Consider the following 115343-nt stretch of genomic DNA (forward strand, 5'->3'; position numbering starts at 1 on the left):
GGAAAGCTTTTTTCGTTTTTTGATTTTGATTGACATGAGCTGGGAATACCATGAACAGCACGATAAAAGGAAGTGAAGAAGTACCAGCAACCGACAAAGCCGCTTTTATCAGGGGTTTATATCCAACTGTGAACATGGGCTGCAACTTATCAAATTGAATCTCCGGTACGAGACATATAACCAAAATAATAAATAGCAGAATGATCCATGGAAAAAAAATCTCTGCCGCGCGGACTATGGCTTCAAGTCCAAGACGCACACCCATGACAACGACGATGCCAAAAATAAGATTGAGAGCTTGAATGGGTGTATCAGGCATAACTTGTGTGTTCACAAAATTCCCCATATAAAACAAGACCGTAGTTGCGCCGACAAATGTAAAGAAAATAAATACTAGGGAGAGCAGCTTCCCCAGCCATTTCCCAAATAATATTTCATTATATGAAGTAAGGCCCATGTTCGGAAAATAATCTCCAACCTTGTTGTATAAACAGACGACTAATAAATTAAGGCCAACTCCGATTATAGCGGCGAGCCAGGCATCCTGTTTAGCATCCACAGCAAGCCCCGATGGAATAACCAGGATTGTAGTTCCAATCGTAAATATCATTACGAGTACTGCAAATTGGCTCACGGATATTTTAACGTCTTCCATACTTCCCTCACTAATGATTCAATTTATTGATACTATTCCCCATATTTCCAAAAATCATCAATAAAGACAGCTTACCCAATTGTTTGCACGATGATTGCCATAGAAAATACACCTCTTCGAATTGCAAAGGGGTGTACTCTACTACTTGTTATTTCATATCCATAATTTGGATTAATCAAAAAAATGTGGGTAAAATAAAGCTTACAACATGCGATATGTTGTATAAGATACGAAGGTGGTCAAATTCTATGCATGTTGTAATAACTCTATTTACTATTTATTCAGTTTGGCGTTGGGCAGATTGGAAGAACTGGCACAAGTATCACACAACTATGCTCTTTATCCTGGCTGGTGGTCTTCTGTATGAATATCTAACCAAGGACTTTACTTTGTGGGTTTTTCATCCCGACTTTCTTTATAATCATCAGATAACGGTCATTGTATATGCAGTAATAACAATGCCCCTAAGCGTTCTTTTGTTCCTCTCAAGATACCCTACTACGACTAAATTAAAGCAGATTAAGTACTTATTCAAATGGGTTTTTATTTATTCACTTGTCGAATTAGCTTTACAGATCTCTGGTAGAATCTCATATGATAATGGCTGGACTTTTTGGCACTCAGTGATGTTTGATGTCATGATGTTTCCTATGCTTAGACTGCATCATACTAAACCACTACGTGCCTACTTTTTATCGTTAATAATTATCGTAGTACTAATGTGGTATTTCAAAGTTCCACTAAATTGAATAGTCGATTGGTCAAGATGCTATGTTGTTACACCCCGTGTTACTTTCGATTGGAATGAAAAGAGAACTCAAGTGAGTACAATGGGACGATGTCGGGGGGACCGTGACTTCCAACCCTATAAGCTCCATTGTTATATCTAACATGTGGATTACTAATGCGATGGAGCATAGGGGATGCGCAAGTGCTAGGTCATTATTTCACCTAGACATGGTGTAGCACAAATGATTACTCTGATTTTCATGGACACGAAAGGCAGAAGTGAATAAACCGTGGCTATGAGGTGTACAATTCAAATGATGAATCGAATTGGGTGGGGAGTCCGTTTGTTAACGGATTTGGCAGCTATTAAGGGATTGGCAAGTGAAATGATTTCAGTAAAAATTTTGTAATTCTCTAATGCTGCACCTGCAATTTTTCATAATAGCAATATCTATGATTGTCAAAAATGTATACGGTACGCTTACATGGGAATCGTAAACAATATATATTTTTTATATCCGTGGAGGTTAAGTTCGTGGTGATATTGAATATTGTTTTGCTTTTTATATGCATTGGGATTTTGTATACATTGCGATTTATGCGTAAAATTTTCCGACCTATTGAGAAAATCATATATTATATGGTCATAGTAGTTGTGATTGAGCAGTCACAATCTGCAATTTTTGATAATTTAAATCTGATCGAGTTTTCGAGGTCACTTTCCACTTTTTTCTTTTATAAGATGAATCAGTTAATTGTTATGCCTAGTGCAACTATTTGGCTTTTATTTTCTTTTCACAATAAAACACGGTTTCTCATCAAAATGCTTTTTTTAGGGCTATGGTTTTTTGGTTTGACAGGTTTGTATGTTGTATTTCATTATTTAGGCATTTTGAAATTTATCGGATGGAATTTTGGGTATTCAATCGTCTTGTGGTATGTAGTATTGGTTGAGTCATTTTGTTTTAGCTTATTGTTCCGAAAAATGCTTAGAAAGTGTGATAACTGTGATACTATACCCACCCGAACGATTCGACATAAATGAATGGTTTACATTACTTTCATTTGCTGTATTGCTAACCATAGTAATATTGCTTCCAAAACGCTTTTGTTCACTATCAATAACTGTATTTTTTGTACTTACTGTATTTATTTCGCAGACAGTCGATTCACTTATAGCTGTTAAACCATTTGATTTGTATGACGTAAGTGATAGTTCAAAATTAGAGATAATGGATATTTTCATTTATTATTTTAATTATCCTTTATACACGTACATTTTTTTGTACTTTTATGATAAATGGAATTTGAAAGGAATGAATCGGATCCTCTTTTTAATCGGTTTTTCTCTAATTTCATTGTTTTTTGAATGGTTAGCTGATTTTTTCCAAGTGTTTACATATAAAGGTTGGAGATTATGGTATTCCTTCTTTGTCTATATTGTTACCTATATTTTGTATATTTTTATTCTTCATCTGACACGGAAATTGTTGAGTGCCGAGCAAGGAATGAAAAAGGTTGAATATTCAATAAAAGTGGGGAAGGGTAGTAAAAATTAGTTTCAAATAACGAAATCAGTCGGGACAGTGATTATAGCTGTCTCAATTGGTGTTGATTCCATTAAAATACAAATATTGTTAATCCAATGATTTCCAAATTGATTGTTTTGAGAGGATAGATTGTTGAAGATTTAGAAACATTTTGATTGAATGACTTATGTAACCTTTTGGTCAAGAGCCACGTTTTGCATAATACAGTCGTGGAAGAGCTTCTTAGTATCTGACCGCGAATACAGGAAGAAGCTATCCGAGAACAACAGCTTTGCATTTACGTTGACATCTTTATCAGTAAAACCTTGCGGAACAGGGAAATCTTCAGAAGTAAAAAGATTAGTCAGTACTTCAATATGATTATTGGAGATATGAAAGTCCTGATTCATGTATGTGTTTTACTTCGGTATCCTCTACTTTATTCTAGAAGTAGCGCAGTACACATTTTGCAATACTATCATCTAAACGCAGATTGTTAGTTAAATTAAATAACGAAAGTCTAGGATTTTATTTTCTCGTCCACGGCTGCCGCTTTTTCTATATTAGGGTACAGTCAAATAAGGGATAAAACCAATCAACTATTCACTCTTTTGGAATTTTGAAGTACCACATTAGGGCTAAAATGATTATTAGCGAAAAAAGGTATGCACGTAGTGGGTTGAGATGATGTAGTCTAAGCATAGGAAACATCATGCAATCAAACATCACACAATGCCAATAAGTMCAGCCATTTCGTACGTAATTCTACCGAAGATTTGTAAAGCTAATTCGACAATTGAATAAATAAGTACCCATTATCTGATGATTATAAATAAAGTCAGGATGAAAAATCCACAAATTAAAGTCCATGGTTTATAACGCTTTGGGGATCTTCTTATTCTTAAAATCTTTGATTAATCCCAAACTATGGATATTTGGAATGAATGGTCGTTTAGACTACTAACTTCTTGTAAGGAGAAATTGCATCCGCTGTTTTTGTTAAAACACATATATCTATTGAGGTCTGCGTGAGAGCGGATATTTTTATGGCTAAAAGTGTAATTTATTCATGTAGATCAAGAAATATTAGAGCGGCCCAAGCGAGAGCAAACGAATCTTGAATGAAGGAAGTCTAATCGCTTATGAATCCCCTTATGAGACTCGTACTTTTACAACACACAAAGAGGAACTCAACTTTTCAGAAACCTATCGGAATGAATTTATGAATAAGAAGATTACAGCAGTAATATTAATTTTACAACCGAGGATGGGAATGACGGAACCATGTATCCMGAAACCATCCCGCCAATACTCCTGCGTGCGTCATGTTTAACAGAATATGAGGTGTGAAGTACAAGGTAGATTCGGCAGAACGAAGGCTATAGCCATTCGAATAGAAAAAGGTATGCCAATGGATATGTCGCGCGGCTGAAAAACTAGATATGGTGAATCGTAGCCCACCTTGCTGCCCTCCCACTCGCCAAACTGAACTCAATCGCCAGAGGCCGTCCGCAAGGACGGTTTTTCTTATTGTAAAATAGTTAAAATAACTGTAGCAACTTACTTTTTCACTGCATGATTTTGAAGCACATGCTCAACACCAAAAATGGGAATTATGATTGTTAATGAGCAGGAGCTGAGAGATGCTGAAAATCATCTTTTTTTAGTTTGTCCAGATTGGATCAATTAAACGATTGAATGGGAGAGATGTTCATGGAATTGCACAATAAGACAGCAATTATTACCGGAGCGGGGAAAGGAATCGGAAAGGCGACTGCGATTGCTTTGGCCACAGAAGGCGTACAGCTTGGTTTAATGGCAAGAACGAACAGCGACTTGGAGTCTTTACAGGCAGAATTGACCCGAACTTATGGAATTAAAGTTTTTATTGCAACCGCTGATGTTTCTGTTAAGGCTGAAGTGGATGCCGCCGTTTCCAATTTGATCGAAAGACTCGGGTCCATCGATATTTTGCTTAATAATGCGGGAATGGCGCAGTTCGGTACACTGCTCGATATGGATCCCGATGTGTGGGAGAATATCATCAAAACGAATGTCCTTGGGACCTACTACGTAACTCGTGCTGCTCTGCCTGCCATGCTGAAACAAAGCAGCGGTTCTATTATTAATATTTCTTCCTCCGCCGGCGAGCGCGGAAACGCTACTGCTTCCGCCTACAGCGCCTCCAAATTTGCGGTGATCGGAATGACCGAATCCCTTATGCAGGAAGTACGGAAATCCAATATTCGGGTAACGGCCCTTACACCAAGTACCGTTAACACCGAGCTGGCATCCAATGCAGGGTTGAAAATAGGAGAAGAGGATCGGATGATGCAGCCGGAGGATGTGGCAGAGTTGATTCTGATGACTTTAAAATTACCACAGCGTGTATTCGTCAAATCCGCTGGAATTTGGACAACCAACCCTCAATAAGATTGGAATCGAATGGGACAATGAACTCGAAAATTAACTTTGGCCGGGTTATGGGTTGACATTCTGTCGCGAAGTAACTAAAATGGTTACAACGGTGGTGATGCTAAAGTGAAACAGATTAGTAGCAGATTTTCCATTGCTGTCCATATCCTTTCTCTGATCGCAGTTAGCTCCAAAGATTGTACCGGCGATTTCATAGCGGGCAGCGTGAATACGAATCCAGTTATAATCCGCAGGATAATGGGGATGCTTAAGAAGGCGGGTTTGGTAGACATTCGTCTCGGGGTGGGCGGCGCTTCCTTGCTGAAGGATTCCGATCAGATCACGCTTCTGGACGTGTACCGCGCCGTGGAAGTCATCGAGGACGGTCAACTGTTTAATTTTCACGATGAACCGAATCTCCAATGCCCAGTTGGCCGGAATATTGAAGCGGCTCTTCGTTCGGAAATGAAGGAAGCCCAAACCGCGATGGAACAAAGGTTGGCTCAAGTGAACTTAAGCCAGCTAGCTTCTCAGTTTGTGTAAAAAAGCTCTAAGAGCTTTTTTTTTGCCGTCGTTGTAACCGAAGTAGTTATGACGACTGTGATTATTAGATTCATACTATAGGAGGAATTACGATGAAAATTTTGGTGACAGGCGCAACAGGGAAATTGGGATCACTTGTAGTAGAAACTTTATTGGAAACCGTACCGGCTAAGGATCTTGCCGTCAGCGTTCGCAACCCGGAGAAAGCGGGAAGCCTTCGAGCTCGCGGCGTTGATGTAAGGCTTGGGGATTTTGAACAGCCGGATACGCTAGATAAAGCGTTCGCAGGTATCGACCGCCTCTTGATCGTTTCCACGGACGGCGACAACGAAACTCGGACTCGCCAGCATACTGCGGCTGTAGCGGCTGCTAAGCGCGCTAATGTCGGTTTCATTGCTTATACCAGTTTAGGAAACGCTAGCGAGAACACGATATTCCTTGCGCCGGTGCATCGTGCCACTGAGGAAGCCATCAGAAACTCGGGGATTCCTTATTCCTACCTGCGCAATAACTGGTACTTGGAGAACGAGACTAGCAGCATTCAAGCAGTCCTTGGAGGAGCACCTTGGTTGACTTCGGCGGGATCCGGCAAAGTAGGCTGGGCGACCCGTCGCGATTATGCACAGGCAGCTGCAGCCGTACTGGCGGGCGTTGGCCATGAGAATTCCGTGTATGAGCTGTCCGGCAAACTTGCTACACAAGAAGAGCTAGCTTCTGTCCTTGCCGGTGTCTTGGGCCGGGAAGTTCCCGTTCAACAAGTGGATGACGAAACTTATGCCAGCATAATGAGCAGCGTAGGTGTACCTGAACCGGTCGTTCCGATTCTGGTTGGAATTCAGAGTGCGATTCGCGATGGCGCATTGGAAGTCGAGAGCAATGATCTTCAGAAGCTGCTTGGACGTCCGGCCACGTCACTCGAAGAGGGTCTACGTCAAATCGTAAACGAAATTCAGGCTTAATTGAGCGTGCGAAACAGAGGTTGTTCCCGAAGGTCTAATGCGACCGGAGGGATTGCGTCTTTTTTATGCGTGTATGGAAAGTCTAGAGAATGTTTGGGGAATAGTACTTCATTATGAACAGTAATGGAGCGTAGAGGAATGAAAGTATTATCCATGATTCAACCGTGGGCGACTCTGCTTGTCCAAGGCGAGACTCTCTATGAAACAAGATCCTGGAAGACCCGGTATCGCGGACCGTTGGCCATTCATGCAAGCCAGAAAGTCGATAAGCAGGCCTGCAAATATGAACCCATCTGCTCTTTACTCGCCAAGAATTGCTATACGGAACAAAACCTCCCTACGGGGGTTATCCTTGCAACTTGCGAGCTTACCAATTGTTATCAAGTCATCGACGCTAACCATACGTCAGCCATTCTGGATTGCGGGAAGGTCGTGACGGGGGATGACTTCCTGTTAGGCGATTACAGTCCAGGTTATTTTGCGTGGGAAATAGCGGGTTTCCGTCTGCTGAAGCCCTATATTCCTGTGAAGGGAAAACTGGGACTATGGGAATATCCGATAGGCGAAGAGTTGATGATATGACCTATGTAAACAGTCAATTAATGGAGGTTCTGACTTGAGCAATCACTTATTTTCTCCTTATGAAATTAAAGGTTTACAATTGAAAAATCGGGTAGTCATGGCCCCCATGTGCCAATATTCCGTAACCGCTAGGGATGGCAAACCCAACGAATGGCATTATGTTCACTACCTTAGCCGCGCAATTGGCGGTGCAGCCTTGATCATCATGGAAATGACGGACGTTGAGCCGGATGGTCGAATAACCGACTTTGATTTAGGGATTTGGTCCGATGACCATATTCCGGCATTTGCCAGAATTATTGATGGGGTTCATGCTCACGGGGCCAAGATTGGGATTCAAATTGCTCATGCTGGCCGAAAAGCGGAAGATGCTAAAGAGCCAGTGGCCCCTTCCGCTATACCATATCCGGGATCCCGCTATAAGATGCCCCGTGCACTTACAGTCGATGAGGTAAATCAGATGGTACAGCTCTACGCTGATGCAGCCCGCCGGGCTGTTCAGGCAGGCGTAGATATGATTGAGCTTCACGGGGCGCATGGATATTTAATTCATCAGTTTCAATCCCCTTTTACCAACAAACGAGAAGATGCGTATGGACAAGACCTGACCAAATTTGGGGTAGAGGTCATACAGGCGGTCAAAAAGGAAATGCCTGCAGATATGCCGTTATTTTTCCGAATCACTGCCGTAGAGTATGCGGATGGGGGTTATGGTATGGAACATGCCATTAAGTTATCTAAAGCTTACCATGCAGCAGGTGTAGATGTCTTTCATGTAAGTTCTGGCGGGGAAGGACCCGTAGGGGAAAGAAAGCCTGGCAACTACCCAGGTTATCAAGTTCCTTTTGCGCGTAAAATTCGGGAGGCTCTTGGGGTGCCCGTCGTAGCTGTAGGCATGCTTGAGGACCCGGCACTTGCTCAATCCGTCATCTGCAGCGAAGAAGCGGATTTAGTGGCTATCGCCCGTGGCATGCTTCGAGATCCTTACTGGACTATCCATGCTGCTAAATCGCTTAGAAGTGAATATACCACCATTCCAAAGCAATATGAGCGGGCTTATCATTAATGGGAAAATAGGGAGGCTATTCGAATGTCATTGAAAGAGAAGCGAGTCATAGTTGTAGGAGGCACATCAGGTATTGGATTATCGACTGCCAAGGCATTTCTGGATGAAGGGGCAAAGGTAGTTATCGCAAGCCGTTCCGCTGCCAAGCTCTCGGAAGCCAAACAAACGCTTGGCGGGAATATTGAAGCTTACGAGCTGGATTTTCGGAGTGAAGAGAAAGCCGCGGAATTTTTCGAAAAGGTTGGCAAGTTTGATCACTTGGTGATCACCGCGGGCGAAGGCACGATGGGTGAGTTCCGCGAATTGCCGGTTGAACAGGCGCAAACTGCTTTCGACAGCAAGTTCTGGGGCCAGTATATCACCGTTAAAGCGGCTATCCCCTATTTGAATCAAGAAGGTTCCATCTCCTTGACTTCCGGCGTTTACGGCAAACGGCCTCCGAAGGGGGCATCCACGTTGGCTGCGATCAACTCTGCGTTGGAGGGTTTAATGCGGGGATTGACGGTGGATCTTGCCCCGATTCGGGTCAATGTGGTTTCTCCCGGAATCGTAGATACGCCTGTCTACGCAGGTATGCCGGAGGAAGACCGGAAATCCATGTTCAACGCCATTGCGCGCCAATTGCCTGTCGGACGGATCGCGCAGTCGGAAGATATTGCCGAAGCTTATGTTTACCTTGCGAAAAACGGATTCACCACTGGCTCCGTTATCCTGATTGAGGGCGGGGCGCTCCTGTCCTAAACTGAGTACGTAAAACATATTATAAATGCACTGAGAAGGTCATGAATATCTACGCGAGTAGAGTTCATGGCCTATTTTTCAAACAAGCTGGTCATTGGGCTTGCAATTGCGGTTGGGAATGTGCTTCTGCCTAGTTTAATTAAAAGGGACTTTCCTGACCAAGTTGGACCCATGACTGGAGCCTAATATATTCGGAGCGCTGGCCTCCGGAATAAGCATATCTCTCTCGGTTGGAGCCGGATTAGGTTGGAGAGGGTCATTAGGGTGCTGGGCATTGTTAGCAGGACTCGCGGTTTTGTGTTGGCTGCCGCAGCTGCGGAGTCGCCGCACCTATGCCTCTACTCCAGCTAAAGGAGGCTCTGTCTGGCGCTCCAAACTGGCCTGGCAAGTTACTTTGTTCATGGGTCTGCAATCTTTTCTGTTCTATATCAATGCCAATTGGTTACCGGAGCTGCTTCATGAGCGGGGAATGAGCATCGCTACCGCCGGATGGATGTTAGCTGGAATGCAGTTCATTAGTCTTCCGTTTCTGCGAAAGCGGGGAGCATGATGTTGTGCGCAGAGAAGATCCTTTCTTACTGGGGCGGCATGATGGAACGGGGAGCAACGTCCTTCTGGGAGGAGTATGACCCGACTATGGCGGATGATGAGCATTACGGGATGTATGGGATGCCTTTTGGTAAGAGTCTCTGTCATGCTTGGGGGGCTAGCCCAATTTACTTAATTGGAAAGTATTTCCTTGGCGTGAAGCCAGTAAGTCAGGGTTATGAAACCTTTGTCGTGGAGCCCCATCTTGGCGGTCTAGCGTGGTTGAAAGGAACGGTTCCAACGGCCAAAGGGGAGGTAGAGCTAGATATGAATGATGAACGTATTTGTGTAAGGGCAACAGTTGGGCAGGGTGTTCTTCGATATGACAAACATGGTGAGAAATTTGAAGTGGCGATTCCAAGTGATGGAAGTTGGCTGGAGGTCTACCTTGTCAAACGTGAAGTAAATAAATTTGTTACTGATGATCAATAAATCTATTCCTTATTTGAAGCGCGGTTGCAGGTGATAATGGAGTCACGACTGCGCGATTAAAGGAGAATAGATTCGTATGAGAGATAGACATCATCAAACAGATTTATGCATTATTGGCGGAGGCATGACGGGTATGTGTGCGGCTATAGCCGCTGCAAGGCGTGGTGTGAAGGTTGTTTTGATGCAAGATAGACCTGTTCTGGGTGGAAATGCCTCTTCAGAGATAAGGATGAATATAGGCGGTGCCCATGGTAAGAACAATCGTGAATCAGGGCTGCTGGAAGAGATTGAACTGGAGAACCTGTACCGAAATAACACCCCCAACTTTTCGATATGGGATAGTGTGCTTTATGAAAAAATGCGTTTTGAAGAAAATATTACGCTACTGCTAAATTGCAGCTGCTTGGGTACGGAAATGGAAGGTACTACCATTAAATCGGTAAAGGGTTGGCAATTAACGACCGAGACTTGGCATACCATAGAAGCTAATTACTTTGCGGACTGTTCAGGAGATGGCATCCTAGCTCCATTAACTGGCGCGGCATACCGAATCGGCAGAGAAGCGGCAAGTGAATTCAACGAATCGATTGAGCCAGAAGTGGCAGATGAAAAAACGATGGGCTTAAGCTGCCTATTCCAAATCCGCGAAACGGATAAGCCGCAGCCTTTTATACCGCCTACCTGGGCACACACCTTTACAAGTGATGAGGATCTACCGCATCGACCACACGATAAACGGACGAATTTCTGGTGGATTGAGCTGGGAGGCGATCGTGATTCCATTCATGATACGGAAGAAATACGGGATGAGCTTCTGAAAGTCGTGTTTGGTGTCTGGGATCATATGAAGAATCAGGGCGATCATGGTGTAGAGAACTGGGTGATTGATTGGATCGGTTTCTTGCCTGGTAAAAGGGAGAGCCGCCGCTATATAGGTGATCACATCCTCACGCAAAATGACATCGAAGCAGAAGGGAAGTTCGATGACCTAGTGGCCTATGGCGGCTGGAGCATGGATGATCACTTCCCTGAAGGCTTTTATTACAAAGGCGGTCATCCTACCATTTACCATCGTGCTCCCTCACCATACGGAATTCCTTACCGGAGCCTGTATTCGAGGAATATAGAAAACTTATTCTTCGCAGGAAGGAATCTTAGCGCCACGCATGCGGCACTTAGTTCAACCCGTGTCATGGGAACCTGTTCCATGCTGGGGCAGGCGATTGGCACGGCAGCAGCAATAGCGGTTAAGGAAAATCTGACGCCAAGAGGCGTCTATCAAACTAAAATACGACAGCTGCAGCAAATGCTGATGGATGATGACAGCTATCTACCTTGGCACCAAAGGAAACTGCCGCTAATAACGCAAATGGCCAGATTGCAGGCATCCAACGGAGATGCGGAAGCACTTAGGAACGGTTTTGACAGATCGATTGGAGACAATGATAACGGATGGACAGGAAGTGTAGGGGATTGGATTTCCTACAGCTTTGACCAACCTCAACAAATAAGTGAATTGCGGTTTGTCTTTGACAGCCATTTGAACCGGATCATCAGAAATATGCCGAATAGCTACCCACTAAATAATAACAAATGGCATGTACCATTAACGATGTTAAAGGATTTTAAAGTGGAGTTTCTAGATGGTAACGACTGTTGGATGGAACTACTGACGATTACCAATAATTATCAAAGGCTGCGGAAGCTGAAGGTCGATATTCAAACAAAAGCGCTGCGCCTAATCCCTTTATGTACTTGGGGATCGGACCACGTACATATTTTTTCATGGGACATCAATGAATAAAGGGTGGGGTGAGTTAAGATGAATAGATGCCTGAATATCGATGTAACAAAGCTGCCGGAAACAGAAGTGATTTATGCTACGAATAATCGTTCCTTGCAAACGCTATACGACCTGTGTGAAGACATGGCAAAGAAGAACATTCAAACTTTTTTAGATAAAAAGGTACTGGTAGAGGGGTCTTACTATCCCAATGTGTGGTTGGAAACGCAGCCGATGGGCGGAGAAATGTACGCCAAACGCGATATGGAGGCAGCGCTGAATAACCAACTGATTTTTATGGAAAATCAAAGGGAAGATGGCCGGCTGCCGGGGATGATTTCGGTCATAGAAGGAAAATTACAAGCGGATTTTGCTTGGTTCCAGGGCTATTGTTTTCCAGTGCCAGCGTTGAACATGTATTACTGGATGAAGAAGGATAAGAATTATCTTCAGAAGCTATACGATGTGCTAGAAGGATTTGATAGCTATCTCTGGAAATACCGAGATTCCGATGGAGACGGCTGTCTGGAAACCTGGTGTGTGTGGGATACCGGAGAAGATCACTGTACACGCCTGGCGGGGGCGCCGGATAGTTGGGCAGGCGAAACACCGCCATCTGGCTTAGGTCAAGTTCCTTACGAATCCATGGATGTCATGGGTTACTCCTGTAGTGGAAGAGATGTCCTTGCTGTCATTTCCAAAGAATTAGGGAACGGACAAGAGGCCTATTGGCAGGAGAAAGCGGACGAAGTTAGGCATAAAATAAGGTCCTACCTATGGCGTCCTGACAAGCACGCTTGTTACGACAGAGATTGTAATAACGAGTTTATGGATGTGCTTACCCATAATAATCTCAGGGTCATGTATTATGGCGGCTTTACCCAGGACATGGCCGATGAATTTATTGCTTTCCATATGCTGAATCCTGAAGAGTTCTGGACAATGATGCCATTGCCCTCCATCGCAGTCAATGATCCACTTTTTAGGAATATTGCGAGTAATAATTGGAGCGGGCAGCCGGAAAGTCTAACCTACCAAAGAGCGATTCAGGCGCTGGAGAACTATGGGCATTATGCGGAAATTACTTTATTAGGAAAAATTTATTTGGGTGTACTGGAAAAGCACTTATTCTTTCCTCAGCAATTTGATCCTTTCACAGCTGAACCAAGCAAGGCAAAAGATGGGTATGGGCCTGCCATACTTTCCGTATTAGAATACCATTCACGGCTTTATGGCGTGAGTATATCCAAGGATGAAGTTTATTGGGGTGGCCTTCAGGACGGGGAATTCGAAAGAAGCTATACTCAGCGATGGGCGCAAGATAGCTTTACACTTAAGAGTAAAGAAGGTTGTTTCAGCTGCTATATGAATGACAAACAAATGTTTAACGCTACAACAGGAGTTAGAATTGTTACCGATCTACAAGGGCAAGTCAAAGAAATCATCGGGATCGATACGGAGGCGACAGCTATTCATTTGCAAATCGAAGAGCAAAGCTTTGACTTTACAATCAAGCCAAATGAAGTGTATGTCATCGAAAATAATAGCGTGATCAAGAAGAAGCAAGTGGCTTTTGACTACCCATTTGCCAGATAACATGATGCCACGAATAGGTCTCTGCCAGAAAGAATGGCGGAGGCCTTTTTTGCATGTATATAGAGCCGAATGATCCCTAAAAGTAAGTAAATTTGTTACTGCTGATGAATAAATCTCTTCCTTATTTGAAGAGCGGCTGCATGGGATAATGAAGGTACAACAAAGAGTTGATGGAGGTAATGCCAATTGGCAGGATTGTGGAAGAATAGAGTGCTTTACTTCATGCTTTTACCGCTTATAGCCTGGTATGTCATTTTTAAATATATACCGATGTACGGTGCTATTATCGCGTTTAAGGACTATAACATTTTATCGGGAATCGGGGGTTCGGATTGGGCTCATCCTTGGTATAAATACTTTGATATGTTCTATAGTTCACCGTATTTCTCTCGGTTGTTTGGCAATACGCTGTTGATCAGCTGCTACAAGTTAATCTTCGGTATGTTGCCGTCCATCCTGTTAGCTATTTTGCTAAATGAGAGCCGAAGCGTTTTGTTAAAAAGATGGATTCAAACGTTGAGTTACATGCCCCACTTTTTGTCGTGGGTTATCGTGTATGGGATCGCGGTGGCGTTTCTTTCCGAGACGAATGGACTGCTGAACCGCTGGATCAGCGACCTAGGGTATGAGGCAATTTCATTTCTAGGTGAACCTGAGTGGTTTCGCTCAGTACTCGTCGGGACCGACATTTGGAAGGATCTTGGCTGGGGAGCGATCATTTATATTGCTGCTATTGCAGGCATAGATCCCTCGCTGTATGAAGCTGCGATGATGGATGGGGCGGGACGTTTACGACGGATCTGGAGTATTACACTGCCGGGTATATCGAATGTGATCATGCTGCTTTTAATTTTAAAATTGGGGTACATCTTGGATGCAGGGTTCGATCAAGTGTTCATCTTCTATAATATTCGAGTCTACGCTGTAGGCGATATCATCGATACGTGGGTCTATCGTACGGGGCTTGAACAATTGAATTTCAGTTTGGCATCTGCAGTAGGATTATTTAAATCGGTCATTGGTTTGATGCTTGTGCTATCCGCCAATAAGATTGCAAGAAGATGKGGTGGGGGCATATGGTAATCAATCGCGGGGAACGAGCAGCAGGTGCTGTTATTAATTTAATTCTTTGTGTAGTAGGTATTGCAAGTCTTTTCCCACTTCTCTTTGTGTTATCGATGTCGCTCACACCTTATGGGGAAGTGATTAAAAACGGGGGATTTCTTATTTTCCCCAAATCGATCACGTTTGAAGCTTACAAATATCTTTTCCAGACCAGAGAGTTGCCGCAATCCATGCTGGTGTCTTTATTTACTGCGACGGTGGGTACGGCTATTAACTTGCTAATTACGATGCTTGGCGCCTATTCGCTTAGTCGAAAATCATTACGAGGACGCACCTTTATTCTACTTATGATCGTATTTACGATGCTATTCAGTGGCGGATTAATACCGACGTACTTGCTCGTCAAATCCTTAGGCATGTTAAATACCATCTGGGCCTTGGTTATTCCAAGCGCAGTCGCAACCTATAACCTGTTGATTATGAAAACGTTTTTTGAAGGACTTCCCGAGGAGTTGTTTGAGTCTGCAAGAATCGATGGAGCTGGCGATTTGAGCATTTTGTTCCGCATCGTCGTTCCGCTGTCGGTGCCTTCGCTAATGACCATAGGTTTGTTCTATGCCGTGTCCAATTGGAATAGCTTTTTCCCAGCAGTTCTGTACATTACGGACGCAGATTTAAATCCGCTGCAAATTGTTGTGCGTAAACTGCTGCTCTTAAGTAATTCGGTGGATAACGCAACGGAGAATATCGTGCCTACGCCGACCTTGCAGATGGCTTCTGTCATTACCGCAAGTCTACCCATTCTAGTGGTGTATCCATTTATTCAGAAATATTTTACAAAAGGCGTTCTAATCGGGGCCATTAAGGGTTGAATCGAAAGTGTATAGCAAGATCTCGCATTCAGATAGACGAGACATTGCGTTCACATATAAAATAATAAGTGAAAGAAGGGGTAAACATGAAAAAGAAATCTGTAACCGCTATTTTTCTTGCAATGACGCTACTTGCAGCATGTTCGAGCACCAAATCCTCAGAAACCGCTGTATCAACGGGAGGAACGGCAGGAACGGCATCGACGAAACCAGCCGTAGCTCCAGTGAAAATTGAAGTCATGCAAGAAGGGACTGTCACTTCTGCCGATGGACCTGGATTTCCTAAGGAAGATTTTGTGAAGAACGAACTGAATAAAAAGCTAAATACCGATTTGATGATGACGATGGAAGCCAATGATTTTGTAACCAAACTAAACACTCGAATTGCGGGAGGAAATCCCCCGGATCTCATGCTGGTATCGAAAGATCTGGTACAGAAACTCTCCCAAAGCGGTGTGCTGCTTGATATGGGGCCTTATCTCGACAAGTTGGCCGATTACAAGAAATTTGTAACCGCAGACCAATTGCCAAAGGGCGTTGTCGGTGGTAAGCAGATTGCATTGCCTAAGGCGCCTGGCATTACCATTTTTACATACTGGATCAGGAAAGATTGGCTTGATAAATTGCAATTAAAAGCGCCAACAACAGTTGATGAATTGTTTAATGTAGCAAAGGCATTTACCGAGAATGATCCTGATGGCAACGGCAAGAAGGATACGCTCGGAATCACGGGGACAGGTATGGATACCTTTGCGCCTGTATATGGCGCTTACGGGGTCACCAATAGTTCCTCGTCGTTAACGCCAAGTATTTTATTAAATGGAAAATTAACTAACGCACTTTATGACCCGGCTATGAAAGATGCGTTATCTTCAGTGAAAAAGTTTATTGATGCTGGCATCGTCGATCCAGAGTTTTTGAGCAACAAAGGGAATGCATCCAAGGATAAGGCGTATCAGGGGAAAGTTGGCATCATTTATGATGGCTGGAGCGGTATTGTTCGTGATGAGCAGGTAAAAGTCTGGAAGCAAGCCAATCCAAATGCAGATTGGGTTCAACTGTCGGCGCTAAAGGGACCGAACGGTCTGCAATTTGCTGGTACCAAGGATGTTGGTGCTTCAGGCGCGATGATCGTTCTTCCGAAGTCGCTCGAGAAACAACCGGATAAGCTGAATAAAATTATTGAGCTTCTCAATTATGTTTCTACAACAGAAGGCAATAACTTAGTTGATTACGGGGTTAAAGATGTTCACTTTAAAGTGGACGGCGATAAGATCAGCATTACAGACCAAGGTAAGAAGGAAAATGGGTATACATTTGTTTACCAATTCACAGGTCGCCCTGAGCTTCCGTATTTAAAAACGAAATTCCCTGGGCAAGCATCCTTTATCGATCTTGAAGCTAATTTACCGCGTTTGCCCGTTGTGGATAAGATGATCGATTTGCCGACTGGCTTCAATAAAGCGGATGCGGACACATTCATTCAAGAAGAAATGACGAAATTCGTTTACGGCAAAACGCCGATCACGGACTACAACAAATTCCTTGCTACGTTAGAAGGGACATACAATTATAAGTTGTATACCGATGCGGTTACGAAGCAAGCTGCGGCTCTCGGATTGACCAAGTAAATGGAAGGCCCCCATCACACAAAAGCGGTGGGGGATTTTCCCACCGAGTGTGCGCAAACAGCACAATACAGGAGATGAAATCACCATGAAAACATACCCTTGCACACAGGAACCCATTAAAATTTATGGGCTGCAGCATCATTTATTGCCACATCGTTTTTGGCGTCTGCCAGAGGAGATGCTTGGGGAAGTGTCGGATGGGGTAGCAAAGCGAGCGAAGTCTCCCGTAGGTGGACGTATCCGATTCCGCACCGATTCAACGAAGATTACTATACATGTTAAGTTGAAAAACAATTACGTTGACTGGGCGATACCTCTATCGGGCTCAGCAGGTACAGATGTGTACATCGGTTCGAGGATGAATATCCGCTACGCAGGTCTAATTGCGCCTAAGCGTTACGAAGAAACAACAGCTTTGCTTACTTTTGAGAAAAATAATGAGCTAGAAGATATCACCATCCATTTACCCAGAAATGTTGAACTGGAAGATATGGTAATTGAACTTGAAGATGATGCCCATCTCGAACCTCCAACTCCGTACACTTTTGAACTGCCTATGGTATTCTATGGCTCTTCGATTACGGAGGGAGGTTGTGCTACCCGGCCAGCTAATGCTTACACGGCACTGCTGTCCAGATGGCTGGATGCGGATTATATAAATCTAGGTTTTTCAGGCGCGGCAAAAGGGGAACCCGAAATGGCCGTCTACATTGCCGGATTGGCAATGAGTGTTTTTATCATGGATTATGATCACAATGCGCCGACAATTGAACACCTTGAACGCACGCATGAACCGTTTTTCAAGGAAATTCGACGAGATCAACCTGAGCTTCCCGTTCTCTTCCTTACAAAGCCTGACTTCGATTTGAAGCCGGAGGAAGCGGCACAGAGAAGAGCAATTATTCAAAGAACGTATCACAATGCAAAAGAAGCAGGCGATAAATTCGTCCATTTTATTGACGGTGAACGCTTCTTCGGAGACACGAATCGAGAGTCTTGCACGATTGAGGGATGTCATCCCAATGATCTCGGATTCATGCGGATGGCTGAAGTCATTTACCCAATGCTTGACGACATGCTAAGATATCCAAAAAAGATCTAATGATGTGCCGGATCTAGAGGGGGGGACAGCATGTTTCAACAAATTCGGAGGCTATGGCCTGCTAAATTGCAAAATCGGATTTTCCTTACCTTTCTCTTAGTTATCTTCATTCCATTCTCGATTCTACAAATTCACAACTACAACCAAATTGAAACCATTATTGAGGAAAAAATTAGTGAACAGAACGTCATTCAGCTCGGCCAAATGAAATCCCAGCTGGATGAGTTGCGGCTGACCGCGTTGAATTCGGTTTTGCAAATTGAACGCAACAGCAGCATTCCAGAGTTAATTGCTGGGGCTAATCGCTCACCTGGAGCAGAACAGACCCGTGTCGTCGAGGAAAAGTTAGACGCGATTAAGAGTACATTTTTACCCACTAGTGTCTATATTCAGTATACGTTGGCCGATGAGCAAGGAAKGGCGTATACCTCACTTCCTCTCGCAGAGAATAACGAAGGCCCGCAGCATATCAGGATGGCTACTGAATTGTCGGCCAAACTCCCATTAGACGGTTTATTGCTTAAGTGGGAGTTCGAGCAAGTACTTACTGGATCGCTGACGGATACCAGGAGGAAGAACGTTCTCTCCTTATATTCGCTTTCACAGATGGCCGGCGGTGAATGGCTGCGCATGCACGCGAGCGTGGATATCGATCAATGGTTGTTGAATTCGGCAAGCGGCATACAAGTCAAACAAAACTACTACATGTTAGATCAACAAGGGAAAGTCATTTCTCAAACTAATACGGCATTCGCGATAGACTCGCTCTTGAAGCCTCTCATTCTGAATCAAGGCAAAACGAAACCAAATGAATATACCATAGATAAATCTGGACAATACGTTTATAACGCTACCTATATTCCTTCTATATCTTCTTACTTGGTCAGTCAATTCCCACTTGATTTTTTCTTTGGAGATATCCAAGCACTTAAGCGCCAGGTATTCCTTACGTACCTGTTGATTATCGCTTTTTTCATAGGCATCTCTTTCTTGACACTATCCACACTGACTCGTCCACTTCGACTTCTGGAATCCCGGATGAAGGAGGCTGTGGAGAAAAGAATGAATATCAAACAGCCCGAGCATCCACATCGAGGCGAGATATTGTCCTTTGTTCGCGCTTTTAATGGGATGGTCGACGATGTGACAGGCTTGATCGGGCAGCTCAAATTAGAAGAGAGACAGAAAGAAGCGATTCGGTTTCAAATGCTCTTAACCCAGATGAATCCGCACTTTTTGCTCAACACGATTAATACAATTAAATGGACTGCCAGTAATGCTGGCAACGAAACGACGGCAGAAATGTGCAAGGCGCTTGCCAAGTTGCTGGAGAGCAGTCTAAATACGGATAGGGATCTAGTTTTTCTGCAGGATGAAATGCAGTTATTACATTCCTATGTGTATATTCAAGCGTTCCGGTATGACCACCGTTTTGATGTGCAGTATGAGGTCCAGACTGAGCTGGACTATGCGTTAGTACCAAAGCTAAGTCTACAACCGCTTGTCGAGAATGCCATTCAACATGGGCTTGTACATCGTAAGCAAGGGGGGATTATTAAGGTGACCGTGGCTAGCGAGGATCGCTTTCTACTCATCGATGTACAGGATAATGGCGTAGGTTTTCAAAAGCAAACAAACGAATTACCTCGCGTACGTAAAGGTATCGGCTTAAGCAATCTGAAAGAGAGATTGTCGCTCCTCTACAAGGAAGAGGGCAAGCTCGAGTTGATTCCCCAAGAGGAAGGGACGCATGTTCGTATCCAAATACCTTTATTACTATCGAATCCGTATCAACCTGAACATGGGGTATGATTAAGAAGAAAGGGAGTGTAGGACATGTGGAATCTACTGCTTCTGGAAGATGAACCCTTCGTGCGTCGCTCGATTCGCCAAGCCATCGATTGGGAGGCACTAGGCTTCAGGGTCGTGGCTGAAGCTGAGGATGGCAATGAGGCCTGGGAGTACATGCAATCCCATCAGGTGGATGTAGTTTTATCTGATATCATGATGCCTGTTATGAATGGCATCGAGTTGCTTCGGCTGGTTAAGGAAAAGGGTCACGAGGTGGAGTTTATCATGCTTACCTGCGTGAACGAGTTTGAATATGCGAGGTTGGCCCTACAATACGGCGCTGTGGGGTATCTGCTCAAAGCCTCTATGGATACGGATGAGCTGCAGGCTATTTTACGAAAGACCAAACAAAGTTTAATTAAAAAGCGCGATGAACGAACCAAAGCGCCAATGTTTAATTTATATCTGAAAGCTTGGAGATCCCTGCATGGCAAGGAGGAACTGGAGTCAAGTGAGGCTGAGGGAGGGGGGCATCCCCTTCCCGCATATGTACGCTTATTCGTCGGTTTGGCAACAGATGCATCCCTAGGAAAAGATCGGATTATTAGCCGATTTAGCATGGACTGTCAGGACAAATTACTTGTGCATCGTTTTGTCGATTGGGGAATTGTGACCATATTTGTCTGGGCAGATGAGTCTGATATTCTTTTAAACGCGGCAGATACGGAACCAATCTCTTCGACATGGCTATCTTCCAAGGCATGGAGAGATGGATGGGTATCGGCGCTCCATCAGCTTAGCCTAACTTGGTATGGTCTGGATGCCACGTTGTGTAAGGAGGGCGGATTGCCAGTTGAGAGCTTTTCCTGGAAACAAGAGCGTTATATTCTTCAGCTATTTGAAGCTATGCAATGGGCGGAGTGTGAGAAATCACTAGCAATAGCATGGCATGAGTTCATGGATCAACAAACGGCAGCAGTAATTGTTAAAGAAACCGCTGATCGGTTGGATAAGTCGTTGGCTCGGTTATCCAATCAACTGCCTGCCGGAAAGGCTTTCTGGGCAGAAGCGGCAAGTCATCAGCAAGCTTTAGAACAACTGTTACAGCGCATCCGATTGTATTCTGATTACCGAATGAAGCCTACAACTTCGGATCATCCAGAGGTCAACAAAATCATCGAATACGTGAATAGCAACTATGATAAGGAACTAACGCTCAAAGGTATGGCGAAATACGTCAACATGGGAGAGCAGTATTTAAGCGGTTTGTTTAAGAAAAAAACCGGCGAGCAATTTATCCAGTATGTGCAGCGTATTCGCATCGAGAGGGCTTGCTTTTACCTGGCCACGACCGAATTGCGCGTTGCGGACATATGCGAACAAACAGGCTTTGTTCATCTCAACTATTTCCTGAAACAGTTCAAGAAACGAACGGGTGTAACCCCATCGGAGTTCCGTGAAAGTAAAAAGACAGACTCGAAGAAACTACAAGAAATGAATGAGCAGCTATGAGTTGTTAAAATGACTTGGCCGTTGCATAGTGTTATCCAGGAATTTCAGTTGCGCATACGGCCATCTCACAGTTCGCAGCATGTTTTCCAATCGATTGTGAAAGCGCTTTATATAATGAAGGGGGTGGTAGTAAGAAGGAGGTAAGGGGACGATTTGGTAAGTTCTTGCATTGGACGAAACGAAAATGACCACAATTCAAGGGAGGAATTTCGTAATGATGAACAAATGGATGTCAAAGTGCCTTCTAGGTGCTCTTCTAGTGGCCCTGGTATCACCTGTCTTCCAAGGGATTGGCGGAACCAAGGCCTACGCCGCAACCCCGGCTAATCCGAATGCGACACAAGCTGTAAAGGATGTGTTAAATTATTTTGATACAGTTTATACGAATAATCAAATCATTTCCGGACAAATGGTAACTGGAGATAAGTATGGCTATAACGAAATCGATCGCGTAGCCGAACTAACGGGTAAATTTCCTGCCATGATTGGTTATGATTTTGGATTTAAACATTCGTACGGGTCCCTAACCGATTTAAGTACAGAGCGGAGTACAATAGTCGAACAATCGGCAGATTACTGGAAGAAGGGAGGACTTGTCCAGATTTCATGGCATGAGATCAACCCTCTTGAGTGTATACCCGATGATGTCGGCTGGGATAGTGTCATCTGTCACATGTCACAAGCGGATTTTGATGCCATAACGACCCCTGGAACTACCCAATATAACAAGTGGTTGACGCATGTCGATATGATAGCGGGTTATCTGAAATCCTTGCGGGATCAAGGTGTTGTTGTACTTTGGAGACCTTATCACGAGATGAACGGCAGCTGGTTCTGGTGGGGTGGAAAAAGCGGTGCCAGCTTTAAGAAGCTATGGCAGAATATGTATGACCGATATACGAATTATCACGGCTTGAACAACCTAATTTGGGTTTGGTCTCCCGATAAGACAGGTACGCAGAACAGCACATATTACCCAGGGGACGCCTATGTGGATCTGGGCGGGGTTGACCTCTATACCAATAGTCGTACGGATACAGAATTTACGAGCTCAAATAGCGAGTTGACGACACTCCTTGGCAGCAAACGGTTCGGTCTAGCAGAGATCGGTCTCCTTCCGACTGAATCATCAGTTCAAACGAACTTTGATTATACATGGTTCCTAGTATGGACCACTGGATGGTCCGACAATAACTTCTATCCATACCCTACGTCAAATGCACCTGGCAACGATCCTGCCACTATTCAAAGCATGTATGGCAATGCTGTTACCATTACGAGAGATGAGGTTCCTGCACTTGGAAGGACGATCGATCCTGGAACGTTTATTTTCAAAGATACGATGAATACCTATCCAGCAGCAGGCGGTGCTCCGACGAACTGGACAACGGCGGCCACTGGGGGTGCCGTTACCGTGGAGAACGAGCCTAGCGTAGGATTAGCGGGGCCAGATCGAAGCATGAAAATCAACAAAACCGTCAACACGAATGACGCAAATGCGAAGAAAACATTCGGWCCGCAAACGGGCATCTTGACCTTCAAAGCTACGCTGCGCACAGAGGAAGCCAGTTGGAAAGATTTCCTCATCGCAGACAGCACAAGTAAAATTGCCTTGCAAATTGGCTTAAATAACGGTTATTTGAGAGCGTACAATGGAGCGACGCTTACGGCTTTAGAGCCAATGACCTATGGCAAATGGTACGATGTTAAGGTTGTAATGAATACCGCTACGAAAAAGTACGATGTGTATGTAAATGGCGCGATCAAGGCCAATCAATTCAGCTACAAAGATACGACAGCAGTAGATCTTAACAAGTTGGCGTTTGGTGTTGCTGGCAATGACACAGGCACCTTATATGTTGATAATGTAAGAATAACGAAGTAAGGGTATATTGTAAGAAGTACTTCAAAACTTATTTGTAAATTGATTTTATATTGATAAGCCAGCAAACCCTTATGTTTGCTGGCCTCTTGCGTTTCAAAACTTATTTGTCACCCAACAGGCCAGCAAACCCTTATGTTTGCTGGCCTCTTGCGTTTCAAAACTTATTTGTCACCCAACAGGTGACGTTTAGACTATTATCGGGTGACAAATAAGTTTTGAAGTAGACAATAAAGTTTTGAAGTGGCAAATAATCATGAAAAAAAAGAAAAGTAATATTCCGAGCGAAAATATACAATTTTTTACATATATAAATATTTCTCAAGTTTATAGGGAGAAAAGGAGGACAAACCTTGTGAAACGGGAAATGATAGTGAAATAAACAGAGAGCAGATTGCCGTGGCCGGTAACTGTTCCTTTTTAATATTGAAGTATCTGGTAGTTATTTATGGTAGAATATGTATTATTTTAAATGAGGAGGGGCGCTATGAAGCGGTTTCCGATGATGCTTCAATTAGCATTAATTCTGTTCTGCGTTATGGCCATTCCAACAGCGACGTTAACATGGTACAGCGGTGCACAGATTTTAGGGAATTCGGAGCACGCCATAGCAGAATCTGCTCTCGCCGGATTGAATGCCAGCCGCAATCTGAACGAGAATACGCTCGACAACTTTGCCCAGAACACGATACGTCTTGCCGCGACCCATTTCTTTGACAAGATCCGCCCTTACAAAACCTTTGAAGAAATCAATTCGAATTACGAAAATGTCTTTAACGCATTATCCGTACAGCAAGATCTGATGAGTCTTAACCGGATCGGCGACGGAGTTTATTCCTCCTTCTTTTACGTAAGCGATTCGGACTATGTCGTGTCGACAGATAAAGGTATCACGAAGTTGGAGCGGTACGAGGACTTCGATTGGATGAAGGAAGCTCTTGCCGAGCGGGAAGGAATCAGTGGGGTCTGGTATCCGCGTAAGCTTGATTCGGGTGTGGATGTTATCTCCTATGTGCTGCCGCTCAACCGGCTCTCAACTACCATGCGCGGTACGATTGTCGTGAATTTGCGTGAAACCCAAATGGAGAATAATATGCGCTCATCAAGTAGCGGTGAGCAAAGATACATGCTCATGAATTCAAAGGGAACCATTATCTCTCACTATGACAAGAGCATGCTGTTTAAGAACGGCAGTGAGGAGACCGTTATTCGTGAGATCTTAGGGCAGGACAAAGCAGAGGGATATGTATTACGCAAGCTTGACGAAGAACGGTTGCTCTACACGTGGTCTCGGTCGAAGCAGTTCGGATGGATTTACGTGAAGATTTATTCGGTCAATGAACTAATGACCAAGACACATACCTTACAGAAAAATATCATTTTCCTTACGGCGGGCATTATTTTCGCAGGGACCATTCTGACCGTCATTTTCGCAACATGGTTATCTAAGCCGGCTAGGGAATTGGTCCGGACATTACGCAAGCGCGGTCATTTGGGTGTAAAAGGCAGGAACGAGCTCGCTTATCTGGATGCGGCGTTCCGGCGAATGCAGGAGGAAGAGGATGCACTCCATGGGCTGCTTTATGTCCGTGAACAGGATGCCCGCAGTCTGGCGGTTCATAATCTGCTGCGGGGCGAACTGACCCCGCCGGCCGCCCTCATGTTTCCGGCCCGTTATTTTATGGTTGCCGTCGTCTCGATTGATCGATACAGGAAATATGTGACCAAGAACAATCCCGAGACGCGCAGTACCCATCGTCAACTGCTGATCTCCCAATGCGACAGTATGTTTCCGAATGGGGTGAATACACGATGTGTATATCAAGGAGATGGCTGCTTCGCTATTGTGATTAACTACGGGCTGCTGGAATTTGAAAGGGAAGGTGCTGGCATTGACGTCGCAATCAGCGATATTCGTGATAAAGCGGAGGAGCTCTTGGAACACTCTGTCACGATAGGTGTAAGCAGTCCGACAGAGTCGAGTGACAGCGTTGGGGAACGCGTGATCGAAGCGATGGAGGGAGTAAAGCACCGCATGATCGCAGGCAGTGGTGGAATCATCTATTGGAAGGAGCAAGAGGGGCGAGACAAGAGATATATTTATCCTGCCAACAGCGAAAGACGAATTCTAAACTACTTGAACCATGGTCAACTCGACAGCATCATCAAAGAACTGGAAATCATAAGCGGCGAAATCCGTTCCGCAGAATACATCTCCTACGATAATATCTTATTTATTTACCATCAATTAGTAGGCGTGACTATCAAGCACCTTAGAGAGAACTATGTAAACACGGCGCGGATTTTCGCGGGAAGAGGCAATATTTACGCGACCCTCGCATCCATCGATACGCTTGACGAGCTGGAAGATTATTTTCGCGATTTCTACGGGGAGATCGTGCAGCACCTGGCGCGTTCACCAGGCGAGACCAACAACTACGGTGAGCGCATCATCAGCTATATAAACGAACACTATCGGGAAGAAATCGTCTTTGAGGACATGGCGAAGGAAATCGGGATCAGCTACTCTTACATGCGCAAGATCGTGTACGAGATGACAGGCATGAGTACGATCGATTATCTCAACCAGTTGAGAATCGAGAAAGCGAAGCAGCTGCTCGTCGATTCCAGGTTGACCATCACGCAGATTGCACTCGAGGTTGGCTACTATAATGTACAAAGCTTCAACCGGTTTTTTCGTAAATTCGAAGGGATGCCTCCGAGCAGTTACAAGGCGGAGAAGACAAGGACATCCTGAAGAGAAATGAACGGCACTCCATACGTAAATCATGGGGTCATCAAGCTGTCTTTTCGGTCCTTATGGCCGTCGAAGGCAGCTTAACTTTTGCTCCTACCTATCAGAATTGATCATTAGAAAGTCCCAGGATAGCGATTTTGCTGCACATTAATCAAAAATGACGGGTTGAATCAATACTCATGATTTACCGATCAGCAAACTGAACGGTATGATGAGTCCGATCCGGAATGAACCGATGAGGTAAATCAACCGGAAACCCCAAGTACTGAGGAGGTGAGACTGTGAAATCAATGGCAACTTCTGATGCCAAAAATGTAACCGCTTTATCGTTGTCCAAGAAGTACAAATGGGGGATATATCACTATCTGCGCAGGGATTGGCAGCTCTACGTGCTGCTGCTTATTCCTTTAGCAATGGTACTGACCTTTAAGTATGCCTCCATGTTCGGACTCACGATCGCTTTCAAAGACTATAAAATCGCGAGGGGCTTCTGGGGCAGTGAATGGGTAGGATTTGAAGTATTTAAAGAGATTTTTGCCAAACCCGACTTTGGCCGAGCGATTCGGAATACGCTGATGTTGAATATATTGGACCTTTTGTTCAGCTTTACGATGCCGATTGTGCTCGCTCTTATTCTTAATGAGGTCAAAAACCTTATGTTTAAACGCATGAATCAAACGCTGCTCTATCTGCCCCATTTCCTATCCTGGGTGATTATCGGTGCCATCGCCTATCAGCTCTTAAGCGAAGGCAACGGCATGGTGAATAATCTCATCGAGAAGCTGGCAGGCATCAGGATCCCGTTTCTACAGGAGGATACCAATTGGGTAATCAGTTATTTGGCCATCGGCGTGTGGCAGAGTATGGGTTGGGGGTCGATCATCTACCTTGCGGCTATCAGCGGCATTAATCCAGAGATGTATGAAGCGGCTATCGTCGATGGTGCGGGCCGATGGCGTAAAATGTGGAACGTTACCTTACCCTCGATCCGGATGACGATCGTGACTTTGCTGATCTTGAGCTTGGGCGGTGTAATGGGTGGCTCCTTCGAGCGGATTATGGCCTTACAGAATAAGGCGACTACTGAGTTCACCACGACCATACCGGTTCTGGTGTACCGCTGGGGGATTGAAAGCGGCAACTTCAGCCGTGCGACCGCATTAGGTTTATTTCAATCGATCATTGGGCTCGTCCTCGTCTTGGTCGCCGACCGGATTGCGAAGAAACTGGGCGAAGACGGATTGATTTAGAGAGGATGCGAACCCATGAAATCATCTGCTGGCACGAATGCCGTAAAACGTAGATTTCGCTTTGACATTTGGGATGTGATGATCCACCTGGTATTGATTGTTGCCTCCCTTGCGTGCACGCTGCCGTTCATACATGTCGTCGCCAAATCTTTTAGCGATGACGCGTTTGTAATCGCTAACAAGGTGTATCTCTGGCCTGAAGGCTTCACTGCCCATGCCTACGAGAAAATCTTTGCTGACGACAGTATCCTAAGATCCCTTTACGTTTCTGTCCTCGTTACAGTGCTGTTCACGATTCTGGGGATGATCGTTACGATTTGCGCGGCCTATCCGTTATCGCGCAAGCAGCTGAAAGGCCGTACGCTGCTGACTTTTATCTTTGTGTTCACCATGTACTTCCATGGCGGGATAATTCCCGACTACATGTTAATGAATAGCCTGGGAATGTTGGACAGCATATGGTCACTCATACTGCCGCTTTCGTTCAGCGCATTCAATCTGCTGATTTTGAGGAGCTCCATCTCGAGTAGTATTCCGGTTAGCTTGGAGGAATCGGCAAGGATTGACGGAGCCGGGCACTTCCGAATTTTACTGAATATCGTCCTCCCGCTCTGCAAACCGATTTTAGCAACGTTATCACTCTTTTATGCGGTAGGCCGCTGGAATGCTTATCAAGATGCTCTGTTCTACATTAAACAGAATACCGACCTGCGGCCGTTACAGTTGAAACTCTATTATCTGGTTATCCAAGCGACCGAAAGCTTTCAGCTGGAGAGCACCCAAGTGGAGCTTAGCAATCCCGAGGTGCTCAAGGCTTCGGTCGTTGTATTCGCAACATTGCCGATCGTCTGCGTCTATCCGTTTATTCAGAAGTATTTTGTTCGGGGTACGATGCTTGGGGCCGTTAAGGAATAACCTTAAAGCGGCATTTGCATAGTAACTAATTTTATATTGGGGGAAATACGATGAGTATTAAGAAATGGGTCCCTGTGATTTTGGCCTCCGTGATGAGCACCAGTATTTTGGCGGGCTGCAATGATAACGGCAGCGGGAACAAAGCATCTCCATCCGCGACCACCTCGGCTAATCCAAGCGCGAGCGCAAGCACCAGCTTGCTTGATTCTTCGAATCGCTTCGCACAGACTGTCAACCTCGATATTCCGGTGTATGATCGAGCGTTCGAGGGTTGGAACGTAGCCGACAACTACTATACACGATGGATCCAGAAGGAATTCGGCGAGAAACACAATGTCAAAATCAATTTCGTGCCGATCTCCCGCAGTAACGAAGTGAGGGATTTCGAGCAGCTGCTGTCAGCCGGTAAGGCGCCGGATATGATCTTCCATTATGACATGCCACAGGCGCTTACCTACTACTCCGAAGAGGTCTTGCAGCCGCTCAAACTGGACGAGGTTGCCAAGTATGCTCCGACTTACTGGAAGAACACGAGCAAAACGATTGAACAATATGGTGTAGTGGACAAGAAGAATATGTTCATCTTCGCTAAGCGCCCTAACTATAACAACTTTGTGAGTCTCATCCGGAAAGACTGGGTCGAAAAGGTCGGCATGAAGGTGGAGGATCTGACGTCCCTAGAGAAATATAACGAGATGCTCATAAAATGGAAGGCAGCGGGACTCGGCGTATCAGGCGGATCCTTAACCCGGAACGTATTCAATTACAGCTATGCCTTCCGCGATTGGCCGATTGATCCGAAGTACCGTGCGCTTTATTCCGATCTTGCCGTTGCGGATTTCACGACCGCTGATACGGAGCGCTGGCTGAAGAACTTAAACTATCAATATAACAACGGTTTGATTGACAAGGAGTTTTATTTACGCGACGACGACAACAAGATCAAAGCCGAGTTTGTGGCGGGCAGGACCGGAACATATGGACTTTATCTTGCCAGTAATACTGACCTATTCGCCGCTACGTTGAAGAACAATCCAAAAGCCCAATTTGCCGTCATCCCTCCAGAGGCCGGAGTACCTCAAGGTCGCAAGCCGCAGGGACGTGCCGACTGGCCGTTTGGGTTCATCATGGGAATTAACCACAAATCAACCGAACAAGAACGAGTCGCCGTTTGGTTGTATCTCGAGTGGATGAGCCAGCCGAAGAACTTGTTCTTTCTGCAGAATGGGGTCGAAGGTCAGAACTATACCCTCGATGCCGATGGCTTGCCGAAGAAAGTTGCGGATTTCAAAGGCGAATCGAAGCTTTCCAACAACAACAATAAGGATTACTGGGCGCTTGTGACCGAAATCRCGGAATTCTCCACTCCGGAATTGACAACCAAGGCGAACCTGCGCAATTGGACGGTTCCTGGACAGGAGCAATTGACCGAACAGCTGATGAAAAATTGGAACGCTACCGCAGAATACCGTACGCCGGATGCTTTGTTCTCCGTTGTACTCAAGAATGTAACCGAGCATAAAGCGGACCTGAACGCCCTCTTCCAGGAACTCTACCTGAAGATTGTTATGTCTCCTCCGGATCAGTTTGATAAGCTGTATGCGGATGCCAAGAAGAAGTTCCTCCAGGCAGGCTACCAAGAGATTCTGGATGAGAAGAAAAAAGCGATTGATGCGGGTCAATTCCGCTAATCGCAATTACCGTGTCTAAGCTTCCAGAGCCCTTGCCGTAAGTAGGGGCTCTAATTAATGGAGGGCAACATGAAACTGAAACTTGATGCAACAGCGAGCGATTTGCGACAGATTGCCGGTCGTGTGGCGGACAATACTTTCGGGATGGATTTGACGTGGGATTGGCCGGGCGGCGTTGCGTTCTACGGCGTCAGCCGATTGTTTGAAGTGACGGGCGAACGCGCCTATCTGGAACGGATGGCGGCGTGGTGCGACGAGTATATCGATGCTGGAATTCCGGGTTGGACGGTAAACACATGCGCCATGGGGCACATGCTGCTAACCCTCTATGATCAAACAAACGATCAGAAATACCTCGATCTCATACTCAGCAAGGTGGACTATCTGGAGAACAAGGCGCTGCGTTTCGGGGACCGGGTGCTGCAGCATACGGTGTCTTCTAACAATGATTTTCCGGAGCAATGCTGGGCGGACACGCTATTTATGGCGGCCTATTTTCTGTTGCGCGTCGGTGTCAAGCTGAAGGAGAAGCGATTGATCGACGATGCACTGCATCAGTTCTTCTGGCATATCAATTATTTGCAGGATGAGGAAAACGGGCTATGGTACCACGGCTATACCCATATCAACAAGGATCACATGTCCGGGATCCACTGGGCGCGCGCCAATGCTTGGGCGGCCTATACGATGTCCCGTGCGGCAAGGTCGGTGCCGGAAGGCTATCTGTATCCCCCGATGATGCATATCTGGAGTTCATTGCGCGACCAGCTTGCAGCAATCAAAAAGCTGCAGAAGGAAGATGGCCTTTGGGGCACAGTGCTCGATTACCCGGATGCTTACAGCGAAGTGTCGGCGACGGCAGGCATCGCTGCAGCGATGGTGATGCAAGGCAATCCGCTGCATGCGAAATACGTTCGGAAGGCATTAGACGGCATACTGGCTAATATCACCGAAAACGGGCGGGTCGCGAACGTATCCGGCGGGACGGCCGTCATGAACGATATCGAAGGGTATCTCCGGATTGACCGTAAGTGGGCGCAAGGCTGGGGACAAGGGCTCACGCTCGCATTCCTCGCAGCGGTCATCGAGAGGGCCGAAACGGAGGAAGAAGCCGGATCAGTTCGGGATTGAATGTAAGAGATCCCCTAGAAAGCAACGATTGGAAACAAACCCATAATAGTAGAGAGTAAAGCTCTATTAGATTGGGTTGTATTTCTTTATAATTGGCGAAATTCACTGATTTTCGACAAAAAAATGTAAAATACGAATATAAATGGGACTATATATCTATTTATCTCGTGAATTCATTGGAATACTCGAAAACAGATAAAATGTAAGCGCAGTCAAAAAAACTGTTTTTTTAACAAACAGATCGATTTTTTACATGTGAATGACAAAGAAAACCCATTATGATGTGAGAAGGTAAACATTCCCAATAAAGGGGAGGTGTGAGTTGACGCAACGAGAACAAGCATCTGGGTAGAAGGAAAACCACGTAGAGAGCGAGGACTTTGTCTAATGAAAAAGCAAGCAAGTCGAATAGCAGCTATGCTATTATGTGGTCTTATGATTTCAAGCACTGCAATCCAAGTGCTGCCAAACGCTCAACCAACGGTACATGCTGCAGATGCATATGTAGGTAAATTTGATTTTGGTCCAGTAAGCAGTCCAGTCTTGGCGGGGTATAATCAAGTTCATGATCAAATGACGTATACGCAGGCGAGAGGCTACGGGCTTGAAACGGCATTGCCAACAGGCGCTTCAAGGAACCGTTCAGGCGGAACGGATCTGACGAACGATTTCATTCTGGGAACGCCGTTCACGTTCTTAGCGGACGTACCGAACGGGAACTATAATGTGACGATTTATTCGGGCGATCTCCTTGCGGGAACGTCGACAACGAAGACATCGGTTTCCCTGGAAGGTGTGGCGAAAGGGACGCTTTCAACGAAGACTGCAATTGCGCAAGCCACGTACAGCACAACAGTTACGGATGGACAACTAACGGTTGGCATCACAACGGGCTACGCCGGTACAGGAGCTGGCTATCTGAACGGTATCGTCATTGAACAGGTGATAACTGTGGCTCCTTCGGCTCCTACAGCGCTCGCGGTGACCAATATCAATCCGAGTGCGGGTGCAGCATCCGTATCACTAGCTTGGAGCAGTGTCACGGATGCGGTCTATTACAATATGTACCGTGCGACGAATAGCGCGACAAGTTATGATTTGATCTCACAAGTGCCAACGAATTCTTTCATTGATACAGCCGTATCGGCAGGAAATACATATTCCTACCAAGTTACAGCTATAAACGCAGGAGGTCTTGAATCCACAGCTAGTACATCTGTGACAGCGGATGTGGTGCAAACCGTCATCCTTCCAGCTCCTCCATCGAATGTAATGGTAAGCGGTGTCACTGCAGGGCAAGTATCCCTGCAATGGACAGCTTCAGCGGGTGCAACAGGGTATACCGTACTTCGTTCGGATTCTGCTGCTGGAACCTATACTGAAATAGGTACGGTTGCATCGACTTCTTTCACCGACACAACAGCTGATACATCAGTTGTGCATTACTATCAGGTGAAAGCTTCCAACACTGCAGGTATTTCTGCTGCCTCTAATGTGGCAGCAAGTACAGTATTTGTTGTTCCTAATGCGCTTCCATCTGACTTACCTTTGAAAATCGACTTCGGTCCTGGCGCCGTAGCGGACGGCTACTTTGGGATCACGGCTCCAGTTGCGTATTCCGATCAGCTCAAATACGGCTTCGCCGATCCATCGCTTGTCGGCTCTGGTAACAGCGGTACTGCAGATCCGCTGAAATCCGATTATTTGTCACCAGCAGGTACGTCCTTCAACGTGGATCTGCCCAATGGGGATTATGCGGTTTCCGTTACCTCAGGTGATGCTAGTGCAGCAACGGAAGTTGCTGTATCCGTAGAAGGAATGACAGCGAATAAAATTGCGCTCACGTCTAAAGCAGCTGGCGACTATTTGGAGCAATCGTTCGAAGTTGCTCTCGTGGATGGTCAATTGAACATTTTCTTCTCCGGGTCTGCGCCCAAAATTAATGGACTTGTTATTTCAAAGCTGGCGGATCGCGCAGCTGGAGAAACGCCTACAGTATATATTGCGGGCGATTCTACCGTGCAAACTTATGATCCGTACTGGAAGCCTCAAGCCGGTTGGGGACAGATGATTTCCCGCTATTTTACATCTGACATTACGTTCAGCAACCAGTCAATTGGCGGGCGAAGCAGCAAAACCTTCCTCACCGAAGGTCGATTAGATACCATTTTGCGTGCGATTAAACCGAATGATTATTTCCTGATTCAGTTCGGTCACAATGATGCGACGATCTCGGTTCCAGAACGATATGCTTCCCCTGCGGATTTCAAAAACTATCTGAAGACTTATATCAACGGGGCTAGACAGCGTGGAGCGATCCCGATTCTGGTAACACCTGTTGGTCGAAGAGACTTTAACGCAACAACGGGTCTATTCAATATCAGTTTCCMTGAGTATGTCGATGGGATGAAAGCAGTAGCACAAGAGATGGATGTCAAATTGGTGGACCTCAGTTCATTAAGTCGTGCGTACTATAACACGATCGGACCAATCGGGACACTTGCAGTCTTCCTCCATGTACCAGCAGGTACATATACTGCCTTCCCGAGCGGCAGTGCGGACGACACGCATTTCCAAGAGTATGGCGCCATCCAGATCGCGCGTCTGTTATCAGGTGGACTTAAAGATCTGAGTATCCCGCTTTCTAACTATGTCACGGATGTGGCGCCACCGGCAGCAGTTCCATCCAAGCCAATGGGCGTTGTGGCAGGCAGTGTCAGCAATGCAGGTGCAGTCCTGACATGGAATGCTGTGGAAGGTGCGGATATTTATAAAATATATAGAAAATTAGCCTCCGAAACGGCGTACGTCTTAGTGGGAACATCGACAGTGCCAACCAATACGATTCAAGGGATGACGGAAGGGCAGACTTATAATGTCGTGGTAACAGCGATCAACGGTAAAGGCGAATCGGAGCAGTCCGATGTCGTTGTGATCACAACGAAGCATGCAACGATGAAATACGACTTCGGTTTGGCCACCTCTCCCGTTCAAGAAGGCTATACGGGGATTAATCTTTCATCTGTGTATACGGCACAGAAAGGCTATGGAATCAAGGATCCAACGGGCATGATAGGCCGTGATCGGGCTACGGGCACGGATGTGCTTCGCGATTGGCTCGGCTATTTTAATGTCGGCTGGGAGTTCATGTTGGATCTGCCGAATGGTCTTTACTCCGTGAAGCTATACGTTGGTGACTATCTGGGAAGTGCAAGAACGACCGTTGCCATCGAGGGGACCGATTATGGAACCGTAACGGCAGGCAATAAGTCTGTGGTTGAAAAAATAATTCCGCAAACTTCCGTGAGTGATGGACAAATGAACTTCAAGTTTGGTGGTTCAACTGGCATCGTAAACGGATTGGAAATTACTCCTATTCTTATGGCACCTTCCGCGCTGAAAGTTGAGGCCAAGCAAGTAGATCCAGCGAATCCTTCCGTCACCTTGTCGTGGATTGGCGTCGAAGATGCTGCGACCTATAATGTCTATCGCAAAGTAGCCGGTGCATCGAAATTCCAGCTTCTTGGCAGCACAACAACGAACACCTATGAAGATCGCACTGTCGATGTAGGGATGGCCTACGAATACCAAGTGACAACCGTGGATTTGGCTTTAACGGAGACAGGGCCATCGGGGTCCATTACCGTTTCCATGATTGATCCGACTGTGCCGATCCCAGAAGTACCTGTACATCTACAAGCGAGCGCCGTGAATAAGAACGATCTCACCATTAGTTGGGATGAGGTTGCTGGTGCCAAGACCTTTAACATCTACCGGTCGAAGTCAGCTGGCGGCAGCTTCGAGTTGATTGGCAAGTCCAACCAAACCAGCTATACCGATTCCACTGTGCTAACTACCATTCCATACTTTTATAAAGTGGCGGCAGTAAGCGCAGGAGGTGTATCAGGACAATCTGAAACGCTGGCAACACCAGCTGTAACCGTGTTGAGTCGTCAAGCCGAGTATCTCGATCGCGCGCTTGTGGCGGTCAAACAAGATAAAGGTGTTTATGTGGGTTGGAAAATGCTAGGCACGGATGCGTCTGATATTGCCTTCAATTTATACCGCAGCGGTGTCAAAGTAAATGCAGAACCGATCACAGGCGCAACCAATTTGCTTGATGAAGCTGGCACAGATACATCGGTGTATCAGTTGAAAACCGTGAACGCAGGCATTGAACGCGTAGCTTCGAAAGAAGCGTCCGTGTGGCAGCATAACTACTTGTCTATTCCAATGCAGAAGCCAGATGGCGGAATCACGAAGGCAGGCGAAGCCTATACTTACAGCGCAAACGATACGAGTGTCGGCGATGTAGATGGCGATGGCACTTACGAGTTGATCGTGAAATGGGATCCATCAAACGCCCACGATAACTCACAAGCTGGTTACACAGGCAACGTATATATCGATGCTTACAAGCTGGATGGCACTCGCCTGTGGCGTATCGACCTTGGGCCAAACATTCGAGCAGGCGCACACTATACACAGTTCCAAGTGTTTGACCTGGATGGCGACGGGAAAGCAGAAGTCGCGCTCAAAACAGCTGATGGTACGATTGATGGAACAGGCATTGCGATTGGCGAAGCAGCCGCCGATCACCGAAATAGCTCGGGTTATGTATTGCAAGGTCCTGAATTTTTGACCGTCTTCGAGGGTTTAACAGGAAGAGCCATCGCGACGACCAATTATGATCCTCCTCGCGGAGTCGTGGCCGATTGGGGCGATGCTTACGGTAACCGTGTGGACCGATTCCTTGCTGGTACAGCTTATCTCGACGGCGAGCACCCAAGCTTGATCTTTAGTCGTGGGTATTATACAAGAACTGTCATTGTAGCCTACGACTATAAGAATGGTGCTTTGACCAAAAAATGGCGTTTTGATTCCAATGACGATGGACTTGGAGCAGCGTATACCGCTCAGGGCGATCATAACTTGTCCATAGGCGATGTAGATGGCGATGGCAAGGATGAGATCACATTCGGGGCTATGGCCATTGATGATGATGGCACACCGCTTTACAATACGGGGCTCGGTCACGGGGATGCTCAGCATCTAGGCGATCTGGATCCGTCTAGACCAGGGCTTGAGTTCTTCAATGTGCATGAGCATACGGATTCCCCTTACGGTATGGACTTCCGGGATGCGAAAACAGGTGAAATTCTATGGGGCATTCATACAGGCATTGATACCGGGCGCGGCATGTCGGCAGACATCGATCCGACCTATTTAGGTGAAGAAGTATGGGCTGCTACCATCACGAATGCTGAACATATTCCGCTCACAGGTCTATACAGTGCCAAAGGCGAGTTGATCTCCACGACGATTCCGAGCTCCACGAACTTCGGCATTTGGTGGGATGGCGACTTGAATCGTGAGTTGTTAGATGCCAATCGCATCGATAAATGGGATTATGTGAACCATACGACCAACAATTTGTTTACCGCTGAGGACGCATTGTCCAACAACAGCACGAAAGCAACACCGAACTTGCAAGCCGACCTGTTTGGCGATTGGCGTGAAGAAGTCGTATGGCGTAACACAGACAGCTCTGAGCTGCGGATTTATACAACGAGTGCATTGACCGAAACTCGGTTGCGTACACTGATGCATGATCCGATTTACCGTTTAGGGGTAGCATGGCAAAATACAGGTTATAACCAACCGCCGCACACAAGCTTCTATCTTGGCGTTGGTATGACGGAGCCAGCTCAGCCTCACCTTGCCATAGTGAACCAGCCAGCACCTGCAATTCCGCCTGTAACGACGGATGATGCACCGACAGGATGGGTGAATCACCCTGTAAAAGTCACACTTACAGTGAGTGACAGTGGTTCTGGTGTTGGCGGCACTTTCTACACGTTGGATGGGAAGCCGACTCAGCAAGGCACCACGATTTCTTTGTCAGATGAGGGTTCGCATGTGATTACGTATTGGAGTGTCGATTCTTTAGGCAATCAAGAAGACGTAAAAACAACCAAAGTGAATATCGATACGACAGGACCAGTGATCGTGCCAACCAGCTCCATGCAAGTATTCTGGACGGATGGCGGCAGTCTGACGTTTGATATCTCCGATCCATTAAGTGGAGTTGTTAGCAAGTCTTTCGAGGTTGACGGCACGCAAGTTATTCTTCCTTATTTATTCAATCCATTCTCTCTTGAGATTGGCGATCATAACGTGAAGGTGACGGCTGCTGATTCAGCAGGAAATGAAACTATTGGAACGTTTTCGCTGAAAGTCCAGATGGATGCGAATCACTTGGATGAGGCTGTGCGCTATGCGAACCAACAGAATTGGATCTACGCCCCGGCCACTTTCACTAATTTGTTAGATAAGATCGAGACCCTGCAAGCACATTTGAGTAAGCCTCAGGCTAAGAATAATTTCAATATGCTCGAGAATTACGTTCGTGCGCAATCAGGTAAAACGATCGATATGCAATTCGCAGCATCTATCATAAACGCGATTTCTTTTCTAAAAAATGGCAGAGATATTGTAAAAGCTCAATAGCACTATGAACTGGTACTGAAAAGGGGCTATAGCCTAGACATAATAATCAGCCAACCACCTAGTTAATCGTTCAAAGCTCGGTGGTTGGTTGTTTTTTCAACAAATTGATCAAACACGTCGGATTGTTGACAGAAGACCGCAAAATTTCAGGATCACTTCTTCCGCTTAATATTCGATCMAATATGATCATTTCCAACATCAATAGCTATATATCAGTGACATCATGCCTTTTTGCTCTTCGACTGGATGTAATGAGTAACACAGAATGAAAACATAATATTTTATAAAGAAGAAGTTAAATGAAATCGACGCAGGCTGGTTAATAAAGCCGGCATCGATTTATATTTGCTTCAACGGATTTGAAATTATCACAGACCTTAAGGTTTCTTTTTTTACAGAGGTATATGTCTTTATTGTGTGTCTACTCTTACCCCTCCGGCTTCCTTTGTTTTTCGTTGAGCTTCGGATTTCCTTTCTTTTAGACGTTAGTATACATGCAGTTTTATTATCCCTATGAATATCCATACCACTATGTTGTAAAGAAAAACGGCGATCAATTTTACCGCCGTTTTTCTTTATCCTGATGTATATTGATAACTGATGACTTATGTCGGGCGATCGTTGATCTAACTGGCAGTTTAGTTAAACAACCTTCCCTAATGCTTTATTTCAAAAATGAGCAATCGAAAAGAAATCACACCCACCGTACCATGGTATAATCAAAGATATACATATACAAATAATTACATATTCCTTATAAAGAAGGGAAATGAGCAATATGGCAAATATCGAGCACTTACAGACCGTGAATGTTCCAGCTTCAATGGTATATGAAGCATTAACCACTACAAAAGGACTTTCAGAAATATGGACAAATGAACTAATAGTCAATAATCAGATCGGTTGTATAAATGAGTTCCGATTCGGCGGCAAAGGCTTAACAAAGATGCGAGTTGATGAGCTTGTTACCGATAAAAAGATTTTGTGGCAGTGTGTGGATTCAGATCCAGAATGGATAAGTACGACAATTTCTTTTGATATGGAGGAAAAAAACGGGAAGACTTCAATCATTTTTCGTCAGATGAATTGGGAGGAAGTGACCGCATTTTATCGCGTATGTAATTATAATTGGGCTATTTTTTTGTACAGTCTTAAACAGTATTGCGAAGAAGGCGAGGGTCTTCCGTATCATAAACGGAAGTTTTAGAACCATTGAAAACACGGATGGGTTGGATACCTTAGGAAGAATTATAACTGCGTATCCTATATATTAACCTCTCTTAAAACAATATCATGAGAAAATAAGGTGTGATATGAAAGATGAAATATAACTATCGAGTTGAGGTTCTTAAAATTGGCGGAGACAAAAGCTTTGTATTCAGGCTGCCAGATGAGCTTAGGGTAGTTGAGATATTTATGAATTCAGATATTCAAAGTAAGTATATGAGTAAAAAGTTTAAGGATTTTGTAATTTATGAATTACTCCTAGCCCCCAACTGTAGCGATACAGCATCGGGGCTTTTTCTTTGTTTTTTGCGCTCCATTGCAAACACGGAKATTGACACCACAAATTCGCCTATACAGAACGGCATTGATCTCGTATCATGCTTTCCAGTCACATTTATCCCCGCCCAAGGAGCGAACATATTAATCAGTCTTGCCAGGGGAGGTACCAAGGACGCGCTGATCCGAATGGGATTATTGGCGGCGACGAAGAAGAAGAAAAAATGTACGGCGACACAAACATATGCGCAATCGCAGTGATATTAAAGGCTGGATTTGTAATGGATTATTCACATTCACTTGTCCATTAAGCTATCGGTGAACGATAGTTGAGGGGCTTGCTTCGCGGCAACTCCTCTTTTGTTTATAATAGAAATGGGTAGGTTTGTTTAATAAAGGGTCAAATGGAAATGTACAAGCTAAATAATGGAAGAAAAGAATTAAATTAGCAGACTCATAAGAAAGGGTGGCACATCTGAAAAAGTACAATATTATTCGTCCTATCATGCTGATTGTGGTTGCACTCCTAACGAAAAGCTTGGTTACCAATCTTTGCATGTTGCTGGGAATGGAATCCGAGTCAGCCAAAACCATGGGTTTCGGTGCGATGGTGATCGCCGCGCTCGTGGTCTTTTCCAGAAACCGAAGAAGTCCGAAATAGGATTTGCACCGCGCGCTAGGCATTTCGCCAAGGGTGTTCGGGATATTAATAAGAAGAAGCCAGCAAAGCCTTATGTTTGCTGGCTTTCTGCACTGTGCGCCCAGCATGGGTGCTATCTATAGGGTGTAAATCCCGAATGGTGAAGGCAGTAGTAACCATTAGCTCGTCCAAGCCAAAGTCCATACTGCCGAAGGCGAATGGAAGTAAATGTGGCAGATAGGTGGAGAGAAAGATAGCGTTCTTACCTGGGGAGATCTGTTGGTAAGCGAAGTGAACTTCGTAATCCTATTTGTGAGAGTAGGTTGAATCAGCGCAAGTCAACAGAAGCCATAGTACGCAAGGTGTTGCAACACCTTGAGGAAGGGCTGAACATGAACTAGGAATTGAACGACTTGGCATTCGAGGGTAAGCGATGAAAGCAGACAATTCAAGAGAACTTATCTGAGGAAAGTAGCGGTGAATACGCGAGGGTACTCAGAAGGGCTGAGCTTACAAACGGCATAAAGAGAAGACGGACAGATACAGTTTATTGCGGAAAAGAACATGAACCTCCGTATACCAAACGGTACGTACGGTGGTGTGAGAGGTCGGGGACTAGCCGTCCCCTCCTACTCGATTCATAACTTATTTGTCATCCAACAGAAGTTATCGGGTGGCAAATAAGTTTTGAAGTAGACAATAGGTGACCACGAGGTGACGATTAAACTCCCTCGAATTAATTCAGTATCCAGACTCATGAATGCAGGATTTCAGTCCAGTAAGAAATAAGCTGCGTATTGAATATCTACGTACTATAGACTTCTCTCCAATAAGGCTCCAACTTGTTTTGCCATGGTTTGCGGCGAATACGGCATTCCATTTCTAATCCACCATTCAATTACTCCTACATAAGCGGTGCCAGCATATTGCAACATAACATCTTCATTTAAGTCCACATTTCGCCCACTTTTTCTATCAATCTCGCCTTTGAATCCTTCCATAGTGTAATTAAGAAGCCGAGTCCTAAAACCGGAGGCCCCTTTACTGGCTAACATAGTTGAAAAGAATAAATAGTTTTTCTCAAAGTACTCAAAAAAAGGGATAAGTCCATTGCTCCAATCCATTTTACATGCCCATTCATCCATCTCACCTAATTCATCCATGTGCGATTCGATGAGTTTATCCAACAAATCGTATTTGTCCTGATAATGAAGATAAATGGTTCCGCGGTTTAGGTTTGCCTGGTCTGCAATATCCTGAATGGTAATCTCATCGAAACTTTTCTCATTCATTAATTCAATAACAGCTTTTTTCAAGGATTCCTGCGTCTTTACAATTCTTCGATCCATTTTTGCCATCGTATACTCCGCCCTTAGATAATTAACAATTTCGAATGCGATGTTGAGATCTCAACAAACTGCGTTTTTTTAACCATTGAATATAGGTTGCTCACCCTTATAATAATAGACATAGGTTGATTAAACAAATTATATCGTTTATCAGCTTCGAGTTAAAGTTTTAGTTTACCCAAAATAGGGGATGTTATCATAACTGCGTCCCGCATTAATAGATCCAATGGATTGATTAAACAAACTCTTTAAATCGTTGTTGAGATCAAAGAGTTCTTTTTTTAAAAAAGCTTATGAATAAAAATAAAGGGGATATGGCATATGATTGAAAAGAAAAAAGTAACGCTGGCAGCTTCTAGTTTATTTCATTCGAAAGGTAGGAGTTGGTTGTTTTGGAAAAACGAAATCATTTATTGATATTCATATTGACAGTAGGAGTTTTCGGTATTCTAAATACTGAAATGGGGGTTATTGGTTTATTGCCTTCCCTTGCTGAGCGGTTTGATGTCAGTGTCACTCAAGCTGGACTGTTGGTGAGTGTTTTTGCCTTAGGCATTGCCATTTCCGGCCCAATCATGCCTTTACTGTTTTCAGGAATAGATCGCAAGAAGGTCATGTTGCTTGTATTAGCAGTTTTCGTTCTAGGCAACACCGTATCATTAATTACATCTAACTTTAACATTCTATTAATTGCTCGTATCATACCAGCCCTTTTTCACCCCATTTATTGTTCTTTGGCGTTTACATTAGCTGCTTCCTCGGTAAGTAAAGAAGAAGCTCCAAAAGCCGTGTCCAAAGTTTTTATAGGAGTATCTGCTGGTATGGTAGCCGGTGTACCGATCGCAAGCTTTATTGATAGCGCCGTTTCATATGAAATGGCGATGGCCTTCTTTGGAATCGTAAATGCCGTTGTATTTATTGCTACTTTGGTATTTTTACCATCTATGCCTGTTAAGGAAAGGCTTTCTTATGGCATGCAATTTTCCGTATTAAAGAAACCAATTTTATGGATTTCAATCGTGACTGTCATTTTATTAAACTCAGCTGTATTTGGAGTGTATAGCTATATTACCGAATATCTGAAAACAGTAACCAATATGTCTCCTAACCACATAAGCTTAACGTTATTCCTCTTCGGCGGAGCCAATATGATTGGAAACATTGTCGCAGGAAGGCTGCTTATTCATAGTGCCGCCAAATCTGTCATATATTTTCCTTTGTTATTGACTGTTGTCTACATCATTTTATTCTTTACAGGACAGTTTGCTCTTCCTACGGCTATTACAACAATAATTTGGGGAATACTGGCTGGAGGAATAATGGCAAATATTAATCAATATCTGATTGCCTCTTCAGCTCCCGAAGCACCCGATTTTGCCAATGGATTATTTATATCGGCCTGTAACGTTGGGACAACAGTGGGTGCAGCTGTAGGCGGGGTGTTTATATCCCAAATGGGTACGCCATACGTTGCATTAGTAGGAATACTCTCTTTAGTTTTTAGTATTGTAACCATCTTACTAAGACATTACCTGTTCACTCCCGCTCGTCAGCTTTCTAGTCAATAAACATATATCTGGGATAAGTGAGGGATTAAATTGGAAAGACCATATATTATTTGTCACATGTTAACGTCATTAGATGGAAAAATTGCCATATCAGATGATGATGATCGATTTGGTCATCAAATTGTAGAAGTACTTTCCGAACAAGTAGCCGATGCTTATTTAGCTCATCTAAGAGAGCTAGTTATTTCTTATATTTTTGGTGGAAAGGAACGTTTAAAATTCACAGTAGTTGTAGAAAAGCTAAAGAAGTTATTTTCCATCGATAAACTACTACTTGAAGGCGGGGGCGTTTTAAACGGTTCTTTTTTAAATGAAGGTTTAGTTGACGAGGTAAGCTTAATTTCAATCCCAATTGTTGATGGTGCATCTAACTCTTTGACACTTTTTGAAACGAGTGCTCATCTTCAAAAGACTAAGCCAGTGAATTTCATCTTAAAGAGCGTTGAAAAACTGGACGATGGTGGATTATGGATGAATTATGTGATAAATCCATAAACTAAACGAGGGACGAGGAACTTTAGCTCAACAACAAGACACTTTTTTAAGCTTTCTGGGTTTTAAGAGTTCCCCAATACCTTTAGCCAACGTTTACCCTCCATACCTTCTAAAGATACTTAACATATTAATTCCTTATGTTGATTTATCAACAAATCACGTTTCTTTAACCATTGAATTAACGCATCTTGATCTTATAATAATAAACACAAGTTGATTAATTAGGAAACGGTGGAATTTTACTATACGAATATATGTCCTGCAACTATCCGCCATACAGTGTTTGCTTCTTTGACAATTTAGTTGATTATCTTGAAACATGTCAGGAAGTTTGGTTGAAGATAGGACCGTTTCATCGGATTTATGAGATCCGGATTAAAGAAAGGGAGGACTTAAGATTTATGAAGAAAAGAACATTGGGTAACAACGGTTTGGAGACTTCATTGCTTGGATTCGGGTGTATGGGGCTGAACTATCATCGGGGGCCGGCAAAAGACCGTAATGAAATGATTCAGGTCGTGCACTCCTTGTAACTCCTGCACAAATAGCAATTGCATGGATTCTTTCCCAGAAGACCTTTGTTGTTCCAATTCCAGGGACAACAAATGTCAGCAGAATCTCTGAAAATGTTGCATCAACTAATATCGTTTTTACTGAACAAGAGCTACAGGAGATCAATGAAGAAATCGCCAAGATCCAAATTGTTGGTGACCGTTATCCAGAAGCAGAAAAGAAGAGGACCGGCAAATAGGGAAATCCTAATTCTGCCGAAAGTTCAAATCAAAACAAAAAGTTTCATAAATGAAAAGAGGGTTAATTGGAATGAAAGCAAATATGATGTACGCTGCTGGTGACGTTCGAGTAGAAGAAGTACCCGTTCCGAAATTGCAAAAACCGACTGATGCCATTTTGAAAGTGGTTACCGCCTGTATTTGCGGAAGCGACCTCCATCCTTATCACAGCATGCATGCCCATGAGCATGGCAAAGGTGAAGCCATGGGGCATGAAGTGATCGGAAGAATTGAAGAAATGGGATCAGACGTTACCGGATTCAAAAGAGGCGATTTGGTTGTCGTTCCTTTTGCTTTTGGTGACAACATTTGTCCTTTTTGCCAAGAAGGATTAATGACTTCATGTATCCACGGTGGGTTTATGTCCGGTTGCCAAGCGGAGTTTGTTAGAGTACCTCAAGCACAAGGAAGTATGTTCAAACTGCCTGACGAAATAGATGAGAACTCTCCATTGCTGCCTTCCCTATTAACATTGTCTGATGTATACGGCACTGGTTATCATGCGGCTGTGAAGGGAGGCGTGAATGAAAATACGACAGTAACGGTTATCGGTGATGGAGCTGTTGGTCTTCTTGCCGTCCTGTCAGCGAAGAAACTCGGTGCCAAGAAAATCATTCTCATGGGTCGCCATAAGGTAAGGACAGATCTTGGTGTTGAATTTGGCGCAACAGATGTTGTTTCTGAGCGCGGAGAAGAGGGCATTACGAAAGTTCGAGAGTTGACGAATGGGGAAGGAACACACGTTGTTCTTGAATGTGTCGGACTAATGCCTGCTTATGAGATGAGCCTTGGTGTAGTAAGGGCTGGTGGGGTTATCAGCCGTGTTGGGGTACCTCAGTATGAGGATGCTCCCATCGGCTTTGCTAGTCTCTTTGGGCGTAATATAACGCTAACGGGGGGACCAGCGCCAACGCGTGCATATATGGAAGAATTATTACCCGACATCCTTAACGGTACAATTGAGCCTGGCCGTGTATTTGATGTAACTGTTGATCTGGATGGGGTTCCAGAAGGTTATCGTACCATGGACAAACGCGAAGCGCTCAAAGTACTAATTAGACCTCAATAAAGAGAAGTGTAAGAGAAAGAACTTGTACATTAGAGAGCATTACTATAGTGGTTAACAAAGGAGATAACAACTTTGCCAGAAAAACAAACAGCAGGGCGAGATTTACTTGGAAAATTCGCACCTAAGTTCGCAGAACTTAACGATAATGTATTATTCGGTGAAGTATGGTCCCGAGAGAATGAATTATCTCCTCGAGATCGCAGTATGATAACAGTTAGTGTTTTAATCGCTGGTGGGAACCTTGAACAATTACCAGCTCATTTACAAAGAGCAAAAGCGAACGGAATTTCACAAGAAGAGATGGCAGAAATCATCACCCACCTTGCCTTCTATGTAGGATGGCCAAAAGCTTGGTCAGCATTTAACAGAGCTAAAGAAATCTTTACTAAAGAGGAGGGTGAATAAATGGCATATGCAGTTATTGGGAATGTAACCTTTGCACCAGGTGCACGAAATAATTGGCATTCCCATAAAATTGGACAAGTTTTATTAGCCACAGGTGGAGAAGGATGGTATCAAGAAGAAGGGAAAGCTACGCGTCTCCCTAAACAAGGCGATGTCGTCAACATCCTTTGCGCAAAACTGACTTGAAGATCACTCCACCGAGAAAACTTAAGAAATGAGGTTTGGTGACATATGGAATATGTAAAGCTCGGAAATACTGGTTTGGATGTATCCAGGGTTTGTCTAGGTTGTATGGGTTTTGGTGTAGTTGTGCAGGGTGGACATCAATGGGTTCTTGATGAAGCGAACAGTCGTCTAATCATTAAACAAGCCCTGGAGCTTGGTATCAATTTTTTTGATACGGCGAATGTCTATTCAGCCGGAACAAGTGAGGAGTTTACTGGAAGAGCTTTAAAGGAATACTCAAAACGTGAAGAAATTGTGCTTGCTACGAAGGTTAATGGGCGTATGCATGATGGTCCAAACGGTGCCGGACTATCCCGAAAGGCAATTATGAGTGAGATTGATAAAAGCCTAAAGCGTCTGGGAACTGATTATGTGGACCTATACCAAATTCACCGCTGGGATTACCATACGCCTATCGAAGAGACAATGGAAGCTATGCATGATGTAGTGAAGGCAGGGAAGGCACGATACATAGGTGCTTCTGCCATGTACGCATGGCAGTTCTTGAAGGCCCTTCACACAGCCGAGAAAAATGKATGGACCCGGTTTGTTTCGATGCAGAATCATTACAACCTCATCTATCGCGAAGAAGAGAGAGAGATGCTGCCGCTCTGTAAGGCTGAAAAAATTGGTGTGATTCCCTACAGCCCACTCGCAGGAGGTAGATTGACAAAAGATCCGCAGGAAAAAACAAATCGTTCGGAAACCGATCAAATTGTGAAATTGAAATACGATGCGACTGCGGATACCGATCGATTAATCATCGATCAGGTGGCGGTTATCGCAGAAAAATACGGCGTTCCCCGCGCCCAAATCGCACTTGCCTGGCTGTTGCAGAAAGAACCGGTAACCGCCCCAATTGTCGGTGCAACAAAAACATCCCATCTTGAGGATTCAAAAGCTGCACTTTCTATTAAGTTAACATCTGAAGAAATGGCGTTGCTTGAAGAACCGTATGTACCTCACCGGGTCGTAGGTCATCAATAATGAACACTGTAGAACGTATATGGACGAAATCATTTATTCAAATGATGATAGGAAACCTGTTTCTATTTATCGCTTTTTACATGCTGTATCCGACACTGCCGCCATGGACGATTGAGCATGTTGCAGCCCCCGTTCGACCACAAAGGTGATTTCGCAAGGAAAGGAAAAGGTACGATTATGACTAAAATGAGAAACTGGATTAAAGTAACGACGATCTTAGTGATTTCCTTATCAATTGTCATGCCTTCATTCTCAACAAAGGATACGGCAGTCGGGCAATCGCCATTTTCATTGAATGCTGATTCTAGTAATTTGGGTCCAAAAATAGGTAAAGAGTCTATCTATGTTGACGGCATCCACACGGCGACAGGTAATTACGGGAGCTACGACTCGTCCATCTCCGTGACTATTACCTTGGTTGATGACGTCATCATAGGTATCCAAATCATTCCTCATGCGACGGATCGGATATGCCTCGACTTGGAACAACGCTTCGCCGACGTGATCCCGTCGGTAGTAGTCGGGAAGCATATCGACGAGATTGAAGTGGACCGACTTGCAGGATACAACCTTGTTACTGACGGACTTGAGTCAGCGATCGACCAGATTAAGGAGCAGAATCGGATAGGACCGACGATGCGTTGGAAATAGGAGGTTGCCTGTTCATATGGTCGGAAATTGAGAAAAGGGAATGCAGATGCTCCAGAACGAGATTTTTAAAAAATGAGTACTCAAAGCACTCTTTAATCATTGATCTATTCGAAGTAAATGTAAACAAAAGCTGAGCTCTGCTATCCAAGCAGACGCTCAGCTTTTCTTATGATTGCAACAAAAATTTACAAGTAGTTATGAAAGTGCACACTTAGGTGGAATTTAACCACACACTAAAAATGTCCTACTAATTATAATAAGTCTTAGTAATTATTGAATCCTCCGACTTACTGATAATTTGAAAGGAGAAACTGGACATGTCTAGTAAAGCAATATGGATGAAGGAAGCGAGACATTTCGGTGTAATGGTTCATTATTTAAGTAGCACACAACCCAGATCAGGCGAGCATGAACAAGACTTCAATTCAATGATCGATCGTTTTGACATGGAAAAGTTCATGAAACAGTTCAACCACACTGGTGCTGATTGGTTAATTTTCACCTTAGGTCAAAACACGGGTTATTATTGCTCTTATAATAGGTATCTAGAATCAATCGCTCCAGGATGCTGTTCAAGACGCGATCTCGCATTGGAGCTTGCAATCCGCGTGAAAGAGTCAAGTAATAAGTTTATTGCATATCTTCCATCAGAAGTTGATGCCAATATTGAAAAATTACGCGAAGCTTTTGGCTGGGATCTCCATCCCTCAGATAAAAGTGAATTTATGAAAAAGTACATGTTGTTTGTCAAGTAATATTCCAATAAATTTGGCCTTCTAGCAGACGGCTGGTGGTTTGACGGCTGTTACAATGCCACAGAAAAATCATTCTTAAGAACTCGTGAATGGGATAATACCCGCTTTGATCAGGATTTATGGTTCGCTGCTGTAAGATCTGGGAATCCCCAAGCAGCCATTTCGATGTGTCCGGGTGCGAACTCAATGAAGTATGTGTTTGATATGGAGGATTTTCTAGCAGGAGAGGCAGACTTCGGAAAACTTCCTAATGAAGAGCTTCCGGCTGGCATGCAGCCGCATGCACTTTTCTGGCTCGACTGCGCTTGGGGACACTGGGATGCACCTGGCGAGATTGTTCCCCCTAAGGTTTCTTTGGAGGAGCTATTCGATTATATAGTGTCCTGCAAGCAGAAAGGTGTAGCAGTAACGATCAACATTGGCATTTACGAGGATGGTTCGATGGCTGAACAATCTGTTGAAATGCTGCACCAAGTCTCGAATTTATTGGATGAGTGGAAGGCATAACATTTCCGTTTTAGGATTTAGGAATTATGGCTGATTCGAAAGATTGTATTAAATTTAAAATTGGAAAGGACAAGATTACAATGATGCTTTCTCAACAAATGATGCCCGCACCAAGAAATGGCGGATTTAAAATGGAGGGATTCTGGGTTTGGTGCGGTTCCGTTATAAAAGGTGATGACAACCGATATCATATGTTCGCATCAAGATGGTCCAAGGATTTGCCGATGCATCCTGGCTGGCTTGTAGCTTCAGAGATTGTACGGGCGGTTTCGGATACCCCAGAAGGACCTTACCAATTTGAAGAAGTTATATTGCCTTCTAGAGGGGCAGAATATTGGGATGGAAGAAGCACCCACAATCCACAGATTCTTAAGCATAAGGATACTTACATTTTATACTACATGGGGTCAACCCACCCCTTCAAGGATGTAGATTCGGAAGAACAATTTGATATGAATGATCCAAGGTGTATCGTAGCACGATCCAATAAGAGAATAGGAATTGCTACTTCGAAGAGTTTAACAGGACCTTGGACTAGGTTAGACAGCCCCATTTTGCACCCTAGACCGGACAAGTTTGACAACTTTTTCACTTCCAATCCGGCACCCTGTATTCATGAAGACGGTTCCGTTCTGCTCGTGTATAAGTCGAGAACGTATAAATCAAAGCCGTATCCGACATTTTTACATAGTTTTGAAATGTCATTTGGTGTGGCTCGTGCCGATCACTATTTGGGTTCCTATACGGCATTATCAGGTGAATCCATTTTTCCTACTGAAACTTTTAATTTAGAGGATCCGTTTATTTATCAAGTGCCAGGCGGGTATGAAATGATCGCCAAGGATATGACCGGCAATATATGCGGCGAGTACCATGGGGGGATTTTAGCACGATCCAGAGACGGCTTGAAATGGGAAGCTATTAAGGACCAGAAATCATATACGCGGATGATAAAGTGGGATGATGGAACGAAGCAAAAAATGGGAAGTCTAGAGAGGCCATTCATTTTATTTGAAGAAAATAGACCGACACATATGTTTTTCGCGACAGCAGACGGTCCTGGGGAATTTACAAGTGCTTCAAATACGTGGAATATGGTTATCCCTTTAAAATAATAATTTTATAGAAGCAGTCAGGTCATCCTGGCTGCTTTGTCATTATGTAGCACTTATCTAACACGCGAATGCGAGTATGCGATATGAGCCTAAAAGGTAAACATTGTGCACACTTGGGTAAAATCCATATCTCGTTGATTGTTATTTTTTTGATTATCATTACAGTATATCGATCGCGGAAACGTGAAACAACTAGAGAAGGAGTGAGTCGAAGTGGCAATGAATTTGGATATAAACAAGGTAGAAGTGCAGCCAAAGGTTCGTAAAAGATCCTATTGGACAAATCAGAGAAGAGAATCTGCTATAGGTTTAATGTTTGTTGCACCTGAATTTCTTGGCATAATACTATTAGGTGTTTTCCCGTTGCTATTCTCGTTATATTTGAGCTTTACGGAATGGAATTTGGTAGGTGGGGTAAAAGCCATTCATTTCATTGGATTGGATAATTTCAAAGCATTGTTAGCAGATAAGAAGTTATACCTCGCTCTAAAGAACAATGCGCTCTATACGCTTGTAACTGTTCCAATTGGCATGGCGCTTGGCTTAATTTTTGCGGTAATTATCAATTCGGCCGTATATCTCAAGGAGTATTTCAAAGTGGTTTTCTTCATTCCTTATATAGCAACCGGTGTTGCTGTAGCAACTGTGTTTACGGCGCTGTTCCACCCATCTAAAGGGCCAGTCAATCATTTGCTTATGAGCATAGGGATTACTGATCCGCCTAAGTGGTTAGGAAGCACAGATTTTGCCCTCTGGGCAATTATTATTGTAGCCGTATGGATTAATATCGGTTATAACATTGTGATCTACTTGGCAGGATTAACGAATATTCCAGAAGATTTGTACGAGTCTGCATCCATCGATGGGGCGAATTGGGTTCAGAGGTTTTTAAATATTACATTGCCGCTGCTCGGACCAACGACGTTTTTCCTTAGTATCACATCCATCGTCGCTTCCTTTAAAGTTTTCGATTTAATTGCTTTTTTGACAGATGGTGGTCCTAATAACTCCACAAACGTACTTGTGTATTATATCTACGAAGAGGGCTTTAGAAACTTTCGTATGGGTTATGCATCTGCATTGTCTTGGGTTCTATTTCTCATTATTTCCGTTGTGACTGCCATTACGTGGTGGATTCAAAAGAAACAATTTTAGAGAGTTGGTGAAACGATGGGTACAACCAAAATTACGAAGAGTGTCATTACTGTATTCATGGGACTCTTATCCTTATTATTTATATCGCCATTGCTATGGATGTTATCTGCTGCCTCGAAAATTGAAAAAGATGTGATGGTGTTCCCGATTCAGTGGATTCCTACGCAATGGAATTTTATCAACAATTTCAAAACTGTGTGGATGGGAACCGTTCCATTCGGTTTGAATTACTTTAACTCCTTTAAAATTGCGGCCATTTTGACATTACTCACATTGCTTTTCTCATCGATGGCTGGTTTTGCATTTGCAAAGCTCAATTTTCCTTTCAAAAATCAGATGTTCATCTTATTGTTATCCTTTTATCTTGTCCCAGCAGAGTCGACATTGGTTCCTCGATTCATTATGATTAAATGGCTGGGTCTCTACAATACACATGCTGCCTTAATTGTGATGGGGGCTTTCTCGATTGCCTTAACATTCTTAATGAGACAGTTCATGTTGAGTATTCACCATGAATATTTAGAAGCAGCCAAAATCGATGGGGCAGGTTTTTTTCGAATTTATTGGCAAATCGCACTGCCTATGGCTAAGCCGATCGTTGCAACTGTAGGAATCCTGAAATTTCTATGGACTTGGAATGACTATCAGAATCCGCTGATCTTCTTGCTGAACAAAAAATTATTTACAATTCCTCTGGGCATGGGAGCTTTCAAAGATGAATATGCCACCAGCTATGCAATCACTATGATGGCTTCAGTCTCAGCGATTATTCCGCTTGTCATTATCTTTATTCTTTTACAAAAACAAGTGATTAACGGAATTGCCGGCGGCGGGGTCAAAGGATAAGAGACAATAATAGTGCACAACCAAATCAAAATAGTGCACACAACGATAAGAAATAACCATATACAATAGGTTTATCAACACAGTCCAATTCAAATAATTCATAGGGGGAACAAAGATGAAAGCTTTAAAAATGATTTTAGTATCAGGGTTGGCAGTCTCCATGTTGGCAGGCTGTGGAAAACAGCAAACACCGAACGCGACGGTGACTCCAGCTGCAACTGCTGCAACCGCTGCCAATCCAGTGACGATTAATTATTACAACTGGGCTACTGGCCCATCCATTGAGCAGATCAATCAAATTATTGGTAACTTTGAGAAGAAGAACCCAAATATTCATGTAGAGAATGTACAATTAGTCAATAATGGCAACATACTGGATTTTTACAAGAAGCTTGATCTCATGGCTGCATCCGGAGAAAGCATCGACGTAACAGATTTTTCAAATGTTGACTTCGTAACTGAAAGAGCAGCTCGTGGTGTATTAGAGCCACTCGATGAATATCTGAAAAAAGACAATATCAATGCTGATAATACCTACTTCATGACACCGAAATACGATGGTAAGGTATTTGGACTGGAAAATAGCAGTCAGCTTTGGTTGGTCGCAATCAACAAAGATGCTCTTGACGCTGCAAAATTGCCTGTTCCAACATGGGGCTGGACTTGGGATGATTTCCGCGATTACGCGAAGAAGATGACGAAAGGCAGCGGTGATACCAAACAATACGGCGCTTTCTTCCATACTTGGGGAGAATATGCGAACATGACAGCCTATACCGAGCTGCCAAATCCATATTTGAAAAAGGATCAAACGCCGGTTTTCGGAGACGAGTCGTTCAAAAATTTCTTTAATCTTCGTCGTGCAATGGAGAAAGACGATCAATCCGTTAAGCTTTACTCGGACATTATTGGCGGCAAGCTGCGTTACGATTCCGAGTTCCTGGGCGGCAAGGCAGCAATGATTCCTACTGCAAACTTTGTCTTGAATCTGATTAAGGATACAACCAAATTCCCGCATACATTCAAAACCGTATTCGCGCCGATGCCTGTCTCCTCTAAAAATGTAGAGGTTGGAACTTCCAATCTCGGTGGAGGCTTTGTAAGCGTAGGGAAAAGCTCGAAGTATAAGAAAGAATCTTATGAATTTGCCAAATACTTGACACAGCAATTGGACCTTATCCGTGATTTGCCAGGTTTGAAAGATGTCGATAAAGATAAAGTTCTTAAAGCACTTGTCGGTGACAAAACGGATTTGATTGATGTTAACTCCCTTTCTGCAACGCTGTTCGACAAGCGCATTAAATCGGTTTACGACCCGTCCTACTCTACATCGTACTCCAGTCAGTTGAAACCGGTTCTGGAAAACGGATTAAGCACATTCTTGCTTGATAATCTAACACCGGAAGCTGCACAAAAGAAAATGATTGAAGATGCGAATAAAATTATTCAACAAAACAAAAAGTAGGTTAAAGGCGGCCAAAAGGCTGCCTTTCTCTGTTCTCAAGTATCCGAAAATATATGCTATAGTGGCTATAAAGAATTTTGTGAGACTGGAGTTAAGAGAGCATGAAATGGCTAATGAGATTTTCATTTTACAGGAAAACCCAAATATCATTTTCGATATTCATTTTACTTCCGCTCACGTTCGTTACTTTAGTGTCTTATACTTTGGTAAAGAACATGGTCATAGACAAAGTGCACGATACGAATCAGAGTGTCGTTAATGTCATTTCATCCGACTTGAACAAAAATGTGGAGGATATCATATACGCCTCTTATTTATTCAGTAACAAAAATAGTAGTTTTTACAATGATTTGGTTTCCTTCAAGGATGTTCAGAAACTGAGCTCATCGCTAGACTACTTCACCAGTAAACGAATTTCCGAATATCTAGATATAGCTTTTTCGAAAACTTCAGGGCTAAATGCACAAGTGTTCTATGTTAACAAAAGTAATTTTGTCAGCTATGCTACCAATAACTCTTTGGACTACACGGATTTAACCCGGTGGCTGTCACAAGTAAACCCATCTGAATTGAACAATATACCCACGAGTCCTGTCCAATGGTTAAAAAGTAAACGAATCAAACAAGTATACACCAATGTGTCAGAGTCATATTATTTTGCCGTGAAAGTAATTCGAAATGCTGACAATGGAGAAATGATCGGAACATTGTACGTAGGCATACCCGCTGAATACTTTGACCATTCGTTCGCCAGAAGCGGTTCAGGTCAATTTCAGCTTTATAACTCAGAGGGAGAACTGATTTATAGTTACCCCAAAGAGCACTCGTTATTGGACCGAATATCTGAACTAGAAGTGCAGTCCACAATTCCTCGAGCAGGATGGAGGTTAGTGTACCAATTTTCTTCAAAGGAGATTACCGCGGAAATCTCCAAGGTGTTCAGTTTTTATGCCATTATTTTATCCTTGTGCATACTATTATTTTTAATTATTTCCTTTTTCATCGCAAAAACGCTGCATACGCCGTTGAACAAGCTTCGAAATACGGCGGAGCAATTCGGCGGCGGAAACAGGCTGGTCCGTTTTCAAGTAAGTGGAAAAGATGAAGTGTCTGTTCTCGGGGGTGCCTTTAACCATATGCTTGATCAAATCAATCTGCTTATTACGGAAGTTGAACAGGAGCAGGAGGAGAAGCGGATTATTGAACTTGACGCGCTGTTCTCGCAAATCCGGCCTCATTTTCTGCTTAATACGCTGAATTCGATCAAGTGCAACTTGGTGACGGAAGGGGACTCTGTCAATAGTAGGCAAATTGATGCTTTAATGAGCTTACTGCGAGCGTATATGCGCGTTAACGAGAGATGTACATTATTGCAAGAATGCAAGCTGCTAGGCGATTATATCGAAATCATGCAAATGCGCAATGATATAAGTGTACAGTTAGATATCCATATCGAAAAAGAACTTGAGGATATGGAAGTTCCGCGTCTATGGCTTCAGCCATTGGTCGAAAATTCTATCGTACACGGATTTGCTGACATTTCAGTTCAAGCAGCTATTTGGGTTAGCGCGGAAAAACAGAAAGGGCAATGTCGAATCGAAGTGAAAGACAATGGGACAGGCATGAACGAAACGGAAATGAATGAACTGCTGAGGAGGGTGCTGCAATCTGGTTTGGAACCTCAGGCGTCCAATCAACGGATCGGTTTGGCCAACGTATATAACAGACTTCGGCTGACATACGGCAAAGATGTTAAGATGGATATTCGATCAAATGAGCTTGGCGGCACTTCAGTTATTTTCATTTTCAAAAATATAGATAGCACAATGGAAAGGTGATCGGAAGATGATGAATGTGATGATTGTTGATGATGATGCCCCGATGATCAAATATTTGCTAAATCTAATCCCCTGGAATGAAATGGGCTTGAAAATCGTTGCGACCGCCAATTCCGGAGTTAAAGCACTACAGTTATTTGAAGTCACCGGTCCTCATCTGGTTATTACCGATATCGGTATGCCGAAAATGGACGGAATCGAACTGTCTGAACAACTCAAAAAGCTTCAACCCCATGTGAGGATTATCTTTCTTACCTGTCACGAAGATTTCCATTATGCTCGGAAAGCTGTGAAATTAAATGCAGATGATTACTTAATAAAGGACGAATTAACCGCCGATACACTAAAGCAAAGCATTGAAAAAGCTGTGAGACACCAAGGTTTAATGAAGGAAGGCACCGAAAGATTGTCTTATCAGGAGGAAGTAGCCAGAAACAAAGATTTGCTGAAACGATCGTTCTGGAAACAGATCATATCTGGGGATCACTCGGAAGTGACTTTGACTACCGGAAGGAGACTTGGGATTGAGTGGAAAGATCCGTTCTTTATGCTTGGGCTAATCCATATAGATTATTCTACTCTAATCAAGTGCTATGAAATAAAGGATAAGCAGCTTATCTATTACGGGTTATATAACATTGCCCAAGAATTAGCCTTAAGCATGGATGGCATTTCAGTTTTTGCCGAAGAGGGGCTGGAGTTACATTGCATAATGAATTATCGTCATAATTTGGCTGTCAATCCTGCTGAGTCATTTCGTAGATTTGCGTTAGATCTGCAGAGTAAGGCTGAAACGTATCTTAGGCTTGATACCTGTATCGTGTTTAGCAATGAGTTTCAGGGTTTAACGGGAATTGGCAAGACTTATGAGGAACTGAAACAGTACAATTTAGGACTTTATTATGAAAGAGCTTCGCTCCTTAAGATGCCATCCAAATTTACTGGCTTAACGTTTAATGGTTTCGAGACCAAAGATGAGAATTTTAAAGAAAAGCTGCTTCATGCTTATCGTGAAGAAGATATAGTCGCCGTTTCAGATGTTTTGGATAGTGCGGCAGAGCGAGCGGCAGTTGAAAAGTCATCGTCTATTTCATTCATCTCACAAATATCTCAGTGGGTACGACTATTAGAGAATGAGTCAGGTTATGACAAGGATCTCTCCTCATTTCACTCAGACTTAGAAAAAACGGTACGTTTGCAAGAGACATTGCAAAGTGTAAAAGAACGGGTTCGTACTATCATGCACGAAGTTGAGTCAGAAGAAACACAAGGGATTGATAAACACAAGCAGCAAATGATTGATCGTTATATACTGGAGCATCTGTCTGAAAATATTTCCTTGGTCGCAATCGCCAATCATTTGTATTTGAATCCGAGTTATTTTTCAAGGTTCTTCAAAAAAATGACGGGACTCAACTTCACTGATTATGTACATCATTCTAAGATGAAAATTGCACTTCAAATGTTAAAAAACAGAGAGCTGACGATCGAAATGATCGCTGCCAAGCTTGGTTATTCCGATCGCACGTATTTTTCGAAGGTTTTTAAGAAATATAATGGAATAAGCCCGGTTGACTATAAGKGGAAGCATGGAAGGCTTTGATCCGATCGTACAGATTCGAAAAAAAATGCACCGACGCATGAAATAGGGAAATGGAAGTTGCTAGACCATCCCTATATAACCAAATGCGAGGTGCATTTTCTTTTGTTGCAAATCTTCTCTTTTATATGACTTTTGCTAAAGCAGAAAGGGTTGAGATTGCACATACAGGTAAAATATTCACACATTCATAAAGCAGTTTTTTTTGTATTCTATGATTATGCGGAGGTGAATGTTGGAAAGCGTTTTACTACAGTGAATGAAACTACCTGAATATAGCCAAAATTACCGGCAATGGACTTCTTGCAATGCATACAGGTGTGCCACGGTGACAGCAAAAATTCAGGTTATTTGACTCCAAAATACCACTTCAAAAATTAATTTGTAAAAAATCTATTTTATTAGAATAGCCAGCAAACCCTTGCGTTTGCTGGCTTCTTGCACTTCAAAACTTATTTGTCACCCAACAACCACCTGTTGGGTGACAAGTAAGTTTTGAAGTAGACAATAAATCGTTAATTCGTAACCTTATTCAGATTATATTTACGACTTTTCCCGGGGGAAATCGTTCCTTTCTCCGGTTTTTCCGCCTGCTTACTTCCTCTATAATCTTATTCATGTAAGCACTTTCTTTAACAGGTGCACCGGAGAGAATAGGAGGAGAACCGTTAGATCCACTGAAACGAAAGAGACCAACTGACGAGGAAATTCAAAAGGATATGGAAGTATGAGCTGTTATATATTTTGTTTTTTCCTGCGTTAGCATAGGTGATTGATTATATTTGATTTTCTCCCGCCAACTACGGTTCGACAGTAGAGCTGGAGTTCTTGTTACACATTCAGGAGGTGAATTAGCGCATGAAAAGAAATTTGATTCGGACTTTGTGTTTGCTTCTTGCCGTTCTTCTCTTGCCATGGTATTCGTTACGCGCTGAGGCGACGGTGGCGAATCCGCTATTTACGGACAGTTTCGCTGGGGGATTAGGCAATTGGGATTTATTTGGAAGTACAGCATGGACGATTGAAGGAAGTGGAGAAGCTGCACAACTTAAAGGGGCAACATCGGCAACATCTCCGCAGCGGGCGGTGGTCAAGTCTGCCAAGCTTCCATATAGTTCTACCGATTACATCGTCGGATTTTCGGCAAAGGGAGATCGGTTCCGTGTTATATTCCGGTATTCGTCCAGCACGAATTATTATTTTTTGGAATTTAAAAATACGAAATCTGTTGAGCTGTGGAAATACCCCAACTCATCAACTAACGTTCAGGTAGGCGCGTCTGTAGATATCGGTTCGCATATCTCTGGATTCAATTTGACAGATTGGCATCAGTATCAAATTGAGGTTAAAGGAAGCAACTTTAAGCTTTCCATAGACGGAGTTGCGGTGACAACTTTCACGGATACATCGCTCACCGCAGGCGGAGTCGGCCTTTCTGTAAAAAGTATGGGTCCGGCTGTCAGCTTAAATGTTGAGCAATTGACGGTTTCGCCTGTCGTCGTCGAGCCTGCATTTACGATCGAGCACACGMCTCTGTCAGAAATTCCGTATAATACCGATTTACCGGTTTCTTTTACACTAACGGGTTCGAGCACACCTGTATCCGCAGTTATCCATTATGGTTACGGAGACGAAGCCCTTGATCAGGACATTCAAGCGACAGGCAGCGGAAATGGCCCGTATACGGGGACGATTGCAAGCACGAACCAGTCCAGCCACATTCGCTATTACTTGACTGCTGGATGATGAAGGAAAAACCGTGAATGCAGCGCCTGCCAATTGGAAAGTGGGCGGTAATACCAGAGTCATACAGTTACCCGACGGCAACAAGGTATTCAACCTGAATGGTTCGGGCAGCGCCAAGCTGAACTTGCCGATGTATCAAAATGCAGACAATTTCGTTGTCAAGTCGGGCCTGATACAAAGTGTATCAGGCGGTAGTTTTGCTACGACAGCCTCATTACCCGCGAGGAAATGGCTGATCTGATGGTTAGAGCCTATTCATACCAGTATGGCGCCATGAGTTTACAAAATGACTTGCTGGTTGGATTTGTAGATGGCGATCATGCTGCAGATTGGGCGAGAAACGGTATTAATCAAGCGATTGAGCTAGGTTTGATGACAGGACAGGCGGATCGCCAATTTGGTCCCCGTATCCAAGCGAATCGGGCTGAAACGGCACAAGTAATATACAACTACCTGTATAGCCCAACTGTGAAACGAATAAAAAAATGAGATCATGCTGCGTTTTCAACAGGAGGATTAAATGGAAAAGATCAATTCGGAAAAATATGCCCACAAGGTATACTCGTTCATGATGCATAGTCAACAGAAGGAATGGGGCAATCACGCGTGGGCCGACTGGGCAATGAATATCAACAAGTGGGATTGGAACCCTGGAGTAGGTATTGTCGCTTTATTAGAATATGGAAAAGACACAAGGAAACATGAAATCTTTGGAGAGATTGAAGCCTGGGTGGGTAAAAATAGTGAACAAGCGGATAAAGTGAAGGTTATTAATGCTATGGCGCCTTATGCTGTCTTTCCGCATCTGTATGAAGTGACGAGAAACGCGCAATATGCAGAGAAGGCAGGAGAAATCGCGTCGTGGATGATCGAGCAGGCCCCTCGCACGAGGGAAGGCGCCTTTGAACATACGGTGACTGAGAATGCGACGTTTCGCGAACAGATTTGGGCGGATACCATCTTCATGGCAGTCTTGTTTCTGGCTCGCGCTGCACGGTTGAAATCGGACCGGCGAATAGCGAAGGAGGCATTGTTGCAGGTGTTATTGCATCTTCGCGCCTTGCAGGATGAAACGACGGGACTGCTCTTCCATGGCTGGAATTGTGAAACGAGCGATTGGATGTCCGCTTCCCAGTGGAATCGTGCGAATGCTTGGATTGCCATGGGAGTACCCATGATTCTGGAGGAGATCGCGGACGACTTTGTTGATAATGAATTGCTAGGAGAAATTAAAGACAGGTATCACAAACTCGTTGAGGCGCTTGTAAAGCGGCAAAATGACAGCGGATTATGGCCTACGGTACTGGATCGACCGGATTTTTATGAAGAAACGTCGGGCTCAGCTGGTATTGCCTGCGGGTTGTACAAGGCAGTTCGCATGGGACTGGTTCCTTCCTCTATGCAAAGTAGCGCAGATCAGGCTTTAACAGCCGTGATATCCCAAATTTCTGATAGCGGAGCCGTTAAAGGTGTATCCGGGGGTACTCCTGTGCTCGCGAGTGTTGAAGCATACAACGAAGTTCCTATTTTTCCTACCTTGTACGGGCAGGGCATGACCTTACTGCTTCTTTCAGAGGTGCTAGGTCATCAACAACGATAAACAAATAACCTGGGGGTACGCAATGCTACAATCCGCAAAACAATCCAAACATCGTTATCAGGTGACAGGCGGCGGCGACAAGTTTCAAGCTCTCTTAACCGTCGAGGTTCCTGAAGAAGGAATCGAACTCGTGCATATCTCTGTTACGGCGGAACAGCCTGAAACACCGTCTGTATTACGGCTGACTTGGGAGCAACCGATCATGGATATTCAGGGCGCATGGCATCCAAATGGGAATCGGAACCGCGGGCTGATGCCTGATTTTGTAAAAGGTGGCTATCCAAGTAAATCGACCAGTTCGGCGCCGGTCGTCTGTCTGTTTAACGGTGCAAGCCGAAATCGAATGACGTTCGCTTTGTCGGATACGCTTAATCCCGTTGTATGCAAAGCGGGGGTTCACGAAGAGACCGCAGTGTTCCATTGCTCCGTTACCTTGTTTGAAGAACCTACATCTCCGTTTGAAAGTTACGAAGCGACGCTGCGGGTGGATGTGCGTAATTTGGCTTATTACGATAGTTTACATGAAGTACAGACGTGGTGGAGCGGACTGACGGGGTTAACCTCGTCGCCGGTTCCTGCTTCCGCACGCGAGCCAATGTATTCAACGTGGTACAGCCTCCATCAATCCATCAATCCAGAGGCGATCGAGGAGCAGTGCCGTTTGGCGAAAGAACTCGGATGCGAGACGATCATCGTTGACGACGGCAGCAAACCTCCGATATTGCCCGCGGTTACGCCTTTTGCGGCGACTGGGAAGTATGTGCGGATAAAATACAGGATATGAGAGCCCATGTCGGGAGAGTTCACAGCCTCGGCATGAAATACATGCTGTGGTATTCCGTTCCCTATGTCGGACGCCATAGCAAGGCTTGGCATCGGTTCCGCGACAAGATGCTCTATACAATTGAATCGCGGGGCTACGGGGTTGTCGATCCACGCTATCMCGAAGTCAGGGAATATTTGATCAGTCTTTATGAAACGGCCATACAGGAGTGGAATTTGGACGGTTTCAAGTTGGATTTTGTTGATAGCTTCTACCTTCCCGAGGAGAAGAAGCATGACGTAGGCAGAGGCCGCGATTATGTTTCAGTACCCGAAGCGGTTGACCGTCTCATGTCCGACATCATGGATCGGCTCCGTAGAATTAATCAAAACGTGATGATTGAATTCCGACAAAGCTATGTAGGGCCTTACATGCGCAAATACGGAAACATGTTCCGTGCGGCAGATTGTCCGAACGATTCCATCGAAAACCGGGTGCGGACCATCGATATCCGATTGCTGTGCGGCGATACGGCTGCCCACTCCGATATGTTGATGTGGCACCCGGAGGAACCGGTGGAGAGCGCAGCGCAGCAACTGATCAACGTTCTGTTTGCGGTGCCGCAGCTCTCTGTGCTCCTTGAACGTCTGCCGGCCGAACACGTCAAAATGACCGCCTTTTGGCTCGCCTTCTGGAACGATCATCGAAGCGTTCTGTTGGATGGACGCCTTGAACCCCACAATCCGGAACTGATGTATCCGCTCGTCTTGGCGAGCAATACGGCTAAGTTGATTGCGGCTGTCTATCACCGAACGGTCGTAACGCTGGATCGTGATTTGCCGGAGACGATTATTCTTGTCAACGGTACGCGGAGCGACGGTGTCATTATGGAGCTGGACAGAGATGGCGGAAGCCGGACAATAGAGATTAAGGATTGCATGGGGAATGTTGTGGAACAATCCGTGTTTCATATGCAGGCAGGCGTCCATTCTCTTCCTGTTCCGCCAGCGGGTATCGCAACTCTAACCGGAGGGATTTGATGGGGGCAAACCCGAATGAAACGATCTCTTGTTTTAAAAGCTTACCCGGGTTCCTCGTCCAGTCTTGTGGGCAAATCGAATGCGACTTTTCCCCGGTACTATTGTCCTTCACTCCGGTTTTCCGATCATCTTATTTCAGGTAAGCTAACTATTGTAAGCACTTTCTTATTAAGTGCGGTTAGAGAGAGATAGGAGGAGAGTAAGATGGAGTTGGTGACCGCTAGGATCGCCGAGACTAGAAAGACGATGCTTAGGAAGCGGCTAAAGTGGATTTTGAAATACAAATTGTTATATATCTTGCTGCTTCCCGCTTTTGTATGGGTTTTCATTTTTGATTATCTCCCTCTTTACGGGATCAGCATTGCGTTTATGGATTATAACGTTATTCAAGGATTCTCAGGCAGCGAGTGGGTCGGGCTGAAATATTTCCGATTGCTTTTCGAATCCGAGATGTTCCGCAATGCTTTCAAGAACACGCTGCTTATCAGTCTGTACAAAATGATCAGCGGCTTCCTTTGTCCCATCCTGTTAGCGCTTGCACTGAACGAAATCCAGGCTGCCTGGTTCAAGAAGACGCTTCAAACCGCGGTCTATCTGCCGAGGTTCGTGTCCTGGGTCGTATACGGAGGGATCATCACGCTGCTGCTCTCGCCGGAAACAGGCGTCATCAACAAGATCATCGAGTTTTTCGGCGGAAAATCGGTTTATCTGCTTGTTGAACCCGCTTACTTCCGAACGATCCTCGTCGTCACCGACGCGATGAAGGAAATGGGCTGGGCCGCTATCATCTATATAGCAGCCATCGCCGGGCTCAACCCGGAGGTTTACGAAGCAGCCACGATGGACGGAGCTACGCGGTTTAGTCGGATCTTTCACATCACCTTGCCAGGAATTACGGGGTCTATCATTGTTATCTTCATCCTGAGAGTTGGATACATCATGAGCGCAGGGCTAGATCAGGTCATCAACTTGTACAATCCGATGGTATTTGAGATGGGGGACATCCTGGATACCTACATTTACCGGATAGGCATCGAACAGTTCAACCTCAGCCTTGCTGCAGCTGCTGACTTCATCAAGGGTGTCATCGGGCTAGCGATGGTGCTGCTTGCCAACCAAATCGCCAAGCGGATCAATGATTCCGGTATTTTCTGACATGGGGGAAACGTATCTATGAAACTCACGAGAGGCGAGACCGCCTTTGTCACCACCAACTATATCGTTCTCACTGTATTAACAATATTGATTGTCATTCCATTTTGGTACGTCATTTCCGTATCAGTTACGCCTTATCATATTTTCAGCGAGAAGAATGGGATGATTCTATTTCCGACCTCTTTCAGTTTTCAATACTATGAATATCTGCTGAAGAAAGGCTCCCTGATTTATACCTCATACGGAAACACGATCCGCAACACGGTGGGGGGCGTCATGCTTGCTTTGTTTCTTACCGTCACGGCGGCTTACGCATTAGCGGAGAAGAAATTGCCCGGCAGGCGGGTCATCATGCTTTACTTTGTCTTTACGATGCTGTTCAAAGGCGGGATGATCCCCACCTACATCACCATCAAGCAGTTGGGTCTGCTGGACACCAACTACGTTCTCATCTTGGTGATGGCCTACAGCGCTTTCAACATGATTATTATGAAATCATTCTTTGAAGGCATTCCAGAGAGCTTGAGGGAATCAGCCTCTATGGACGGAGCTTCCGAGTTCAGAATCTTGTGGCAGATTGTACTTCCTCTGTCCATGCCAGTTATAGCAACCATCGGTCTCCTCTACTTGGTTGTATATTGGAACGATTTCTTTAATGCTATGCTGTATGTGACCGACTGGCACAAAGCACCCGTACAGCTGGTTCTCCGAACCATTATCGCTAGCTCCAGCCTTCCGCCGGAGCTGTTAGAAGCAGCTGGTTCGTCACCGCCGCCTGCGATAGGCATCCAAATGGCCGCTATCGTGATCGTAGCCATGCCTATGCTGATCATCTACCCGTTCATCCAAAAATATTTTGAACAGGGTATGCTGGTAGGTTCAGTAAAAGGTTAAGTAACTCAGTCCTTTCCAAACGGTTTATCCCCATTAGGGTAAATATAGAAGTTAGAAGTTATACCAAGGAGGTCTATTATTCATGTCAAATCAAACGAAGAAATGGTCTTTTGGCGTTCTCGCTGCCGTACTGGCCGGAACCGTAACTGTTGCGGGATGCAGTAAAGATAACGGAGCAGGCAGTGTGTCACCTTCACCGGCAGGAGGTTCGGCGTCAGCATCGGTTTCGCCTAAAACAGAAGTGCCATATGAGCTCAAATGGTTAAAAGCGCAAGATATTTCCAAACCCTACGATCCTTCGAAAGATGTCGTCAAGCAAGCTATCGAGAAAAAACTCAACATCAAAATCGTTCCCGAATTGGTGGATGTCCAACAGTATAAAACTAAACTCAATCTGAAGATGGCAAGCGGTGATATTCCCGATGTGGTGAGAATTGATTTTGCCGATGACTTCCAGAAATATGCCCCTCAAGGAGCTTTTGTCGATCTTACCAATCTCATCAATGAGAAGGATACGCCTAATATCTTAAAAGAAGTGCCGAAGGAAATTTTTGAGCAGGCGAAGGTAAACGGCAAAATCTTCGGGATTCCTTATCAAGGGGGACCTGGTGCTGGGTACCGTTGGAATCTAGTCATGCGTAAGGATTACCTCGATGGAATGGGTGCCAAGGTGCCGAAAACGCTCGATGAATATTACAACCTGCTGAAAAAGGTCAAGACGGAGAAACCGGATGTCATTCCACTGGGAGGGTATACGGCTCAGATCGGCCAGCAGAAATTTGCTAACAATTCCTTTGACAATATATTCGGTGCATTTAGTGTGACACCCGGCTATTTCACCGAAAAGGACGGCAAATTCAGCAATTACGATATTGATCCCAAAATGAAAGATGCACTTCAGTTCCTGCAAAAGATGTACGCGGAAGGCCTGATCGACAAGGAGTTCGCGACCATTAAGGAAGAGCAGCTGAGGGCTAAGCTTTACAGTGGAAAATTGTTCTCATGGATGGGCTGGTGGTCGACGCCAAACGATTATGATACCCAAGTGGAAACGACTGAGCTCAAGAAAAGCGGAAAGCTGGCGGCAGATGGGAAGCTTCCGAACCAGGTCGATCTACCTTTTAAATATCTGACGTTAACTGACTCTCTCGTCGGTGCAGATGGCAAAGCGGTAGCTCCACAAGGTGCTCCTTTCAGCCAGGTGAATGCGATCAGCGCCAAGACCAAAGATCCGAAGAAGGCTCTGGCTATTATCGAAAATTCCTTGTCTTTGGAAAATCAAATGCTAACCGTGTGGGGAATCGAAGGGGAAGACTACAAACTCGAGAATGGCAAGATGAAGGTGATGACCAACGACATCGTAGACCCGACGACAATGCTGGACAAAAACGGGAGTTTCCGCGGTGTGCAGAGCTATCTGTTTGCTCCGGGACTGCATGGCTGGCCGCGTTATCTGGATTCTCTACAGACCCGGAATGCTCAGGCGCTTGATGTCGCGATTAATAATAAGTTCCAGATTACGGACGCTTCCAACTATTTAGATTCACCGACGAAGATCGCTAAGCTGGTGGAACTGAACACGATGCGTGACTCTGTCTTTACGCAGATCATTATGGGTGCCGACATCAAGAAGTTCGACGAGTTTGTGGATAAATGGAAGTCACAAGGCGGTACACAAATCTTGAAAGAGCTAGAAGAGTCCTTCAAGAAGAAAACCGGCAAATAAAAGCTTCCTCTTGCAGGAGGATATCACCTGCTTGAAGAAACCTTAAGAGATTGGGGAGCCCCTCGGCCAGCGAATTACGGCTGAAGGGGCTTCTGCAATAATGCCAGCTAAAGAGGGGGATGAGGATGGCAGTATGTAAACGAAAGCGGAGCAGGAATTCGAGATTGCTTACAAGACTGAGTCTTCCGATTTTTGTGTTGATCGTCACCTTCATCGCTCTTTTTGCAACGGCGGCCAGTTACGTCCTTATTCGAGTGCAGAACGACCATACCCTCAAGATGGCGGAACAGTCGATGAAATTTGTTTACAGGAATATCGGATACCAATTCGATACAATGAATAACGTAGCGGCTTTTATTTTATCCAATCAATCGATTGAAAATTTGCTGGAAAGCTCTTATCAGGAACCATTCGAGGCGGTCGGCGATTTTTATTCACTCCAGACCAACTTGCAGAATCTGTCCTTGTTGTCTCTCCTGAACGATTTCGGCTCCCATAATGTGGCGCAGCAATCCTATGTTGTTTCCGTCGCGTTGGAACCGGGGAGCGGGCTTTACGAAATGGCACCAGATCATTTTTACCCGTCAACGGGAATATTTAAGAATGGGGATCTGAAGAGTGAGGAATGGTTTCGAAGCCTGAGTCGTGGGGAACGACAGACTGTGTGGTGGGGCCAAAGGACGGACCGATTAAATGCAGCTATGATCTATTCGGCGAGAAAAAAGACGAGTATCAAAGACGGCCGAAACATCGGTACGGTGATCGTTGCTGCGGATACTGGGAGCATCAAGGGTGCTTTCGACAATGCACCGCTGGAGAAAGGCTATCATTTGCTGCTGGATGAAAGCGATCGTGTTATCTTCAGCGAGCGATACGATTTCCTCGACAATGTGGGAGAGCTTCCCTATGTGCGTTCATTGACTGGCACCAAGGGATCAATCGTAACTAGAATCAACGGAGAAAACCACAGGGTGATGTTCGAGACACTGGAGAACGGTTGGAAGCTGCTGGCGGTAGTTCCTGAGAGCCATTTCAGCAGATACACCTTCGTTATATCAGCAATCGGAGCGGCCACCGCCGCAGCTGCCTTGCTGGTCGCGGGTTTCTGGCTCAGAAGAATCGTCATACGGGTCACCGTTCCCATTACCAGGCTGGTTACAGCTATCCAACGTCCGGAAGTCGTGGAATTTAAAGAACCGCTTCCTTATCAAAATACAGGGATCTATGAAGTGGATGAGCTGAACCAGAAGTTTGCATCCATGCTCGTCACCATTCATAGTCTGATCGAGAAATCCTTTGCCGAAGAGATAGAACGCCGAGTGATTCAGCTTGAGCTCTTACATGCACAAATTAATCCTCATTTTTTATATAACACGTTGGATTTAATCAATTGCCGAGCCATCATGGCGKGGGATCAAGAAACGAGCCAGATCGTCCGTTCCCTTGCCAATGTTTTTCGTTACGGCTTGAATCAGGGGCAGGCCTGGATCTCCTTGGAAGGGGAGGTTAAGCAGGTCGAAGCCTATCTCCATATTCAAAAGATGATGATGGATGATCTGCACGTGGATATACGAATACCTGACGATCTCGTGTCCATCAACATTGTGCACCTTACTTTGCAACCGTTGGCCGAAAATGCCATCATTCACGGGTTTGCCGACCGTCCGTCTGATTGCCGGATCACAATTTCAGCCCGACTGGAGGGGATAGCGCTTTTGCTGCGGGTCGAAGATAATGGACGAGGCTGCGAGGCAGATAAAATGAACCGCATGCTCCGGCAGCAGCCTGTGAACGATCCTGTCGGCAAATCGAACAGCGGTGGAACCGGCTACGGCACCATGAATGTTCATCGGAGAATTCAACTGCATTGCGGGGAGGCGTTTGGTTTGCGTTATGTTGAAGTAAGTGAGGGCACCTGTGTCGAAGTCGTTCTGCCCTGCAGTACGGAGCAGTCGGTATGAAGATCGGGGGAGTTGCTAATGTTTAAGCTGCTTATTGCGGAAGATGTGAAGACCATCCGTGAAACTTTGGTGCGTGCCATTCCATGGCAGGCTTTAGGCATCACCTTGTTGGGTGCTGTAGAGAATGGGGAAGAGGTGTTGGCGTGGCTCGACCGTGAGGAACCGGACCTGCTTTTAACTGATATTGGGATGCCCAAGATGAACGGTTTGGAGTTGATTGAGACCGTAAAAGCTCGTAATCCGGACATCCGCTACATCATTTTATCTGGATTGAGTGAGTTTGAGCATGCAAGGCAGGCGCTAAAGCTTCAAGTGTTGGACTATGTCCTGAAGCCTATCGATCCGGTTGAAATAGAAAGGGTTGTTTCGCGTGCGGTCGAAGTGCTTCACAAAGAACGGGAAGAGCGCCGGAAGTTGACCGTCGCAGAGCATGCCACCAAGGTAGAGCTTCCATATTTGTCGGATACGTTGCCTCAAGGGGAATGGTATGGAAGTTTGAAAAAGACGAAGCTGGTTGAACAGGCGATTCAGTATATGAAGGAAGAATTTACACGTAGGGAACTGACGCTAGCGGATGTGGCGGCCTCAGTCGGATTAAGTGAAAAATATTTGAATCTGCTGTTTAAAGAAATAACCAGTATGACGATCAATCATTGGATCATTCGTCTCCGTATGGAGGAAGCGGGCCGGCTGCTGAAGGATCCCGCGATAAAAATCTACGAGATATGTGACCGGATCGGGTATACAGACCAGGACCACTTCCGGGAGAACTTTAAGAAGCAGTTCGGTTTGACGCCGACTGAATATCGGAACAAGTTTTTGTAACTCCGCCTTCAAGGCGCAGGAATAGAATAAAGCACAGTAGAGAGGGGAATGAGCCGATCTGCTGTGCTTTTTCTATTTTATTTTAGTAGTAGATGATGGACTAAATTCATTTTTAATATAGAAATTACTTGAATTCGTTCATTCACCACCGAAGCATGACATGCTATACTCATGTTATTTTGGTATACAAACGACACGATGACTATGTAAATAGAGGGGGAGTTTTACTGTGAGTCGCATTTTGCTTGTTGATGATGAAATCTATGCTATTGAGGGACTTAAATATAACATCGCATGGGAATCACTGGGATTTGCAGAGATTTTTGAAGCCTATAATATCGAAATGGCCCAAAAGATTGTAACAGAACATCCCATTGATATCATGATATGCGACATAGAGATGCCAAATGGCAATGGTCTTCAATTGATGGAATGGGTCAAATCGTATTATCCTTCCATAATTGTTGTGTTTCTTACTTGTCATTCGGAGTTTGATTATGCGAAAAAGGCGCTTCAATTCGGTGTAATTGATTATGTCGTTAAGCCAGTCAATTTCTCAGAACTTGAAGAAATTATTGTGAAAGCATTGGAAATCCGCAAAAAAGAATTAGGATTTGAAGAAATCAAAGAGGCGTATGAGAAGTTTTATCCGTTGTGGGAGGTCAAAAAGCCGCTGCTGATTGAACGAATTTGGCAAGATTATTTGGATGAGCGTATTTCGAAAGATCCGGTCAAGATAGAAGGCGAGCTGCAAGAAGTCGGGTTGACCCTCTCAGACAGCTTTATGATCCTGCCCATCCTCATCAGTGTGGAAAAGTGGCAGCGAGAATTCAGTTCCAGAGATGAGGAAGTCTTGGAATATGCCTGCCGGAATGCAGCAGTAGAACTGGTGATTCAGCAGGATAATGGGCTTGCCTTACAGGATCACGCTGGCATTAACGTGATCTTCATCTACTCGGATGGAAGTGAACCGCTTTCCCTGGAAGACTGGCGTATGAGATGTGAGACCTTTATTCGAGCCTGCAAGGAACACTTTTATTGCCAAGTATCGTGTTACATCGGGAATTGGGCGACCATTCAGGACTTATATCGTGTTTATCAAGATTTGATTGCCATGGAAAGCAACAATGTGACCTTGTCCAATCAGGCATTTATGTACCAGAGGCAATTTKGACGTAAGGGCGAAAAAACAGTGATTGAACTGGTGAAAACCTATATTAAAGAAAATCTAACCACAGAAATAACCCGCGAGGACATAGCGGCATCTGTACATTTAAATCCGGCGTATTTATCTCGTTTTTATAAGAAAGAAACAGGTGAAACGCTTACCGATTTCATTACGTTCGAACGGATGAAGATGGCTAAGGATCTCTTATTAGGTACAGATGCGACTATCAGCCAAATTGCCGTTTCTTTGGGCTATACACATTTTTCTCATTTTTCTAAAATGTTTAAGCGCGCTTATCAGATGACACCTTATGAATTGCGGAAATTGAACAACTGAGCGACGAGAGAGGGATGAACATGAAAGACAGGAATTCTCTTATTTTCAAATTTATAAGCGTTTTTACTTTAGTATCCCTGCCCTTATTTTTGTTATTGTTTTTCAGCAATAGCTATGCCATGAATCTGGTCCGTGATCAAGTTGCCCAAACGAATTCGAGCCTCTTAAGCGGGCAAATGAGTCATATTGACAGTAAGTTATCAGAAATCAATACCTATATGTTCAGGCTAGCCCTACAGGATCCGGCGGTCATTTCCTTGGAGCTGCAGCCCCGCGGAAGTGATGAATACTTGATGACGCGAATCGCTGCTGCCAATACGATGGAGAAGGATATTAATTACTATAGCGAGTTAGGGGCTTTATTCGTTTATTCAGCCAAAACGCAAGATCTTATTATGACAAGAGCTAACGGTTCACAAATTCCCCAGAATAAAGGGACAGAGGATTTTATCTATGAATGGATGCGGAGTGAGGGACTATCCATGAAACAGGAGGATGGCTGGAAAACCGTGAAGGTTGCTGGCATTCCTTGTTTAATTCATGTCGTGAAGTCAGGGACGAGTCTATACGTAGGGAGTATCATTCCCATTCAAAGCTTGGCTGCTCCTTCCAATAAGGTTCAATTGGTCGAGGATGAACAAATTATTTTCTTCTCGGAGCAGGCAGAACCGTTAACTGCAACGACGATTTCCCCAAACTATTTAAACCAGCTTACAAGCAAGTTTCTCAAAACAAATAAGGCTTTTCAAACGGTGGAGATCCCTGATAAGTACTTATTGGTTATGAATCGCTCCCAGGTCTCTAATATGATCATGACGGTTCTCTTACCAGAGAAAAATGTCTATAGACAGCTCTCTTTGCTGCAAAAGTTAATCTATTTCCTACCCTTTGCCATTGGCTGTTTCCTCATTATTAACTTAGTTCTACTTAAAAAAATCGTCGTAAATCCGATTATTCGTGTTGTTCGTGCCATGAGACGAATCCAGGAGGGAGATCTGCAATATAGAATGCCGCCTAGCCATTCCAAGGAGTTGGACTTGCTTTCGGAGACTTTTAACACCATGTCTGCTGAAATTTCCTCTTTAAAAATCAATGTCTATGAAGAACATATCAAAACGCAACAGGCGGAAATTAAGCACTTACAATTGCAAATCAATCCCCACTTCTTATTGAATTCTTTAAACATTGCCTATAACCTGATTGCAACTAAGAAATCCGAATTGGCGCAGAGAATGATGGTCCATCTCATGAATTATTTTCGTTCCATGATGCGAAGCCAACAAAGAATGGTGACGATCACAGAGGAACTAAAGCACATTGACCACTACTTACAAATTCAAAAGATGCGTTTTCCATTACATTTTGATTACGCTATCGACATCGATGAGCAAGTCAGGGAACAGCTTATCCCTTCTTTGATTTTTCAACCTTTTGTTGAAAACGCTATTATCCATGGCATGGTTATGCAAGATGAGGGTTTTCATTTGAAAATAATCTGTTATGAAGAGCATTCCGATAATAGCCATGGCCTATGGATCCATATTGAGGATAACGGCAATGGGTTTTCGGCGCCGGCTTTGCAAAAATTTGTGGCAAGCGGTCAGTCATCAGAGGATGCCGGGAATTTGGGCATTCAAAATGTGAAACAAAGGCTGCAAGCGTATTATGCCAATAAGGCCCGTCTCATGATTGGAAATGGGCTGGAAAAAGGGGCGGTCGTTCGTCTTTTTATACCTAAGAAGTAACTTGAGTGATAGGTTCGGTATCTTGAGCGCTATCTGAAAAAAGCTGCACCCTCTACAATAAAGAAGAGAAATAGAGTGGAGGGTAGCGGAATGGCCAAGAAATATAGCAGTCTGATTCTGATGACACTGCCAGGTGTATTGTACTTATTTATTAATAATTACTTGCCCATGCTGGGCACATTCATTGCGTTTAAGAACATTAATTACACCAAAGGAATTTTCCATAGCGACTGGGTGGGCTTTAAGAATTTTGAATTCCTATTCAAATCACATGATGCCTTCATCATTACCCGGAATACGCTGCTCTACAATGGGACGTTTATTATTGTTAATAATTTAGTCATAGCGCTCCTTGTAGCTTTACTGTTAAATGAAATCAAAAATCGGTTTGCCCGCAATTTGTACCAAAGTATCATGCTGCTTCCCTTTTTAATTTCGTTTAGTATCGTTGGCTATATTGTTCTTGCCTTTTTTAGTATTGAGCACGGTTTTATCAATAAAGTCATTTTTCCGTTCTTACATATACAGCCGATTGAATGGTATTTGGAGTCCAAATACTGGCCTTACATTCTTGTCATGGTGAACACGTGGAAATATGTCGGCTATTCAAGTTTAATCTATTTTGCCGCTATGATTGGTATTAACCAAGAATATTATGAGGCTGCCCGCATGGATGGCGCGAATCGCTGGCTGCAGATGACGAAGATCACACTCCCGCTAATCCGTCCAGTGGTGATCGTTGTGGTGCTGATCCTGATTGGCCGCATCTTTTACGCAGATTTTGGTATGTTCTTCCAAGTTCCTCTCAATACAGGTATTTTGTTCTCGACTACCAATGTAATTGATACCTATGTCTACCGAGCCTTATTGGTAACAGGAGATATCGGCATGTCTTCGGCTGCAGGTTTATACCAATCGACAGTGGGATTCGTGCTTGTCATCATTGCCAATATGTTGGTCAGAAGATGGGATAAAGAGAGCGCTTTATTTTAGAGGAGGATACGTATGGAAGTCAATATTATCAATCAAAAGCGGTTTCGAACGCATCGGGAAGGATCACCTTGGGCGAGCGGTTTATTGCATGGTTTCTTCTTAGTGATGTGTGTATTTTGTTTATTTCCAATTGTTCTGGTGCTAATCGCTTCTTTTACGGATGAGAGTATCTTGCGTACAGGCGGCTACACGTATTTCCCGAAAATATGGAGCACAGCCGCTTATCGCTATTTATTTATAGACATTCATCAATTATTTCGAGCTTACGGCGTTACCATTATCATAACTATTTCGGGAACTTTAACCAGCTTATTTATTTCTAGCTTAGTTGCTTACCCGATGTCCCGTCAGGACTTTCCGTATCGCAAGGTACTATCCTTTTATGTATTTTTTACAATTTTATTAAATGGCGGATTGGTTCCTTGGTATCTGGTGTATACCCAAATCATCGATTTACGCGATACGATGTGGGCACTCATCATCCCAGGACTGCTTATGAATGGATTTAATGTGCTGATCATGAGGACCTTCTTCTCTAATTCTGTTCCTATTTCGGTGATTGAGTCGGCTCGTATAGATGGCGCTGGAGAATGGCGAATCTTCTTTCAACTGGTTCTCCCACTCTCGGTATCTGTACTGGCAACGATCGGCATGTTCACTACGCTGGCTTATTGGAATGATTGGTTTAACGGGTTGATATTTATTAGCGATTCCAAGTATTTCAGTGTGCAATACTTACTGACAAAAGCTTTGCTGAATATTCAGTTCCTATCTTCTCATACGGAGAATGCGAATTCTGCCAAATTAATATCCGAAATGCCCCAAAATTCTATCATCATGGCAATGGCGGTTATTGGTATAGGACCTATTCTTATTTGCTATCCCTTTTTTCAGAAGTATTTGGTGAAAGGTCTCACTGTAGGCTCGGTTAAAGGCTAGCACTAGATTTAATGGAGGAGGTGATTCAGCTAAGTACGTAGGAAAGGGTTAGTTGCATGACAATAATATTCGGGGGAGACTTGATCACAATGAAAAAGGTTTTCGTAATGACGACGGTTATTCTCACATTAAGTGCCGTACTCGCAGGCTGCAGTTCTTCGGCTACGAAGGAGAATACACCACAAAGCACTTCCGAAAGTACGAAGGGTAATGCTTCTTCTTCGAAACTGGATCCGTATAAGTTGACGATCGTTTACGCAACAGGCGCAGTCCCCAAGGACCTTAAGGCCGTGCAAGACAAAATGAATGCTTATTTAACTGACAAGATTAACGCTACAGTTGAACTCAAGCCGATTGAGTGGGGGACTTGGATCGAGAAAACCAATCTGATGATGGCAACGAATGAGCAAATGGACGTTATGATGACGGCTGGTGGTCTCGGTTATTCGCAAAATGTAGCTAAAGGAGCGTTTTTGCCTCTCGATGAACTTATTGCCAAATACGGAGGAGATGTAACGAAAGCTTTGCAGCCTAAGTTTTTGGACGGAACAAGGATAGGCGGAAAGATTTACGGACTACCAACGAACAAAGAGTTTGCCAGTGTAGATGGTGTTTTGTTCAATAAGGCGTTAGTCGATAAATATAAATTTGATATCAGCAAGGTGAACAAGCTCGAAGATTTGGAGCCTATGCTACAAACGATTAAAGACAATGAACCTGACATCGTTCCTTTCTTCGGACAAGAGGGGCGTCAGATGAGTAATTTTGCCATCAGTTCTTCGTCGTTTGATAATCTTGGCGATTATTTGGGTGCTTTGGACCGTTCAAGCAAGGAGCTAAAAGTAGTCGATATCTTTGAGTCGAAAGTATTCATGGATTATGCGAAGCTGGCGCGTAAATGGTATCAGGCGAAATTTATGAATCTGGATGCGGCCACGGTCAAAGACTTTGGCGCCATGCAAGCAGGAAAGGCATTCGCGATGTATTCGGAGCTGAAGCCTGGGAAAGATGCTGAAATGTCCTCAGCCTGGGGAGTTAAGGTCGTTCAGAAAGAAATGGTGAACACCCCAATTACGTTGAACACGACCGGGATTATGACGGCCATTCCCAAGACTTCGAAAGATCCTAACCGGGCTATGATGTTCTTAAACATGCTCTATGGCGATAAAACGCTGCTTAATCTGTTTGATTTCGGTGTGGAAGGAACTCATTATGTGAAAAAGGATGAGACTACGATTGATTTCCCTCCAGGTGTTGATGCGGCATCCGTCGGTTATAAGAACGAGCCTTGGATGTGGGGAAATCAGATGTTAACGTATTTATTTCCAAATGAAGACCCGAAGAAATGGGAGAAATTCAAAACATTCAACGAAACAGCTGACAAATCACCTGCGCTTGGTTTTGCTTGGAATTCCGAATCTTTAACTCAGGAAGTGGCTGCTAGCAACAGCGTGCTCAAGCAGTACCAGCAAGCCATTATGTCTGGCTCCGTGGACCCGGATGTCTATATTCCCAAAATGGTGGCTGCACTGAAAAGCGCAGGCATTGACAAAATTATTGCCGAGAAACAAAAACAATTAAATGAATGGAGCACGACTGCTAAAAAGTAACGAATTGTTTATGGGGGGCCTATCCAATAGGTTCCCTGCTTATCATGCCTTCTACATTGCGCTCTGAGCGCTAATTCGAAACGGGGGAAATTGTTATGTTCATGATGAAACGATATTCGTTATTCTTATTCCTTTTTAGCTTGGTTGCAATGCTAGGTTTCATTGGCGGGATACATGCGAAGGCAGCAGGTGCAAATGTAGTCAATGTATGGTCCCCTCCTTCAGGCACTGCAGCGAATCTACATTCACGGTTCAGGTGAAACCATCGGATGAGGCAACCTGGATGGATCTATACGAATACAACGTAAAGGTAGGTCATCAAGACGGCACAAATTTCGATTCATCCTATGTGAATGTTGATTTTTCCAGCTCATTAGACGTGAAAGTAACGTCGATAATGTGCTGATTAATGCGACTAAATCACTGGAGACGGCTACCCATGATATAGGCAAAGTAGGTTTCGTATCGTCTGAAGCTCCTACAGGCGGAATCTTTTATTTTGACAATGTAATTATTACGAATTAGCAAAAAGCTGTAATCATATTCAGGTTTCACAGGAGGAAAAATGTCCAATACTGTTCATACATGGTCCCCGCCGGCAGGAATAGCAATGAATCCTACCTTCACAGTTCAGATTAAGCCTTCGCATGGGTCGGAGTGGACCGATATATTCGTTTACAATGTTATTTTAGGTCATCAGGATGGAACAAAATTTGATTCTTCCATGGTGATTTTCGATTTTGCCGGTACCATAGACATCAAAGTCACCTATCATGGTGGAACGATGAACTGCTATGATATCAGGCCAAGTTCATATGACATTGATGCAGCGCAAATGGGAAATACCCTCACGTTCTCATCCACACAGGACGATGATTCTCCACGTAAAATTGTCATTCGCATCAACGATAGTTGGAACACGGAAGACCTGCATATCTTAACCAATCCTTTGGAAACGGATGTGCCTTCTGAAAGTGCGCCGAATGTTCACCTCATTCATCCAGGGGAGGCAATTCCTTTGCAATTGCCTGAGGGGAAAGACACGTATTACTTTAAACCCGGATTGCATACCTTACCGAAAGGTTCTTGGTTAGAGGTTGATCTTGGGGCTGTGTATACAATTGATCGGATTGATCTCGGACAGACGATATTAAAGATGCAGGGTCTAGGCATGGAGCCGCTCTCCTACCCGAATAAGTACCTTGTGGAAACGAAAATGGAGGCCAATGATCCTTATACTCTTGCCTACGATGGTACCCATAATACGCTTGAAGGATATATAACAAGCTCTTTTAGCCCAAGGAAAGCGAGATATGTGCGGCTCATGCTTCTAGGAAGCAATGTTGATTCAGGCTGGGTGTTCAGTAATTCAATTGGCGAGTTTAACGTTTATGAAGCGGGGGGGACTACGAATCTGTCATTGAATCGCGCAATTGCGGGAGCCATGCCTAGCTATGTCCATGCTGTTGATGGGAATGAGCATACTCGTTACGGAACGAGTTCCAATTATGGGAACTGGCATTCGGGTGAATCTTTCTTTATTTCACAACATCATACAACGGTGTATATGGCACCTGGTGCTGTTTGTTACGGATCGATTTCTTCTGACGAAGTGGATCATGTGACCATAAGGGGGCGTGGGATTCTCGATGGCAGTCAATTGCAGCATACCAATCCGACTCCAGGTGAAGGCAGGACAGGTGCGATTTGGTTAAGCGGCGGTAGTGATAATCTAGTGGAAGGCATTACCATCATTGATCCAACCATGTGGGCCGTGGTGATGAACTTTGCTACAAGACCCGTTGTTCAAAATATTCATATTATCGCTTATGAAGTAAATGCGGATGGGATTCATTTCAGTGGATCGAACGATGGTCTCATTACAGGTGTATTTATTCGAACACCTGATGATGATATTGTGATGTATCATTATGGTCCAACCTCCAATAATACGGTGAAAAATAGCGTGCTGTGGGGGGATGATGCGCATACCATTCTCATAGGTCTGGGAAGTGAACCAGATGCCCATATATCAGATTTAACGTTCCGAAATATCGATGTATTGAATCAGCAAGGGGTCTATATCCTCGATAAATTTACGGGTGTGTTGAAATTATGGGCAAATGGGGGCAATGATATTCGAAATATCTTATTTAAAGATATACGAATCGAAGCTTTTAGAGATCCTTATAAAGCCGCGGTGTTTCAATTCCGGACTGATGAACGCTTTCCAGGAGATAGAGACGGGGGGATTATTGAAAACATTACGCTAGATAACGTCACCTATCGTGGTAGTGGGGAACAGAGGGCTTTAATTAAGGGCGTAAATCAGGATTCTTATGTAAGAGATGTACATTTTAAAAAGTATAAAAGACAAGACATGCTAGTTACAGATATCAATTCGGGGCATATGGACGTACAGGATCATGTATCGCTGGTTACATTCGGGACAGATGAATTACGGTAAAAAAATAAGGTGGATTTTCGAAAAGGAATAACAAAATTTTAAGGTCCTAGCCGATGGCTAGGACTTTTACGATCCTAAATGACGCTCTTCCATAAGAAACAATCCAAGCTGGAATGTGCTAAAATGTAACTTATGTAGACATCCCTCATGAACAAAGGAGCAATGAAAATGAGAAAACTCGTTCTATTTTTGCATGCATCGCTTGACGGTTTTGTAGAAGGACCGAACGGTGCAATGGACATTGGCTGGATTTCCTACGATGGTGATTTAGAGAAATACGCGAAAGAAATTCTAAGTACTGCCGACACCGTCATTTGGGGACGAGGGACTTATCAATTAATGCACGGTTATTGGCCATCTGTGCCTTCGGATCCATCAGCTTCGCAGTATGAACGAGATCATGCCGAGTGGATCGATAAGACAGCCAAAATCGTTTTTTCCACGACGCTGGACAAAGTTGAATGGAACAATTCCAGACTGGTGAAAGAAGATATCGAGGAAGAGATCAAGAACCTCAAACAGCAGCCAGGCAAGGATATGGTCATCCTCGGCAGTCCTAGGATCGCACACCACCTTATGCAGCTTGATTTAATCGATGAGTATAAAATTACGGTTTCTCCCGTCCTGATCGGCAGCGGGTTGCCGTTATTCCAAGGTCTCAAGGAGAAGGTCAATCTTAAACTTATCGAAAACAAGACCTTTGATTCTGGAGCCATAGGTCTCGTTTACCAGTCGGTTAGATGACGATACATCATCGCAGGAGACATCCTGGCAGGCGAATTCTCGTCTGGTACAATTAAGTTGCTGCTTATCCGACCAGCTAAAAAAGGTTGTTTTAGTTCATTCAAATGATTAAACTAACGAATACCAGTAGATTCAAGTAATTCATGAGACGAAGAGGAGGAAACTGAAATGAAGACGATTAAGAGCATGGTGGATCACCTGATCTGGGCGGACGGACGCATCTTGGACGCGCTCGAGGAAAGTGAGACGAAGAACAAGGACCTTCTGAAGTTGGTTCGCCACGTCGCGGTCGCGGAACGAGTCTGGCTTTCCCGATTGCAGGGCAAGGGCACCACGCAGTATTCGTTGTGGGAGGAAGCGGATGACCTGACTGCGATCCGGACGATGTTCGAAGAAAACGCCGAGCAATATCGCGTCTATATCGATGAACTCGAGGAATCCGAGTTGGACAAGATGATCGACTATGCGAACCAGAGCGGTGTTCCGTTCCGAACGTCCGTCCGCGACATCCTGTTGCAGGTCCTCTTACATGGGCAATATCACCGGGGACAGATCAACCGGGCACTTCGGATCGAATCGGCAGAGCCTGCCCAAGTGGATTACATCACGTTCGCGAGGCTCTAAATAGTTTTTGAAAAGCCAGCAAACCCTTGCGTTTGCTGGCTTCTTGCAGTTCAAAAGTTCCTATTAACCATCATTTATCATTTGAAAGTAATAAACTAATAATGCGAGATGTTGTATTATCGATACATAAATAAACCTCTTCACAGGCCATTGAAAAGAAATTTAGTGCTATTGAGTATTTTAGCTGCTCGGAGAATAGCCAATTGGGATTAAGATATACATAATTCGTATCAGAGTGCATCATTTTTATTCGACTCCAAATTTCGTTGAAATCTTTAATGTGATTTGGATTTATCAAATCTTCATAAACTTGTTCTATGGACTCATTAACAAATTTAACATACCTAAAATCACCTGAAGAATCATGTTCGCCATAGTATTGGTACAAATCCAATACAAATGGATTTATCTTGTTTTTACTCAAAAGTATAGAAAACATTTCTTTAGATTTAGGCTCAAGATTTTCCAATCTTAGTTCAAATGGAATTTCCTTTGATGTTAAGACAGTAATTTTTTGAAAATGACATAGTAATTCTCTCAAAGCATCATTATTTAGATCTATATATGCTAGTGGAATATTGATACATATACTCAGTGTCCTAAATATAAATGGTGCTATATAAAATTCTGTAAATGGCGTTATTTCATTTCCAGGGATGTTCGAAATAGTTTGAAAATTAACGTCTTCTAGACGAGAATACTTAGTTCTAGTCAAATTTTTAATGAAATTTGTATCAATATCTTCAAAATAGCTCATCTACACTACTCCCTCATTTACTTAGCAAGGAGCGTAGATACTTCCACGCTCCGCAAAATAGAGTTTATCTGGTAATGGATTATTTCACAATAATGTATTTAATAGTTAATTAATTCCATCCTACAAAAGTCACATTTATCTTTGGTAATAAGTGATAAGGGGTAGGCAATGTTATGATTGAAGGTCTTGGACTTGATATCCAAGGCTACTTATTTGCCACCCAACAGTAAGTATAAGTATCAAAATAAAACCTTTTCTTTCCGCAGCCTTTTTGAGGAGAAATGAGGTTTTTTGCCGTTCCAACAGGCTTTTCCGAAGGAATACTCGGTTGTGATTGTTAACTCGCCTTTGATTATCAGCTGCTATTTCACATTCCCTTCGGTAATGATTGTAGACGGTAATAAGTCGATTCGTTAGGATCAGTGTAGTCGGACGGAGAGTCGTTAGCCGATGTTACGATATGCTCATTTAGGACCTCTGGAGGAATAAGAATAAGGGAGGATACAAGTGGAATACGAGAAATATGAGGATCGGGTTCGGATCGAGAAGCAGGGCGTAGAGAGTAGGGAGAATCAATATTCGCCCTACTGCGATTTTATTTATTACAACTCTTCCCGCCATCCCGAACTTCAATTGGCAATGCGGGTGCTGAAGCCAGGAAAGCCTTCGCGGCTCGTAGTGACGACACATGGCTGGCATATGAGCATACCGCCTTTCGAGGTAATGGATACACCTTGCGTCGATGAGTTAATTGTAGAAGTAGATATGCGAGGACGTGCATTCTCTGAAGGTTCTCCGGATTGCAACGGCTGGGAGCTGTTCGATGTGATTGACGCGGTCACCTATGTACAGCAACAATATGAAAGCTTTATTGAAGATAGCTCGCTCGTCTATTTTGAAGGTGGAAGCGGTGGGGGTGGGAATGCTTATGCAATCATCGCCAAGTTTCCCGATTTCTTCGCGGCAGCGACGGCGATGTGCGGCATTACTGACTATGCGGTCTGGTATGAGAATGACGCGATTGGTGAATTTCAAGATGAGCTGGACGTCTGGATTGGACATCCTCCGCGAGATAATCCAATGGCTTACGCTTCACGAAGCGGGCTAGCCTTAGCTTCGAACCTGCTAACACCCTTATTTATTTGCCATGGAGATACGGATATTCGGGTGCCTGTTGATCATGCCAGGATGTATAAGGAGCATTTGGAAAGGCTTAATTTGAGCGATAGGCTGGATTACTGGGAGCTGGAAGGTGTAGGAACGCGCGAGCATTGGGGGCATGCCACACAGCAGCAAATGGTGGACATACATAGCCGGAGCGAGCAGCATCGTGCAAGGCATGCAACGCCAATTGTTATTCCAGAACGTGGACGGTTTATGATAGGTGGCTACTTATTTACGAAGCGCTTCTCGATCGTACTCGACTCCCTCGATCACATGGCCGTGGTCGACTATGACTTGATTCAACAACAATTTATTGTAACATCCGTACAAGGAGATGAATGCGGATATAAGCTGGAGCTGTACGGCTGATTAGATTAGTCAGGCAGAAGGTTGTTAAAGAAAATATAGAAATTCGCTGATCATGCATGCGGCGAAATGCCAGAAGGAGGAGGAGCACCATGCTCGCACAACATAAGGGTGTCCCCGGTACTAAAGTAAGACCCTCGGCGGTCGATAGAAAACGAATCGCCAAAATGCTCATTCGCGATCAATGGCTATATTACATGCTGTTGCCCGGCATTATTTATTTCATTTTGTTCAAATATTTACCGATGTGGGGTGTGCTGATATCGTTTCAAAATTATCAGCCATTTCTAGGATTCTGGCATAGTGATTGGGTGGGCATGCAGCATTTCACCCGTTTTTTCGGGGAGCCAACGTTCTGGATGCTGCTTCGCAATACGATCGTGCTGGCGATGTACAATTTGGTTTTCTTCTTCCCGCTGCCGATTATTATCGCACTCCTGCTGAATGAGGTACGCAAGGAAGCATTTAAACGTTTTGTTCAAACGATGATTTACATTCCGCATTTTTTTTCCTGGGTCGTAGTTGTCGGTATGGTCTATATGCTGTTTACCGTTGAAGGTGGGCTTGTTAATGAACTGATCGCTAAGGCAGGCGGCGAGAAAATCAATTTCTTGATCAGCAGCGAATGGTTCCGCACGCTCATTATGTCTGAGGTGATCTGGAAGGAAACCGGCTGGGGCACGATTATTTTCCTAGCGGCACTCGCAGGGGTTGATCCGCAGTTGTATGAGGCATCGAAAATAGACGGTGCTGGCCGTTGGCGACAACTGTGGCATATTACACTGCCTGCGATTCGAAGTACAATCGTTATTTTGTTCATTTTGCGACTCGGGCATTTTCTGGACACAGGCTTCGAACAAATTATTTTAATGCTAAATGCGTTGAATCGCGAAGTGGGCGAGGTTTTCGATACGTACGTCTATTCCGTAGGTATTAATCAGTCTCAATTCAGCTACAGCACGGCGGTGGGTCTGTTTAAATCGCTCGTTGGCTTAGTGCTCGTTCTTGTAACGAACGCGCTCGCCAAAAAATTCGGGGAAGAGGGCATTTATTAATGCCGAAAGGAGGGGGTCTATGTGGGCCGAAATTTAGGCAGCCGATTGTTCGATATGGCAAATTATACATTCTTGATGCTGCTCGGGTTGTTGACGGTCGTGCCATTTCTTTACATGGTGCTCGGCTCGTTCGCTGCGCCTGAAGAATATGCGAAGCAGGGAATTGTATTAATTCCCACACAATTCTCACTGTCGGCGTATACGTATATTTTTTCAACGGATACGATTATGCGAAGTCTGCTCAATACAGTTATTATTACGATCGCCGGTACATTCATCAACATTGTGTTTACATCGCTGATGGCTTATCCATTATCGCGCAAGGAGCTGCTTGGGCGCAGGCCGGTTATGCTGTTAATTGTTTTCTCCATGTTATTCAGCGGTGGGATGATCCCGACCTTCCTGATTGTTAAGGCGCTGGGACTCACGAATACCTTATGGTCGCTGCTGCTTCCAGGTGCAATAAGTGCCTTCAATCTCATTATTTTGAAAAACTTTTTTCAACAAATGCCTGAGGGGCTAGAAGAATCAGCCAAAATAGACGGATGCAATGACATGATGATATTATTCAGAATCATATTGCCGTTGTCGATGCCTGCCATAGCTACGTTTTCTCTGTTTTATGCGGTTGGGCATTGGAATTCATTCTTCTCAGCTATTCTATATATTAACGATACGACGAAATGGCCTATTCAGGTACTATTGAGGCAGGTAGTCATTATGTCTGAAGGGGGTATCGGTGATTCAAGTCAAGTGAACGAAGCCGTTGCGCTTCCGCCCCAATCGCTCAAAATGGCCGTTATCACCGTTTCAACACTGCCGATTCTGATCGTATATCCATTTTTACAAAAGCATTTTGCCAAAGGTGTATTGTTAGGCTCAGTTAAGGGTTAAATGATTTAACCATATAAAAGGGAGGCAGGAAACAAGATGGAAAGAACAAAGAATGGGAATAGATTGCGACTATGGGGGTTGGCGTCAGTTGCCTTAACGACATTCCTCGCAGGATGTGGGGAGCAAGGTGCATCTTCGGCAACGAAAGCTCCAACGGCTACGGAGGCCACAAAAGAGCCACTCAAACTATCCATGATGAATATGTATTACTCGGCTGAACCTCCAAAGGCGGATAATGAGGCGATCAAGCTGATTGAGGCGCATACGAATACGAAGCTCGACATTACGTGGGTGCCCAATTCCGCATACAACGATAAAATCAATGCCACCATTGCGGGAGGCGAACTGCCCAAAATTATGATGATTGCGAGCAATAAGGCTTCCGGTATTGTTAATGCGGTTAAGTCCGGGATGTTCTGGGAGATTGGGCCTTATTTAAAAGACTTTCCGAATCTTAGCAAGCTAAATCCGTTGGTGTTGAACAATATATCCGTCGATGGCAAGGTTTACGGTATTTACCGCAGTCGGCCTGTTGCCCGTGAAGGCATTATTTATCGCAAGGACTGGCTGGAAGCAGTAGGTCTTGCTGAGCCCAAAACGATTGATGATTTTTACAATGTCGTGAAGGCGTTTGCAACGAAAGATCCAGACAAGAATGGTAAAGCTGACACTTTCGGCATGTATGAGGGTCGGGGAATGAACGGCTTTCAGACTATTCTGAGCTGGTATGGCGGGCCCAATTTATACGGCGTGCAGGACGGCAAGGTGGTACCTGATTTTATGTCCAAAGAGTACATCGACGCACTCAAGCTGTATAAACGGATGTACGATGAGAAGCTGATCAATCTGGATTTCGCCGTCGTTCCTGGTACGAAACGTCAAGAGTCGGTTAACCAAGGAAAAGCAGGACTCATTATCAGCACACTGGACGATGTGAACTCAGGCTTTAACGATTTGGTTAAGGCAAACCCTAGTGCGGTGCTTGACGTGGCCAGTCGGATTGCTGGACCTAAAGGCGAGCGTCTCATGCTGTACAACGGCGGTTATGTTGGCGTTTATATGTTCCCAAAAACGAGCATCAAAACCGAGCAGGAACTGAAACAAATTCTTGGCTTTCTAGATAAGCTTGGTGACAAAAAAATGCAAAACTTGTTTGAATGGGGAATCGAAGGCAAGCATTATAAGGTGGAAAATGGCAAACCAGCTCGCCTTGACGGTAAGGCCTACGAAACGGATATTAGCTCCATTTACCAGCTTCGCTATGATGATGGCAGCCAAACCGACGCGGGAGAAGATGTGCCGATTGTCAAGAAGTATAAGCAAATGTTCCAGAAAAACACCGAAATTGCCGTCGCCAATCCAGCGGAATCATTCGAATCAGCAACGCTAGCGGAGAAGGGCTCGGAATTGACGAAAATTGTCCAGGATGCGCGAATCAAGTTTATTATGGGTAATATTGACGAGGCTAGCTGGAACCAGGCGGTTGAGCAATGGCGTAAAAGCGGCGGTGATAAAGTTATTGAGGAATATACCGCACAATATAACAAACAGAAAAAATAAGCGCTAGTGAATCGCAAGACGAGACAGTCGTATCTGCGTTACAATGGAAACACTGACTCCAGCTGAACGCGGGAGTTTACAACAAGACGCTGTCTTATGGAGGTTGATCTTTAATGAAAATCCGCTCACCCCGTTTCTTAATAAAGCTGTTCTTATTCAGTTTGGCTTTGGGTACTCTGCCTGTCCTCTTGCTTGGTGTACTGTCGTACAATAAGTCGTCTGCTATGATCGAGGATAAAGTGGCGAAAGGAAACCAACTGAATTTGCAGCAAACACAGCAACGGGTGGAGCAGATTCTCCGGGCGGCTGACACCTCAGCCACTCATTTCATTAATTCAGCACTGGTCGTCAGTGCGATCAATATGAAGCTGGCACCGGAACAGTTCGAAACGGTTAACGGCTTGCTTCAGGGGCTGCATCAGTTGCAAAGCTTCGAGCTAGGGATCGATGATATCGTGCTTGCCAGCTTCAATCAGGGGTGGGTGCTCGATAACAATACAGAGGTATTGCCGTTGTCGAATTATCGCAATGCCGATCTGATTGAGCGATATAAGCGGGATAACAAATCCACATTCTGGGCACATTCGGTATCTGGCGATCAAGTACATTTGGTGAAAAAGCTGCCTTTACATTCGCTGAACCCGTCGGGGTTGCTCATTGTCAAATTTCGGAGTGCAGAGCTTGCTCGCTTGCTAGCGGGCAGCAATGAGCTTGGCGAGGCAATGATCCTCAGTGAAACAGGTGGGTTGCTTGCTCATAGCGATCCCTCTGCGATTTCGCAGGCAGCCGGGTACGAGGAAGCGTTGCAGACTGTGCGTACTAGCAAGGAACCGGTTGGAAGTTTCCGTACGACTGGTAATAATCATGCCGCAGTGGTTTATCGGAAATCCGCCTATACGGGTTGGGCTTATGTATCTATTGCATCTGTCGATCTGATCACACGAGATTCCAAGGCCATTGAATGGTATACCTACACCATTTGTTTCATTATTTTAGTCATAACGTTAGCTTTGTCTTGGCTTGGGGCGAGCCGGATGTACCGTCCGATCAACAGGCTTTACCGCGATTTACAGGCTGAGCCGGAGCTTAAGCCAAATGGCAGTTCCGACGAGATTGGCTATATTGGCAGTCAGGTGAAGAATATTCTGGGTGTACAAAGCAATTTGAAAAATATCGTTGAGCGGCAGCGGGTCCAATTGGAAGAGCTGTTTATGATCAAGCTTTACGAAGGTGAGTTGGCACAGCGTGAAATCAGCGAGAAGCTTACTGCTTTCAAGTGGGAGCGGAAGTGGACGCAAGTGTGCGTCATCGCCGTGCAAATTGATGCGTTGCGCGATACACGCTATGAAGAGATAGATGAGGATCTACTGCTATTCTCCATTAATAATATGGCGGAGGAGCTTATACCGCTGCAGCGGAGATTGAAGCCTGTCGTCATGCACCGTAAGCAGGTCATGCTGATTGGATGTGCAGCAGGTGAGGAAGACCGTTTTAAGCAGATCGTCAACGATCTGTGCGCTGAAATGAAGCAAAAGGTGGCGCAGTTTCTGGAGTTGAGCATTACCTTGGGAGTCAGCCGGTTTTATGGGACGATTAACGAAGCCCGGTCTGCTTATGAGGATGCCAACGAAGCGCTGAAATATGCGATTCGTATGGAGCCGGGCTCCGTTATTTATATTGAAGATGCTGAGCCGGAGGGAACACAACTTCGCTTTCCCGTAACACTGGAACGGGAGCTGCTCGATGCCGTAAAGCTGGCCGATGAGGAACTGGCCAATGAGCGGTTGTCCGCTTATTTGCATAGCGTTTTCCAAGAAAAGGTCAGCCATCGTGAATATTTCGTGACACTAACGTCGTTGCTGCTTGCGCTTGTACGTCTGAAACAGACGTTGGGCGACGAGAAAGAGGCTGTATTTGAGGGCGAGAAATCGCTGATTGACGAGCTATACAAGTTGAAAACGGTAAGAGAGGTGGAGCAGTGGTTTGGGCAAACGCTGATCCATCCCCTTATATCCCGTTTGGAAGGACTGCGCAAAAAGCAATATGCCCGTATTTCCGACCAAATGCTTGCCATTATTCACAACGAAGCGGGAACTGAGCTATCACTCGACGACTGTGCGGCAAGGCTTGGCTATCATCCCGACTATATCCGTGGCGTATTCCGCAAGGAGGTCGGCGTTAACTTCAGCGAGTATTTATCTAATTATCGGCTCAAGCAGGCCAAAGAGCTGCTAACCGATACAGAGTTGAAAATCACCGACATTGCTGAAAAACTCCACTACACGAATCCACAAAATTTTATTCGCTATTTTCGCAAGCAGGAAGGAATGACACCTGGACAATACCGTGATTTGCAAAGGAAAAAGGAGTGATCCATTAATGATGAATAACCGAAATAGCAAACCCAATGCTCGCATGTCCACGTTCTCTCGGTCCGCGAAAAGAGGTCTTGCACTTACGGCCATCTGTTCTATGCTCTGGTCGAGTCTTGTAGCCATTGGAGTCCCAACGCCTGCTGCTTGGGCAGATACACCCCCTCGTGCTCCTATTATTCGCGACGGAACGACGTATGCGCTAGATTTCAACAGCGGCACGATGTCGAACGGAACCTATAACGATGGTGTACGTAATGCGATCAAATTTGCCGGGGATACGGCGAATGTAGCCTTGTCGGGGGGAGAGTTGGCAGTCAGTCCTGTTACTGGATCGACAGTGGGGGTTTTCGACTACGGTTTTACGAGTGCCCCTGAGCATAAATACAGTGACTTTGAAGCTTCATTTGATATGACGGTGACTCAGCGTGAGTTAAATCGTCAGCTTGGCGTTCAATTCCAGAAGAATGGCTGGAGTGATGGCTGGGATGCTCAGCTCAAAGCGCATATCACCTTTGATGCCAAGATGAATTTGTTCGAAGGCTCGACTTCAATTGCGAATACGGATGGGAACAAATACAGAGGCTTGAAGGAGTACGGGATGCCGGGATTAAACCGGGATACATTGCCGTGGGGGACATTTCGGATGAAGCTATCTGCTGAGGGGAATCGAATTCGCGCCTATGTGAATAATTCAACTTTGCCGATTATCGATGTGACACGGGGCTCGGTGCTAGGCGAAGGCTTCGTCGGCGTGTTTGCCAACGCTGCTACCGGATTTCGCATGGATAATTTTGTGTTTAATCGTCTTCTTCCAGTATCAGATCGGGATCAAGTCAGACTTGCGGGTGATACAAACGGCTTTTATATCTTTATTCCGGAACTAAATGAGAGCGTTTCCAAATTTAATATTCGCTACCGCAATGTAACGGATGGAACCGCTGCGCAGCTCAGTGTTTATAACGCAGAACGAGGCAGCTATGCACGGATTGGCGGTTTGACTGCCGGCAAAGATTACAGCGTCGAGCTGCTGCCGGTTTACACAAGTGATCGTACACTTGTCGATACCGAGTTGACGATGTACCAAGGTGCAACAGTTCATGTAGGCAATCCGTTACAGACGCAGCTATCGCTGTCAGCKGGTGAAACGTTTTACGGAGCGTCCCAATCGATCGATTACTCGGTCATTGGCGCAGATGCAATCCGATACACACTTGACGGCTCTGAACCGGATGTAACCCATGGGACGGAAGTGACTGGCGATACAATTTTTAACGGATCACTGACGCTCGATCATACAGCCACGCTGAAAGCCGTAGCCATTCAGGACGGTCAGATCAAAGCGAGAAAGCAAGAGACGTATGTGGCTGGCGCGAATCCTGTTACCCTGTCAGCCTCCCAAGTTTTTTATGACAGTCTCCCGGTTTCACTCACATCCAGCTATGCCGATGCGATTATATATACGCTAAACGGAACGACTCCACAATACAATGCGGCGACCGGTACGGCTGCCAACGGGACGATGGTCAGCGGAGCTGCAGCTACTATTACGGTAACAGATTCCGTCTATATGCAAGCACTGGCGGTTAGGGGTGGTGTAGCCGGAGCTGTGATTCGTTCAGCTACTTATACTAAAGTCGCTTTGAATAGCGGACTGGTTACGTCTTGGGATTTTACAAGCAACACGGTTCTCCATGCGGAGGAGCAGGATGAGCTGTACGGCAAAAACTCTGCTCCGTGGAGTAACCTTCTTGGCTGGGACGTGAATTCGGATAAGGGCGTCTACGCCAATCATATTGTTACCGACAATGTATACCGCGATGTGAACGGCGTGCATTTGTTCACGACATCGGAGCCGATTCAGTCTACGACATCCAATCCCAATTTGTATTTGGATACGCATGATGCTGGCCTGCAGCCGATTCCATCGGCTTACCGATACGTCAGTGTATGGATGAAGACGAACCATACGGCGAATGCCGCCATTTATTTTGCCACGGATGCGGGAGCAGATACGAATAAACTGAGCGAATCACGTAAAGTGGCGTTCCGGAATACGGCGGCTGAGACGCCGGAGTTTCAGCGTTATATTATCGATATGGGTAACAATCCTGGTTGGACAGGAAACATTACAAAGCTGCGTATCGACCCGATGGCCACATATCCAAGCATGAAGAATGGCATTGAAATTGTTGTGAAGGAGATCTCGCTGCTGCGCAAGCAGGATCTTCCAGCCGAAATCCGGCTGACGAAGTTTCAGTCTTCTCCGCACGAGATTGTATCACCAGGCGACCATTTCCAGGTAGAGGCGATGCTTGAAAATATCGGCGCTGACGCTTCAGGAATTTCCATCCATCTGGATGCCCCTGACTTCGTGCAGGTGACGAGGGTATCCCCGACACCGGGGACGACACTCGCTTCTGGGCAAACGCTTCAACTTGTGTATGACATAACGGTTACAGGCACAGGCGCCGGAGGCATAGGGCTGAGAGTGACGGGCAGCGGTCTCCCGACAACCAGGGACACGGCGCGATTGTTCAGTGTGGCGAACTCGCTACCGGAGAGCGGGCAGCCGGATGATCTCATCCTCGGCGATGCAGACAAGCGGCTCGTATTTCCTTCGCCAGCTTCGACAGGGCTTGGTGGTTATGGTTTCGGTTGGTTGGAAGCGAAACGTGCAGGAGCTTGGGTACGCATAGCTGTACTGCCTTCGCTTGGCAGCGTGCAGCAGATCGTTTATGGCGATCAGTTAGCCGTCCGAGAGCTTTATGCACCAGCACCGGACCCAGAGTCGCCTGGCAACTTCTTGGTGCCATTCAGCGATCCAGAGGGGGCGGCATGGAGTGGCAGTGTAAGCATTACATCAGATGTGTATGGAGACTTTCAGTTCTCCCACACCTTGCAAGCTAACTATCAGCGGCAAATTGCTGCCATCGTCGGTCCCACGTTATTGCTGGGAGAAGCGGGAATTGCATCTGTGGATCCACAGCAGAAGGTGATCACCTCGACCTCGTCAACCACAGGGGATTATGTGAATGAAGCTTTGTTCCCAGGTCTGGAATGGCTTGACGACCATAATCTGAACAACCGTTCTTCGGATACACTGGCGGTGTTGAATTCATCAGATGCGTTCCGTTATGTGCCTCATCCACGTAAAATTACCGTCCCATTGATGGCGCTGCGCAAAGGAGGCATTTCATTCGGGCTGATGTGGGACGCTCGGCAGTCATGGGATGGTGTGCACGATCAGCCAGCAGCATTTTTCGCACTGCCTAACCGTCTGGAACGAGGGGAAGATACGGTATCTGCGAAGCTAAGCTTATTCATCCCGTCAGTTCTTAACGGGGTTAACGAGAATGCCACAATGGCCACGGGGATACCTGCCTATTACGAGCAGGTGACGGCTAATGCCAATAACGAAAATCCAGTGCGTCAGCCGTACTCCCTGCCAGCAGCCCAACCTATATCGCTGCAATCGAGGTTGTTCGTGTCGCATGATACGGAAATTTCTTCGACAGTGGGGCGTTGGATCAGGACGTATGGGCTACCTGAACCTCTTGCGTATGCAAGCGGAACGATGCAGAAAGAAAGCAAAGCCCTGCTCGGCAGCTTCGAGAATTTATGGCTGCCTGAGCAGAATCAATGGATGAATCGGATCGGTCCAGCCGCTACGCCTATCATTACGTCTGCTTTTGTCATGCCATACGCGGTGCTTGGCCCTTATGGCGATGCTGCGAGGAGGACACTAGCGGAGCAGCGTGTACAAACCGCAATGAATCAAATCGGCACGAATTATTCCACATATGGCTATATTTTGCCGCTTTACTTGGAAGGTATCGCTGCTAAGACGATGGAAGCACTTCAAACCATAAACGTTGATTCGTTAATCGCTTCGGCTAAGCTTGTGAATCCCTCCAGCGTTACTGCAGGCGTATATTGGGATTATCAGACCAATATCCAGAAAAAAGGATTTCCCGTCAGCGCCTATATGGGTGCACCGAATGAAGTGACGCCAGGCTCAAACGCCGAGTTTGCTTTCAAAATGCTGCGCCAAGCCCGGATGACCGGAAATGTCAACGCTTCGGTTTATGGCAAGGCAGCGATGGATTACATCAACTCGAGTTTCACCTTGCCACGCGGTTCACAATCTTGGGAGCTGCGGAACATGATTCCGGAGCTGGAAACGGCGGCCTTCGCCGTTCGCGCTAACGTTGAGGCTTATCAAATCACAGGGCTTGCTGCATACTTGGAGTACGCTAGACAATGGGCCGATCGCGGATTGCCATTCGTCTATGTATGGGATGACGGCAGCTACGGTATCAGCAAGAACAACGGAGAAGGCGGGGAGTTTGGCAGTCATACGTTTATGCGCTATGGCGCTCTTGCCGCTTTCGGGCAGTCGATTTATCGCAGCGACGGTAAGCCGCTGCCGGGTACTTGGTTCGGCCGTCCAGTCCAGTGGTCGGGACATGACTATGGGATTGCGCTGCTGGAGTTGGAGGCAGCGATGAAGCAGCAGGGAAACTGGAACAGCTATATGCAGAATGGCGGGGTTGATTATCACAAAATCAGCCTGGGGCTGTCCGTCAGCGGCTCACGACAGACAACGGCAGCCGATGCTGAGTATCCTCGTCATTTATATGATGCGACCAGTCTGTTGAAATGGGAAACGTCCGATTATTTATATCCCAATTACCAAGGCGCTGAACTTCTTGGCAAGCTGCTTGGCTCGAAAACAAGCCCACAGACCGTAAAAACAACTTTTGGTACTAAAGAAATTCGTGTCAGTGCTGCTGCGGAAGTGAAGACAGTGACCCCTCAAACGAATGAACTTCAGCTTAAATTAGGTTTTGAAGAACCTGGTGACTATACAATACTTGTTCAAGGTGCTTCTGTCATAGGCGGAGCCACAGTCGTTGAAGGCACGGCTCAAATGGTTTCATTCGCTGCCCGTTCTGGTAGTGGACTAGGAGAGATTCATCTCCGCGTAGTGGCTGAGGGGAGTTCGGAAACCGTGCTGAGGCTCATGTCAGTAACTTGGAAGTAAGTTGTCTAGGTATTCCAATTTGGCAACATGGACTATTTTGTCATCTGTGCCACACTCCCAGGTTTTCACCAAAAAGCCAGCAAACCCAAGGGTTTGCTGGCTTCTTTAAAAAACATCTTAAGCCCTTAATTGGCTTAAAAGCTCTTTCTTTATTACTTACAAGCTGAATTCACTAGGATTTAATCCAAGTGAATTGCATATGTCACGTACCGCGGCCTTCTCTTTATCATCGAAATCGCCATCTGCAGCTCCGATTGCACTACATACACCAACGATGACTCGTCCCATTTCAGGCTTACCACTAAATTTGGCAATTGACTTTAGTGCTTCTTGTTTGCCAATCATGGCATCGAACTCAAGGTTTCCAACATAGTGATTGAATCGAGCAATTACATCGCTCATATCAAACACTTTTAGTTCTTCACTGCGGCTCATGTATCCAGCCATTTTTTGCTTTTCATTGGCATCAATGGATCCGTCCGCTGCAGCTACAACCGCACAGCCAGCAACTACAGCATCCATAAAGTCTTTGTTCTTGAATTTTTTGACCTGTTCGGTTAAGCCTTGTTTTGAATTTTGCAACCACGATTTGAATCCGATACTCATAAAGGAAGCCTCCATTATTATAATTTGCACGCTTCCTTTATTTTAGATACAATTTATAAATTTAGCAAATTATGTAGAAATCAATCGACATAACTAATTATCTAAAAACATGACGCGTTCCACGGTTAAAAGATTCATGATGCTCGAAGTCGTCCTCATCATCGTCAATATCCAAACCAGTTGCAATGATCGTGTCATTCACGAAGGTTTCCAGCTCACCATCATCCATTGAAATTCCTCCATTTCACTCATGGTTCAGATGCATCTCATTGTCTATTCTCCGCACAATGTGATTATCCTGCTCTTTTCGTATAAGGATGGCATCTATGCGATATAGCCTTTAATAATCCTCCGGTCACCGATTTTGAAGTACTATACTTTTCACCTTATGCAAATTAGTTGATTCGATCCTAAAATGAAGGGAGTGGACAACACTGTTTCTCTAGACCCACACGTGTTGCGTCGAGTATGATTGTCTTCGACATGGATCGTGGGGTGGGAACGATAGAAAATTTGTATGATGACATCAAGCAAGGTGAAAAAGGTGCCTGGTTAAGTATTATTACGTATATATGCTTATCGGCTTTAAAGTTAACCATAGGGTACTTAACCAATTCCGACGCGCTGTCCGCGGATGGATTAAATAACGCTACAGACATTGTCGCTTCAATTGCTGTCCTAGTCGGTCTAAGAATATCACGAAAACCACCTGATAAAGACCACAGATACGGTCATTATCGAGCTGAAACGGTAGCCGCTTTAATCGCCTCTTTCATTATGTTTGCGGTAGGCATTCAGGTTCTCTACCAAGCATTTATTAAGTTTCGGTCTCCAAATATCGAGTCTCCCGATATGGTTGCCGCATGGACGGCTGTTTTTTGTGCGATTGTTATGTACGCTGTATATGTATACAATATTCGACTTGCAAGGAGAATCAACAGCAATGCCATGATGGCAGCAGCACAAGATAATCGATCGGATGCGTTTGTCAGTGTAGGTGCTTTTATTGGTATTGTTGGTGCTCAATTTGGTTTACCTTGGCTTGACACATTAACAGCGTTGCTAGTTGGGGTCATTATTTGTAAAACAGCGTGGGATATTTTCCGAGATTCTACTCATGCGCTTACCGATGGGTTCGATGATGCTGAACTTCAAACCATTAAACAAACCATTCGTGACGTCCCCGGGGTGGAGAAGGTCATTGATATCAAAGCCCGTATCCATGGAAACAAAAAACTGGTCGATGTAACCATTGGTGTAGATCATGAGCTTAACGTAAGCGAAAGCCATGACATTACCGAGCATATTGAAAATCGCATTCATGAACTTCATAACATATCGTATGTGCATATTCACATCGAACCTATCGAGGTATCAGGTGGTCAAGAAAAATAAAATCAGAGTGACTTATCTCACATACACGGACTCTCCTTCGACCTATAATGAAATCATAAGGACGAAGGAGATGGTTGAAATGATGAAATGGGTAAGAGAAAATCATTACGCTGCAATACTTTTGACAATCATTCGTTTGTATGTCGGTTGGGAATGGATGACCGCTGGATGGCACAAAATCACAGGTGACAAAGCTTTCGACGCTGCCGGTTATCTGAAAGGAGCAATTGCTAAACCTGTTCTCGAAAGTGGTACGACGGATCTGGTATATGCGAATTATGTGGCTTTTTTGAAAAATGTCGCACTTCCGCATGTAGGGTGGTTTAATGTTCTAGTTCCTTGGGGTGAACTCTTAGTTGGTGTGGGGTTACTGCTCGGTGCGTTGACGACGGCAGCGATTTTCTTCGGCTTACTGATGAACTTCATGTATATGTTTGCTGGTACAGTTAGCTCGAATCCATGGTTAGTTCTCCTCGGGTTCATTATTTTTGCAGCTGGGGCGAATGCTGGGAAATTTGGTGTGGATCATATGATTCTTCCTTACCTGCACAGATGGTTTGATAAGCTATTAGAGCTATGTCATTTAAAAACGAAACTCAGATGAGCTCTGCATCCATGCTAAATAGTTGATCAACCTATTCCTTTCTCCGTCGAGAGGGGAATAGGTTTTTTTGTTTTTTTGGAGTGTGACATTTTTCACTTACAGATGATCTTTTTTGGACTAAAGTGACTGGTACATGATGTAGAAAAAGGAGAAGTGATGGGTATGCTTTCAGGAGTTATTTTAGCTGGTGGAGCAAACCGTCGAATGAACGGAGAACTGAAGGCGTTGCTGCCATTTGAGGGAAAGCCGCTCATAGTCCGGCAGCTAGATTGTATGAGGGAAATATGCGATGAGTTGATTGTTGTAACGAATGATCCTCAGCCTTATTTAAACAAAGTAGATCGTTCGGTCCGGATTATTACGGACTTTTTCAGGGGACATGGGTCGCTTGGAGGCATGCATGCCGCATTATCCCTAGCTAAACATGCTTCCGTCTGGGTCGTCGGGTGCGATATGCCCTTCATATCCAACTCAGCTGCTCAATTGTTATTGCAAAGAAAACGGGATGGATTTGAATCCGTTGTCCCCTTGGTGGCAGGTAGGGTACATCCCCTGCACGGTATTTATGATCGAGCTTGCGCGTCTCACATCGGACATCTCCTACAACAAGGGCAAACCTCGGTTTCCGCACTGCTGAACCATATTTTTTGGAGTGAGCTGGGGGATCAGTTTTTGCATGAGAATGGCGTTGACTTGAGGTTCGTTTCTCAGATCAAGACCTTGGAGGATTACCAGCTCATGAAGCACATGGATACGCAGTGGAAGTAACGAATCGTTCATGATTCTGATTGGCGATCGTGATTAAAGTCACTGTAAACGCAGGGTTATACTCTTACAATAAGTGCAAGACGTTTACATAGTAGGGGGTATTTAGTATGAAAAGTCATTACAAACAAGCACAAGTATCTGAGCGAACAGAGCACAAACCAGAGCCTTCCTTGCTGGGTACATTTGCCTCAGTGTTGCTAGTAGGACTCTTCTTAGTGATCAGTTGGGTCGCGGTATTTCTTCTTTTTATATCTAGACAGTAAAGGGGATTAGAACATGCATATTCATAAACTCGAAAAAGTCTGGTTAACCATTGGGATCGTCATGTTGTTTGTCTTTCTAGGTGTCCTTGGGGTTTCCGCATTTGCTATGGGGGCTAAGCCGCCAAGTGCGCATCATCATCAGATTGATCCTGCGAAAGTGTCGGAAACCGCGCCTTTCGATAAGCCAGGACTTCATCCAATCGGCAACAATGCCTATGAGGCGGTCATGACTGCATTTACGTTTGGTTATGCACCAGACAAGATGGAGATCCCCTTGGGCGCAACCATTAACTTTGTCGTGACAAGTCAAGATGTGGTTCATGGCTTTGCTATTCCGGGTACGAACGTAAATATGATGATTATTCCGGGTGAAGTTAGTCATGTCAGTCACACGTTTACGAAGCCAGGTGAATACCTGATCCTGTGCAATGAATATTGCGGCGGTGCACACGAGTATATGAAAACAACGATTATTGTTAAGTAGCCTAGATGCCAAGAAAGGTGGAAGACCGCATGAGAAGTGAACCTACCCAGAAGTTGACTCCTAAATTTGATCTCAAGGATGGCAAATTGGTTGTCGCCCATGTCCTTATGGCATTCATCGCTTTGCTTATCGGCGGCATTGCAGGACTCTTGCAGACAATGGTGAAAAGCGGGACGATTCAATTACCATATAATATCGGCTATTACGAGCTGCTGACAGCTCACGGAGTGTTGATGGCCATCGTGTTTACAACGTATTTTATTATCGGCTTTATTTATTCCGGTGTCTCCTATACCCTTGGCGGCAAACTGCTTCCAGTGGTTCATCGCATGGGGTGGGTTGGATTTGCCCTCATGACTGCGGGGACCGCGCTTGGTGTTGCGATGGTATTAGCGGGGAAGGCAAGCGTTCTATACACCTTCTATGCGCCAATGAAGGCATCGCCCTACTTTTATATCGGATTAGCCTTGCTTGTAATAGGGAGCTGGATTAGTGGTTGGGGGATTTTCTATCAATATAAATATTGGAAAAGGACGCATGAAGGCAAGCTGTCACCGCTTTTCGCTTTTATGTCTGTTGTGACATTTCTGATGTGGCAAATCGCAACCATCGGGGTTGCGGCAGAGGTGCTGATTCAGCTAATCCCCTGGTCTTTCGGTTGGGTGGAAACGATTAATGTCATGCTCAGCCGCACGTTGTTCTGGTACTTCGGCCATCCCTTGGTGTATTTCTGGCTCATGCCGGCGTATATATGCTGGTATGTGATTATTCCCAAAATCATTGGCGGCAAAATTTACAGCGATGCGCTCGCCCGACTTTCCTTTATTCTCTTATTACTATTCTCGATTCCGGTAGGCTTTCATCATCAATTAATGGAGCCAGGCATTAGCTCTTTTTGGAAATACTTGCAGGTCATCCTGACCTTTATGGTGGTCGTTCCATCGCTGATGACGGCATTCTCCTTATTTGCAACCTTTGAACTGAATGGTCGTGCGCTTGGGGCAAAAGGGCTATTTGGCTGGGTGAAAAAGCTGCCTTGGAAGGATGTGCGATTCTTCGCACCTTTTATGGGGATGCTCATTTTCATACCTGCTGGTGCAGGAGGACTGATTAATGCAAGTAATCAAATGAATGCCGTTGTCCATAACACGTTATGGGTAACCGGGCATTTTCACCTGACGGTGGCAACAAGTGTGGCACTTACGTTCTTCGGGATTACGTATTGGTTACTTCCAGCTGTAACCGGTCGTGTGTTAACGCCCCGCATGCATACATTAGGGATCATTCAAACGATCATCTGGTGCGTGGGCATGTTCTTCATGTCAGGTGCTATGCATCTAGTCGGATTGTTCGGCGCACCAAGGCGGACTGCTTTCACAGACTATGAAGGAAGTGCAGCAGCAGCGGGCTGGATGCCATATTATGTCTTCATGGCAATCGGTGGAACGGTGTTATTTATCGGTGTCCTGCTTATGATTTATAATGTCATTGCCTTGCTGTGTGCCCCAAAAGGGGAGACGGAGTATCCGATTGCTGAAGCGATGGAATCAGCCGAGGCAACACCAGCCTATTTGGATCGTTGGCGGATATGGATCACGGTATCAATTCTTTTAATCTTGTTTGCTTACACGATCCCGCTGATGGATATGATTATGAACTCAGCCCCGGGTTCGAAAGGATTTATTACTTGGTAAGGATTAAATCCAAGGTTCACAACGTGATTAGGGCTTACATGCGGCATATTTCTACCGGGCAGTTTTCGCAGTGGCAAACTTCTCGGAGGTAGGTCACATTCTTAATGACAATTTGCCCATGATCAAATTCTACAGCATCTTCCTTCTTCATATCGCTTAACATGCGATTGACGCTTTCCCGTGTAGCCCCAATCATATCAGCCATTTCGGAATTGTTAATCTTATAGTTAATGTGGATATGTTCACCTTGGGGTACACCATAGGAATTACTTAACCGTATTAATAATGAACAGAGCGCACCGGACTTACCATACATCATTAAATCGCGAAATTTAGTTTCTGTCATACGGTGCATAAGCCCCATCCATTTCATAAATTCAATAGCGAGGTCTCCGTGCTGCCATAGCAGGACCTCGAGATCTTTACGCTGAATGACACCGAATTCACAATCCTCTGTTACTTCGGCACTAAAGCTCTGCAAAGAGTTCTGAAAGGGATCAATCTGACCGAATAAATCACCTGTTTGATGAAGATATAGTATGAAGCTTTTACCCATTTCGGATAGTTTGGTGATCCGCACGCCGCCATGGATGACGTAATATAAGCGATCTGCGAGATCGCCTTCTCTGAATAAGAATTCTCCTTTTGCAGCGTGCTTTCGATACATAATGCTTTGCAGTCTATCAAAATTTTCCTCAGAAAAGAAATTCATTATACCTGTATTTGCTTTAACCATGGGAACCAACTCCTCGACGATTCTTATTATCTTTATCATAACGTCTTTGGATGATATTGGTTATCGGGGGTTCACCTGATCTTTGAGGACAATAATCCCCATCTTCTGTGAGGAAAATCACAGTAAGAATCCCTAATCCCCTGAGGATTTAATAAGGGAATCGAGCAGTAAAATCACCTGATTTCCTGATGTGGAAATCAGGGTTTTCCCTGACTTACAAGATGGATGCAAACATCTACAATGATAAGTAAAGAGATTTTGCACGGCTGCGTCGAAACGGAGGGGCCCGAATGGCATTAGACGATACAACTTTGTTAACAGAATTAGAACGATTGCGAAGCTTGACGTCATGCGATTTCGTGGCAATTGCGCCTCTTCAAGAGCATACCGGACGCAATCGTTGGCAATATGTCATCGGCAACAGTAATAACCGGTATCAACAAATGGTGATCAAAAAAGGTCAAGGATTAGCTGGCACTGCCCTGCGTTTAGGCAGATGGGTGAAGCTGGATGGAACTCATCCTAATCGTCAGCAAGAAAGACTCCATTGTCCGCTCATGCTTGCAGAGCACTTGCAGGCGGCGGCGGTATTTCCACTCGTGCCTAATGCTAGCTCACAGATCAAGGGCTTGCTTTTCATCGGCAAACGAGAGCAAACCAGATTTGAACACGGCGAGTTGCTAGCGGTCCAAGATATCCTCGACACATTGACGTCGTATCTCTCCGCGGTTGAGGCCAATGTGTAAGTCGACGAAATCGACTTACAGCCGCCCAAGGCGGCCGTAGCGCCCGCGTAAGTAGAAAAAATCGACTTACAGCTGCCCAAGGCGGCCGTAGCGCCCCCGTAAGTCGAAAAAATCGACTTACAGCTGCCCGAGGTGGCCGTAGCGCCCGCGTAAGTCGAAAAAATCGACTTACAGCCGCCCGAGGCGACCGTAGCACCCGCGTAAGTCGAAAAAATCGACTTACAGCTGCCCAAGGCAGCCCTTACGCCCCCGTAAGTCGAAAAAATCGACTTACAGCCGCCCAAGGCGGCCGTAGTGCCCCCGTAAGTCGAAAAAATCGACTTACAGCCGCCCGAGGCAGCCCTTACGGGGATTCATTTATTTTGTTATGATGGGACTACAAGGGGGGAGAGTACGCTGAAAATTCTTGTAGTGGATGATCATGCCGTAGTGAGATCTGGCTTAATGATGCTGCTCCATGGCAAGCATAATATGGAAGTCATCGGGGAGGCTGCTGACGGCGAAGAGGGGATTCATGCTGCGGGGCTGCTGAAGCCGGATGTGGTCTTAATGGACCTGAATATGCCAGCTGGCATGGATGGGCTAACTGCGACGGCGGAGCTGCGGCGACTAATGCCTGATTTAGCTATTCTGATATTAACGATGCATGACGATGATGAATATTTATTTAGAGCCATTCACGTTGGCGCATCCGGATACATTTTAAAAAGTGCACCGCACGATGAGTTATTGACAGCGATTCGCTCTGTAGCGGAAGGAAATGCCTATCTATATCCAACCGCGACGAAGCGGCTTATGAATGAATATATCGAACGGTTGAAGCAAGGCGAGAATGTCGACACATTCGGGTCACTTTCGGAACGAGAACGGGAAGTTCTAGCTTTAATCGCCAAAGGATTCTCCAATAAAGAAATCGCGGAACAATTGGTGATCAGTGTGAAAACTGTGGAATCTCATAAAAGCAACGTCATGGAGAAGCTAGGCCTGAAGACAAGACCGGAGTTAGTGAAATATGCGGCGAAGAAAGGACTGTTGAACTTTGAGTAAGGATTTGAACCGGGAATACCCGGAAGTCATCGGCGAAAATGTAACGGAATTATTAAATCGTCTTGATGAACATATCACGGACTCGTTGTTTCAACAGGATTTGAGACAGTCACTTGAACAATTATCCAATGTTAAATTTGCTCTCGATGAATCTTCCATTGTAGCGGTTACGGACCATAAAGGGAAAATTCAATATGTGAATGATAAATTTTGCGAAATTTCCAAGTATGCGCGAGGTGAGCTTCTCGGTTTAGACCATCGGATTATTAATTCCGGTTATCATGGGAAAGACTTCATGACTGACTTATGGCGAACGATTTCCTCAGGGCAAGTATGGCGTGGCGAGATAAAAAATAAAGCCAAAGACGGCAGCTATTATTGGGTAGACACAACGATCGTGCCCTTTGTCGATAACCAGGGCCACATCCATCAATATCTAGCGATTCGAAATGAAGTCACGCAACTTAAACGGGTGGAAGAAGAGCTTCAGTTGATGATGTCACAGGTGATGCAAATTCAAGAGGAAGAACGAAGAAAATTTTCCCGTGAGCTGCATGATGGAATTGGACAAAGCTTATTCTCCTTGTTGATCCAGATGGATCGACTTATCGGCGAAGGTGAGACGGATCAGACGGAACTAACGCGACTTAGGCAAAATGTAACCGGGATCATCGAAGAGGTGCGAAGTCTGGCTTGGCAAATCCGTCCTTCCGTTCTGGACGATCTAGGCGTCATACCTGCTATTCGTACGTATATTGAGAATTTCACGGACCACCACGGCATACGGGTAGAGCTGAATAGCCATTTGCATAGACGTCTTGGAGCCCTTGAGGAAACCACCATCTATCGTGTCATACAAGAAGCGCTTACGAATATTGCCAAGTATGCGGGAGTATCAGAGGCAAGTGTTGTCGTTAAAGAGACGGATGGCTTTGTCGTTGTTCGAATAGCTGACAGTGGTATAGGATTTGCTAGAAACAGCAGTGTCAAAGGTGTAGGCCTGTTTAGTATGGAAGAGCGAGCAAAAAGTATTGGCGGCAAAGTCACCATTGACTCAGTCGTGGGAGAAGGGACTACCGTGACGTTGATAGTTCCTATGAAGATATAAAAGGATGTGTCTCCTTGTTTGTAAAGGAGGCATGTCCTTTTTTTGTTTTTGTAAAGGTACGTAGTGGCCCTGTGACATTTGTCACAGAGAACATGTTGAAATAGGAGTACATTTTAGATATAGGATGAGGAGTTGAGGATAAATGATCACATGCGAACAATGTGGGAAGACGAATGGGTCAAGAAAGATAGGCAACAGCTGGGTCTGTGGGGATTGCAAAATAGGTGAAGTCAAAACGATTCTTATGAACAAAGCGGGCAAAGTTACGATGGTTAAAGAGAAGATAGTGGGCTATGAAAGCGATGACGAGTCATTGTCCAGAGATCATAAAGTTGAATAAAAGATTCATTAGAAATGAGACGCATGCACGGATTACATTATGTCGAAACGAAGGTGCTCATTCATGAAGTTGAGTTTAGTCAAAAAAATTGTAGTTGGTATTGTTATTGTTTCTATCGTCACATATGGCTGCAGTGCGCTATTTATTTTCTATGTAAAAGACATTATTGYGCCAAGTATGGCAGATTGGCTATATCTCTCTATCATTATGCTGCTCGGCATTTTTTGGACAGGTTTATTGGGATGGTTTGGTGCCACCTGGTTTACAAAACCACTTCTCCGATTGACGGATGCCGCAAACGAAGCGGCTACAGGAAACTTGCAAGTGGAAATTCCATTTTACCATTCGGATGATGAAATACGCTTACTTAGTGGATCTTTTGAGAAAATGATTGGAAATTTGCGGCAAATGATTACGGATATATCGGCTAGTGTTTCGTTTACAGACAGTCATGCTGGCGTATTGCGGAGTGGTATGGAACAGGCAGCCCTACAGATTGAACTCACAGCCGGCGCTGTAGAAATGATATCGAATGGTGCATCAGAGCAAGCAGCATCTACGCAAGGAACGTTAACTGCGGTCGTGCAGATTAAACAAGCTGCGGATGATATCGGTGCCAAAGCAGGAGATTCACAGACCATTTCGCGAGAAACGTTGAAAACGATTAAGGAGAGCGAGGTTATCGTGCGTTCACTCGTACAAGGCCTGCTGAACTTAGCTAATTCCAATCTGGAGTCCATTGGTGTTGTCAGGCAGTTACACGATAACGCGAAGGAAATCGGTCATATTACCCGAGTTGTTGGCGATATTGCAGAGCAAACGCACTTGCTTGCTTTAAATGCTTCTATTGAAGCAGCAAGAGCGGGGGAGCATGGTGCAGGCTTCATGGTCGTAGCTGGGGAAATTCGCAAACTGGCTGAACAAAGCGCCAGGGCGGTGAAGGATATCGATCAGTTGACCACACGGATTGAATTGGATGTAGCGGGAGTAGTAGAGAAAATAACCGCTCAAGAACAACTCGCAAGCCGTGAAGTTGGCAAGGGGGAGGAAGGAAAGAAGGCACTGAATCAAATTAACAAGGCCGTCTTGGAAACCGCACAAACGGTTGAGAATATTGTAGGTTGTGTAACAGATCAGATTCAGAAGATTGGAAGTGCCTTAGTCAAAACGAACGAAGTGGCGGTGATTGCAACTCAAATTTCAAAGGAGACGAAACATGTGTCCATGTCCGTACAAGAACAAATGGCTGTTATGCAAGAACTATCTTCATCTTCGGAAATGTTGCGATGTCAGGCTGATCTGTTGAAATCCAAAATTAATGTTTTTCAAATATAAAGATGCGGTTTAAGGTAGTTGCACCTTTGCACCCCAAAATAGAAAAGCCATGAAATTCAATTTGAATTTCATGGCTTTTTGTGATTTTTTTTATTTTCTAATGTTGAAGCCGATAAAAGCTTTTGTGTTGAAATCGAACACAGCAGTTAACGGTCCAAGCAGCTCATCTTGGTCTGTTTTGTAAGTAACCGTCACGACATTGCCGTGTGCAGCTTGCACGTCTGTTAGCAATTTCTTCTGCTCGTCGGTGGAAGGCAATACGCCAACTTCGTTAGAGGAAATGATTTGAACAGCTGCTTCGTCTTGTTTCGTTGTAATATGAGACGTTTGCTCTTTCACTTGTGCCCATGCTAAGTTGCGGTATTCCTGCGCTGCCTCTGGGGACATTTTCGGCGTGCCAATTATAGGCGATTGCTGAACAACGAGAAGGAACAGAGGGCTTTGTGGAGGCAGGCTTCTCGTTTCAATTGGACCGTAGTAGGCTTTTACTTTCGTGCCAGCTTTCAGGTCCTCCCATTTCACGGACTCACCTTGAGACGTCATGACGCGAGTTTCTTTACCGCCATTAAGTACCAAATTATCTAATTGAACTTGCCAACCATCATCGGTATGTTTCACTTCTTTGATTGTATCTTCTTTAACCAAACGATCTGCGTGAACGTTAATGTTTACAGCATGTGCTTGGCCCGGATAGCTCATCGCCATTGCGGGTCCGAACTCGGCATCGATTTGAGTGCCGGCTTTAAGATCGGCTGCAGTTAGCGTTTTACCGTCTAAGCTCTTGATTGTAGTCGATTTGTCTACGGTTAAAATAACCCAAGTGCTGCCGAGCAGCTCGATGCGTGTATTACCGTCTTCCTTCGTCTGTACGCTTACGATCACACCGGTTGCAGGCATCAGGGCAGCTTCTTCCGCTTCGTCAAGCTCGATCTCTTTGTTTGCTTCATCGTAATTTACCGTATAGCCAAGCTGAGTTGCAGCGTCACGTACGGGAAGGTACGCTTTGCCATCAATATAGACAGGCGTTAGCTTGCTGTCTTGTCCGTTAACAACAATTTTTACATCCTTCTGCAAGTAGCCTGTAACCTTTTCTACGAAACCCTCAGCTCCGACTGCAGCTGTTGTGCCAAGTATCCCAACCAAACTTAATATGACAGTTAGTTTTTTCTTCATCTGATAAATCTCCTTCCGATATTTGAAAAGTAGCGCCAATCTTGTTGACAATCTCTCAGACGGGGGGTGATAGGAATAGGTTGCAGTTGTTCAAGAATTGAATATATATACATTAAAGTGTATTATTATACATAATAAAATGCGCGAGGGGTGTAAAAGTGACATATAAGATATTTGTTGATGGTCAAGAAGGTACAACTGGATTGAAAATACATGATTACTTATCTAAGATTTCTGACATCGAAGTCATCGAGATTGCCTCGGATCAGCGAAAAGATTACGAAACCCGTAAAGCATTAATCAATGAGGCGGACCTCGTATTCTTGTGTCTTCCGGATGATGCTTCAAGAGATTCCGTATCGATGGTAACGAACCATACGACCAAAATCATTGATGCAAGTACGGCGTTCAGGACTAACGATGAGTGGACATATGGATTACCGGAATTACATAAAAATCAAAGAGAAAACATCCGGAATTCGTCGAGGGTATCCGTCCCAGGATGCCATGCGACTGGGTTTATTTTGGCTATACAACCTCTGGTGGCTGAAGGCATTATACCGAAGGAGTACCGTACGTCTTGTTATTCGCTCACCGGATATAGCGGCGGAGGTAAGAAGCTTATATCGGAATATAAGAATACCAATCGAGATGAGCTATTCGCACCAAGACCATATGGATTAAACCTGAACCATAAGCATCTTCCAGAGATGCAAAGATATACGGGCTTACACACAGCGCCACTGTTTACGCCAATCGTCGGAAATTATTATCAGGGTGATGCGGTTACAATTCCTTTATTCCCTAGCCTGTTTACTAAGCAGGTATCAGCAAGAGATATTCAAGAACTGCTCGCTGCGTATTATCAAGATGAGCGGTTTATACGCGTGATGCCATACGAATCTGAGGCGTATCTGGAAGACGGATTCTTTAATCTTACGCAATGCAATCATACGAATTATCTGGACATCTTTGTTTTCGGTCATAACGATGAAGTACTGCTTACTACTAGATTTGATAATCTAGGAAAAGGCGCCTCGGGAGCAGCTATTCAAAATATGAACATAATGCTTGGATTTGATGAAGGTGAAGGACTAGAGTGAGCATTCCAACCTTGAATACGATGTGGTAGAATCGACTTCATAACAACATTGTAGGAGGAATGACATCGTGCGTTATGGAGCTATCGAAGCAGGGGGTACCAAGTTCGTTTGTGGTATCGGAAATGAAGAAGGTATCATTGAGGATAGGGTTAGTTTTCCAACGGAACATCCGGAGCAGACAATGCAGAAGGTGATTGACTATTTTGCAGATAAAAATGTGACAGCTATTGGTATCGGATCATTTGGACCCATAAATGTCGATCCAAGCAGCCCCTTGTATGGCTATATCACAACGACGCCTAAGCCAGGATGGGCCAACTATGATGTATTAGGGAAATTGAGAGAATCCTTCAATGTCCCTTACGGTTGGGACACGGATGTGAACGCCGCTGCCTTCGGTGAAGCAAAATGGGGAGCTGCACAAGGTCTTGATAGTTGTGTCTACTATACGGTCGGAACTGGAATCGGCGTAGGCGTGTATATGGAGGGCCGCTTGGTTCATGGCTTGGTTCATCCTGAAGGTGGTCATGTGATGATCAGACCCCATCAAGGTGATAGCTTCAAGGGGACATGCCCCTATCATGGTGATTGCTTAGAGGGAATGGCCGCGGGTCCTGCCATCGAACAGCGCTGGGGAGTGAAAGGCAGTGAGTTGCCCGTAGACCATCCCGCTTGGGATTTAGAGGCCTACTACTTGGCACAGTCCATTAGCTCCACGATATTAATGATGTCACCGAAGAAGATTATTTTGGGTGGCGGCGTGATGCAGCAAGCGCATTTATTTCCATTGATTCATACGCACGTTCAGAAGATCTTGAATGGTTACATTCATACTGAATCTTTATTGGAGAATATTCATAGCTACATTGTGCCTCCTGGATTAGGAACGAATTCAGGCTTGAGAGGATCACTTGCTCTAGGCGTAGAAGCCAAACGTAATCATCCGTAATGTCGGCGTGCTCACTAACGATCCCCCAAGCTAGATTCTTGGGGGATTTGTGCTGTCTATAATCCAAAAGTGCAAATGTGCAACCTTTTCTATCGGATGAACCTCTCGATTTGAAATGCTTGCGAAAAAGCAACTTTTTCTGCCTGCATGTACCCTTTTGGCACCTAATCGGCCTAAAAGGATGCTTTTTCGCACGTATTTAACTATTTGAAGCTGTGTTCACTGTAAATAATTGCACTTTCGCATCTTTGCCCCTCAGGAGCGATTAAAGGGTAGCATGTTGGTTACATGAAATGGTTTCATACATGGGGCGCTTGTTCAAGTGGCTCCGATAAAGAGTGATTTCTTGGGACTTCCATGCTAGGAGGTCATCTTGGTGAGAAGAGGGAATAGGAAAATCACTCAACATATGACGGTCAAAAGGTGTCGTACCCGTATAATTGCGTGCAAGCGTCAAATGTGGGTGAAAGGCCCGCTCTTCAGGGATGAAGCCAAGTGGTCTAAGTGCGCGAGCTACCTGTTGCTGTAAGCTATGAAGTCCTGTTAGGTCGCCGCCGACACCGGCCCACAGCACAGATGGGTGAATCGGCCGACCAAATAAGCCGAGGGATTCCACACGCAGCCGGAGAGGATTAGAGAGGGACGATATTTCCTGTAGCGTATGTGTAATGAGAGAGACACGGTCTGACAATGTATCCCCGAGAAACTGCAGCGTAATATGCAGATCTTCATGATGGACCCATTTGCGAAACGGTAGTTGTGGTTTGATTTCATCCATCCAGTCATTAACCGCAAGCTTTATTTCTGACGGGATGGGCACAGCAACAAATAAACGCATTTGATTAATGGGATTCATAATAGCCTCGCTTGTTCTATTTTTCACTTAAAAGGCTGCCCTTCTCATCAGTCATGAAGAGGAGAGCAGCCAGCAGAAACTAAACCTTATTTTTGGGAATGCCATTTAAACTTGGGACGGTATCAGCGGCATTGCTGCTCGTTAACGTTTGCTCTTCTTCGAGGAAACTGGCATTATTTTGCTGATTGTTCTTTTTATCTGCTCGGTTATCTTCACGGTCGTACTTTGGATCTGCGTCATTTTTGGGCAACGTAATCACCTCCATCTTCGTTAGTATGAGACGGTTGCYCCCATTTTATGCCAGTGTGCCTAATTTGAAAATAGAGAATTTAAGTACGGAAGAATAACGAAGAATAACCCCAACTCCTATACCAGCAATGAAATCCCATTCGTTATTTAATTGACATTGAATCAATCATAAAGTTAACAAACACACATACCGTTGGAGTAGGAATAAGGAGGTGTGTTTGTTATGATCCAACAAGCATTGTTCGAACATCGCTTTTGGCTGCAAATATTGGGAGACCACGCTAGGTTTATCTTTAATGCCTTACCACCGAAAGAGGTACAACAAATTGAAACGGCCAATGAATTTATCAATTTATTCGACCAGCTCTTGCATGTGGCAAGACAACCTGATGCCTCTTCAAGAATCAATGATTTGAATAAGCGGTCTTATGAATTAACCGTGAACCTACGGAAGTTCAAACTAAGCTTGTTAGATCGGATGTTAGTGGGGAAAATTAAAATGGGGCTTGTACCAACCTTTATTAATCATATGGTCAATGAGCTTGAAGAATATTTGAAAATTCTTGTTTCACTTTTAGAGGGAAAGCCTGTACCCAGGTATGCTCCCCTTCACCACGACTTACTCTGGCTGCCAGATGCTAGCGGACATGCGACTTCCATTGCCATGGAGTTAGATGCCGTTGAAAAACGATTAATAAAAAAGAGTGAACAGTTCGAGCAACATTTCAATGCGTTTTATTTAAAAGCGATTGAATTATCCGGATATACACGAACAATGAGAACAACCTTCCCAGCATTGTCCAAATTTCATAGCGATGTGAATTTAGAGATGTCCATATTTATGGCGTTCTTACTGGAGCTTGAAACCATAGATTTAAGTGCAGAGTTGCTTAGTCGATTAAACCCGCTTGTACCCGATCATATGTACCGGGAAGAATGTTATTATTTATTAAAGCTCTCGCAAAGCGGAGCGTCTGTTACTGTGCCGAAATGCGATCCAACAAAACCAAGAGTTGAAGCGGAGTAACTAGAATTAACATATTTAACTACCTAGGTGACCATAAAAGATGCATCTCCGTAAATCGATAAGTTCAAGACAAAGAGAAAGCCCGAGGGAAAGTATCCTAGGGTTTTAAATTATTAGTTGCAATAGCATCCTATTTAGCATATGATGAAATTAGTTGCAATAGCATCCTATTTGGAAGGGKGGAAATAAACTGAATCAACAATGGAGTCACAATGACGATGGCATACCCACAGAATCACATGGACAATACATCTCGGCCATTTACCGCCATATGCAGATAGCGATCTCAGCCGAGTTGGCACCATACCGCATCGGAAGCGGGCAATACATCTTTCTAATGGCAATCGCGTTTGGGCAGCCCATTACGCAGAAAGCACTGAGCGAAAAGTTGCTCATTGATAAGACAACAACCGCTAAAGCCATTTCCAAACTAGAAGCAGAAGGTTATGTACGGAGAGAAGTCGATACCTCCGACAACCGCTATCAGTTGTTATATTTGACGGAAGCGGGACGTGATGTGGTACCCAAGGTACAGGAAGCACTGGCTCGTGTCAAAAACAAAACCAGGAAAGGTATGAACGATGAGGAGTATGACAAGATGATAAATCTCCTGAAAATCGTGCTTCACAATTTGACTGATTAGTAGCAGACGCAGGGTTGATCGGAAACGACTAAGTAACTATGAAAAGGGGATGTACATGATGAAAGCTATTCCTTTTATTGTGGTGGAAAATTGCAAGGATGAAATCAAGTACTATCAGCGTATTTTTGGTGGCGAGGTTACGATTTTGCGCAAGCAAGGTGAAGAAGTGCTTAACGCGGACCTGCATGTCGAGGGGGCAATCCTTAAGTTTGCGGATACACTGGCGGCAAAGCCAGTCATGAAAGGCGATTATGTGAGAGTGTTCGTGACGATCGAGAGAGAGGAAGCGTTCCGAACGATCTACGAAGAGCTTGCCACAGGTGGGGCTATTAACGTGGATATGTATGAAGCGCCGTTCAACGGATTACTTGCTATCGTTACTGATCGAAACGGCATGTGCTGGGTGTTGTCCTATTATCGATAAAAGAGGCTGTCTCAAAAGTGAACTGCACCCCAATTGTTAGACACAACTAACAATTGGGTGCAGTTCAAAGTCGATTTAGACTTTTTGAAACAGCATCTTTTTTTCCGGTAGTGACCGATGAGTAATAAACCTGCTTCCCGCAATCTAACTGGATTTTCTCCATCTATTTGAAGTGGATTTCTCGAATTCGAAGGATTAGCTGTATTTCCTGTAGTTAAATTCCTTCGATTTGCTCGATTCTTCAAATTTCATATAAATTAAATGTACTTTTTCCATCTAATCACGAAAATACGTCAGATTCGAGCAAATTAGCTGTAGTTTATACATCTAAACACGAATCGGCAATCACCTTGCGTTCGCAACCTAAGGACAGTACGAGCCGAACCGCCAAGCACACAATCGACTGTGGATTCTGCTATCTGAGCACCTTTTCTCATAGTTCGAAAACCTTCACACCATAAGGAGCGATCTCCAGCTCCCCTGCACCAACCCGTTCACCCTCCAACAAGTCTCCCAGCTCCTTCAGCAGATGGGCTTTGACTGGTTTGCCGGTGTAGTTCAGGATAAAGGCAAACCGGCGATCCTGTTTCACGCGGATGGCAACCTCCACCTCAGACGGCAGCTCCGCCCAACCTGCAGTTGCAGGATGCAGCCCCAGGCGGCGGATCAAGGCATCCGCTACTTCGCGGCTGAACGCGGCCCCGAAATAATAGGCTTCACCGCTGCCATAAGGGTTGCGAGTAAGCGCCGGTTTGCCTGCATAATAGTCGCCGTCAAACAAGGCTAGTGTCTGTACGCTCTCGTTCTCTGGATGGAGAATGTCGTTGAACAGACGTGCAGGTATACTGGCGTCGTCCCCGCCATCGATCCAGCGCATGTTCGGTGTCGCTGCTTCGTTCACGATGAGTGTAAAGTCTTCCACCGTCACGCCGCACAGTTCTGCGATGAGACCCGGGAATGGGGCCATTCGGCAATGCCCGCGTTGGTCCTTATAACCGGAGCGAGCACCAAAGAGCAGCTTGCCTCCTGCTGCTACGTACTGCTTAAGCAGCTCGGCCGTTTCCTCCGACATAATAGCTGGATGAGGGTAGACGAGCACTTTGTAACGAGCTAGGTCATCTAGGGTAGTCTTATTTTGCACATACAAATAATCGTATGGGATATGGCTGAATTGCAGGGCTTTCCCCCAGCTGTATTCACTCTCTCTTGTTAGTGGACCATGATAGTGGTCAAGCTCCCCATCCCACTCATTGTCATAATCGTGCAGGATAGCCACTTCCGCAGCGAAACGAGAACCGGCAATAACTTCCCCGATTTTACTCAATTCCCGGCTAATCGTTGCGGCTTCGGCGACCCTGCGGTTGGGACGGTTATGATAATCGTTGATCCCATGCCAATAAATCTCGGTACCGAAGGTTGCCGTCCGCCATCTGAAAAACAAGACCATATCCGCCCCATGAGCAACCGATTGATAGGTCCATAATCGCATTTGACCTGGTTTGGGTGCAGATTGGCCCATCGTGTTCACCCAACCGCCAGGGCCTGACTGCTGCTCCATAATGCAGAAAGTGGGGGAGATCGAGCGTACCTTGGTGAGTTGGTTGGAATTGCTGCGGTCCATGAGTGGATGCTCGCGATCAGCATCGTTCCAAATGGTTGAGAAGTTCGGATACGAGTCGAAAGAAAAGAAATCAAGTAATTCATCCGTCATGGCATGGCTATCCAGATGGCCAAACATGCCGTTGGTTGTGATCCACTGAGTGGGCGCAAGCTCACGCAAGATGTCTACCTGCAAACGGGCAAAGGAAATGACGTTGTCCGAGATAAATCGCTTTTCATCCAGCGCTTGATGAGGGTTAACGGACTTGGAAGGCGCAGGGCGAGTTAAATGGACTTGTTCCCAGTCCGAGTAACTCTGGTTCCAGAAGACGGTGCCCCAAGTCTCATCTAATGCCTCTAAGGTACCGTATTTCTCCTGTACCCACTTCCTAAACGCTGCATGATCTGCTTCGGCATAGAAGACATTTACCTCACAGTTAAGCTCATTGTCAATCTGCCAGCCTACGACCCCTGGATTGTTGGCATAATGCCGCGCCATAGCCTCGGTAATCTTCGCACAATAGTCGCGGTAAATAGGACTACTATAATTGTAGTGACGTCTCATCCCGTGCTGATACTGCACACCATCAAAGTTAGCATTCAGAATTTCGGGGTATTTGTAGGTCATCCAAGCAGGCGGTGTTGCTGTGGGAGTACCAAGAATGACCTGCAGTCCATGCTCGTGAGCAAGACTTATCGCACGGTCGAACAGATCAAAGGCAAATACCCCTTCCTCTGGTTCAAAGAAATTCCATGCAAACTCTCCCATCCGTACGATGGTAAAGCCGATTTCTCGCATTCTCCTATAATCATCAGCCCACATACCCTCTGGCCACTGCTCAGGGTAGTAGCATACGCCTAGATCAAATTTCTCTCCCGGAATGGTCTTTTCCATGAGTCATAACATCCCCATTTCTATAGATGTAGTAATTTTTTGTTATTTAAAATCCTTTATGTACTCATTATATTTCTTTATAATATTATGTATATAACATCATTTTGCGACGTATATCAGATTTTTGCGTTTTGGAGGACACATGAAAATTCATTATGTATTACCGGAGCCCATGTACAAACACTATACGGTTTATCCGGATATGATTGGTCAATATGCGGATTTCCCTGAGCATCAGGAGTGGCGGTTTAAGGGGCAGCTGCAACAAGCCAATTTGCATATTGTGTTAAGCGGTAAAGGCTACGTCAAAGCGAATGGGAAGGAATTCTCCCTGGAAGCAGGACAGGGCTTTTATTACGGATCGGGCCTTGAACAGGAGTATCGAACCGATCCAAACGATCCGTGGCAAGTATTTTGGGTACACCTTGCAGGTGAGGGACTCGACAGGCTGTTGAATGATCAAGGAACTTCAGCAGTATGGCTGTTTACATATTGGGATGTACCCAAGCTCAAACAATTGACAGGAGATTTATTGGAGCTGGCATCCCCATATGATCGGAATGAGGTACAATTGGCCGTGAAGCTCTATGAACTGCTTGCTGAGCTTGCCTTACGTGCAGAGACGCATGGAACAGTAACTATTCTGGATAAGCGTGCACGGATGAGAGAGGTCGCGGAATATATTCGTACGCACTGCACGAAACCGCTAACTCTCCTGCAGATGGCCGAGCAGGCAGGTTTCAGTACCTTTTACTTTAGTCGAATGTTTCACGAAGTGATGGGGCGGACTCCGGTCGAGTGGCTGTTCGAATGTCGTCTGGTTGTAGCTAAACAACTGCTCATGTCTACCGAATGGACGATTAAGCAAGTGGCTGAGCATGTCGGATTTTCCCAGAGCAGCTACTTTATTGCGCGCTTCCGAGAGCATACCGGAATGACACCACAGGAGTATCGGCGGCTCTACAGCACGTAGGTTTCCTAGGTCTATAGAGCTTCATCTCCTAAAGAGCATTAATAAGTAGCAAAGTATGGGATAATCAACGACACTCCTATATGTATGCGCTTTCATCGACTACCAAAGTCAAATAAGCAATAATTAAAGGCGAATCTACGTTTTACAATCGATAAAGAACGGCGTAAGATTCATTACGACAAGTTGATTCTATGTGAAAAGAAACCACTTAATTCCCAGTAGGGGAAACGGGGGAACCAATCGAAGCCGTTCAAGCAATACTTGGCTTCATGGGGTGAATCCTGATGCTCGCAAGCATTAGGTAGGACGCTCTCAAGTCCGAATCCGACAGCTAACCTCGTAAGTGCATTGAGAGAGAACCGCACACTCGCCTTCTTATGTAAAGAAGTCCGAGAGTAGAGATTCTCTGCTCTTAGGGCTTCTTTTTGCATGCCGTCAACCCAAAATGTTACATAAATGTTATAAGGAGGCTATACCATGCATGCTATTGAAATCAATAATTTGACCAAAACCTATGGGAACGCAAGAGGTATTACCGATGTTAGTTTTTCAATCGAAGAAGGGGAGATCTTTGGTTTTATTGGACCGAATGGGGCAGGGAAATCAACAACGATTCGAACGCTGCTGTCTCTGATTTTTCCAACAAGCGGCAGTGCCAAAATTTTTGGAAAAGACTGCATCCAGTTTGCGCCTGAAATAAAGAAAGAGATCGGCTACTTGCCTTCGGAAGTTTTTTATTATGACAACATGAAAGTAATCGACCTACTCAAGTATTCAGCCAGCTTTTACAAGAAGGATTGCACGAAGAGAATCAAAGAGCTTGCTGAAATTATGGATCTGGACGTTACGAAGAAAATTGATGATCTATCTCTGGGGAACAAAAAGAAAGTAGGCATCGTTCAAGGGCTGCTGCATGATCCTAAGCTTATTATTCTGGATGAACCGACAAGTGGACTTGACCCGCTCATGCAGCAGAAGTTTTTCGAATTGCTCGAACAACAGAATCAAAGAGGAGCCACGATTCTTTTTTCCTCTCATATATTGAGTGAAGTTCAGAGATTATGCGATCGCGTCGCGATTATTAAGGAAGGTAGAATTGTAACGGTTGAGAAGATCAGCACCTTAAAGGAAAACAATTTCAAGCGATTTAAAGTGGATACGGCACAAGCGCTCGACCCTAACTTTTTCAAGATGACCGGAGTCAATAACATTGATGTCCAAGGCCAGACGACGAGCTTCTTATTCAAAGGCAATATTAATCAAGTCATGCGAAAAATTGCCGAAATTGAAATCGATAATCTGTGGATCGAAGAGCCTGATTTAGAGGAGATCTTTATGCACTACTATGAGAAGGAGGCTTAAAGTGGAATGAATATATACCTTCATGAATTGAGAGCCTATCGGAAATCCACAATTACGTGGACGTGCTCCTTAATTGCGGTCATCGTCTTATTCCTATCCCTTTTTCCTTCGGTTTCTAAGGATTTTGCTGAGTTTTCTTCCATCTTAGAAGGGTATCCAGAAGGGGTCAGGAAAGCGCTTGGCATTCAAATCGAAACGTTTGGTACCCTACTCGGTTTCTATGTGTACATCTTTATGTACATTACGCTTTGCGGAGCCATTCAAGCCATGGTTCTGGGAACGTCTATACTCTCGAAAGAAATGCGCGAGAAAACAGCAGACTTTCTGCTTACGAAGCCCGTAACACGTACGAAAATTGTTACTTCCAAGCTATTAGCGGCTGTTACTTCTTTAGTCATTACGTGCGTGATTTATATCGCTGCAGCCTATCTAATGGCGCTTCAAGTCAAAACGGTCGATTTTGATGTGAGCACATTTCTATTGATCTCATTCACTTTGCTGTTTATCCAGCTGATGTTCCTTGCTATAGGATTCATCATTTCCGTCGTATTTTCTAAAATCAAAGCCGTGTTATCCGTCAGTCTAGGTACGGTGTTTGCCTTTTTCGTTATCGGAATGATCGTTGCCGTAGATGGGGAGGGGGCCAAACGCTATTTCTCGCCATTCAAATACTTTAACGGGACATACATGCTTGAGCATGCCACCTATGAAGCCTCCTATG

The 115343-nt window shown here is 44.8% G+C and carries 95 protein-coding genes, 2 pseudogenes and 1 riboswitch (2 of these 98 cut by a window edge); of the genes and pseudogenes, 86 read left to right on the forward strand and 11 right to left on the reverse strand.

Features of this window, described 5'->3' with window-relative positions; genetic code table 11:
• Nucleotides 1-655: the 5' portion of a GerAB/ArcD/ProY family transporter gene (locus AC1DLM_RS01225; RefSeq protein WP_477568823.1), read on the reverse strand. Its footprint begins 452 nt before the window's first position; the window shows 655 of its 1107 coding nt (coding positions 1-655); the start codon lies at nucleotides 653-655; its stop codon lies off the left edge, out of view.
• Nucleotides 656-903: 248 nt separating this feature from the next.
• Between AC1DLM_RS01225 and AC1DLM_RS01230 the strand changes: the two genes are divergently transcribed.
• Complete coding sequence (locus AC1DLM_RS01230; protein ID WP_441987685.1) at nucleotides 904-1404, forward strand: CBO0543 family protein; 501 nt, start codon at nucleotides 904-906, stop codon at nucleotides 1402-1404.
• Nucleotides 1405-3098: 1694 nt separating this feature from the next.
• Here the strand turns inward: AC1DLM_RS01230 and AC1DLM_RS01235 are convergent.
• On the reverse strand, nucleotides 3099-3323 hold the full coding sequence (locus tag AC1DLM_RS01235) for a DUF3231 family protein (RefSeq protein WP_477568824.1): 225 nt from the start codon (nucleotides 3321-3323) through the stop codon (nucleotides 3099-3101).
• Between the two features lie 1303 nt (nucleotides 3324-4626).
• Between AC1DLM_RS01235 and AC1DLM_RS01240 the strand changes: the two genes are divergently transcribed.
• The 25 genes from AC1DLM_RS01240 to AC1DLM_RS01360 all read left to right on the forward strand — a co-directional run bounded on the left by AC1DLM_RS01240 (nucleotide 4627) and on the right by AC1DLM_RS01360 (nucleotide 39492).
• A complete protein-coding gene (locus AC1DLM_RS01240) occupies nucleotides 4627-5346 on the forward strand; it encodes a 3-ketoacyl-ACP reductase (RefSeq protein ID WP_477568825.1) in 720 nt (239 codons plus the stop codon).
• 108 nt (nucleotides 5347-5454) lie between these two features.
• Complete coding sequence (locus tag AC1DLM_RS01245; protein ID WP_102711436.1) at nucleotides 5455-5871, forward strand: Rrf2 family transcriptional regulator; 417 nt, start codon at nucleotides 5455-5457, stop codon at nucleotides 5869-5871.
• Between the two features lie 92 nt (nucleotides 5872-5963).
• Nucleotides 5964-6830 carry an SDR family oxidoreductase gene (locus tag AC1DLM_RS01250; RefSeq protein WP_477568826.1) on the forward strand — a complete coding sequence of 289 codons (867 nt, stop codon included), beginning with the start codon at nucleotides 5964-5966 and terminating at the stop codon, nucleotides 6828-6830.
• A 138-nt stretch (nucleotides 6831-6968) separates the two neighbouring features.
• Entirely contained in the window at nucleotides 6969-7412 is a 444-nt protein-coding gene (locus tag AC1DLM_RS01255) for an ASCH domain-containing protein (protein ID WP_477568827.1), read from the forward strand.
• Between the two features lie 34 nt (nucleotides 7413-7446).
• Nucleotides 7447-8478, forward strand: coding sequence for an NADH:flavin oxidoreductase/NADH oxidase (locus AC1DLM_RS01260; RefSeq protein WP_477568828.1), 1032 nt, complete (start codon nucleotides 7447-7449; stop codon nucleotides 8476-8478).
• A 24-nt stretch (nucleotides 8479-8502) separates the two neighbouring features.
• Nucleotides 8503-9219 (forward strand): SDR family oxidoreductase, encoded by a 717-nt coding sequence (locus AC1DLM_RS01265; RefSeq protein ID WP_477568829.1) that lies wholly within the window; start codon nucleotides 8503-8505, stop codon nucleotides 9217-9219.
• 274 nt (nucleotides 9220-9493) lie between these two features.
• Nucleotides 9494-9769: an MFS transporter gene (locus tag AC1DLM_RS01270; protein ID WP_441987690.1), complete on the forward strand. Its 276-nt coding sequence runs from the start codon at nucleotides 9494-9496 to the stop codon at nucleotides 9767-9769.
• A complete protein-coding gene (locus tag AC1DLM_RS01275; RefSeq protein WP_477568830.1) occupies nucleotides 9766-10239 on the forward strand; it encodes an alpha-L-rhamnosidase C-terminal domain-containing protein in 474 nt (157 codons plus the stop codon). Before AC1DLM_RS01270 ends, AC1DLM_RS01275 begins: the two co-directional genes overlap by 4 nt.
• Nucleotides 10240-10315: 76 nt before the next feature.
• Nucleotides 10316-12043 (forward strand): FAD-dependent oxidoreductase, encoded by a 1728-nt coding sequence (locus AC1DLM_RS01280; RefSeq protein WP_477568831.1) that lies wholly within the window; start codon nucleotides 10316-10318, stop codon nucleotides 12041-12043.
• A gap of 18 nt (nucleotides 12044-12061) precedes the next feature.
• A complete protein-coding gene (locus AC1DLM_RS01285) occupies nucleotides 12062-13618 on the forward strand; it encodes an MGH1-like glycoside hydrolase domain-containing protein (RefSeq protein ID WP_477568832.1) in 1557 nt (518 codons plus the stop codon).
• Nucleotides 13619-13840: 222 nt separating this feature from the next.
• Nucleotides 13841-14701 carry an ABC transporter permease gene (locus tag AC1DLM_RS01290; protein ID WP_477569057.1) on the forward strand — a complete coding sequence of 287 codons (861 nt, stop codon included), beginning with the start codon at nucleotides 13841-13843 and terminating at the stop codon, nucleotides 14699-14701.
• A complete protein-coding gene (locus tag AC1DLM_RS01295) occupies nucleotides 14695-15555 on the forward strand; it encodes a carbohydrate ABC transporter permease (RefSeq protein ID WP_441987694.1) in 861 nt (286 codons plus the stop codon). Before AC1DLM_RS01290 ends, AC1DLM_RS01295 begins: the two co-directional genes overlap by 7 nt.
• 86 nt (nucleotides 15556-15641) lie before the next feature.
• Nucleotides 15642-17186, forward strand: a complete 1545-nt coding sequence (locus AC1DLM_RS01300; protein WP_477568833.1) for an extracellular solute-binding protein — start codon at nucleotides 15642-15644, stop codon at nucleotides 17184-17186.
• An 85-nt stretch (nucleotides 17187-17271) separates the two neighbouring features.
• Nucleotides 17272-18288 (forward strand): SGNH/GDSL hydrolase family protein, encoded by a 1017-nt coding sequence (locus tag AC1DLM_RS01305; RefSeq protein ID WP_477568834.1) that lies wholly within the window; start codon nucleotides 17272-17274, stop codon nucleotides 18286-18288.
• Between the two features lie 30 nt (nucleotides 18289-18318).
• The gene (locus AC1DLM_RS01310; RefSeq protein WP_477568835.1) at nucleotides 18319-20100 is read left to right on the forward strand and encodes a sensor histidine kinase; all 1782 of its coding nucleotides are present in this window, start codon (nucleotides 18319-18321) and stop codon (nucleotides 20098-20100) included.
• A 24-nt stretch (nucleotides 20101-20124) separates the two neighbouring features.
• Entirely contained in the window at nucleotides 20125-21591 is a 1467-nt protein-coding gene (locus AC1DLM_RS01315) for a response regulator transcription factor (protein ID WP_477568836.1), read from the forward strand.
• A gap of 214 nt (nucleotides 21592-21805) precedes the next feature.
• Nucleotides 21806-23476, forward strand: coding sequence for a glycosyl hydrolase (locus AC1DLM_RS01320; protein WP_477568837.1), 1671 nt, complete (start codon nucleotides 21806-21808; stop codon nucleotides 23474-23476).
• A gap of 484 nt (nucleotides 23477-23960) precedes the next feature.
• Nucleotides 23961-26231 carry a helix-turn-helix domain-containing protein gene (locus AC1DLM_RS01325; RefSeq protein WP_477568838.1) on the forward strand — a complete coding sequence of 757 codons (2271 nt, stop codon included), beginning with the start codon at nucleotides 23961-23963 and terminating at the stop codon, nucleotides 26229-26231.
• Nucleotides 26232-26521: 290 nt separating this feature from the next.
• Nucleotides 26522-27481 (forward strand): ABC transporter permease, encoded by a 960-nt coding sequence (locus AC1DLM_RS01330; protein WP_477569058.1) that lies wholly within the window; start codon nucleotides 26522-26524, stop codon nucleotides 27479-27481.
• A 15-nt stretch (nucleotides 27482-27496) separates the two neighbouring features.
• Complete coding sequence (locus AC1DLM_RS01335) at nucleotides 27497-28396, forward strand: carbohydrate ABC transporter permease (RefSeq protein ID WP_441987701.1); 900 nt, start codon at nucleotides 27497-27499, stop codon at nucleotides 28394-28396.
• Nucleotides 28397-28446: 50 nt separating this feature from the next.
• Nucleotides 28447-30087, forward strand: coding sequence for an extracellular solute-binding protein (locus AC1DLM_RS01340; RefSeq protein WP_477568839.1), 1641 nt, complete (start codon nucleotides 28447-28449; stop codon nucleotides 30085-30087).
• Nucleotides 30088-30156: 69 nt separating this feature from the next.
• The gene (locus AC1DLM_RS01345; RefSeq protein WP_441987703.1) at nucleotides 30157-31218 is read left to right on the forward strand and encodes a glycoside hydrolase family 88/105 protein; all 1062 of its coding nucleotides are present in this window, start codon (nucleotides 30157-30159) and stop codon (nucleotides 31216-31218) included.
• Between the two features lie 387 nt (nucleotides 31219-31605).
• Nucleotides 31606-37728 carry a rhamnogalacturonan lyase family protein gene (locus AC1DLM_RS01350; RefSeq protein ID WP_477568840.1) on the forward strand — a complete coding sequence of 2041 codons (6123 nt, stop codon included), beginning with the start codon at nucleotides 31606-31608 and terminating at the stop codon, nucleotides 37726-37728.
• A 778-nt stretch (nucleotides 37729-38506) separates the two neighbouring features.
• Nucleotides 38507-38935, forward strand: a complete 429-nt coding sequence (locus AC1DLM_RS01355) for an SRPBCC family protein (protein WP_441987705.1) — start codon at nucleotides 38507-38509, stop codon at nucleotides 38933-38935.
• A 113-nt stretch (nucleotides 38936-39048) separates the two neighbouring features.
• A complete protein-coding gene (locus tag AC1DLM_RS01360; protein ID WP_477568841.1) occupies nucleotides 39049-39492 on the forward strand; it encodes a hypothetical protein in 444 nt (147 codons plus the stop codon).
• A gap of 1191 nt (nucleotides 39493-40683) precedes the next feature.
• Here AC1DLM_RS01360 and AC1DLM_RS01365 read toward each other — a convergent pair.
• A complete protein-coding gene (locus AC1DLM_RS01365) occupies nucleotides 40684-41229 on the reverse strand; it encodes a TetR/AcrR family transcriptional regulator (RefSeq protein ID WP_441987707.1) in 546 nt (181 codons plus the stop codon).
• Nucleotides 41230-41612: 383 nt separating this feature from the next.
• On the opposite strand from AC1DLM_RS01365, the gene AC1DLM_RS01370 reads away from it, so the two are divergent.
• From AC1DLM_RS01370 to AC1DLM_RS01540, 35 genes and pseudogenes are all read left to right on the forward strand, one after another.
• Complete coding sequence (locus AC1DLM_RS01370; RefSeq protein WP_441987708.1) at nucleotides 41613-42788, forward strand: MFS transporter; 1176 nt, start codon at nucleotides 41613-41615, stop codon at nucleotides 42786-42788.
• 30 nt (nucleotides 42789-42818) lie between these two features.
• Entirely contained in the window at nucleotides 42819-43283 is a 465-nt protein-coding gene (locus tag AC1DLM_RS01375; RefSeq protein WP_477568842.1) for a dihydrofolate reductase family protein, read from the forward strand.
• Between the two features lie 401 nt (nucleotides 43284-43684).
• Nucleotides 43685-43810: pseudogene (locus AC1DLM_RS01380) on the forward strand (aldo/keto reductase); the annotation flags it as partial.
• A gap of 62 nt (nucleotides 43811-43872) precedes the next feature.
• Nucleotides 43873-44034, forward strand: coding sequence for a hypothetical protein (locus AC1DLM_RS01385; RefSeq protein WP_477569059.1), 162 nt, complete (start codon nucleotides 43873-43875; stop codon nucleotides 44032-44034).
• Nucleotides 44035-44105: 71 nt separating this feature from the next.
• Nucleotides 44106-45143 carry a zinc-binding dehydrogenase gene (locus AC1DLM_RS01390; protein ID WP_477568843.1) on the forward strand — a complete coding sequence of 346 codons (1038 nt, stop codon included), beginning with the start codon at nucleotides 44106-44108 and terminating at the stop codon, nucleotides 45141-45143.
• Between the two features lie 72 nt (nucleotides 45144-45215).
• Nucleotides 45216-45548, forward strand: a complete 333-nt coding sequence (locus AC1DLM_RS01395) for a carboxymuconolactone decarboxylase family protein (RefSeq protein ID WP_477568844.1) — start codon at nucleotides 45216-45218, stop codon at nucleotides 45546-45548.
• A gap of 15 nt (nucleotides 45549-45563) precedes the next feature.
• A pseudogene (locus tag AC1DLM_RS01400) lies at nucleotides 45564-45713 on the forward strand (cupin domain-containing protein); the annotation flags it as partial.
• Nucleotides 45714-45779: 66 nt separating this feature from the next.
• The gene (locus AC1DLM_RS01405; protein WP_477568845.1) at nucleotides 45780-46760 is read left to right on the forward strand and encodes an aldo/keto reductase; all 981 of its coding nucleotides are present in this window, start codon (nucleotides 45780-45782) and stop codon (nucleotides 46758-46760) included.
• A 177-nt stretch (nucleotides 46761-46937) separates the two neighbouring features.
• Nucleotides 46938-47411 carry a hypothetical protein gene (locus tag AC1DLM_RS01410; protein WP_477568846.1) on the forward strand — a complete coding sequence of 158 codons (474 nt, stop codon included), beginning with the start codon at nucleotides 46938-46940 and terminating at the stop codon, nucleotides 47409-47411.
• 317 nt (nucleotides 47412-47728) lie between these two features.
• On the forward strand, nucleotides 47729-48166 hold the full coding sequence (locus tag AC1DLM_RS01415) for a hypothetical protein (RefSeq protein ID WP_477568847.1): 438 nt from the start codon (nucleotides 47729-47731) through the stop codon (nucleotides 48164-48166).
• 186 nt (nucleotides 48167-48352) lie between these two features.
• A complete protein-coding gene (locus AC1DLM_RS01420; protein WP_477568848.1) occupies nucleotides 48353-48673 on the forward strand; it encodes a hypothetical protein in 321 nt (106 codons plus the stop codon).
• 26 nt (nucleotides 48674-48699) lie between these two features.
• Nucleotides 48700-49788, forward strand: a complete 1089-nt coding sequence (locus AC1DLM_RS01425) for a glycoside hydrolase family protein (protein ID WP_477568849.1) — start codon at nucleotides 48700-48702, stop codon at nucleotides 49786-49788.
• A gap of 219 nt (nucleotides 49789-50007) precedes the next feature.
• Complete coding sequence (locus AC1DLM_RS01430) at nucleotides 50008-50943, forward strand: carbohydrate ABC transporter permease (RefSeq protein WP_477569060.1); 936 nt, start codon at nucleotides 50008-50010, stop codon at nucleotides 50941-50943.
• A gap of 15 nt (nucleotides 50944-50958) precedes the next feature.
• Nucleotides 50959-51789 (forward strand): carbohydrate ABC transporter permease, encoded by an 831-nt coding sequence (locus tag AC1DLM_RS01435; RefSeq protein ID WP_477568850.1) that lies wholly within the window; start codon nucleotides 50959-50961, stop codon nucleotides 51787-51789.
• 115 nt (nucleotides 51790-51904) lie between these two features.
• A complete protein-coding gene (locus AC1DLM_RS01440; RefSeq protein ID WP_477568851.1) occupies nucleotides 51905-53254 on the forward strand; it encodes an ABC transporter substrate-binding protein in 1350 nt (449 codons plus the stop codon).
• A 203-nt stretch (nucleotides 53255-53457) separates the two neighbouring features.
• Complete coding sequence (locus AC1DLM_RS01445) at nucleotides 53458-55092, forward strand: sensor histidine kinase (RefSeq protein WP_477568852.1); 1635 nt, start codon at nucleotides 53458-53460, stop codon at nucleotides 55090-55092.
• Between the two features lie 7 nt (nucleotides 55093-55099).
• The gene (locus AC1DLM_RS01450) at nucleotides 55100-56695 is read left to right on the forward strand and encodes a response regulator transcription factor (RefSeq protein WP_477568853.1); all 1596 of its coding nucleotides are present in this window, start codon (nucleotides 55100-55102) and stop codon (nucleotides 56693-56695) included.
• A gap of 855 nt (nucleotides 56696-57550) precedes the next feature.
• Nucleotides 57551-58438: a hypothetical protein gene (locus AC1DLM_RS01455; protein WP_477568854.1), complete on the forward strand. Its 888-nt coding sequence runs from the start codon at nucleotides 57551-57553 to the stop codon at nucleotides 58436-58438.
• A gap of 240 nt (nucleotides 58439-58678) precedes the next feature.
• Nucleotides 58679-58927 (forward strand): S-layer homology domain-containing protein, encoded by a 249-nt coding sequence (locus tag AC1DLM_RS01460; protein WP_441987720.1) that lies wholly within the window; start codon nucleotides 58679-58681, stop codon nucleotides 58925-58927.
• A 31-nt stretch (nucleotides 58928-58958) separates the two neighbouring features.
• Nucleotides 58959-60038, forward strand: coding sequence for a glycoside hydrolase family 88/105 protein (locus AC1DLM_RS01465; RefSeq protein ID WP_441987721.1), 1080 nt, complete (start codon nucleotides 58959-58961; stop codon nucleotides 60036-60038).
• Between the two features lie 22 nt (nucleotides 60039-60060).
• Complete coding sequence (locus tag AC1DLM_RS01470) at nucleotides 60061-60822, forward strand: hypothetical protein (RefSeq protein ID WP_477568855.1); 762 nt, start codon at nucleotides 60061-60063, stop codon at nucleotides 60820-60822.
• 32 nt (nucleotides 60823-60854) lie between these two features.
• The gene (locus AC1DLM_RS01475) at nucleotides 60855-61841 is read left to right on the forward strand and encodes an alpha-amylase family protein (RefSeq protein ID WP_477568856.1); all 987 of its coding nucleotides are present in this window, start codon (nucleotides 60855-60857) and stop codon (nucleotides 61839-61841) included.
• Nucleotides 61842-62045: 204 nt separating this feature from the next.
• A complete protein-coding gene (locus AC1DLM_RS01480) occupies nucleotides 62046-62996 on the forward strand; it encodes an ABC transporter permease (RefSeq protein ID WP_441987724.1) in 951 nt (316 codons plus the stop codon).
• Between the two features lie 18 nt (nucleotides 62997-63014).
• Complete coding sequence (locus AC1DLM_RS01485; RefSeq protein WP_441987725.1) at nucleotides 63015-63890, forward strand: carbohydrate ABC transporter permease; 876 nt, start codon at nucleotides 63015-63017, stop codon at nucleotides 63888-63890.
• 82 nt (nucleotides 63891-63972) lie between these two features.
• The gene (locus tag AC1DLM_RS01490) at nucleotides 63973-65616 is read left to right on the forward strand and encodes an extracellular solute-binding protein (RefSeq protein ID WP_441987726.1); all 1644 of its coding nucleotides are present in this window, start codon (nucleotides 63973-63975) and stop codon (nucleotides 65614-65616) included.
• 125 nt (nucleotides 65617-65741) lie between these two features.
• On the forward strand, nucleotides 65742-67577 hold the full coding sequence (locus tag AC1DLM_RS01495) for a cache domain-containing sensor histidine kinase (protein ID WP_477568857.1): 1836 nt from the start codon (nucleotides 65742-65744) through the stop codon (nucleotides 67575-67577).
• Nucleotides 67578-67595: 18 nt separating this feature from the next.
• Nucleotides 67596-68402, forward strand: coding sequence for a response regulator transcription factor (locus AC1DLM_RS01500; RefSeq protein WP_441987728.1), 807 nt, complete (start codon nucleotides 67596-67598; stop codon nucleotides 68400-68402).
• A gap of 229 nt (nucleotides 68403-68631) precedes the next feature.
• Nucleotides 68632-69906, forward strand: a complete 1275-nt coding sequence (locus tag AC1DLM_RS01505; RefSeq protein WP_477568858.1) for a response regulator transcription factor — start codon at nucleotides 68632-68634, stop codon at nucleotides 69904-69906.
• Between the two features lie 20 nt (nucleotides 69907-69926).
• Entirely contained in the window at nucleotides 69927-71651 is a 1725-nt protein-coding gene (locus AC1DLM_RS01510) for a sensor histidine kinase (protein WP_477568859.1), read from the forward strand.
• A 90-nt stretch (nucleotides 71652-71741) separates the two neighbouring features.
• Nucleotides 71742-72644, forward strand: a complete 903-nt coding sequence (locus AC1DLM_RS01515; protein ID WP_171634817.1) for an ABC transporter permease subunit — start codon at nucleotides 71742-71744, stop codon at nucleotides 72642-72644.
• Between the two features lie 12 nt (nucleotides 72645-72656).
• Nucleotides 72657-73583, forward strand: a complete 927-nt coding sequence (locus AC1DLM_RS01520; protein ID WP_477568860.1) for a carbohydrate ABC transporter permease — start codon at nucleotides 72657-72659, stop codon at nucleotides 73581-73583.
• An 89-nt stretch (nucleotides 73584-73672) separates the two neighbouring features.
• Nucleotides 73673-75193 (forward strand): ABC transporter substrate-binding protein, encoded by a 1521-nt coding sequence (locus tag AC1DLM_RS01525; RefSeq protein WP_477568861.1) that lies wholly within the window; start codon nucleotides 73673-73675, stop codon nucleotides 75191-75193.
• 565 nt (nucleotides 75194-75758) lie between these two features.
• The gene (locus AC1DLM_RS01530) at nucleotides 75759-77660 is read left to right on the forward strand and encodes a glycosyl hydrolase family 28 protein (RefSeq protein ID WP_477568862.1); all 1902 of its coding nucleotides are present in this window, start codon (nucleotides 75759-75761) and stop codon (nucleotides 77658-77660) included.
• Between the two features lie 168 nt (nucleotides 77661-77828).
• Complete coding sequence (locus AC1DLM_RS01535; RefSeq protein WP_441987735.1) at nucleotides 77829-78404, forward strand: dihydrofolate reductase family protein; 576 nt, start codon at nucleotides 77829-77831, stop codon at nucleotides 78402-78404.
• A 168-nt stretch (nucleotides 78405-78572) separates the two neighbouring features.
• Nucleotides 78573-79028, forward strand: a complete 456-nt coding sequence (locus AC1DLM_RS01540) for a DinB family protein (RefSeq protein ID WP_477568863.1) — start codon at nucleotides 78573-78575, stop codon at nucleotides 79026-79028.
• Between the two features lie 70 nt (nucleotides 79029-79098).
• Here the strand turns inward: AC1DLM_RS01540 and AC1DLM_RS01545 are convergent, their stop codons facing one another.
• Entirely contained in the window at nucleotides 79099-79785 is a 687-nt protein-coding gene (locus AC1DLM_RS01545) for a hypothetical protein (RefSeq protein WP_441987738.1), read from the reverse strand.
• A gap of 507 nt (nucleotides 79786-80292) precedes the next feature.
• On the opposite strand from AC1DLM_RS01545, the gene AC1DLM_RS01550 reads away from it, so the two are divergent.
• From AC1DLM_RS01550 to AC1DLM_RS01575, 6 genes are all read left to right on the forward strand, one after another.
• Nucleotides 80293-81318, forward strand: a complete 1026-nt coding sequence (locus AC1DLM_RS01550; protein ID WP_441987739.1) for an alpha/beta hydrolase family protein — start codon at nucleotides 80293-80295, stop codon at nucleotides 81316-81318.
• Between the two features lie 164 nt (nucleotides 81319-81482).
• Nucleotides 81483-82370: an ABC transporter permease gene (locus AC1DLM_RS01555; RefSeq protein ID WP_441987845.1), complete on the forward strand. Its 888-nt coding sequence runs from the start codon at nucleotides 81483-81485 to the stop codon at nucleotides 82368-82370.
• Nucleotides 82371-82424: 54 nt separating this feature from the next.
• Complete coding sequence (locus AC1DLM_RS01560; RefSeq protein ID WP_441987846.1) at nucleotides 82425-83264, forward strand: carbohydrate ABC transporter permease; 840 nt, start codon at nucleotides 82425-82427, stop codon at nucleotides 83262-83264.
• 36 nt (nucleotides 83265-83300) lie between these two features.
• On the forward strand, nucleotides 83301-84824 hold the full coding sequence (locus AC1DLM_RS01565) for an extracellular solute-binding protein (RefSeq protein WP_477568864.1): 1524 nt from the start codon (nucleotides 83301-83303) through the stop codon (nucleotides 84822-84824).
• Nucleotides 84825-84937: 113 nt separating this feature from the next.
• Nucleotides 84938-87196, forward strand: a complete 2259-nt coding sequence (locus AC1DLM_RS01570) for a helix-turn-helix domain-containing protein (RefSeq protein ID WP_477568865.1) — start codon at nucleotides 84938-84940, stop codon at nucleotides 87194-87196.
• A 7-nt stretch (nucleotides 87197-87203) separates the two neighbouring features.
• Nucleotides 87204-92243, forward strand: a complete 5040-nt coding sequence (locus AC1DLM_RS01575; protein WP_477568866.1) for a chitobiase/beta-hexosaminidase C-terminal domain-containing protein — start codon at nucleotides 87204-87206, stop codon at nucleotides 92241-92243.
• A gap of 156 nt (nucleotides 92244-92399) precedes the next feature.
• Here the strand turns inward: AC1DLM_RS01575 and AC1DLM_RS01580 are convergent, their stop codons facing one another.
• Both AC1DLM_RS01580 and AC1DLM_RS01585 read right to left on the reverse strand, forming a co-directional pair.
• Nucleotides 92400-92849, reverse strand: coding sequence for a tellurite resistance TerB family protein (locus AC1DLM_RS01580; protein WP_171630340.1), 450 nt, complete (start codon nucleotides 92847-92849; stop codon nucleotides 92400-92402).
• A 97-nt stretch (nucleotides 92850-92946) separates the two neighbouring features.
• A complete protein-coding gene (locus tag AC1DLM_RS01585) occupies nucleotides 92947-93078 on the reverse strand; it encodes a hypothetical protein (protein ID WP_441987743.1) in 132 nt (43 codons plus the stop codon).
• 275 nt (nucleotides 93079-93353) lie between these two features.
• Between AC1DLM_RS01585 and AC1DLM_RS01590 the strand changes: the two genes are divergently transcribed.
• From AC1DLM_RS01590 to AC1DLM_RS01615, 6 genes are all read left to right on the forward strand, one after another.
• Entirely contained in the window at nucleotides 93354-94244 is an 891-nt protein-coding gene (locus AC1DLM_RS01590; RefSeq protein WP_477569061.1) for a cation diffusion facilitator family transporter, read from the forward strand.
• Nucleotides 94245-94323: 79 nt separating this feature from the next.
• Complete coding sequence (locus tag AC1DLM_RS01595) at nucleotides 94324-94848, forward strand: DoxX family membrane protein (RefSeq protein ID WP_477568867.1); 525 nt, start codon at nucleotides 94324-94326, stop codon at nucleotides 94846-94848.
• A gap of 162 nt (nucleotides 94849-95010) precedes the next feature.
• Nucleotides 95011-95616: a molybdenum cofactor guanylyltransferase gene (gene mobA, locus AC1DLM_RS01600; protein ID WP_477568868.1), complete on the forward strand. Its 606-nt coding sequence runs from the start codon at nucleotides 95011-95013 to the stop codon at nucleotides 95614-95616.
• Nucleotides 95617-95723: 107 nt separating this feature from the next.
• The gene (locus tag AC1DLM_RS01605) at nucleotides 95724-95879 is read left to right on the forward strand and encodes a cytochrome c oxidase subunit 2A (RefSeq protein WP_441987746.1); all 156 of its coding nucleotides are present in this window, start codon (nucleotides 95724-95726) and stop codon (nucleotides 95877-95879) included.
• 13 nt (nucleotides 95880-95892) lie between these two features.
• Complete coding sequence (locus tag AC1DLM_RS01610) at nucleotides 95893-96363, forward strand: cytochrome c oxidase subunit II (RefSeq protein WP_477568869.1); 471 nt, start codon at nucleotides 95893-95895, stop codon at nucleotides 96361-96363.
• Between the two features lie 29 nt (nucleotides 96364-96392).
• On the forward strand, nucleotides 96393-98057 hold the full coding sequence (locus tag AC1DLM_RS01615) for a cbb3-type cytochrome c oxidase subunit I (RefSeq protein WP_477568870.1): 1665 nt from the start codon (nucleotides 96393-96395) through the stop codon (nucleotides 98055-98057).
• Nucleotides 98058-98091: 34 nt separating this feature from the next.
• Here the strand turns inward: AC1DLM_RS01615 and AC1DLM_RS01620 are convergent, their stop codons facing one another.
• On the reverse strand, nucleotides 98092-98793 hold the full coding sequence (locus tag AC1DLM_RS01620) for a Crp/Fnr family transcriptional regulator (protein WP_477568871.1): 702 nt from the start codon (nucleotides 98791-98793) through the stop codon (nucleotides 98092-98094).
• Between the two features lie 290 nt (nucleotides 98794-99083).
• On the opposite strand from AC1DLM_RS01620, the gene AC1DLM_RS01625 reads away from it, so the two are divergent.
• The 5 genes from AC1DLM_RS01625 to AC1DLM_RS01645 all read left to right on the forward strand — a co-directional run bounded on the left by AC1DLM_RS01625 (nucleotide 99084) and on the right by AC1DLM_RS01645 (nucleotide 103369).
• Complete coding sequence (locus tag AC1DLM_RS01625; protein WP_477568872.1) at nucleotides 99084-99539, forward strand: GAF domain-containing protein; 456 nt, start codon at nucleotides 99084-99086, stop codon at nucleotides 99537-99539.
• 396 nt (nucleotides 99540-99935) lie between these two features.
• Entirely contained in the window at nucleotides 99936-100586 is a 651-nt protein-coding gene (locus AC1DLM_RS01630; RefSeq protein ID WP_477569062.1) for a response regulator, read from the forward strand.
• Nucleotides 100579-101694: a PAS domain-containing sensor histidine kinase gene (locus AC1DLM_RS01635; RefSeq protein ID WP_477568873.1), complete on the forward strand. Its 1116-nt coding sequence runs from the start codon at nucleotides 100579-100581 to the stop codon at nucleotides 101692-101694. Before AC1DLM_RS01630 ends, AC1DLM_RS01635 begins: the two co-directional genes overlap by 8 nt.
• Before the next feature lie 142 nt (nucleotides 101695-101836).
• Nucleotides 101837-102034 carry a hypothetical protein gene (locus AC1DLM_RS01640; RefSeq protein WP_171630327.1) on the forward strand — a complete coding sequence of 66 codons (198 nt, stop codon included), beginning with the start codon at nucleotides 101837-101839 and terminating at the stop codon, nucleotides 102032-102034.
• 63 nt (nucleotides 102035-102097) lie between these two features.
• A complete protein-coding gene (locus AC1DLM_RS01645) occupies nucleotides 102098-103369 on the forward strand; it encodes a methyl-accepting chemotaxis protein (RefSeq protein WP_477568874.1) in 1272 nt (423 codons plus the stop codon).
• A 90-nt stretch (nucleotides 103370-103459) separates the two neighbouring features.
• Here the strand turns inward: AC1DLM_RS01645 and AC1DLM_RS01650 are convergent, their stop codons facing one another.
• Complete coding sequence (locus AC1DLM_RS01650; RefSeq protein WP_441987755.1) at nucleotides 103460-104542, reverse strand: stalk domain-containing protein; 1083 nt, start codon at nucleotides 104540-104542, stop codon at nucleotides 103460-103462.
• A 158-nt stretch (nucleotides 104543-104700) separates the two neighbouring features.
• Between AC1DLM_RS01650 and argC the strand changes: the two genes are divergently transcribed.
• On the forward strand, nucleotides 104701-105645 hold the full coding sequence (gene argC / locus AC1DLM_RS01655) for an N-acetyl-gamma-glutamyl-phosphate reductase (RefSeq protein ID WP_441987756.1): 945 nt from the start codon (nucleotides 104701-104703) through the stop codon (nucleotides 105643-105645).
• 67 nt (nucleotides 105646-105712) lie between these two features.
• Nucleotides 105713-106594 (forward strand): ROK family protein, encoded by an 882-nt coding sequence (locus AC1DLM_RS01660; RefSeq protein ID WP_477568875.1) that lies wholly within the window; start codon nucleotides 105713-105715, stop codon nucleotides 106592-106594.
• A 265-nt stretch (nucleotides 106595-106859) separates the two neighbouring features.
• Here AC1DLM_RS01660 and thpR read toward each other — a convergent pair whose 3' ends face one another.
• Together thpR and AC1DLM_RS01670 are read right to left on the reverse strand one after the other, a co-directional pair.
• On the reverse strand, nucleotides 106860-107477 hold the full coding sequence (gene thpR, locus AC1DLM_RS01665) for an RNA 2',3'-cyclic phosphodiesterase (protein WP_441987758.1): 618 nt from the start codon (nucleotides 107475-107477) through the stop codon (nucleotides 106860-106862).
• A 52-nt stretch (nucleotides 107478-107529) separates the two neighbouring features.
• Nucleotides 107530-107700 carry a hypothetical protein gene (locus tag AC1DLM_RS01670; protein WP_441987759.1) on the reverse strand — a complete coding sequence of 57 codons (171 nt, stop codon included), beginning with the start codon at nucleotides 107698-107700 and terminating at the stop codon, nucleotides 107530-107532.
• Nucleotides 107701-107922: 222 nt separating this feature from the next.
• Between AC1DLM_RS01670 and AC1DLM_RS01675 the strand changes: the two genes are divergently transcribed.
• The 3 genes from AC1DLM_RS01675 to AC1DLM_RS01685 all read left to right on the forward strand — a co-directional run bounded on the left by AC1DLM_RS01675 (nucleotide 107923) and on the right by AC1DLM_RS01685 (nucleotide 109793).
• Complete coding sequence (locus tag AC1DLM_RS01675; protein WP_441987760.1) at nucleotides 107923-108726, forward strand: DUF2935 domain-containing protein; 804 nt, start codon at nucleotides 107923-107925, stop codon at nucleotides 108724-108726.
• A gap of 271 nt (nucleotides 108727-108997) precedes the next feature.
• The gene (locus AC1DLM_RS01680; protein WP_441987761.1) at nucleotides 108998-109369 is read left to right on the forward strand and encodes a MarR family winged helix-turn-helix transcriptional regulator; all 372 of its coding nucleotides are present in this window, start codon (nucleotides 108998-109000) and stop codon (nucleotides 109367-109369) included.
• A gap of 55 nt (nucleotides 109370-109424) precedes the next feature.
• Nucleotides 109425-109793, forward strand: coding sequence for a VOC family protein (locus tag AC1DLM_RS01685; RefSeq protein ID WP_441987762.1), 369 nt, complete (start codon nucleotides 109425-109427; stop codon nucleotides 109791-109793).
• A gap of 433 nt (nucleotides 109794-110226) precedes the next feature.
• Here the strand turns inward: AC1DLM_RS01685 and AC1DLM_RS01690 are convergent, their stop codons facing one another.
• Nucleotides 110227-112287 (reverse strand): beta-galactosidase, encoded by a 2061-nt coding sequence (locus AC1DLM_RS01690; RefSeq protein ID WP_477568876.1) that lies wholly within the window; start codon nucleotides 112285-112287, stop codon nucleotides 110227-110229.
• A gap of 142 nt (nucleotides 112288-112429) precedes the next feature.
• Here AC1DLM_RS01690 and AC1DLM_RS01695 point away from each other — a divergent pair, with 142 nt between their 5' ends.
• From AC1DLM_RS01695 to AC1DLM_RS01705, 3 genes are all read left to right on the forward strand, one after another.
• Nucleotides 112430-113260, forward strand: a complete 831-nt coding sequence (locus AC1DLM_RS01695; RefSeq protein WP_441987764.1) for an AraC family transcriptional regulator — start codon at nucleotides 112430-112432, stop codon at nucleotides 113258-113260.
• Between the two features lie 195 nt (nucleotides 113261-113455).
• Nucleotides 113456-113622: riboswitch (cyclic di-AMP (ydaO/yuaA leader) on the forward strand.
• 115 nt (nucleotides 113623-113737) lie between these two features.
• Complete coding sequence (locus AC1DLM_RS01700; protein ID WP_441987765.1) at nucleotides 113738-114622, forward strand: ABC transporter ATP-binding protein; 885 nt, start codon at nucleotides 113738-113740, stop codon at nucleotides 114620-114622.
• Nucleotides 114623-114628: 6 nt separating this feature from the next.
• Nucleotides 114629-115343: the 5' portion of an ABC transporter permease subunit gene (locus AC1DLM_RS01705; protein ID WP_477568877.1), read on the forward strand. It continues 83 nt past the right edge of the window; the window shows 715 of its 798 coding nt (coding positions 1-715); its start codon is at nucleotides 114629-114631; the stop codon falls past the right edge of the window.

The sequence above is a fragment of the Paenibacillus sp. 01T442 genome (assembly GCF_056398345.1).

What these genes read in the sequence shown, in the direction of transcription:
- AC1DLM_RS01305 (WP_477568834.1), top strand. Translation starts at nt 17,272, where the DNA reads ATGAAAACATACCCTTGCACACAGGAACCCATTAAAATTTATGGGCTG.
- AC1DLM_RS01235 (WP_477568824.1), bottom strand. Translation starts at nt 3,323, where the DNA reads ATGAATCAGGACTTTCATATCTCCAATAATCATATTGAAGTACTGACT.
- AC1DLM_RS01415 (WP_477568847.1), top strand. Translation starts at nt 47,729, where the DNA reads ATGTCTAGTAAAGCAATATGGATGAAGGAAGCGAGACATTTCGGTGTA.
- AC1DLM_RS01460 (WP_441987720.1), top strand. Translation starts at nt 58,679, where the DNA reads ATGGTTAGAGCCTATTCATACCAGTATGGCGCCATGAGTTTACAAAAT.
- AC1DLM_RS01610 (WP_477568869.1), top strand. Translation starts at nt 95,893, where the DNA reads ATGCATATTCATAAACTCGAAAAAGTCTGGTTAACCATTGGGATCGTC.
- AC1DLM_RS01510 (WP_477568859.1), top strand. Translation starts at nt 69,927, where the DNA reads ATGAAAGACAGGAATTCTCTTATTTTCAAATTTATAAGCGTTTTTACT.
- AC1DLM_RS01500 (WP_441987728.1), top strand. Translation starts at nt 67,596, where the DNA reads ATGTTTAAGCTGCTTATTGCGGAAGATGTGAAGACCATCCGTGAAACT.
- AC1DLM_RS01425 (WP_477568849.1), top strand. Translation starts at nt 48,700, where the DNA reads ATGGCTGATTCGAAAGATTGTATTAAATTTAAAATTGGAAAGGACAAG.
- AC1DLM_RS01555 (WP_441987845.1), top strand. Translation starts at nt 81,483, where the DNA reads ATGCTCATTCGCGATCAATGGCTATATTACATGCTGTTGCCCGGCATT.
- AC1DLM_RS01565 (WP_477568864.1), top strand. Translation starts at nt 83,301, where the DNA reads ATGGAAAGAACAAAGAATGGGAATAGATTGCGACTATGGGGGTTGGCG.
- AC1DLM_RS01690 (WP_477568876.1), bottom strand. Translation starts at nt 112,287, where the DNA reads ATGGAAAAGACCATTCCGGGAGAGAAATTTGATCTAGGCGTATGCTAC.
- AC1DLM_RS01490 (WP_441987726.1), top strand. Translation starts at nt 63,973, where the DNA reads ATGTCAAATCAAACGAAGAAATGGTCTTTTGGCGTTCTCGCTGCCGTA.
- AC1DLM_RS01345 (WP_441987703.1), top strand. Translation starts at nt 30,157, where the DNA reads ATGAAACTGAAACTTGATGCAACAGCGAGCGATTTGCGACAGATTGCC.
- AC1DLM_RS01295 (WP_441987694.1), top strand. Translation starts at nt 14,695, where the DNA reads ATGGTAATCAATCGCGGGGAACGAGCAGCAGGTGCTGTTATTAATTTA.
- AC1DLM_RS01325 (WP_477568838.1), top strand. Translation starts at nt 23,961, where the DNA reads ATGAAGCGGTTTCCGATGATGCTTCAATTAGCATTAATTCTGTTCTGC.
- AC1DLM_RS01250 (WP_477568826.1), top strand. Translation starts at nt 5,964, where the DNA reads ATGAAAATTTTGGTGACAGGCGCAACAGGGAAATTGGGATCACTTGTA.
- AC1DLM_RS01435 (WP_477568850.1), top strand. Translation starts at nt 50,959, where the DNA reads ATGGGTACAACCAAAATTACGAAGAGTGTCATTACTGTATTCATGGGA.
- AC1DLM_RS01440 (WP_477568851.1), top strand. Translation starts at nt 51,905, where the DNA reads ATGAAAGCTTTAAAAATGATTTTAGTATCAGGGTTGGCAGTCTCCATG.
- AC1DLM_RS01595 (WP_477568867.1), top strand. Translation starts at nt 94,324, where the DNA reads ATGATGAAATGGGTAAGAGAAAATCATTACGCTGCAATACTTTTGACA.
- AC1DLM_RS01685 (WP_441987762.1), top strand. Translation starts at nt 109,425, where the DNA reads ATGATGAAAGCTATTCCTTTTATTGTGGTGGAAAATTGCAAGGATGAA.
- AC1DLM_RS01300 (WP_477568833.1), top strand. Translation starts at nt 15,642, where the DNA reads ATGAAAAAGAAATCTGTAACCGCTATTTTTCTTGCAATGACGCTACTT.
- AC1DLM_RS01695 (WP_441987764.1), top strand. Translation starts at nt 112,430, where the DNA reads ATGAAAATTCATTATGTATTACCGGAGCCCATGTACAAACACTATACG.
- AC1DLM_RS01525 (WP_477568861.1), top strand. Translation starts at nt 73,673, where the DNA reads ATGAAAAAGGTTTTCGTAATGACGACGGTTATTCTCACATTAAGTGCC.
- AC1DLM_RS01560 (WP_441987846.1), top strand. Translation starts at nt 82,425, where the DNA reads ATGGCAAATTATACATTCTTGATGCTGCTCGGGTTGTTGACGGTCGTG.
- mobA (WP_477568868.1), top strand. Translation starts at nt 95,011, where the DNA reads ATGCTTTCAGGAGTTATTTTAGCTGGTGGAGCAAACCGTCGAATGAAC.
- AC1DLM_RS01540 (WP_477568863.1), top strand. Translation starts at nt 78,573, where the DNA reads ATGAAGACGATTAAGAGCATGGTGGATCACCTGATCTGGGCGGACGGA.
- AC1DLM_RS01255 (WP_477568827.1), top strand. Translation starts at nt 6,969, where the DNA reads ATGAAAGTATTATCCATGATTCAACCGTGGGCGACTCTGCTTGTCCAA.
- AC1DLM_RS01625 (WP_477568872.1), top strand. Translation starts at nt 99,084, where the DNA reads ATGGCATTAGACGATACAACTTTGTTAACAGAATTAGAACGATTGCGA.
- AC1DLM_RS01280 (WP_477568831.1), top strand. Translation starts at nt 10,316, where the DNA reads ATGAGAGATAGACATCATCAAACAGATTTATGCATTATTGGCGGAGGC.
- AC1DLM_RS01675 (WP_441987760.1), top strand. Translation starts at nt 107,923, where the DNA reads ATGATCCAACAAGCATTGTTCGAACATCGCTTTTGGCTGCAAATATTG.
- AC1DLM_RS01420 (WP_477568848.1), top strand. Translation starts at nt 48,353, where the DNA reads ATGAAGTATGTGTTTGATATGGAGGATTTTCTAGCAGGAGAGGCAGAC.
- AC1DLM_RS01240 (WP_477568825.1), top strand. Translation starts at nt 4,627, where the DNA reads ATGGAATTGCACAATAAGACAGCAATTATTACCGGAGCGGGGAAAGGA.
- AC1DLM_RS01640 (WP_171630327.1), top strand. Translation starts at nt 101,837, where the DNA reads ATGATCACATGCGAACAATGTGGGAAGACGAATGGGTCAAGAAAGATA.
- AC1DLM_RS01335 (WP_441987701.1), top strand. Translation starts at nt 27,497, where the DNA reads ATGAAATCATCTGCTGGCACGAATGCCGTAAAACGTAGATTTCGCTTT.
- AC1DLM_RS01430 (WP_477569060.1), top strand. Translation starts at nt 50,008, where the DNA reads ATGAATTTGGATATAAACAAGGTAGAAGTGCAGCCAAAGGTTCGTAAA.
- AC1DLM_RS01485 (WP_441987725.1), top strand. Translation starts at nt 63,015, where the DNA reads ATGAAACTCACGAGAGGCGAGACCGCCTTTGTCACCACCAACTATATC.
- AC1DLM_RS01410 (WP_477568846.1), top strand. Translation starts at nt 46,938, where the DNA reads ATGACTAAAATGAGAAACTGGATTAAAGTAACGACGATCTTAGTGATT.
- AC1DLM_RS01285 (WP_477568832.1), top strand. Translation starts at nt 12,062, where the DNA reads ATGAATAGATGCCTGAATATCGATGTAACAAAGCTGCCGGAAACAGAA.
- AC1DLM_RS01265 (WP_477568829.1), top strand. Translation starts at nt 8,503, where the DNA reads ATGTCATTGAAAGAGAAGCGAGTCATAGTTGTAGGAGGCACATCAGGT.
- AC1DLM_RS01545 (WP_441987738.1), bottom strand. Translation starts at nt 79,785, where the DNA reads ATGAGCTATTTTGAAGATATTGATACAAATTTCATTAAAAATTTGACT.
- AC1DLM_RS01615 (WP_477568870.1), top strand. Translation starts at nt 96,393, where the DNA reads ATGAGAAGTGAACCTACCCAGAAGTTGACTCCTAAATTTGATCTCAAG.
- AC1DLM_RS01605 (WP_441987746.1), top strand. Translation starts at nt 95,724, where the DNA reads ATGAAAAGTCATTACAAACAAGCACAAGTATCTGAGCGAACAGAGCAC.
- AC1DLM_RS01465 (WP_441987721.1), top strand. Translation starts at nt 58,959, where the DNA reads ATGGAAAAGATCAATTCGGAAAAATATGCCCACAAGGTATACTCGTTC.
- AC1DLM_RS01315 (WP_477568836.1), top strand. Translation starts at nt 20,125, where the DNA reads ATGTGGAATCTACTGCTTCTGGAAGATGAACCCTTCGTGCGTCGCTCG.
- AC1DLM_RS01530 (WP_477568862.1), top strand. Translation starts at nt 75,759, where the DNA reads ATGTCCAATACTGTTCATACATGGTCCCCGCCGGCAGGAATAGCAATG.
- AC1DLM_RS01470 (WP_477568855.1), top strand. Translation starts at nt 60,061, where the DNA reads ATGCTACAATCCGCAAAACAATCCAAACATCGTTATCAGGTGACAGGC.
- AC1DLM_RS01570 (WP_477568865.1), top strand. Translation starts at nt 84,938, where the DNA reads ATGAAAATCCGCTCACCCCGTTTCTTAATAAAGCTGTTCTTATTCAGT.
- AC1DLM_RS01365 (WP_441987707.1), bottom strand. Translation starts at nt 41,229, where the DNA reads ATGGCAAAAATGGATCGAAGAATTGTAAAGACGCAGGAATCCTTGAAA.
- AC1DLM_RS01520 (WP_477568860.1), top strand. Translation starts at nt 72,657, where the DNA reads ATGGAAGTCAATATTATCAATCAAAAGCGGTTTCGAACGCATCGGGAA.
- AC1DLM_RS01480 (WP_441987724.1), top strand. Translation starts at nt 62,046, where the DNA reads ATGGAGTTGGTGACCGCTAGGATCGCCGAGACTAGAAAGACGATGCTT.
- AC1DLM_RS01580 (WP_171630340.1), bottom strand. Translation starts at nt 92,849, where the DNA reads ATGAGTATCGGATTCAAATCGTGGTTGCAAAATTCAAAACAAGGCTTA.
- AC1DLM_RS01535 (WP_441987735.1), top strand. Translation starts at nt 77,829, where the DNA reads ATGAGAAAACTCGTTCTATTTTTGCATGCATCGCTTGACGGTTTTGTA.
- AC1DLM_RS01680 (WP_441987761.1), top strand. Translation starts at nt 108,998, where the DNA reads ATGCAGATAGCGATCTCAGCCGAGTTGGCACCATACCGCATCGGAAGC.
- AC1DLM_RS01515 (WP_171634817.1), top strand. Translation starts at nt 71,742, where the DNA reads ATGGCCAAGAAATATAGCAGTCTGATTCTGATGACACTGCCAGGTGTA.
- AC1DLM_RS01355 (WP_441987705.1), top strand. Translation starts at nt 38,507, where the DNA reads ATGGCAAATATCGAGCACTTACAGACCGTGAATGTTCCAGCTTCAATG.
- AC1DLM_RS01330 (WP_477569058.1), top strand. Translation starts at nt 26,522, where the DNA reads ATGGCAACTTCTGATGCCAAAAATGTAACCGCTTTATCGTTGTCCAAG.
- AC1DLM_RS01650 (WP_441987755.1), bottom strand. Translation starts at nt 104,542, where the DNA reads ATGAAGAAAAAACTAACTGTCATATTAAGTTTGGTTGGGATACTTGGC.
- AC1DLM_RS01620 (WP_477568871.1), bottom strand. Translation starts at nt 98,793, where the DNA reads ATGGTTAAAGCAAATACAGGTATAATGAATTTCTTTTCTGAGGAAAAT.
- AC1DLM_RS01230 (WP_441987685.1), top strand. Translation starts at nt 904, where the DNA reads ATGCATGTTGTAATAACTCTATTTACTATTTATTCAGTTTGGCGTTGG.
- AC1DLM_RS01700 (WP_441987765.1), top strand. Translation starts at nt 113,738, where the DNA reads ATGCATGCTATTGAAATCAATAATTTGACCAAAACCTATGGGAACGCA.
- AC1DLM_RS01275 (WP_477568830.1), top strand. Translation starts at nt 9,766, where the DNA reads ATGATGTTGTGCGCAGAGAAGATCCTTTCTTACTGGGGCGGCATGATG.
- AC1DLM_RS01585 (WP_441987743.1), bottom strand. Translation starts at nt 93,078, where the DNA reads ATGGATGATGGTGAGCTGGAAACCTTCGTGAATGACACGATCATTGCA.
- AC1DLM_RS01390 (WP_477568843.1), top strand. Translation starts at nt 44,106, where the DNA reads ATGAAAGCAAATATGATGTACGCTGCTGGTGACGTTCGAGTAGAAGAA.